This window comes from Streptomyces yangpuensis (assembly GCF_024666385.1).
GTDB lineage: Bacteria > Actinomycetota > Actinomycetes > Streptomycetales > Streptomycetaceae > Streptomyces > Streptomyces yangpuensis.
In genome coordinates this window covers 2,724,181-2,833,919 of record NZ_CP102514.1, presented here as the reverse complement: position 1 = coordinate 2,833,919, position 109,739 = coordinate 2,724,181, and the positions used below count along the sequence as shown (strand labels likewise).

The 109,739-nt window shown below is 71.6% G+C and carries 109 protein-coding genes, 5 tRNA genes, 2 pseudogenes and 1 riboswitch (2 of these 117 only partly in view); of the genes and pseudogenes, 67 read left to right on the top strand and 49 right to left on the bottom strand.

Annotation, left to right across the window (positions count from 1 at the left end; genetic code table 11):
- Positions 1-213, top strand: the final stretch of a protein-coding gene (locus tag NRK68_RS12945) for an FAD-binding oxidoreductase (RefSeq protein ID WP_257855826.1). It extends 1,179 nt beyond the left edge of the window; the window shows 213 of its 1,392 coding nt (coding positions 1,180-1,392); its start codon lies off the left edge, out of view; it ends in the stop codon at positions 211-213.
- A gap of 272 nt (positions 214-485) precedes the next feature.
- Here NRK68_RS12945 and NRK68_RS12940 read toward each other — a convergent pair whose 3' ends face one another.
- Complete coding sequence (locus NRK68_RS12940) at positions 486-965, bottom strand: SsgA family sporulation/cell division regulator (RefSeq protein ID WP_183065643.1); 480 nt, start codon at positions 963-965, stop codon at positions 486-488.
- 257 nt (positions 966-1,222) lie between these two features.
- Here NRK68_RS12940 and NRK68_RS12935 point away from each other — a divergent pair, with 257 nt between their 5' ends.
- Together NRK68_RS12935 and NRK68_RS12930 are read left to right on the top strand one after the other, a co-directional pair.
- A complete protein-coding gene (locus tag NRK68_RS12935) occupies positions 1,223-2,725 on the top strand; it encodes an RDD family protein (RefSeq protein ID WP_257855825.1) in 1,503 nt (500 codons plus the stop codon).
- A 67-nt stretch (positions 2,726-2,792) separates the two neighbouring features.
- Positions 2,793-3,533 (top strand): RDD family protein, encoded by a 741-nt coding sequence (locus NRK68_RS12930; RefSeq protein ID WP_183065559.1) that lies wholly within the window; start codon positions 2,793-2,795, stop codon positions 3,531-3,533.
- Positions 3,534-3,631: 98 nt separating this feature from the next.
- Here NRK68_RS12930 and NRK68_RS12925 read toward each other — a convergent pair whose 3' ends face one another.
- A complete protein-coding gene (locus NRK68_RS12925; RefSeq protein ID WP_183065558.1) occupies positions 3,632-3,928 on the bottom strand; it encodes a hypothetical protein in 297 nt (98 codons plus the stop codon).
- Between the two features lie 474 nt (positions 3,929-4,402).
- Between NRK68_RS12925 and NRK68_RS12920 the strand changes: the two genes are divergently transcribed.
- On the top strand, positions 4,403-6,754 hold the full coding sequence (locus NRK68_RS12920; protein ID WP_257857834.1) for an immune inhibitor A domain-containing protein: 2,352 nt from the start codon (positions 4,403-4,405) through the stop codon (positions 6,752-6,754).
- Between the two features lie 116 nt (positions 6,755-6,870).
- Complete coding sequence (locus NRK68_RS12915) at positions 6,871-7,173, top strand: hypothetical protein (RefSeq protein ID WP_030825287.1); 303 nt, start codon at positions 6,871-6,873, stop codon at positions 7,171-7,173.
- A gap of 50 nt (positions 7,174-7,223) precedes the next feature.
- Here NRK68_RS12915 and NRK68_RS12910 read toward each other — a convergent pair whose 3' ends face one another.
- Together NRK68_RS12910 and NRK68_RS12905 are read right to left on the bottom strand one after the other, a co-directional pair.
- Entirely contained in the window at positions 7,224-7,823 is a 600-nt protein-coding gene (locus NRK68_RS12910; RefSeq protein ID WP_183065557.1) for a nicotinamidase, read from the bottom strand.
- 316 nt (positions 7,824-8,139) lie between these two features.
- Positions 8,140-9,468: a nicotinate phosphoribosyltransferase gene (locus NRK68_RS12905; protein WP_183065556.1), complete on the bottom strand. Its 1,329-nt coding sequence runs from the start codon at positions 9,466-9,468 to the stop codon at positions 8,140-8,142.
- Positions 9,469-9,548: 80 nt separating this feature from the next.
- On the opposite strand from NRK68_RS12905, the gene clpS reads away from it, so the two are divergent.
- The 7 genes from clpS (at position 9,549) to NRK68_RS12875 (ending at position 14,284) form a co-directional block, all read left to right on the top strand.
- The gene (gene clpS / locus NRK68_RS12900) at positions 9,549-9,863 is read left to right on the top strand and encodes an ATP-dependent Clp protease adapter ClpS (RefSeq protein ID WP_030852121.1); all 315 of its coding nucleotides are present in this window, start codon (positions 9,549-9,551) and stop codon (positions 9,861-9,863) included.
- The gene (locus tag NRK68_RS12895) at positions 9,863-10,471 is read left to right on the top strand and encodes a DUF2017 domain-containing protein (protein ID WP_183065555.1); all 609 of its coding nucleotides are present in this window, start codon (positions 9,863-9,865) and stop codon (positions 10,469-10,471) included. The genes clpS and NRK68_RS12895 overlap by 1 nt, the downstream gene beginning before the upstream one ends.
- A gap of 318 nt (positions 10,472-10,789) precedes the next feature.
- Positions 10,790-12,229, top strand: a complete 1,440-nt coding sequence (locus NRK68_RS12890) for an amino acid permease (protein WP_183065554.1) — start codon at positions 10,790-10,792, stop codon at positions 12,227-12,229.
- 122 nt (positions 12,230-12,351) lie between these two features.
- Positions 12,352-12,774 carry a M67 family metallopeptidase gene (locus NRK68_RS12885; protein ID WP_030962807.1) on the top strand — a complete coding sequence of 141 codons (423 nt, stop codon included), beginning with the start codon at positions 12,352-12,354 and terminating at the stop codon, positions 12,772-12,774.
- Between the two features lie 77 nt (positions 12,775-12,851).
- Entirely contained in the window at positions 12,852-12,959 is a 108-nt protein-coding gene (locus NRK68_RS36925; RefSeq protein WP_310941867.1) for a putative leader peptide, read from the top strand.
- A 96-nt stretch (positions 12,960-13,055) separates the two neighbouring features.
- Positions 13,056-13,334: a MoaD/ThiS family protein gene (locus tag NRK68_RS12880; protein WP_030662661.1), complete on the top strand. Its 279-nt coding sequence runs from the start codon at positions 13,056-13,058 to the stop codon at positions 13,332-13,334.
- A complete protein-coding gene (locus NRK68_RS12875; RefSeq protein ID WP_183065553.1) occupies positions 13,334-14,284 on the top strand; it encodes a PLP-dependent cysteine synthase family protein in 951 nt (316 codons plus the stop codon). Before NRK68_RS12880 ends, NRK68_RS12875 begins: the two co-directional genes overlap by 1 nt.
- A 300-nt stretch (positions 14,285-14,584) precedes the next feature.
- Here NRK68_RS12875 and NRK68_RS12870 read toward each other — a convergent pair whose 3' ends face one another.
- Positions 14,585-15,004 carry a hypothetical protein gene (locus NRK68_RS12870; protein ID WP_183065552.1) on the bottom strand — a complete coding sequence of 140 codons (420 nt, stop codon included), beginning with the start codon at positions 15,002-15,004 and terminating at the stop codon, positions 14,585-14,587.
- A 195-nt stretch (positions 15,005-15,199) separates the two neighbouring features.
- On the opposite strand from NRK68_RS12870, the gene NRK68_RS12865 reads away from it, so the two are divergent.
- A complete protein-coding gene (locus tag NRK68_RS12865; protein ID WP_183065551.1) occupies positions 15,200-15,952 on the top strand; it encodes an MBL fold metallo-hydrolase in 753 nt (250 codons plus the stop codon).
- An 83-nt stretch (positions 15,953-16,035) separates the two neighbouring features.
- Here the strand turns inward: NRK68_RS12865 and NRK68_RS12860 are convergent, their stop codons facing one another.
- Positions 16,036-17,262, bottom strand: coding sequence for a PTS transporter subunit EIIC (locus tag NRK68_RS12860; protein WP_257857833.1), 1,227 nt, complete (start codon positions 17,260-17,262; stop codon positions 16,036-16,038).
- A 352-nt stretch (positions 17,263-17,614) separates the two neighbouring features.
- A complete protein-coding gene (locus tag NRK68_RS12855; protein WP_257855824.1) occupies positions 17,615-18,910 on the bottom strand; it encodes a PTS transporter subunit EIIC in 1,296 nt (431 codons plus the stop codon).
- A gap of 229 nt (positions 18,911-19,139) precedes the next feature.
- Here NRK68_RS12855 and NRK68_RS12850 point away from each other — a divergent pair, with 229 nt between their 5' ends.
- From NRK68_RS12850 to rdgB, 4 genes are all read left to right on the top strand, one after another.
- The gene (locus NRK68_RS12850) at positions 19,140-19,373 is read left to right on the top strand and encodes a PTS sugar transporter subunit IIB (protein ID WP_030662640.1); all 234 of its coding nucleotides are present in this window, start codon (positions 19,140-19,142) and stop codon (positions 19,371-19,373) included.
- Positions 19,374-19,575: 202 nt separating this feature from the next.
- Positions 19,576-20,301, top strand: coding sequence for a ribonuclease PH (gene rph, locus NRK68_RS12845; RefSeq protein ID WP_030962816.1), 726 nt, complete (start codon positions 19,576-19,578; stop codon positions 20,299-20,301).
- A 176-nt stretch (positions 20,302-20,477) separates the two neighbouring features.
- Entirely contained in the window at positions 20,478-20,858 is a 381-nt protein-coding gene (locus NRK68_RS12840; protein WP_030962817.1) for a hypothetical protein, read from the top strand.
- Between the two features lie 7 nt (positions 20,859-20,865).
- Positions 20,866-21,480, top strand: a complete 615-nt coding sequence (gene rdgB, locus NRK68_RS12835) for an RdgB/HAM1 family non-canonical purine NTP pyrophosphatase (protein ID WP_183065549.1) — start codon at positions 20,866-20,868, stop codon at positions 21,478-21,480.
- Positions 21,481-21,543: 63 nt separating this feature from the next.
- Here the strand turns inward: rdgB and NRK68_RS12830 are convergent.
- From NRK68_RS12830 to bcp, 4 genes are all read right to left on the bottom strand, one after another.
- Positions 21,544-21,627, bottom strand: a tRNA-Leu gene (locus tag NRK68_RS12830).
- A gap of 49 nt (positions 21,628-21,676) precedes the next feature.
- A complete protein-coding gene (locus NRK68_RS12825) occupies positions 21,677-22,210 on the bottom strand; it encodes an HNH endonuclease (protein ID WP_183065548.1) in 534 nt (177 codons plus the stop codon).
- A complete protein-coding gene (locus NRK68_RS12820; RefSeq protein ID WP_257855823.1) occupies positions 22,207-22,857 on the bottom strand; it encodes an HNH endonuclease in 651 nt (216 codons plus the stop codon). The genes NRK68_RS12825 and NRK68_RS12820 overlap by 4 nt, the downstream gene beginning before the upstream one ends.
- A 155-nt stretch (positions 22,858-23,012) precedes the next feature.
- Complete coding sequence (gene bcp, locus NRK68_RS12815) at positions 23,013-23,480, bottom strand: thioredoxin-dependent thiol peroxidase (protein WP_046774756.1); 468 nt, start codon at positions 23,478-23,480, stop codon at positions 23,013-23,015.
- A 124-nt stretch (positions 23,481-23,604) separates the two neighbouring features.
- Between bcp and NRK68_RS12810 the strand changes: the two genes are divergently transcribed.
- The 3 genes from NRK68_RS12810 (at position 23,605) to NRK68_RS12800 (ending at position 24,836) form a co-directional block, all read left to right on the top strand.
- A complete protein-coding gene (locus tag NRK68_RS12810) occupies positions 23,605-23,925 on the top strand; it encodes a DUF3618 domain-containing protein (RefSeq protein WP_183065546.1) in 321 nt (106 codons plus the stop codon).
- A gap of 43 nt (positions 23,926-23,968) precedes the next feature.
- A complete protein-coding gene (locus NRK68_RS12805; protein ID WP_030852162.1) occupies positions 23,969-24,310 on the top strand; it encodes a GroES family chaperonin in 342 nt (113 codons plus the stop codon).
- A 110-nt stretch (positions 24,311-24,420) separates the two neighbouring features.
- A riboswitch (guanidine-III (ykkC-III) riboswitch) is annotated at positions 24,421-24,485 on the top strand.
- 30 nt (positions 24,486-24,515) lie between these two features.
- The gene (locus tag NRK68_RS12800) at positions 24,516-24,836 is read left to right on the top strand and encodes a DMT family transporter (RefSeq protein WP_257855822.1); all 321 of its coding nucleotides are present in this window, start codon (positions 24,516-24,518) and stop codon (positions 24,834-24,836) included.
- Between the two features lie 23 nt (positions 24,837-24,859).
- On the opposite strand, the gene NRK68_RS12795 is transcribed toward NRK68_RS12800, so the two are convergent.
- Positions 24,860-27,313, bottom strand: coding sequence for a transglycosylase domain-containing protein (locus NRK68_RS12795; RefSeq protein ID WP_257855821.1), 2,454 nt, complete (start codon positions 27,311-27,313; stop codon positions 24,860-24,862).
- Between the two features lie 188 nt (positions 27,314-27,501).
- Here NRK68_RS12795 and NRK68_RS12790 point away from each other — a divergent pair, with 188 nt between their 5' ends.
- The 5 genes from NRK68_RS12790 to NRK68_RS12770 all read left to right on the top strand — a co-directional run bounded on the left by NRK68_RS12790 (position 27,502) and on the right by NRK68_RS12770 (position 33,061).
- Positions 27,502-28,305 carry an ABC transporter permease gene (locus NRK68_RS12790; RefSeq protein WP_046774759.1) on the top strand — a complete coding sequence of 268 codons (804 nt, stop codon included), beginning with the start codon at positions 27,502-27,504 and terminating at the stop codon, positions 28,303-28,305.
- Positions 28,298-29,227, top strand: coding sequence for an ABC transporter permease (locus NRK68_RS12785; protein WP_373023519.1), 930 nt, complete (start codon positions 28,298-28,300; stop codon positions 29,225-29,227). The genes NRK68_RS12790 and NRK68_RS12785 overlap by 8 nt, the downstream gene beginning before the upstream one ends.
- Before the next feature lie 6 nt (positions 29,228-29,233).
- The gene (locus tag NRK68_RS12780; RefSeq protein ID WP_183065640.1) at positions 29,234-30,205 is read left to right on the top strand and encodes an ABC transporter ATP-binding protein; all 972 of its coding nucleotides are present in this window, start codon (positions 29,234-29,236) and stop codon (positions 30,203-30,205) included.
- Positions 30,206-30,378: 173 nt separating this feature from the next.
- Positions 30,379-31,035 carry a DUF1707 SHOCT-like domain-containing protein gene (locus tag NRK68_RS12775; protein ID WP_183065544.1) on the top strand — a complete coding sequence of 219 codons (657 nt, stop codon included), beginning with the start codon at positions 30,379-30,381 and terminating at the stop codon, positions 31,033-31,035.
- 766 nt (positions 31,036-31,801) lie between these two features.
- A complete protein-coding gene (locus tag NRK68_RS12770) occupies positions 31,802-33,061 on the top strand; it encodes a DUF445 domain-containing protein (protein ID WP_183065543.1) in 1,260 nt (419 codons plus the stop codon).
- Here NRK68_RS12770 and NRK68_RS12765 read toward each other — a convergent pair.
- Both NRK68_RS12765 and NRK68_RS12760 read right to left on the bottom strand, forming a co-directional pair.
- Positions 33,031-34,047 carry a hypothetical protein gene (locus tag NRK68_RS12765; RefSeq protein WP_257855820.1) on the bottom strand — a complete coding sequence of 339 codons (1,017 nt, stop codon included), beginning with the start codon at positions 34,045-34,047 and terminating at the stop codon, positions 33,031-33,033. The genes NRK68_RS12770 and NRK68_RS12765 overlap by 31 nt on opposite strands.
- A gap of 34 nt (positions 34,048-34,081) precedes the next feature.
- On the bottom strand, positions 34,082-34,618 hold the full coding sequence (locus NRK68_RS12760; RefSeq protein ID WP_257855819.1) for a GNAT family N-acetyltransferase: 537 nt from the start codon (positions 34,616-34,618) through the stop codon (positions 34,082-34,084).
- A gap of 186 nt (positions 34,619-34,804) precedes the next feature.
- Between NRK68_RS12760 and NRK68_RS12755 the strand changes: the two genes are divergently transcribed.
- Positions 34,805-34,996, top strand: a complete 192-nt coding sequence (locus tag NRK68_RS12755) for a hypothetical protein (protein WP_257855818.1) — start codon at positions 34,805-34,807, stop codon at positions 34,994-34,996.
- 39 nt (positions 34,997-35,035) lie between these two features.
- On the top strand, positions 35,036-35,332 hold the full coding sequence (locus NRK68_RS12750) for a hypothetical protein (RefSeq protein WP_257855817.1): 297 nt from the start codon (positions 35,036-35,038) through the stop codon (positions 35,330-35,332).
- Between the two features lie 128 nt (positions 35,333-35,460).
- On the opposite strand, the gene NRK68_RS12745 is transcribed toward NRK68_RS12750, so the two are convergent.
- Positions 35,461-36,210 carry an HNH endonuclease gene (locus NRK68_RS12745; protein ID WP_257855816.1) on the bottom strand — a complete coding sequence of 250 codons (750 nt, stop codon included), beginning with the start codon at positions 36,208-36,210 and terminating at the stop codon, positions 35,461-35,463.
- A gap of 160 nt (positions 36,211-36,370) precedes the next feature.
- Here NRK68_RS12745 and NRK68_RS12740 point away from each other — a divergent pair, with 160 nt between their 5' ends.
- On the top strand, positions 36,371-37,441 hold the full coding sequence (locus NRK68_RS12740; protein WP_257855815.1) for a DNA cytosine methyltransferase: 1,071 nt from the start codon (positions 36,371-36,373) through the stop codon (positions 37,439-37,441).
- A 14-nt stretch (positions 37,442-37,455) separates the two neighbouring features.
- On the opposite strand, the gene NRK68_RS12735 is transcribed toward NRK68_RS12740, so the two are convergent.
- From NRK68_RS12735 to NRK68_RS12710, 6 genes are all read right to left on the bottom strand, one after another.
- Positions 37,456-37,896 carry a very short patch repair endonuclease gene (locus tag NRK68_RS12735; RefSeq protein ID WP_257855814.1) on the bottom strand — a complete coding sequence of 147 codons (441 nt, stop codon included), beginning with the start codon at positions 37,894-37,896 and terminating at the stop codon, positions 37,456-37,458.
- Positions 37,889-38,722 (bottom strand): HNH endonuclease, encoded by an 834-nt coding sequence (locus tag NRK68_RS12730; RefSeq protein ID WP_257855813.1) that lies wholly within the window; start codon positions 38,720-38,722, stop codon positions 37,889-37,891. Before NRK68_RS12730 ends, NRK68_RS12735 begins: the two co-directional genes overlap by 8 nt.
- 2 nt (positions 38,723-38,724) lie before the next feature.
- Positions 38,725-39,702, bottom strand: coding sequence for a NaeI family type II restriction endonuclease (locus NRK68_RS12725; protein ID WP_257855812.1), 978 nt, complete (start codon positions 39,700-39,702; stop codon positions 38,725-38,727).
- A 95-nt stretch (positions 39,703-39,797) separates the two neighbouring features.
- A complete protein-coding gene (locus NRK68_RS12720; protein ID WP_257855811.1) occupies positions 39,798-42,737 on the bottom strand; it encodes a Z1 domain-containing protein in 2,940 nt (979 codons plus the stop codon).
- Positions 42,738-42,753: 16 nt separating this feature from the next.
- Positions 42,754-44,280, bottom strand: coding sequence for an ATP-binding protein (locus tag NRK68_RS12715; RefSeq protein ID WP_257855810.1), 1,527 nt, complete (start codon positions 44,278-44,280; stop codon positions 42,754-42,756).
- A gap of 161 nt (positions 44,281-44,441) precedes the next feature.
- Complete coding sequence (locus tag NRK68_RS12710) at positions 44,442-45,446, bottom strand: DUF8829 domain-containing protein (protein WP_257855809.1); 1,005 nt, start codon at positions 45,444-45,446, stop codon at positions 44,442-44,444.
- A gap of 47 nt (positions 45,447-45,493) precedes the next feature.
- Here NRK68_RS12710 and NRK68_RS12705 point away from each other — a divergent pair, with 47 nt between their 5' ends.
- From NRK68_RS12705 to NRK68_RS12690, 4 genes are all read left to right on the top strand, one after another.
- Positions 45,494-46,312 carry a class E sortase gene (locus NRK68_RS12705; RefSeq protein WP_308296147.1) on the top strand — a complete coding sequence of 273 codons (819 nt, stop codon included), beginning with the start codon at positions 45,494-45,496 and terminating at the stop codon, positions 46,310-46,312.
- Between the two features lie 80 nt (positions 46,313-46,392).
- Positions 46,393-46,785: a DUF6412 domain-containing protein gene (locus NRK68_RS12700; RefSeq protein ID WP_257855808.1), complete on the top strand. Its 393-nt coding sequence runs from the start codon at positions 46,393-46,395 to the stop codon at positions 46,783-46,785.
- Between the two features lie 115 nt (positions 46,786-46,900).
- Complete coding sequence (locus NRK68_RS12695; RefSeq protein ID WP_257855807.1) at positions 46,901-47,833, top strand: YidC/Oxa1 family membrane protein insertase; 933 nt, start codon at positions 46,901-46,903, stop codon at positions 47,831-47,833.
- A gap of 122 nt (positions 47,834-47,955) precedes the next feature.
- Positions 47,956-48,813, top strand: coding sequence for a fumarylacetoacetate hydrolase family protein (locus NRK68_RS12690; RefSeq protein ID WP_183065532.1), 858 nt, complete (start codon positions 47,956-47,958; stop codon positions 48,811-48,813).
- Here NRK68_RS12690 and NRK68_RS12685 read toward each other — a convergent pair.
- On the bottom strand, positions 48,786-49,052 hold the full coding sequence (locus NRK68_RS12685) for a hypothetical protein (RefSeq protein WP_257855806.1): 267 nt from the start codon (positions 49,050-49,052) through the stop codon (positions 48,786-48,788). The genes NRK68_RS12690 and NRK68_RS12685 overlap by 28 nt on opposite strands.
- A gap of 47 nt (positions 49,053-49,099) precedes the next feature.
- Complete coding sequence (locus NRK68_RS12680) at positions 49,100-50,206, bottom strand: Gfo/Idh/MocA family protein (protein ID WP_257855805.1); 1,107 nt, start codon at positions 50,204-50,206, stop codon at positions 49,100-49,102.
- A gap of 56 nt (positions 50,207-50,262) precedes the next feature.
- Between NRK68_RS12680 and NRK68_RS12675 the strand changes: the two genes are divergently transcribed.
- The 7 genes and pseudogenes from NRK68_RS12675 (at position 50,263) to NRK68_RS12645 (ending at position 57,773) form a co-directional block, all read left to right on the top strand.
- Positions 50,263-51,519 carry an ROK family transcriptional regulator gene (locus NRK68_RS12675; protein ID WP_257855804.1) on the top strand — a complete coding sequence of 419 codons (1,257 nt, stop codon included), beginning with the start codon at positions 50,263-50,265 and terminating at the stop codon, positions 51,517-51,519.
- A gap of 801 nt (positions 51,520-52,320) precedes the next feature.
- Complete coding sequence (locus NRK68_RS12670; RefSeq protein ID WP_183065528.1) at positions 52,321-53,085, top strand: hypothetical protein; 765 nt, start codon at positions 52,321-52,323, stop codon at positions 53,083-53,085.
- Positions 53,086-53,328: 243 nt separating this feature from the next.
- Positions 53,329-53,646 (top strand): annotated as a pseudogene (locus NRK68_RS12665) (2-aminoethylphosphonate ABC transporter substrate-binding protein); the annotation flags it as partial.
- A 182-nt stretch (positions 53,647-53,828) separates the two neighbouring features.
- Positions 53,829-55,349, top strand: a complete 1,521-nt coding sequence (locus NRK68_RS12660) for an alkaline phosphatase family protein (RefSeq protein WP_257855803.1) — start codon at positions 53,829-53,831, stop codon at positions 55,347-55,349.
- A gap of 166 nt (positions 55,350-55,515) precedes the next feature.
- Positions 55,516-56,295, top strand: coding sequence for an HAD-IIA family hydrolase (locus tag NRK68_RS12655; protein WP_183065527.1), 780 nt, complete (start codon positions 55,516-55,518; stop codon positions 56,293-56,295).
- Positions 56,296-56,465: 170 nt separating this feature from the next.
- A complete protein-coding gene (locus NRK68_RS12650) occupies positions 56,466-57,083 on the top strand; it encodes a hypothetical protein (RefSeq protein ID WP_220818606.1) in 618 nt (205 codons plus the stop codon).
- 15 nt (positions 57,084-57,098) lie between these two features.
- Positions 57,099-57,773 (top strand): class F sortase, encoded by a 675-nt coding sequence (locus NRK68_RS12645; protein ID WP_183065526.1) that lies wholly within the window; start codon positions 57,099-57,101, stop codon positions 57,771-57,773.
- 117 nt (positions 57,774-57,890) lie between these two features.
- On the opposite strand, the gene NRK68_RS12640 is transcribed toward NRK68_RS12645, so the two are convergent.
- Positions 57,891-57,964, bottom strand: a tRNA-Lys gene (locus NRK68_RS12640).
- Positions 57,965-58,179: 215 nt separating this feature from the next.
- Between NRK68_RS12640 and NRK68_RS12635 the strand changes: the two genes are divergently transcribed.
- The 5 genes from NRK68_RS12635 to NRK68_RS12615 all read left to right on the top strand — a co-directional run bounded on the left by NRK68_RS12635 (position 58,180) and on the right by NRK68_RS12615 (position 64,866).
- Positions 58,180-59,535, top strand: coding sequence for a peptidoglycan-binding protein (locus NRK68_RS12635; RefSeq protein WP_257857830.1), 1,356 nt, complete (start codon positions 58,180-58,182; stop codon positions 59,533-59,535).
- A 1,079-nt stretch (positions 59,536-60,614) separates the two neighbouring features.
- Positions 60,615-62,204 carry an SPFH domain-containing protein gene (locus tag NRK68_RS12630; protein ID WP_257855802.1) on the top strand — a complete coding sequence of 530 codons (1,590 nt, stop codon included), beginning with the start codon at positions 60,615-60,617 and terminating at the stop codon, positions 62,202-62,204.
- A 180-nt stretch (positions 62,205-62,384) separates the two neighbouring features.
- Complete coding sequence (locus NRK68_RS12625) at positions 62,385-62,978, top strand: lytic polysaccharide monooxygenase auxiliary activity family 9 protein (protein WP_183065631.1); 594 nt, start codon at positions 62,385-62,387, stop codon at positions 62,976-62,978.
- A 26-nt stretch (positions 62,979-63,004) separates the two neighbouring features.
- Positions 63,005-64,690 (top strand): AMP-binding protein, encoded by a 1,686-nt coding sequence (locus NRK68_RS12620; RefSeq protein WP_183065525.1) that lies wholly within the window; start codon positions 63,005-63,007, stop codon positions 64,688-64,690.
- A 102-nt stretch (positions 64,691-64,792) separates the two neighbouring features.
- Positions 64,793-64,866: transfer RNA gene (locus tag NRK68_RS12615), tRNA-Lys, on the top strand.
- A gap of 101 nt (positions 64,867-64,967) precedes the next feature.
- Here the strand turns inward: NRK68_RS12615 and NRK68_RS12610 are convergent.
- Positions 64,968-65,726: an IclR family transcriptional regulator gene (locus tag NRK68_RS12610; protein ID WP_046774782.1), complete on the bottom strand. Its 759-nt coding sequence runs from the start codon at positions 65,724-65,726 to the stop codon at positions 64,968-64,970.
- Between the two features lie 250 nt (positions 65,727-65,976).
- Here NRK68_RS12610 and NRK68_RS12605 point away from each other — a divergent pair, with 250 nt between their 5' ends.
- The 4 genes from NRK68_RS12605 (at position 65,977) to NRK68_RS12590 (ending at position 70,373) form a co-directional block, all read left to right on the top strand.
- On the top strand, positions 65,977-67,200 hold the full coding sequence (locus NRK68_RS12605; RefSeq protein WP_183065523.1) for an LLM class flavin-dependent oxidoreductase: 1,224 nt from the start codon (positions 65,977-65,979) through the stop codon (positions 67,198-67,200).
- Between the two features lie 255 nt (positions 67,201-67,455).
- Positions 67,456-69,147: a glycosyl hydrolase family 18 protein gene (locus NRK68_RS12600; protein ID WP_183065522.1), complete on the top strand. Its 1,692-nt coding sequence runs from the start codon at positions 67,456-67,458 to the stop codon at positions 69,145-69,147.
- Positions 69,148-69,304: 157 nt separating this feature from the next.
- The gene (locus tag NRK68_RS12595) at positions 69,305-70,153 is read left to right on the top strand and encodes a helix-turn-helix domain-containing protein (RefSeq protein ID WP_257855801.1); all 849 of its coding nucleotides are present in this window, start codon (positions 69,305-69,307) and stop codon (positions 70,151-70,153) included.
- Positions 70,140-70,373 (top strand): DUF397 domain-containing protein, encoded by a 234-nt coding sequence (locus NRK68_RS12590; RefSeq protein ID WP_310941861.1) that lies wholly within the window; start codon positions 70,140-70,142, stop codon positions 70,371-70,373. Before NRK68_RS12595 ends, NRK68_RS12590 begins: the two co-directional genes overlap by 14 nt.
- A 1-nt stretch (position 70,374) precedes the next feature.
- Here the strand turns inward: NRK68_RS12590 and NRK68_RS12585 are convergent, their stop codons facing one another.
- Positions 70,375-71,361, bottom strand: coding sequence for a LuxR C-terminal-related transcriptional regulator (locus NRK68_RS12585; RefSeq protein ID WP_257855799.1), 987 nt, complete (start codon positions 71,359-71,361; stop codon positions 70,375-70,377).
- Between the two features lie 277 nt (positions 71,362-71,638).
- On the opposite strand from NRK68_RS12585, the gene NRK68_RS12580 reads away from it, so the two are divergent.
- From NRK68_RS12580 to NRK68_RS12565, 4 genes are all read left to right on the top strand, one after another.
- On the top strand, positions 71,639-71,812 hold the full coding sequence (locus tag NRK68_RS12580) for a hypothetical protein (RefSeq protein WP_183065518.1): 174 nt from the start codon (positions 71,639-71,641) through the stop codon (positions 71,810-71,812).
- Between the two features lie 8 nt (positions 71,813-71,820).
- Entirely contained in the window at positions 71,821-72,096 is a 276-nt protein-coding gene (locus tag NRK68_RS12575; RefSeq protein ID WP_257855798.1) for a hypothetical protein, read from the top strand.
- A gap of 21 nt (positions 72,097-72,117) precedes the next feature.
- A complete protein-coding gene (locus tag NRK68_RS12570; RefSeq protein WP_257855797.1) occupies positions 72,118-73,323 on the top strand; it encodes an aggregation-promoting factor C-terminal-like domain-containing protein in 1,206 nt (401 codons plus the stop codon).
- An 86-nt stretch (positions 73,324-73,409) separates the two neighbouring features.
- Entirely contained in the window at positions 73,410-74,720 is a 1,311-nt protein-coding gene (locus tag NRK68_RS12565; RefSeq protein WP_183065516.1) for an NlpC/P60 family protein, read from the top strand.
- 64 nt (positions 74,721-74,784) lie between these two features.
- Here the strand turns inward: NRK68_RS12565 and NRK68_RS12560 are convergent, their stop codons facing one another.
- Positions 74,785-75,345, bottom strand: a complete 561-nt coding sequence (locus NRK68_RS12560) for an ALF repeat-containing protein (protein ID WP_257855796.1) — start codon at positions 75,343-75,345, stop codon at positions 74,785-74,787.
- A 130-nt stretch (positions 75,346-75,475) separates the two neighbouring features.
- On the bottom strand, positions 75,476-77,362 hold the full coding sequence (locus tag NRK68_RS12555; protein WP_373023518.1) for a putative bifunctional diguanylate cyclase/phosphodiesterase: 1,887 nt from the start codon (positions 77,360-77,362) through the stop codon (positions 75,476-75,478).
- A gap of 345 nt (positions 77,363-77,707) precedes the next feature.
- Between NRK68_RS12555 and NRK68_RS12550 the strand changes: the two genes are divergently transcribed.
- On the top strand, positions 77,708-78,943 hold the full coding sequence (locus NRK68_RS12550; RefSeq protein ID WP_183065513.1) for a M6 family metalloprotease domain-containing protein: 1,236 nt from the start codon (positions 77,708-77,710) through the stop codon (positions 78,941-78,943).
- A 58-nt stretch (positions 78,944-79,001) separates the two neighbouring features.
- On the opposite strand, the gene NRK68_RS12545 is transcribed toward NRK68_RS12550, so the two are convergent.
- From NRK68_RS12545 to NRK68_RS12530, 4 genes and pseudogenes are all read right to left on the bottom strand, one after another.
- Positions 79,002-79,075: transfer RNA gene (locus NRK68_RS12545), tRNA-Lys, on the bottom strand.
- Positions 79,066-79,690 (bottom strand): annotated as a pseudogene (locus NRK68_RS12540) (bifunctional DNA primase/polymerase). The gene NRK68_RS12545 and the pseudogene NRK68_RS12540 overlap by 10 nt, the downstream one beginning before the upstream one ends.
- A gap of 120 nt (positions 79,691-79,810) precedes the next feature.
- Positions 79,811-80,155, bottom strand: coding sequence for a DUF8844 domain-containing protein (locus NRK68_RS12535; protein WP_030964132.1), 345 nt, complete (start codon positions 80,153-80,155; stop codon positions 79,811-79,813).
- A 203-nt stretch (positions 80,156-80,358) separates the two neighbouring features.
- The gene (locus NRK68_RS12530; RefSeq protein WP_183065512.1) at positions 80,359-80,946 is read right to left on the bottom strand and encodes an NADPH-dependent FMN reductase; all 588 of its coding nucleotides are present in this window, start codon (positions 80,944-80,946) and stop codon (positions 80,359-80,361) included.
- Between the two features lie 114 nt (positions 80,947-81,060).
- On the opposite strand from NRK68_RS12530, the gene NRK68_RS12525 reads away from it, so the two are divergent.
- Positions 81,061-81,543, top strand: coding sequence for a MarR family winged helix-turn-helix transcriptional regulator (locus tag NRK68_RS12525; RefSeq protein WP_183065511.1), 483 nt, complete (start codon positions 81,061-81,063; stop codon positions 81,541-81,543).
- Between the two features lie 31 nt (positions 81,544-81,574).
- Here NRK68_RS12525 and NRK68_RS12520 read toward each other — a convergent pair whose 3' ends face one another.
- The 3 genes from NRK68_RS12520 to NRK68_RS12510 are packed head-to-tail and all read right to left on the bottom strand — an operon-like array spanning position 81,575 to position 85,661.
- Positions 81,575-82,915 carry an AAA domain-containing protein gene (locus tag NRK68_RS12520; protein ID WP_183065510.1) on the bottom strand — a complete coding sequence of 447 codons (1,341 nt, stop codon included), beginning with the start codon at positions 82,913-82,915 and terminating at the stop codon, positions 81,575-81,577.
- Between the two features lie 5 nt (positions 82,916-82,920).
- Entirely contained in the window at positions 82,921-84,504 is a 1,584-nt protein-coding gene (locus NRK68_RS12515) for a hypothetical protein (RefSeq protein ID WP_257855794.1), read from the bottom strand.
- A complete protein-coding gene (locus NRK68_RS12510; protein WP_257855793.1) occupies positions 84,492-85,661 on the bottom strand; it encodes a hypothetical protein in 1,170 nt (389 codons plus the stop codon). The genes NRK68_RS12515 and NRK68_RS12510 overlap by 13 nt, the downstream gene beginning before the upstream one ends.
- A 126-nt stretch (positions 85,662-85,787) precedes the next feature.
- Between NRK68_RS12510 and NRK68_RS12505 the strand changes: the two genes are divergently transcribed.
- A complete protein-coding gene (locus NRK68_RS12505; protein ID WP_046774795.1) occupies positions 85,788-86,378 on the top strand; it encodes a histidine phosphatase family protein in 591 nt (196 codons plus the stop codon).
- Positions 86,379-87,117: 739 nt separating this feature from the next.
- Here NRK68_RS12505 and NRK68_RS12500 read toward each other — a convergent pair.
- Positions 87,118-88,437, bottom strand: a complete 1,320-nt coding sequence (locus NRK68_RS12500) for an NsdA family TPR-like regulatory protein (protein WP_183065629.1) — start codon at positions 88,435-88,437, stop codon at positions 87,118-87,120.
- Positions 88,438-88,687: 250 nt separating this feature from the next.
- On the opposite strand from NRK68_RS12500, the gene NRK68_RS12495 reads away from it, so the two are divergent.
- Positions 88,688-89,092, top strand: coding sequence for a hypothetical protein (locus NRK68_RS12495; protein WP_257855792.1), 405 nt, complete (start codon positions 88,688-88,690; stop codon positions 89,090-89,092).
- 35 nt (positions 89,093-89,127) lie between these two features.
- The gene (locus NRK68_RS12490) at positions 89,128-90,006 is read left to right on the top strand and encodes a spermidine synthase (protein WP_183065506.1); all 879 of its coding nucleotides are present in this window, start codon (positions 89,128-89,130) and stop codon (positions 90,004-90,006) included.
- A gap of 13 nt (positions 90,007-90,019) precedes the next feature.
- Here the strand turns inward: NRK68_RS12490 and NRK68_RS12485 are convergent, their stop codons facing one another.
- Entirely contained in the window at positions 90,020-90,538 is a 519-nt protein-coding gene (locus NRK68_RS12485; RefSeq protein WP_235438638.1) for a hypothetical protein, read from the bottom strand.
- A 103-nt stretch (positions 90,539-90,641) separates the two neighbouring features.
- On the opposite strand from NRK68_RS12485, the gene NRK68_RS12480 reads away from it, so the two are divergent.
- From NRK68_RS12480 to NRK68_RS12460, 5 genes are all read left to right on the top strand, one after another.
- A complete protein-coding gene (locus NRK68_RS12480) occupies positions 90,642-91,331 on the top strand; it encodes a response regulator transcription factor (RefSeq protein WP_030655573.1) in 690 nt (229 codons plus the stop codon).
- Positions 91,332-91,338: 7 nt separating this feature from the next.
- A complete protein-coding gene (locus NRK68_RS12475) occupies positions 91,339-92,745 on the top strand; it encodes a sensor histidine kinase (protein ID WP_183065504.1) in 1,407 nt (468 codons plus the stop codon).
- 52 nt (positions 92,746-92,797) lie between these two features.
- The gene (locus NRK68_RS12470) at positions 92,798-92,962 is read left to right on the top strand and encodes a DUF5993 family protein (protein ID WP_167350552.1); all 165 of its coding nucleotides are present in this window, start codon (positions 92,798-92,800) and stop codon (positions 92,960-92,962) included.
- A gap of 2 nt (positions 92,963-92,964) precedes the next feature.
- The gene (locus NRK68_RS12465) at positions 92,965-93,615 is read left to right on the top strand and encodes a disulfide bond formation protein B (RefSeq protein ID WP_183065628.1); all 651 of its coding nucleotides are present in this window, start codon (positions 92,965-92,967) and stop codon (positions 93,613-93,615) included.
- Positions 93,616-93,684: 69 nt separating this feature from the next.
- Complete coding sequence (locus NRK68_RS12460; protein WP_183065503.1) at positions 93,685-94,347, top strand: NADPH-dependent F420 reductase; 663 nt, start codon at positions 93,685-93,687, stop codon at positions 94,345-94,347.
- Positions 94,348-94,553: 206 nt separating this feature from the next.
- Here the strand turns inward: NRK68_RS12460 and NRK68_RS12455 are convergent, their stop codons facing one another.
- Positions 94,554-95,054: a MarR family winged helix-turn-helix transcriptional regulator gene (locus NRK68_RS12455; protein ID WP_046774800.1), complete on the bottom strand. Its 501-nt coding sequence runs from the start codon at positions 95,052-95,054 to the stop codon at positions 94,554-94,556.
- A gap of 114 nt (positions 95,055-95,168) precedes the next feature.
- Between NRK68_RS12455 and NRK68_RS12450 the strand changes: the two genes are divergently transcribed.
- The gene (locus NRK68_RS12450) at positions 95,169-95,987 is read left to right on the top strand and encodes an NAD(P)H-binding protein (protein ID WP_257855791.1); all 819 of its coding nucleotides are present in this window, start codon (positions 95,169-95,171) and stop codon (positions 95,985-95,987) included.
- A 30-nt stretch (positions 95,988-96,017) separates the two neighbouring features.
- Here the strand turns inward: NRK68_RS12450 and NRK68_RS12445 are convergent, their stop codons facing one another.
- From NRK68_RS12445 to NRK68_RS12430, 4 genes are read right to left on the bottom strand one after another with little or no spacing between them, the layout of a single operon-like run.
- On the bottom strand, positions 96,018-97,415 hold the full coding sequence (locus tag NRK68_RS12445; protein WP_257855790.1) for a GH1 family beta-glucosidase: 1,398 nt from the start codon (positions 97,413-97,415) through the stop codon (positions 96,018-96,020).
- The gene (locus tag NRK68_RS12440; protein ID WP_078906345.1) at positions 97,412-98,236 is read right to left on the bottom strand and encodes a carbohydrate ABC transporter permease; all 825 of its coding nucleotides are present in this window, start codon (positions 98,234-98,236) and stop codon (positions 97,412-97,414) included. Before NRK68_RS12440 ends, NRK68_RS12445 begins: the two co-directional genes overlap by 4 nt.
- The gene (locus NRK68_RS12435; protein WP_183065498.1) at positions 98,233-99,228 is read right to left on the bottom strand and encodes a carbohydrate ABC transporter permease; all 996 of its coding nucleotides are present in this window, start codon (positions 99,226-99,228) and stop codon (positions 98,233-98,235) included. The genes NRK68_RS12440 and NRK68_RS12435 overlap by 4 nt, the downstream gene beginning before the upstream one ends.
- A 7-nt stretch (positions 99,229-99,235) precedes the next feature.
- Complete coding sequence (locus tag NRK68_RS12430) at positions 99,236-100,588, bottom strand: ABC transporter substrate-binding protein (protein WP_183065497.1); 1,353 nt, start codon at positions 100,586-100,588, stop codon at positions 99,236-99,238.
- A gap of 107 nt (positions 100,589-100,695) precedes the next feature.
- On the opposite strand from NRK68_RS12430, the gene NRK68_RS12425 reads away from it, so the two are divergent.
- The gene (locus tag NRK68_RS12425; RefSeq protein WP_257855789.1) at positions 100,696-101,739 is read left to right on the top strand and encodes a LacI family DNA-binding transcriptional regulator; all 1,044 of its coding nucleotides are present in this window, start codon (positions 100,696-100,698) and stop codon (positions 101,737-101,739) included.
- 114 nt (positions 101,740-101,853) lie between these two features.
- Here the strand turns inward: NRK68_RS12425 and NRK68_RS12420 are convergent.
- From NRK68_RS12420 to NRK68_RS12405, 4 genes are all read right to left on the bottom strand, one after another.
- A tRNA-His gene (locus NRK68_RS12420) sits at positions 101,854-101,926 on the bottom strand.
- A 107-nt stretch (positions 101,927-102,033) separates the two neighbouring features.
- Positions 102,034-102,636 carry an oligoribonuclease gene (gene orn, locus NRK68_RS12415; protein WP_046774806.1) on the bottom strand — a complete coding sequence of 201 codons (603 nt, stop codon included), beginning with the start codon at positions 102,634-102,636 and terminating at the stop codon, positions 102,034-102,036.
- 105 nt (positions 102,637-102,741) lie between these two features.
- Positions 102,742-103,914 carry a helix-turn-helix domain-containing protein gene (locus NRK68_RS12410; protein WP_031145357.1) on the bottom strand — a complete coding sequence of 391 codons (1,173 nt, stop codon included), beginning with the start codon at positions 103,912-103,914 and terminating at the stop codon, positions 102,742-102,744.
- A 376-nt stretch (positions 103,915-104,290) separates the two neighbouring features.
- Positions 104,291-104,716 carry a hypothetical protein gene (locus tag NRK68_RS12405; RefSeq protein WP_373023517.1) on the bottom strand — a complete coding sequence of 142 codons (426 nt, stop codon included), beginning with the start codon at positions 104,714-104,716 and terminating at the stop codon, positions 104,291-104,293.
- A gap of 321 nt (positions 104,717-105,037) precedes the next feature.
- On the opposite strand from NRK68_RS12405, the gene NRK68_RS12400 reads away from it, so the two are divergent.
- On the top strand, positions 105,038-105,571 hold the full coding sequence (locus NRK68_RS12400) for a universal stress protein (protein WP_046774807.1): 534 nt from the start codon (positions 105,038-105,040) through the stop codon (positions 105,569-105,571).
- Between the two features lie 98 nt (positions 105,572-105,669).
- Complete coding sequence (locus NRK68_RS12395; RefSeq protein ID WP_257855788.1) at positions 105,670-106,239, top strand: GPR1/FUN34/YaaH family transporter; 570 nt, start codon at positions 105,670-105,672, stop codon at positions 106,237-106,239.
- Between the two features lie 101 nt (positions 106,240-106,340).
- On the opposite strand, the gene glmS is transcribed toward NRK68_RS12395, so the two are convergent.
- From glmS to NRK68_RS12380, 3 genes are all read right to left on the bottom strand, one after another.
- Positions 106,341-108,158 (bottom strand): glutamine--fructose-6-phosphate transaminase (isomerizing), encoded by a 1,818-nt coding sequence (gene glmS / locus NRK68_RS12390; RefSeq protein ID WP_046774809.1) that lies wholly within the window; start codon positions 108,156-108,158, stop codon positions 106,341-106,343.
- Between the two features lie 71 nt (positions 108,159-108,229).
- Complete coding sequence (locus NRK68_RS12385) at positions 108,230-108,505, bottom strand: hypothetical protein (RefSeq protein WP_183065494.1); 276 nt, start codon at positions 108,503-108,505, stop codon at positions 108,230-108,232.
- A gap of 97 nt (positions 108,506-108,602) precedes the next feature.
- Positions 108,603-109,490 carry a DUF4429 domain-containing protein gene (locus NRK68_RS12380; protein WP_183065493.1) on the bottom strand — a complete coding sequence of 296 codons (888 nt, stop codon included), beginning with the start codon at positions 109,488-109,490 and terminating at the stop codon, positions 108,603-108,605.
- 51 nt (positions 109,491-109,541) lie between these two features.
- On the opposite strand from NRK68_RS12380, the gene NRK68_RS12375 reads away from it, so the two are divergent.
- A protein-coding gene (locus tag NRK68_RS12375; protein ID WP_183065492.1) for a beta-N-acetylhexosaminidase crosses the window boundary here: on the top strand, positions 109,542-109,739 show its 5' portion. The gene runs 1,383 nt beyond the window's last position; only the first 198 of its 1,581 coding nucleotides appear in the window; its start codon is at positions 109,542-109,544; its stop codon lies beyond the right edge, outside the window.

Here is a 109,739-nt window from a genome sequence, read left to right as displayed (position 1 = left end):
GAGGACGAGACGCGGCGGGCCCGCGAGTCCTTCGGCGAGATCATGGCGCTCGGGCTCTCCCTCGGCGGGACCATCACCGGCGAACACGGCGTGGGCGTCCTGAAGAAGGAGTGGCTCGCGCGTGAACTCGGGCCGGTCGGAATGGAGATGCAGCGCGCCGTCAAGCAGGCTTTCGATCCACTGGGCATCCTCAACCCGGGCAAGCTCTTCTGAGACCCGGGCGAGTTCCTCCGCGACGCGGGCCAGTACCTCGGGGGTCAGAGTGAGTTCCTCCGAGCCGCGGGCGAACTCCTCCGGTGTCGGGGTGAGTTCCTCCGGTGTCCAGATGAGCCCGTCCGGGACCTGTGCGGGCTCCTGCGGGACCCGTGCGGGCTCTTCGGGGACGAGGGCCGGCTCTTCCGGCCGTATGAGGCGGAGGTGCCCGCCGGGCCGGCGGCGGCCGCCCGGTCTGCGGCGCCCGCCCGGGGTCCGGGGACCGTGCGTCATCACAGGTCCCCGTCCGCCGAGTCGTCCGACGGCCACGGGTCGCGCAGCCAGAGGTCGTCGGCCGGGGTCGGCGTGAGCAGCTCGGCCAGCGCCGCCTCCAGGCCGAGCCGCTCGGACTCGCTGCCGGGCGGCACGACGCGCAGGGTCCGCTCCAGCCAGGCCGACACGGCGAGGGAGGGCGCCTCCAGGAGGGCGTCCCCGTCGGGGGAGCTGAGCGCCATGCAGAGCACCGCCTCGTTGTCCACCTTCGTGGGCCAGATCCGGACGTCGCCGTGACCGCACGGACGGAACACCCCCTCGACGAGCAGCTCGCGCGCGAAGGTCCAGTGGACCGGGGTGTTCGAGCCGGTGTGGAAGGTGATGTGGACGGCGTACGGGTCTTCCGTGAGGTAGAGCAGGCGCGCCGGGACGGGGATGCTGCGCTCTGGGGAAAGGACCAGCTTCAGTTCCAGCTCGCGCTCGATGACGGGGTGGTGCATGACGGCCTCACTTCGGTCGGTGCGTGGGGCCTGATGGCACCCCACACCCGCGGAGAGCTCCGGTACGCCCGGGTATGACGCCACTTTCGACGACGAGAGCAGGATTGGCCGAATCCTGTCGACTGACCGAAAACCGTCCTGGGATGGGACGTTCGCTCAATGGCTTGGATTCTCCCGTTACCGGACCTCTCGGGCCACGGTTCTTGGCTATGGTCCTCCCCTTGCACAAGCCTCAAGCCACGATCGGAGTTGGGGACATGACGGCCTCCCCTGGTGACGGCGAGCACGCGGCCCGCGAGGGCTACTACCCGGATCCGTCCATCCCGGGGTACATCAGGTACTGGAACGGCGCGGCCTGGGTCCCCGGCACGAGCCGCCCTGCCCCGGCGGCGCCCGCGCCCGTCCCCACGCCCGTCCCCACGCCCGTGCCCGTCGCCGCTCCGGCCCGCCCGCTCCCCGCCCCGGCTCCCGTCGCCGCGCCCGCCGTCCCGCGCGCCGAGGAGACGGGACCGGTGTTCCTGGACGAGACCTCCATGACCGAGGCGCTGCGGGAACCGCGCCCCGGCCCCGGCCCCGGGACGGAGCCCGCGGCCGGGCAGGCGCCGGCCCCCGTCTGGCAGGCCGATCCCGTGCACCAGGCCGGCTTCGGCGGGCCGCGCGACCACCGGGTGTCGTGGGGCAGCCCGAAGGAAGCGGAGGCGGAACCGGAGCCCGCGCCCCGCGCCGTGGCCGCTCCCGCCCCGGCAGCCGCCCCGGCTCCCGACCCGGAGCCGACCCAGGACCCCGGGCAGCCCCCGGCCCGGCCCGCGGGGATCTCCCTGGCCCGTACGCCGTCCGACGCGGCCGCGCCCGCGCGGCTCCCCGCGCAGGCCTCCCCGGGCATCCTGTCGGCGCGCTCTCCGGCCGCGCAGGCCCCTGCGGCCCCCGCCGCCCCGGCATGGCCCGCCGCCCCCGGAGCGGGCGGCACCGGCCCCACCGGGGTCACCTCCTCCTGGCCCGAGGCGACCCCCGCCCCCGCACCCGCCCCGGCACCCACACCCACACCCGCACCTACCCCCGCACCCGGCCCCGGGCGGGCGGCCGCTCCCGCCGCCGCCCGCCGCGAGGTGTGGGAGCCCCGGCCCGCCGGGGTCCGCCCGAAGGTTCCGCCGCCCGCCGCGGACAGCGCCCGGGCCGAGCCGGCTCCGGCGCCCGGGGGACGGGAGCCGCGCGTCCCGGAGGAAGCCCGTACGGGTGCCCGTACCGACCGCGCCGCCACCTCCAGAGCCGTGTTCGAGCGGATGGCCGAACGGGCCGTGCGCCCGGCCGGGCTGATGCGCCGGCTCCTCGCCCGGACCCTGGACTCCCTCGTGTTCGGCGCCGTCGCCGCCGCGGTCGCCCTGCCCCTCCTGCCCGCGGCCGAGGCCCATGTCCGGGCCAAGGTGGACGCCGCCCGGGCGAGCGGCCGCACCACCACCGTCTGGCTGCTCGATTCGACCATCGCCGGCAGCCTCGGCGTGGTCCTCGGGGCCGTCCTCCTCTTCGGCGTCCTCTACGAGGTGCTGCCCACCGCCCGCTGGGGGCGCACCCCGGGCAAGAAGCTGCTGGGCGTCCGGGTGCTGGCCACCGCGACCCTGCGCCCGCCGTCCTTCGGCGCGGCCCTGCGCCGCTGGCTCGTGTACGCCTTCCTGGGCCTGCCCGGCAGCCTGTGGTGCCTCGTGAACCGCCCCCGCCGGCAGGCCTGGCACGACAAGGCCGCCGGTACGTACGTGGCTCGCTAGGGGGTGTTCCGCCCCGAACGGACGCGGTCCCGTTGCGGGGGAGCCGGACCCGGGTTCGACTCGGGCCATGAGTACCGACCAGCCGCCGCCGGGCCAGCCGCCCGACGAGGACCCGTTCCTCAAGAAGCCCCAGGAGCCGACGCCCCCGTCGGGCGGTTCGCCGTACGGACCGCCGCCCCCCGGAAGCGGCGGCCCGCCCCCTCCGCCCCCGGGAGGCCCGGGCTCCGGCGGCGGTGGGGGATACCCGCCCCCTCCGCCCCCCTACGGCGGCGGAGGCGACCCGTACGGCGGCAGCGGCGGCTACGGCATGCCCGACCCGCTCGCCGGCATGCCCCCGCTCGCCGACTTCGGCAAGCGGCTCGCCGCGCGCGTCATCGACGTGGTGATCGTCGCCGTCCCGCTGTTCCTCATCCAGCTGGCCTTCGGCACGAACCGCTACATGGTCGAGACCGACCGGGGCGAGGACGTCAGCGAGGTCTTCACCAAGTCGTACAGCGGCAGCGGGCTGGTGATGACCCTGATCTCGATCGTCGCGTACCTCGGCTACGACTGGTGGTTCACCAAGAAGGACGGCCGCACGGTCGGCAAGAAGGCGATGGGCCTGCGCGTCGCCATGCTCAACGACGGCACCGTGCCGGAGTCCGGCGCGGCCCTGACCCGGGCCGCCGTGCTCTGGCTGCCGACGCTGATCTGCTGCTTCTGCCTGTGGCCCATCGCGCTGATCATCTCGATCCTGGTCGACAAGCCCTACAAGCAGGGCCTGCACGACAAGGCCGCCAAGACCGTCGTGGTCCAGGCGACCCCCTAGCCGCACGCAGGCGAGCGACGCGGGCGGCCTCCCCCCGAGGGAGGCCGCCCGCGTCGCGTCGTGCCCGCGTCGCGTCGTGCCCGCGCCGGGGCGAAGGGTCAGTGGTGGACGGGGTGTTCGGCCGAGGCCGTCCGCGGTCCGGGCGCCCGCGCGCCCGGCGCCGCCTCCGCGGCGGACGCACCCGGCGCGGAGGCACCCGTACGCGCCGCGTGGCGGCCGCGGCGCTTCGGGACGGGCACGGTGAGGGCGACGAGCAGGCCCAGGGCGAGCGCGGCGGCGGAGATGACCGCGACGCCGAGCCCGGTGCTCGTCTGCGAGAGCAGCAGCATGGCGATCGTCGACACGATGACCGTGGCGGACCCGTACGCGAGCTGTGCGGCAGTCGGACGCGGCATGGCGATATCCGTCCTCGGTGAGGGGAGGGGGAGTCGGCTCAACCAACTTCGCGCGTCAAGTGACTCCATGACGGGATGCCCGGGGCGAGCCGCCGGTAAGCGTGACCTAACACACGGTGCCGGAGCACAGGGGGCGCACGGGATCACATTTCACGCCCCGCGGAGGGGAGAAAGGGGACGGTACGGACCCGTTCCGGGGTCGGGAAGGCCCCTTCGCCCCGTATGGCAGCGGAACGTCCGGATAGCGGAACTCCCTGCCCGCATAGTGCAGTTGTAAGGTTCAAGTCAAGGTCTGTCTTTTCTTGCGTCTCTCCGGTCAAATGTCGTCACTTGAGACGCGCGCCGCGCGGAACCCCCCGCTCCTATGGAGAAGTTCCGAACTCAGACGCTGCGGCCGCGGGAGGGGAACGACATCAAGTGACCAGCAATTCCGCCCGACGGCGTGCGATCCGCGCTGCCGCCGTCACCGTGACCATGGCCGCCTACGCGACCAGTGCGACCTTCTTCACCGTCACCGCGGCCCAGGCCGAGGGCAAGGCCGTGGCCGCCCCGGTGGCCGACCGGCAGGACCCGACCACTCCTGCCAAGGTCGTCGAGCACGACCTCAAGGGCCCGTTCAGCGAGCAGCAGGCCCAGCAGCGCAAGGCCGCTCTGGACCAGGTGCTCCAGGGCAAGAAGGACGTCGAGCAGCGCGGCGCCTCCAAGGTCGTCAAGCTGGACGACAAGAAGTACGTCGAGCTCGGCCGCGAGAAGACCGACAAGATCTTCACGATCCTCGTCGAGTTCGGTGACCAGGTCGACAGCACGACCATGCACGACCCGGACGGCCCCGGCCCGAAGCCGGCCGTTCCGAAGTACGGTGGCACCCCCGGTCCGCTGCACAACACGATCGCCGAGCCCGACCGTGCCAAGGACAACAGCACGGCCTGGCGCAAGGACTTCAGCCGTCAGTACTTCCAGGACCTGTACTTCGCCACCGGCGAGGGCAAGCACAGCCTGAAGACGTACTACGAGAAGACCTCCTCGGGCCGCTACTCGGTCGAGGGCGAGGTCGCCGACTGGGTCAAGGTTCCGTACAACGAGGCCCGTTACGGCTCGAACTTCTGCGGCCAGAGCAACTGCTCCAACGTCTGGGACACCGTCAAGGACGGCGTCGCGGCGTGGGTCGAGGCCCAGAAGAAGGCCGGGAAGACCGACGCCGAGATCAAGGCGAAGCTGGCCCAGTACGACCTCTGGGACCGCTACGACTTCGACGGCGACGGCAACTTCAACGAGCCCGACGGCTACATCGACCACTTCCAGATCGTCCACGCGGGCGAGGACGAGTCGGCCGGCGGCGGCGTGCAGGGCCCCGACGCCCTGTGGGCGCACCGCTGGTACGCCTACGGCACCTCCGCGGGCAAGACCGGCCCGGCCAACAACAAGGCCGGCGGCACCCAGATCGGCGACTCCGGCATCTGGGTCGGCGACTACACGATGCAGCCCGAGAACGGCGGCCTCGGCGTCTTCGCCCACGAGTACGGCCACGACCTGGGCCTCCCCGACCTCTACGACACCTCCGGTGGCGGCGAGAACGGCGTCGGCTTCTGGTCCCTGATGTCGGCCGGCTCCTGGCTCGGCACCGGCAAGGACTCCATAGGCGACATGCCGGGCGACATGACCGCCTGGGACAAGCTCCAGCTGGGCTGGCTGAACTACGACACGGCCAAGGCCGCGACGAAGTCCACCCACAAGCTCGGTGTGGCGGAGTTCAACACCAAGGACAAGCAGGCCCTGGTCGTCGAGCTGCCGAAGAAGAAGGTCCAGACGGACGTCGTCGCGCCCGCCGAGGGCTCCACCCAGTGGTGGAGCGGCATGGGTGACGACCTCAAGAACACCCTCACCCGCTCCGTCGACCTGACGGGCAAGTCCTCCGCCGCCCTGTCCCTCAAGGGCTGGTGGGACATCGAGGCCGACTACGACTACCTCTACACCGAGGTGTCCACGGACGGCGGCGCCAACTGGACCGCCCTCGCCGGCACCGCCGACGGCACGGCCATCCCGGTCGACGCCGCCGGCAGCCCGTCGCTCACCGGCGTCTCGGGTGCCTGGAAGAACCTGAACTTCTCGCTCGACGCCTACGCGGGCAAGAAGGTCGACCTCCGCTTCCGCTACCAGACGGACGGCGGCGCGGGCGGCAAGGGCTTCACGGGTGACGCCCTCACCATCACCGCGGACGGCTCCGCGCTGTTCACCGACGGCGCCGAGAACGGCGACAACGGCTGGACCGGCAAGGGCTTCTCGCGCATCGGCGCCGGCTTCACCAAGGAGTACGCGCAGTACTACCTGGCCGAGAACCGCCGCTACGTCAGTTACGACTCCACCCTCAAGGTGGGCCCGTACAACTTCGGCTTCGGCAACACCCGTCCGGACTGGGTCGAGCACTACCCGTACCAGGACGGTCTGCTGATCTGGCAGTGGGACACCAGCCAGAAGGACAACAACACCAGCCAGCACCCGGGCCAGGGTCTGATCCTCCCGATCGACGCCAACGCCAAGCCCATGAAGTGGGCCGACGGCACCCTGCTGCGCAACAAGATCCAGCCGTACGACGCCACCTTCAGCGCGTACTCGACGGATGCCTTCACGCTGCACAAGAACGGCGAGTCGCTGTTCCTGAAGCCGAAGCCCGCGAACCTCGTCTTCGACGACCGCAAGGGCAAGTACTACTACGACGAGAACCCGACCGGATCGGTGAAGGTCACTGACACCAACACCAAGATCAAGATCCTGAAGGAGACCTACGACGGTGAGGTCATGACCGTCGAGGTCGGCCCCTCGAAGTAGCACTTCGGTAAAACCGCAGGTCAAATCATGATCGGCCGTCGCCCTCTAGCGGGCGGCGGCCGATCGCGTTTAGATGCCCCGGTACGAGGTTCTTATTGACGGGGGAGATGACCGACATGCCCGGTGGAGGTTTCGTCAGATTGCCAGGCGGCAGCGTGGTCGTTGCGCTCACGCTGCCGAGGCCGTCCGGTGAGGGCGGAAATGTCCGCGTGCTGGTGCACGCCGCGAACCGGGCCCGCGCCCTGACCAGGCTGCGGAACCTCGGGATGCGGGCGGTGTACCTGCGGGGCAACGCACAGCCGCCCACACCCGACGAGGTGACGGCCGTCCTGCATCATCCGGACGGCCTGCTGTGGCGCGGCGCGCCCGACCGGGCCCAGGAGCTCTGGCACCCGATCCGGGCCCTGCTGGGCACGTAGCGCCCGGGGCGGGCGCGCGGGACGCCGCGGCGCGGCCGTGCCCCGGCGTTCTAGGACCGGGGCCCGGTCGTGCCCACGAGGGTCACACCGGCCGCGCGGAGCTCCTCCAGGGCCCGCTCGGTGGTGTGCGGGGCCACGGCCGCCGTCAGGTCCAGCAGGACGCGCGTGGTGAAGCCCGCGCGGGCGGCGTCGAGGGCGGTGGCACGCACGCAGTGGTCGGTGGCGATGCCGACCACGTCGACCTCGCCGACGTGCCGCTCCCGCAGCCAGGCGGCAAGGGTCTCGCCGTTCTCGTCGGCGCCCTCGAAGCCGCTGTAGGCGGCCTCGTACGCGCCCTTGTCGAAGACGGCGGCGACCGCCCCCGAGGCCACGGCGGGCGCGAAGTTCGGGTGGAACCCGACGCCCTCGGTGCCGGCCACGCAGTGCACCGGCCAGGAGGTCTCGTAGTCCGGCTCGGCCGGCGGGTGCGCGAAGTGCGTCCCCGGGTCGATGTGGTGGTCGCGGGTGGCGACGACGTGCCGGTACCCGGCGGTGGCCTGCCCGATCAGCTCGGTGATGGCGGCGGCGACATCGGCTCCGCCGGTGACCGCGAGGCTGCCGCCCTCGCAGAAGTCGTTCTGTACGTCGACGACGATCAGTGCGCGGTGCATTTCGCGTGCCCTTCGGCTTGATGGTGTGCTGCGGCGGGCCCTGCGGGAGGCTCTTCCCCCACCCCGCCCCTTCCCACTGTGCTGCATGGCGGCTGCGCCGCGTGGGGGCTCTGCCCCCGGACCCCCGCGCCTCAAACTCCCCCAGCTACCGCCGGGAGGCGCCCGACCCAGCCCCGCCGGCGATCGAGGCGCGGGGCTCGGGGGCGGAGCCCCCGCAACGGCGCCGCACCGCTCACGGCCGAGTGCACCCGCTCACGGCCGAGCGCACCCGCTCACCTTCGATCGCACCCGCTCACGGTCGAGCGTGCCCGCAGGGCTAGACGTACTCGGTGGGGAGCACGGCCTCGCCGCGGGAGAGCTGGGTCGCGCTCAGCGGGAGGGAGGCGCGCGCCGCCCGGTGACGGTCGCGGGCCGCCTCCAGCGGCTCGCGGGCGACCACCTCGCCGGCCTTGACCAGGTGCGTCAGCAGCTGCCGGTCGGCCAGGGCCGACGGAACCGGGCCCACGCCGATCACCTCCGCCTCCGCCACCCCGTCGGCGTCCCGCCGCCGCGCCGCCCACTTGCGGCCGCCGATGGAGGTCTTCCCCCCGGTGGACTTCTTGGCCACCGGGACCAGTGCCGCCTTCGGGTCCGCCGAGGTGGCCCGCGCCACCAGCTTGTAGACCATCGAGCACGTCGGGTGCCCACTGCCGGTGACCAGCTGCGTGCCCACCCCGTACGCGTCCACCGGAGCCGCCGCCAGCGAGGCGATGGCGTACTCGTCCAGGTCCGAGGTGACGACGATCTTCGTCGAGGTCGCCCCCAGCTCGTCCAGCTGCTGGCGCACCCGGTGGGCCACCAGCAGCAGGTCCCCGGAGTCGATCCGCACGGCGCCCAGGTCCGTGCCCGCCACCTCGACGGCGGTGCGCACGGCCTCGGCCACGTCGTAGGTGTCCACCAGGAGCGTGGTGCCGCGGCCCAGCGAGGCCACCTGCGCCGTGAAGGCGTCCCGCTCGCTGTCGTGGACGAGGGTGAAGGCGTGCGCGCTGGTGCCGACGGTGGGGATGCCGTACCGGAAGCCGGCCGCCAGGTCCGAGGTGGAGGTGAAGCCGCCCACGTACGCGGCCCGCGACGCGGCCACGGCCGCCAGCTCGTGCGTGCGGCGGGCGCCCATCTCGATCAGCGGCCGGTCCCCGGCCGCCGAGGACATCCGGGAGGCGGCCGCGGCGATCGCCGAGTCGTGGTTCAGGATCGACAGGATCACCGTCTCCAGCAGCACGCACTCGGCGAAGCTGCCCTCCACGCGCAGGACCGGGGAGCCGGGGAAGTAGACCTCGCCCTCCGGGTAGCCCCAGATGTCGCCGGAGAAGCGGTACGAGGCCAGCCAGTCCAGCGTCCGCATGTCGACGACGGCCCGCTCGCGCAGGAACTCCAGCACCGCGCTGTCGAAGCGGAAGTTCTCCACCGCGTCCAGCACCCGGCCGGTCCCCGCGACCACCCCGTAGCGGCGCCCCTCGGGAAGCCGCCGGGTGAACACCTCGAAGACCGAGCGGCGGTCGGCGGTGCCGTTGGCCAGGGCGGCCTGCAACATCGTGAGCTCGTAATGGTCCGTGAAGAGCGCTGTCGACGGTACGTCCACCGGCAGGCCCAGGTCCGCAGGGTTCATGGCGGCGATGCTAGCGCACATTTCGTCAAAGTGACGAGATGTGGGTCCCGTTTGTGCAACGGGCCCGTCACGGTGGCAGCATGGGACGAGTGAGTGTTGCTCCCATTGAGATCGAACGCACTGAGTCGGCCGAAGAGACCTTCGCGGTCCCGGAACCTGACGTTCCCTGGGTGACCCTGGTGCACAACGACCCGGTCAACCTCATGAGCTACGTGGCGTACGTGTTCCAGGCGTACTTCGGATACTCGAAGGACGTCGCGCACAAGCTGATGCTCGACGTCCATCACAAGGGGCGGGCGGTCGTGTCGAGCGGCACCCGCGAGGAAATGGAGCGCGACGTGCAGGCCATGCACGGCTACGGCCTGTGGGCGACCCTCTCCCAGGACCGCACCTGATGGGCCGGACCGGGATGTTCGAGTCCCTGCAGGGCGGCGGAGCCGCCATCGCGCTGGACGAGATCGAAATCTCCATCCTGCGTTCCCTGGCCGTCCAGATGCTGGAGCTGATCGGTCCCGGCGAGCCCGAGCCCGCCGAGGATGCCGATCCCCTCGCCGCACTGTTCGCCGAGGGCCCCACCGAACCCCCGTCCGACCCGGCGCTGGCCCGGCTCTTCCCCGACGCCTACGGCTCCCCGGACGGCGCGGGCGACGAGGGTGTGGACCCGGCCGAGACCAAGGCCCGCTCGGCGGAGTTCCGCCGCTACACCGAGAACGACCTGCGCGCCCGCAAGCGTGACGACGCCCTCGCCCTCGTGCGCAGCCTCGACGCGCTCACCCCGGCCGGCGACGGGGCCGCCGTGCTGGAGCTGACCGGCGAGCTGCCGCTGCGCTGGCTGGGCGGCCTCAACGACCTGCGCCTGACCCTCGCCGCCCGGCTCGACATCACCGAGGACGACGAGAGTGCGGCCCTCTTCCGGCTGCCGGACGACGACCCGCGCAAGCCCATGGTGATGGCGTACCTGTGGCTCGGCGGGCTCCAGGAGTCCTTGATCGAAACCCTCTGAGGAACCTCAAGAGGGAGCGCTGTTCGCTCAGCGGATGCTCAAATCCGGATAACGATCAGATCACCGCCATGCGGTGATCTGTCATGATCACAGAAGTTTGTCCGGAAAATTTGATGCCGTGCACCACATTTCTCCCCCTCGGGCCGTCGTAAGCACGTGATAAATCTTCACGACCGCCGACGGGACGCCACCCATGTCTCCCGGCCCGCTTGAACCGGCAGACCGCCGGCGTGCAACTCCATCCGTATCCGGGGGGATCGAGGACCCGATCCGCAGCCAGTGAAGGCGCGGGTCGGCGTGGAGAAAGGCGCACCAGACATGACCTCAGTGCAGGTCGAGCAGCACGGCAACACGCCCGGCGAGGGCACTCAGGGCGACGGCGGCGAGGGGTACCACCGCACGCTCGGCGCCCGCCAGATCCAGATGATCGCGATCGGCGGAGCCATCGGCACCGGCCTCTTCCTGGGCGCCGGCAAGGCGATCTCCAAGGCGGGCCCCAGCCTGATCCTGGCGTACGCGATCGCGGGCCTGGTCATCTTCTTCATCATGCGGGCCCTGGGCGAGCTGCTCATGTACCGGCCCGTCTCCGGCTCCTTCTCGGACTACGCCCGCGAGTTCCTGGGCCCGTTCTGGGGCTACGTCACCGGCTGGACGTACTGGCTGTTCTGGGTCGTCACCGGCATCACCGAGGTCACCGCCGCCGCGCAGTACATGTCGTACTGGACCCACGACAGCTTCCCGCAGTGGGCCTACGCGCTGATCTTCACGGTCATCCTCTACGGCGCCAACCTGATCTCCGTGAAGCTCTTCGGTGAGCTGGAGTTCTGGTTCTCCATGGTCAAGGTCACCGCCATCGTCGGCATGATCCTGATCTGCGCCGGCATCCTCACCATCGGCTTCTCCGACGCCGCCGAGACCGCCAGCGTCGCCAACCTCTGGAACGACGGCGGCTTCTTCCCCAAGGGCATCGGCGGCACGCTGATGACCCTGCAGATCGTGATGTTCGCCTTCCTCGCGGTCGAGCTGGTCGGCGTCACCGCCGGCGAGTCCAAGGACCCCGAGAAGACCCTGCCCAAGGCCATCAACACCGTGCCGTGGCGCATCGCCGTCTTCTACGTCGGCGCGCTCATCATGATCCTCTCGGTCGTCCCGTGGACGCACTTCCAGCCGGGCGTCTCGCCCTTCGTCGCCGCCTTCGAGCGCATGGGCCTGGGCATCGGCGCCGCCATCGTCAACTTCGTCGTCCTGACCGCCGCCCTGTCCTCCTGCAACTCCGGCATGTACTCCACCGGCCGCATGCTGCGCGACCTCGCGCTCAACGGCCAGGGCCCGAAGGTCTTCACCAGGCTCACCAAGAGCGGCACCCCGCTCATCGGCACCACCTTCAGCGCCTCGCTGATGCTCGTGGGCGTCTGGATCAACTACGTCGCCCCCGGCAAGGCCTTCGACTACGTCGTCTCCTTCGCCACCATCTCCGGCATGTGGGCCTGGATCATGATCCTGGTCTGCCAGATCCGCTACCGGGCCAAGGCCGACCGCGGCGAGCTGCCCGGCTCGAAGTTCAAGGCGCCCGGCGCCCCGTACACGAGCTGGTTCGCCCTGGCCTTCATCGGCATGGTCATCGTGATGATGGGCGCCGACAAGGACGCCCGCGTCTCGCTGTACTGCGCCCCGCTGTGGGGCGTCATCCTCGGCGTCGCCTACCTGGTCATGAAGAACCGCGACCCGCGCGGCGCGGCCTTCACCAAGGCCTCGTAGCAGCGGTTCCCGGCCGCCTGCCGCGGCCGGGAACCCTGCTCCCGTGGACACCCTGTCCACCATGCGGGCCCTTCCGTACCACTCCTCGGTACGGAAGGGCCCGTCTGCTTATCCTGTCGCTCATGCTGACCCTCACGCAGGCCCTGTACGACCGGATCGTCGAGCACGCCCGCCAGGACCACCCCGACGAGGCGTGCGGTGTCGTGGCCGGCCCGGCGGGCACCGGCCGCCCCGAGCGGTTCATCCCCATGCTCAACGCGGCCCGCTCGCCCACGTTCTACGAGTTCGACTCGAAGGACCTCCTGAAGCTCTACCGCGAGATGGACGACCGCGACGAGGAGCCGGTGATCGTCTACCACTCGCACACCGCGACCGAGGCCTACCCCTCGCGCACCGACGTCACCTACGCGAACGAGCCCGGAGCCCACTACGTCCTGGTCTCCACGGCTGACAAGGACGGGCTCGGAGACTTCCAGTTCCGGTCGTACCGGATCGTCGACGGCGTGATCACCGAGGAAGAAGTGCAGGTCGTAGCAGCCTACTGACCACCATGCGAGCAGATGGCGTCCACGATGCGGGATCACACTCCAAACCGGGGACCGGGAATCGTTAACATGACCGCATGGTTCCCCACGACGTGAGCATCGAGACGCCCGGCAGGCTGCTGCTCGTGGCCCGGCTGCACGTCGACCTGTGCCGCCTCGCCAGCGCCATCTGTCCTGCCGCCTGAGCACCAGAGCCCCCACGCGCGGGGGGCCGACGAACCGCGCGCCCGTTTCCCCCGCACACGCACACCTGCCTACGTCCTGACGACTGGAGCCCAGCCATGGCCATCGAGGTCCGCATCCCCACCATCCTCCGCACCTACACCGACGGCGAGAAGGCCGTGAACGGTGAGGGCGCCACGCTCGCCGACCTCTTCGCGGACCTGGAGACCCGGCACAAGGGCATCGAGGAGCGCATTGTCGACGGCGGGCAGCTGCGCCGCTTCGTGAACGTCTACCTCAACGACGAGGACGTCCGCTTCCTCGACGGCATCTCCACCGCCCTCAAGGACGGCGACAACGTCACCATCCTCCCGGCCGTGGCCGGCGGATCGAAGTAATGCGCTACGACTCCCCGCTGGCCGCGGTCGGCAACACGCCGCTCGTCCGGCTGCCCCGGCTCTCGCCCTCGGAAGACGTCCGGATCTGGGCCAAGCTGGAGGACCGCAACCCGACCGGCTCCATCAAGGACCGCCCCGCGCTCCACATGGTCGAGCAGGCGGAGAAGGACGGCCGGCTGTACCCCGGCTGCACCATCCTGGAGCCGACCTCCGGCAACACCGGCATCTCGCTGGCGATGGCGGCCAAGCTCAAGGGCTACCGCATCGTGTGCGTGATGCCGGAGAACACCAGCCAGGAGCGGCGCGACCTGCTGGCCATGTGGGGAGCCGAGATCATCTCGTCGCCGGCCGCCGGCGGCTCCAACACCGCCGTCCGGGTGGCCAAGGAACTGGCCGCGGAGCACCCGGACTGGGTGATGCTCTACCAGTACGGCAACCCCGACAACGCGGGCGCGCACTACGCCACCACCGGCCCGGAGATCCTCACCGACCTCCCGTCGATCACCCACTTCGTTGCCGGCCTGGGCACCACCGGCACGCTGATGGGCGTCGGCCGCTACCTGCGCGAGCACGTCCCCGGCGTGAAGATCGTCGCGGCCGAGCCGCGCTACGACGACCTCGTGTACGGGCTGCGCAACCTGGACGAGGGCTTCGTCCCCGAGCTGTACGACGCCTCCGTGCTCACCACCCGCTACTCGGTGGGCTCCTCCGACGCGGTCACCCGCACGCGGGAGCTGCTCCAGCAGGAGGGCATCTTCGCGGGCGTCTCCACCGGCGCCGCCCTGCACGCGGCGATCGGCGTCGGCCGCAAGGCGGTGGCCGCGGGCGAGAGCGCCGACATCGTCTTCGTCGTGGCCGACGGCGGCTGGAAGTACCTCTCGACCGGCGTCTACACCGCGGCGACGACGGAAGAAGCCATCGAAGTCCTCCAGGGCCAGCTCTGGGCCTAGGGGGTGTCCCCCTGGCGGCACCCTGCTGGGCGGCACGGCTACCCGGGGGCTCCGCCCCCGGACCCCTGGACCCCTGGACCCCCGGACCTCCGGACCCCCGGACCCCCGCGCCTCAATCGCCGGCGGGGCCTGACATTGAGCCCGTCCGGCGTTAGAGGCGCGGGTCCGGGCGCCGCAGCCCGGGAAACGGAGAGAGGACCCGCAGCCCGTCCGCCTCCGGCCCGGGCGGGTCGTACACCCGCCACCACCCGCCGCAAGCGGATCTCCGGCTTTCTCAGGCCGCTCCGGCCGTTTCCGGCATCACCGACCGCCTCCCAGCCCCTTGATCTCGTCCCAGATCGCCGGGTCCAGCATCCCCAGCCGCGCCCGGAAGTCCCACAGCGACACCTCGTCCGGCCGGTCCGCCTCCAGGAAGGCCGCCCGCCCCTGCGCCCCCACCGTCCCCGGGGGCAGCGGGATCACCCCGGCCCGCCGGTCGTGGTACTTCGCGGTGATCCACGCGACCCGCGCCCGGTGCTCCCGTACCGGGCCCACGCCCAGCACCAGGCAGGTCCGGCCGTCCGCCAGGGTCCACAGCTCACCGGGCTGCGGGTGCGGGGGCCGGCCGGTGCCGTGCGCGGGCGGGGGGCGGCGGGGGACACCCAGCCGTCCCCCGGCGATCAGCATCACCAATGCCAGAGCCACGACCGCGGCCACCGCGGGCCACCAGGACGTGTCCATGTTTCGACCGTAGCCGCGCGGGAAGGCCCCGGCACGGCAACGTCCGTGCCCACCGTCGCTCCCCCGGGTGACAGCGCAGGTGATTCCCCCCACAACGGCCTGCCGCGGAGGAGCGACCGGACGTTTCGCGCCTTACGCTCGACCCACGCACGGCCCGCATTCCGTCCACGGACCGTCCACGGAGGTTCACGCTCCATGAAGCTCACCGTCGTCGGCTGTTCGGGGTCGTTCCCGTCCGCGGAATCGGCCTGTTCGAGCTACCTCGTCGAGGCCGACGGCTTCCGGCTGCTGCTCGACATGGGCAACGGCGCCCTCGGCGATCTCCAGCGCCACTGCGGTCTCTACGACCTCGACGCGATCTTCCTGAGCCATCTGCATGCCGATCACTGCATCGACATGTGCGCGTACTTCGTCGCCCGCTTCTACCGCCACGAGGGCGGCCGCTGCGGCACCATCCCCGTCTTCGGTCCCGAGGGCACCGAGAAGCGCCTGACCACGGCCTACGACGACGTCCCGGACGAGCGGTCGATGAGCGAGGTCTTCGACTTCCGCACCCTGAAGCCGGGGAGCTTCGAGATCGGCCCCTTCCAGGTCCGCACCGAGCGGGTCGCGCACCCCGTCGAGTCGTACGCCATCCGCGTCGAGCACGGCGGCCGCTCGCTCACGTACTCCGGGGACACCGGCATCTGCCCCGAGCTGGGCCGGCTCGCCGAGGGCGCCGACCTCTTCCTGTGCGAGGCGTCCTTCACGCACGGCAAGGAGGACATCCCGGACCTCCACCTCAACGGCCGCGAGGCGGGCGAGTACGCGCACGCCGGCGGTGTCGGGCGGCTCGTCCTCACCCACATCCCGCCGTGGACCGACCCCGCGCAGAACCTCGCCGACGCCCGCGCGGTCTACGACGGCCCGGTCGACCTGGCGTACGCGGGCGCGGTCTACGAGGTCTGAGCACCCGCCCGGCCGCCCGTACACACGCGGAAGCCCCCGCCCTCCCTTCCGGGAGAGCGGGGGCTCTTCGCTCGCGGGGCTGCCTACTTGGCCTCGGCCTTCTGCAGCTCGGCGAGCTCCTCGTCGGACTCGCGGCCCGGCGTGGGCAGGTTCCACTTGATGATCGCGAAGCGGAAGATCACGTAGTAGACCGCCGCGAAGCACAGGCCCACGAGGGCGAGCATCCACGGCTTCTCCGCGATGCCCAGGTTGAGCAGGAAGTCGACGAGGCCGGCCGAGAAGCCGAAGCCGTCGCGCATGCCCAGGGCCCAGGTGAGGGCCATGGAGATACCGGTCAGCACCGCGTGGATCGCGTACAGCACCGGGGCGATGAACATGAAGGTGAACTCGATCGGCTCGGTCACACCGGTGACGAAGGAGGTGAGCGCGAGGGAGAACATCATGCCGCCGACGACCTTGCGGCGCTCGGGGCGGGCGCAGTGGACGATCGCGAGGCAGGCCGCCGGGAGGGCGAACATCATGATCGGGAAGAAGCCGGTCATGAACTGTCCGGCCGTCGGGTCACCGGCGAGGAAGCGGGCGATGTCACCGTGGACGGCACCGTTGGCGGTGTCGAACGAACCGGCCTGGAACCACGGGAAGGAGTTCAGGAGGTGGTGCATGCCGATCGGGATGAGCGCACGGTTGGCGACACCGAAGATGCCCGCGCCCACGGCGCCCGAGCCGGTCAGCCACTCACCGAAGTTGTGCAGACCCGTACCGAGGACCGGCCAGATGAGACCGAAGACGATGCCCGTGACCAGACCCGCCAGGGCGGAGAGGATCGGGACGAGGCGGCGGCCGCCGAAGAAGCCCGCCCAGTCCGGCAGCTTGGTCCGGTAGAACTTCTGGTAGAGCAGTGCGGTGATGATGCCCATCACGACACCGCCGAGCACACCGGCGTTGACCGGCGCGTCGACCATGACGATCTTGCCGCCGACCACCTTGGCGACCTGGGGCAGGTTGCTGTCGGTGAAGGTGGCGAGGACCTTCTGGAAGACCAGGTACCCGGTGACGGCGGCCAGGGCGGTGGAGCCGTCCGACTTCTTGGCGAAGCCGATGGCGATGCCGACGGCGAACAGCAGCGCCATGTTGTCGAGGATCGCGCCGCCGCCGGCGGCCATGTATCCGGCGATCTTGAGGACGAACGTCGGGAAGACGTCCTTGTCGCCGAGCATGTCGTCCGCGCCCAGGCGGAGCAGGAGCGCGCCGGCGGGCAGCACGGCAACGGGGAGCATGAGGCTCCGGCCGATGCGCTGCATGACGGCCATCACGCCAGCGCCCTTCTTCTTCTCCGCCGCGGGGGCGGTAGCCGTGGACACAACTTCCTCCAGTGGGCAAGGCGACGCCGACAGGGAAAGAACGGGGGGCGGCGACGTCTCAGAAATGGGGGTACGAGGGCTCAGATAGGCCCGCGTGGTCTACACCAATCGTGGTGTAGACCAGTTGTAGCACGGTGAGGGTTAGATAAGGAACCTTCGTTTTCCTGTGGCCTACGCCACACGGAGCGGGGGTCCTCGCGGCCGCCCCCGCACCCGGACCTCCGGACAGGCCGAAGGCCCCCGGATCCGGGATCCGAGGGCCTTCGGCGACCGGGTCGAACGGCCCTGCGGGCCAAGCCGGTTACGCCTTGGTGTTCTCCGCCTGCATCGCCTCGATCTCCTCGTCCGACTCCCGGCCCGGCGTGGGGATGTCGAACTTCGTGATCGCGAAGCGGAAGACGACGTAATAGACGACGGCGAAGCCCAGCCCGATCGGAATGATCAGCCACGGCTTGGTGGCCAGCCCCCAGTTGATGACGTAGTCGATCAGACCCGCCGAGAAGCTGAAGCCGTCGTGGACGCCGAACGCCCACGTCACCGCCATCGACACGCCCGTCAGCACCGCGTGCACCGCGTACAGCGCCGGCGCGACGAAGAGGAAGGAGTACTCCAGCGGTTCGGTGATCCCGGTGACGAACGAGGTCAGCGCCACCGACAGCATCAGCCCGCCGACCTCCTTGCGCCGCTGCGGCTTCGCACAGTGCGTGATCGCCAGGGCCGCCGCCGGCAGGGCGAACATCATGATCGGGAAGAAGCCGGTCAGGAACAGGCCCGCATCCGGGTCACCGCTGAGGAACATGTTGATGTCGCCGTGCACCACCTCGCCGTCCGGCTTGGTGTAACTGCCGAACTGGAACCACACCGGCACGTTCAGGAACTGGTGCAGGCCGATCACCAGCAGCGCGCGGTTCGCGACACCGAAGATCCCCGCACCCCAGTAGTCCAGGCCCACCAGCCAGTCGGAGAAGCTCTCCAGCGCGGCACCGATCGGCGGCCAGACCCACAGGCACAGCGCGGCGAACGCGATCGCCACGAAGGCCATGATGATCGGGACGAGCCGGCGGCCATTGAAGAAGCCGAGCCAGTCCACCAGCTTCACCCGGTGATAGCGCTGCCAGAACCAGGCGGTCAGCAACCCCATGACGATGCCGCCGAACACCCCCGGATTCTGGAAGGTGTACTGGGCGAAGGTCTCGTCCGCCCCCAGGCAGCCGCCCCCCACGTCCTTCGTGCCGTCCGGGCAGGGCACGGGAAACGCCCGCAGCACGCTGCGGTAGACGAGGAAGCCGGCCACCGCCGCCAGCGCCGTCGAGCCGTCCGCCTTCTTCGCCATCCCGATCGCGACGCCGACACAGAAGAGGAGCGGCAGACCGAGGTCCGCGTTGAGCAGGGCGCCGCCCGCGGCGGCCATCACCTTGGCGATCTGGGGCCACACACCGGTGCCCTCGGCGTCGATCAGCCCCAGCCGGTTCAGGATGCCGGCCGCCGGCAGGACCGCGATCGGCAGTTGCAGGCTCCGCCCCATCTTCTGCAGCCCCTGGTAAAGGGTGTTGCGCCGCGACGGTCGCGGTACTGCGGCGGCGCTGCTCGCACTCATCGGCGTCTCCCTGACCGGCCCGGATTTTTTGGATGCGGCAGCAGTTGCGTGCACACTGGTGTAGACCAGTTGTGGGCAGGTTGCTGCTGATCGTCATCATTCGGCAGGGACCGGACACGCGCTCGCGTAGATGGGCCAACCGTGCGTTACCGTGACAACGCGGGCCGTGCGGAGGGCTCCATGTTCCGGCCGCTGAGACTCGTTCTTCGCATCACTCAGGGAGAAACACATGGCCACCAAGGCTGAGAAGATCGTCGCCGGGCTCGGCGGCATCGAGAACATCGAAGAGGTCGAGGGCTGCATCACCCGCCTGCGCACCGAGGTCATCAACCCCGACCTCGTCGACGAAGCGGCCCTCAAGGCCGCCGGCGCCCACGGCGTCGTCCGGATGGGCACCGCGGTCCAGGTCGTCATCGGCACCGACGCCGACCCGATCGCCGCCGACATCGAAGACATGATGTGATCCGGTGATCCGGTGATCCGGTGATCCCAGTGATCCCAGTGATCCCAGTGATCCCAGTGATCCCGGTGACCCCGGTGACCCGGACTCCCTGAGTCCCGGCCGCTCGGCCCGAACACCACCGAGCACCCGCAGCACCCGCAGACCCCGTCCCGCAACCCGGACGGGGTCTTCGCGCTGCCGGGCACCCACTAGGCTCGGACACATGTCTCGCATCGACGGCCGTACGCCCGAACAGCTCCGCCCGGTCACCATCGAACGCGGATGGAGCAAGCACGCAGAGGGCTCCGTCCTCATCTCCTTCGGAGACACCAAGGTCTTCTGCACCGCCTCCTTCACCGAAGGCGTCCCGCGCTGGCGCAAGGGCAGCGGCGAGGGCTGGGTCACCTCCGAATACTCGATGCTGCCGCGCTCCACCAACACCCGCGGCGACCGCGAATCCGTCCGCGGCAAGATCGGCGGCCGCACCCACGAGATCTCCCGCCTCATCGGCCGCTCACTGCGCGCCGTCATCGACTACAAGGCCCTCGGCGAGAACACCATCGTCCTGGACTGCGACGTCCTCCAGGCCGACGGCGGCACCCGCACCGCCGCCATCACCGGCGCCTACGTCGCCCTCGCCGACGCCGTCGCCTGGGGCCAGCAGAAGAAGCTCATCAAGGCCGGCCGCAAGCCCCTCACCGGAACCGTCGCCGCCGTCAGCGTCGGCATCGTCGACGGCGTCCCGCTCCTCGACCTCTGCTACGAGGAGGACGTGCGCGCCGAGACCGACATGAACGTGGTCTGCACCGGCGACGGCCGCTTCGTCGAGGTCCAGGGCACCGCCGAGGGCGAGCCCTTCGACCGCAAGGAACTGAACGCCCTCCTCGACCTCGCCGCCGGCGGCTGCGCGGACCTCGAGGCCATCCAGCGGGGCGCGCTCGGCCTGTAGCCGACCACCGTCGGCATGCGTCGGCAACCGCCGGACACCGTTCGGCGTCCCTACGGACAACGGGCGCGGGCGCACGGTCTCACCACCGTGCGCCCGCGCACTCGTCCTCGTGTCCGCATCCGCATCCGTACTCGTACTCGCACTCGTACTCGCACAAGTCCACTCGGGAGAATTGCATGAAGCTCCGCATAGCGGCAGTAGCCGTGGCAGCCGTCCTGACCGTCCCGGCCCTCACCGCCTGCGACGCCATCTCCACGGCGATGGACTGCGCGAACACGGCGGTCGCCATCACGGACGGCGCGAACGACCTCCAGCAGGCCGTCTCCCAGGCGGGCAACAGCCCCCAGGACGCCAAGAACGCACTCGACCAGATCGAGACCAACCTCAAGAAGATCGGCGACCAGACGGACAACGCCGACCTCGGCAAGGCCATCGACTCGATGAACACGGCGGTCAAGAACGTCCGTACCGCCATCGACAGCGGCAACACCGTCCCGGACATCCAGCCGGTCGCGGACGCGGCGAGCGAGATCTCCAAGGTCTGCACCCCGGGATAATGGGGGCATGACCTCGACGCCCAGCCGCCTGATCCTCGCGACCCGCAACGCGGGCAAAGTCTCCGAACTGCGCGCCATCCTCTCCGACGCCGGCCTGCCCCACGGGCTGGTCGGCGCGGACGCGTACCCGGAGATCCCCGACGTCAAGGAGACCGGCGTCACCTTCGCGGAGAATGCCCTCCTCAAGGCCCACGCCCTGGCCAAGGCCACCGGCCTGCCGGCGGTCGCCGACGACTCCGGCCTGTGCGTGGACGTCCTGAACGGCGCCCCCGGCATCTTCTCCGCGCGCTGGGCCGGCCGCCACGGCGACGACAAGGCCAACCTGGACCTGCTCCTGGCCCAGCTCGGCGACATCGCCGACGAGAACCGCAGCGCCCACTTCTTCTGCGCGGCGGCCCTGGCCCTGCCGGACGGCACCGAACGCGTCGTGGAGGGCCGCCTCCTGGGCACCCTGCGTCACGCCCCCTCGGGCACGGGCGGCTTCGGCTACGACCCGATCCTCCAGCCCCTGGGCGAGGCCCGCACCTGCGCGGAACTCACCGCGGCCGAGAAGAACGCCATCTCCCACCGCGGCCAGGCCTTCCGAGCCCTGGTCCCCTTCATCCGAGCCCTCCTGCCCTGACGGCCGGACACGCCGAAGGGCCTGCGAATCGAAAACAAGCTTCGATTCGCAGGCCCTTGAAAATGCGGCGGAAGGGATTCGAACCCTCAAGCCGTTTCACGGGCCACAGATCCTAAGTCTGCTGCGTCGCCGTTGCGCCACCGCCGCTAGCCGCCTGCCATGATAGCGGTCGCTGGACTGCCCAGGCCCAGCAAGATCAGGCGGCCTTGCGTCGACGTCCTCCTCGACACCATGTGCCGGTGATCGAATGGCAGTTGGGGCACAGCAGCCGGAGGTTCTCGCGTCGGTCGTCACTCCAGTCGCCGTTGATGTGGTCGACCTCCAGCGTCATCGGCCGACCTCGCCAAACGGGAGGCGTTCCGCACATCTCGCAGCATTCGGGTACGCCGACTTCGCGCAACGCGCGCAGGAGCAGATACGTTCGCGTGCGGCGCCGACCGTCCTGCTTGACGAGTATGTCCTCGGCCCGGCGCTCGGGAGTGGTGCCGGGCTTGCCCCGGTTGTGGGCCTGGCCCAGGAAGTGTTCGGTCGACAAGCCGTCCTCGTGGATCCACGTTTTGAGCGCTCTGTTCATGCCTCCCGACGGCACCTTGCCCAGGCGCCGCAGGGTTTCGGCGAGTGAGCCGGATGCAGCCACGGCCTCACGCAGCAGGGTGGCTTCGGGTTTCGCACGCCGCGCGTACGTCCGGCGCCGAGGTGTCGGACCGGTGGTGTCCGCGGCATCCGTCATCGCCGTCGGCCCTTCGCCCGGCCGCGGTACGTGTCCGTGCTGGAGTGGCAATTGGGGCACAACAGCCTCAAGTTCTCCGGGCGGTTGTCGCGCCAGTCCCCGTTGATGTGGTCGACCTCCAGGGGGAGGGGTGCGCCCATCCATACAGGGGCGACGCCGCAGTCGGCGCAGGAGTCCTCGGTTCCGAGTTCCAGCAGCGCGCGTCGGAGTGTCGAGCTCGGCGTGCGTCGAGGGTGGGGCGAGTGATCCACGCAGAGGATCTCGGCGGGCGTACGCCTCCGGTGGTTGTCTCGCATCCGATCCGTCCGGGGCTGTCCGGTGAAGTGCGAGGTGTCGATGCCGAGCGCGCGGACCCGGCGCGTGATGTGGGTGTGGTTTCCGCCCACCGCGTCGAGGCCCAGGCGCCGCAGGACCTCGTACATGTTGCTGGAGGCGCTCACCGCCTCCTCCAGGATCCTTCGCGTCCAGCGATTCCCCTCACGTTCGAAGTGCGAGGTGTCCACTTCGAGCTGGGCCATGCGCCTGCGCATGTACTCACGGGACCCGCTCTTCGGGTCCAGCCCGAGGTACTCCAACGCCTCCGTCATCGTGCGTGACGCGCGCGCCGCTTCCGACAGGCGTTCCTTCGTGTACGGGCTGATCGGCATGCCCGCCCCCCCCTCCGTGTATCCGGCCGCGTGTGCGGCTCTCGTACGGAGCAACGAGGCGATAGTCGGACGGTCACGGGTGGGGTCGTCCGATAAGCGGAGCGGGCCGGCCCTGTTCAGGGGCGGCCCGCTCCAAGAGGACGGGGGCAGGGGAGTCAGATGCCCAGGTCCTTGATGATCTTGGCTACGTGGCCCGTGGCCTTCACGTTGTAGAAGGCGTGCTCGACCTTGCCCTCCTCGTCCACGACCACCGTCGAGCGGATGACGCCCGTGACCGTCTTGCCGTACAGCTTCTTCTCGCCGAACGCCCCGTACGCCGCCAAGGTCTCCTTCTCCGGGTCGCCGACCAGGGTGACCTTCAGGTTTTCCTTCTCGCGGAACTTCGCGAGCTTCTCCGGCTTGTCGGGGGAGACGCCGATGACGTCGTAGCCGGCCGTGGCCAGGGCGTCCAGGTTGTCCGTGAAGTCGCACGCCTGCTTCGTGCAGCCCGGCGTCAGCGCGGCGGGGTAGAAGTAGACGATGACCTTGCGGCCCTTGTGGTCGGCGAGCGAGACCTCGTTGCCGTCCGCGTCGGGCAGGGTGAAGGCGGGGGCGGTGTCGCCCGGCTGCAGTCGCTCGCTCATCTGACAGTCTCCTCGGGAGGGGATCGGTACGTCACGAGACTAAGCTGACAGACTGTTCACGGCGGACTACGCCCCACACGATCACCACCACCACGACCACGACCACGACGACGGAGGCAGCGCGGTGTCGGAAGCCAGGACCCCCGCACAGATCGAGGCGGACATCGTCCGCCGCCGCGAGCAGCTCGCCGAGACGCTCGACGAGATCGGCGTGCGCATGCACCCGCAGACGATCATCGGGGACGCGCGGGCCCGGGTCGCCTCGACCGTCGACCAGACCGCGGGGCGGGCCTTCGCCACGGTGAACCGTGTCGTGACGGACGTGCGGGACGGTCTGCGCCACCCGGACGGCAGCCCGCGCCTGGAGCGCATCGTGCCCGTGGCGCTGGTCGCGGCCGGTCTGGTCGGACTGCTGGTCGTCTCGGCGCGCCACAAGCGCGGATGACCCTGCGCGGTACGGGACGGGCGCGGGCAGGTAGGTTCGTGGCGTGAGCGAGAACACCACCCACGACAAGCTGCCCATCCGCATGCTGCACGACCGCGTGCTCGTGAAGTCCGATCTGCCCGAGGGTGAGCGGCGTTCCGGCGGCGGCATCCTGATCCCGGCGACGGCCGCCGTGGGCAAGCGGCTGGCCTGGGCCGAGGTCGTCGCGGTCGGGCAGAACGTCCGGACCGTCGAGCCCGGGGACCGGGTGCTGTACGACCCCGAGGACCGTGCCGAGGTCGAGGTGCGCGGTGCGACGTACGTGCTGATGCGTGAGCGGGACCTGCACGCCGTGGCCGCGGAGCGGCTGGAGGGGTCGGACGACTCCACCGGGCTGTACCTCTGACCTTTGACGGGCTGTACCTCTGATCTCTGACCTCCGACCTCTGGACCTCTGATCGGACCGGTGGTCGCGCGCAAGGGCTGGTGGCCCGGGTCACCGGCCCTTTCCGCTGTCCTTTGCTACGGTGGGTGAGAACCCGACGAGACGCGCCGTACCGGGTACGCAAAGACGACGCACCCCGTATCGCTCGATTCTCGGAGGTGCCGTCATGGCCTGGGTTCTTCTTCTCCTCGCCGGTCTGCTCGAAGTCGGCTGGTCGATCGGCATGAAGTTCACCGAGGGCTTCACCCGGCTGTGGCCCAGTGTGTTCACAGCTGCCGGGATCGTGGCCAGCATGGTGCTGCTGTCCTACGCCGCGAAGACCCTGCCCATCGGCACGGCGTACGGGGTGTGGGTGGGCATCGGTGCCGCCGGTGCGGCCGTGCTCGGTATGGCGGTGCTGGGTGAGCCGGTCACCGCCGCCCGGATCTTCTTCATCTGTCTGCTGCTGGTGGCCGTGGTGGGGCTGAAGGCGACCTCCGGTCACTGAGCCTGCGGGTACGGCAGGAACGGCTACTCCAGGAACGCGGACGGCGGGCGCGGGCCCCCGATGACCCCGCCGCCGTCCCAGCCGCCCGAGCCGGCCCCGCCCTGGGTGCCCGCGGTGGTGCCGCCCTCGTCGCCCTGGCTGGTGCCGCCGTCGTCCTGGCCGCCCTGGGTCCGGCCTCCGGTGTCCTGGCCGCCCTGAGTCCGGCCGCCGCTGTCGCCGCCCCCGCCGTCCTGGCCCCCGTTGTCTTGGCCGCCCTGCGTCCGGCCGCCGGAGTTCTGCCCGCCGTCGTCCTGTCCGCCGCCGTCCTGGCCGCCGGACGGCGGGGTCGGCCGCCGGTCGGGGGGCGGGGTGCCGTCGCCCGGTGTCTCCTGCGGCGGGTCCGACTGCGTGGAGGGCGGCGGCTGGGGCTGCGCGGCGCCCGGCTGGAGGTCGAGTTGGAAGTCCACGGGGTCGGTGCCCTCCAGCGCGGTCTTCGTGTACGCGGCCCAGATCCGGGCCGGGTAGCCGCCACCGCCGATGCGGGACTCGCCGAGCGCCCCGTACAGCGACTCCAGGGTGCCGGTGTCCGGGTCCTGGCCCATCATGGCGACCACCGTGACGAGGTTGGGGGTGTAGGCCGCGAACCACGCCGAGCGGTCCAGTTCACCGGTGCCGGTCTTGCCCGCGGCCGGGTGGCCGGCGGCGAGGGCCGCCGTGCCGGTGCCGTTGTCCACGACGCTGACCAGCATGGACGTGGTGGTGTCGGCGGCCTCGCGGCTGATGGCCTGGACGGAGGGGCGCTCGGGCAGGGTGATCTTGTCGCCGCCCTTCGCAATCTCCTCCAGGAAGGTGTAGGGGGTGCGGCGGCCGTGGTCGGCGAGGGTCGCGTACGCCTGGGTCATGTCGAGGACGCTGGCCTGAAGGGTGCCGAGTGCCATGGCCGGGCCGGCCACGAAGTTCGGGGTGTCCTCGGGGATGCCGAGGTCGATGGCGGTCTTCTTGACCCTGGCGGTGCCGACGTCGACGGCCATCTGCGCGTAGACGGCGTTCACGGAGAGGTCGGTGGCGGTGTTGACGGTGATGTTCCCGTAGGAGACCTGGCCCTCGTTCTCCGGGGCGAAGCGGATCCGGCCGCCGACGACGGGTCGTTTGTTGTCGCCGTTGTAGACGGTGTGGGGGGTGATCCGGCGGCCGTCCTGGGTGCGGGAGTCGTTCTCGACGGCGGCCGCGAAGACGAACGGCTTGAAGGTGGAGGCGACCTGGTAGTCGTGCCGGGTCGCGTTGTTCACGTACTGCCTGGTGTAGTCGACGCCGCCGTACATGGCGACGACCTTGCCGGTGGCCGGGTCGATGGAGACGCCGCCGGCCCGGACCACCCGGTCCGCCTTGCGGGCGTCGGGGTCGAGTTTGCCGAGCATCCGGTCGTCGACGGCCGCGACGAAGACGGCCTGGTGGCGGCGGTCGATGGTGGTCGTGATCCGGTAGCCGCCCTCGGCCAGCGTCTTGTCGTCGAGGATCTTGCGGTCGAGGATGAACTCCTTGATCGCTTCGACGAGGTAGCCGCGCTGGCCGGACAGGCCGGCGGCGGCGCGCACCTTGCCGGGCTCGGGGAAGCCGGTGGCCGCGCGTTCGGCGGCGGGCAGCCAGCCCTTCTTGACCATGCCGTCGAGGACGTAGTTCCAGCGGGCGAGGGCGCGGGTGCGGCTCTGCGGGTGGGAGACGACGTCGAAGGCGCTGGGGGAGTTGAGCAGGGTGGCGAGGTAGGCGCCCTCGGCGGTGGTGAGGCTGCCGGCGTCCTTGCCGTAGTACGCCTGGGACGCGGCCTGGATGCCGTAGGCGTTGCGCCCGAAGTAGCTGGTGTTCAGGTAGCCCTCGAGGATGTACGCCTTGGACTTCTCGCGGCCGAGTTTGACCGCGATGAAGAACTCCTTGGCCTTGCGTTTGATCGTCTGTTCCTGGCCCAAGTAGTAGTTCTTGACGTACTGCTGGGTGATCGTCGAGCCGGACTGGGTGCCCTTGCCGGTCGCCGTGTTCCAGGCGGCGCGGACCATCGCCTTGGGGTCCACCGCCCGTTCGGAGTAGAAGTCCCGGTCCTCTGCGGCCAGTACGGCCTCCTGGACGGTCAGCGGGATCTGCGAGAGGGGCACGTTGACGCGGTTCACCTCGCCGTCGCGGGCGATCTGGGAGCCGTCGGAGTAGAGGTAGACGTTGGACTGCGCGGTCGCGGCGGCGTTGGCCGGCGGGATGTCGACCAGCAGGTAGCCGGCCACGAGGCCGCCGCCGATCAGGAGGGCGAGGAGCAGTACGGTGCCGAGGACCATGCGCCAGGTGGGGAGGAGGCGCCGCAGGCCGGTCCGCCGGCGACGGGCCTTCCCGCCGGGTCCTTCTGGCCCGGGAGGTCCTCCCGGTGCGCCGGGTCCCGCGGGTCCCGCGTGACCGCCGGGCGGGGTGTCCGGGTCGCGAGGGGTCCAGCCCGCGGGTGGTGACTGGTCGCTCATCTCCAGGACTCCTCGACGCTGTTCGAAATATCCACTTCTGTACCTCATGGTGTCTACCCGATGGCCGGTGACCACCGTCCCGGACGGGGGTAAATCGGTCGCGTGGCTCGCCCCTCCGCACTAAGCTCGCGCGCTTTGGCCGACGTAGGAACGACGTGGAAAACGGAGGGGATACGGTGCGCCAGAGAGTGCGCCTCTACGCGGCGGTCGCGGCCGGCGGGTTCCGGCGATACGCCACCTACGGCACGGCGACCGCGGCGGGCGTCTTCACCAATACCGTGTTCGGGTTCATCGTCGCGTTCACGTACGCCGCCCTGTGGGACCAGCGTCCGGGGCTCGGCGGCTACGACCGGGCCCAGGCCCTGACCTTCGTCTGGGTGAGCCAGTCGCTGCTGGCGGCCGGGGCGTTCATCGGCGGCGGGTTCCAGGAGGAGATCCAGGAGCGGGTCCGCACCGGCGACATCGCCGTCGACCTGTACCGGCCCGCGGACCTGCAGATGTGGTGGCTCGCGGCCGACCTGGGCAGGTCCGCCTTCCAACTGCTGGGGCGCGGGCTGGTCCCGCTCGTGGCGGGGGCGCTGGCCTTCCAGCTGGCACTGCCTTCGGACCCGTGGCGGTGGCTGCTGTTCCTGGTCTCCGTCGTGCTCGGGCTGGTGGTGAGCTTCGCCGTGCGCTACATGCTGGGGCTGCTGGCCTTCTGGCTGATGGACGGGTCGGGGATCAACCTGATGGCGACCGTCGTCTCGATCTTCTTCTCGGGGATGCTGCTGCCGCTGACCGTTTTCCCCGGTGCCTTCGGGGAGTTCGTGCGCGTACTGCCCTGGGCGGCCATGCTCCAGGTCCCGATGGACGTGCTGCTGGGCGTGCACTCGGGGGCCGGGGACGCGGTCGGCGCGCTGGGCTTCCAGGCCGGCTGGGTCCTCGTACTGCTGGGCGCCGGGCGGCTGTTGCAGTCGGCGGCGACGCGGAAGGTGGTGGTCCAGGGTGGCTGAGGCGACCGGTACGGCGGGTACGGCAAGTACGGCAGGTACGGCGGGTACGGCCGCGACACGGCCGGCGCAGAAGCGGCGGAAGTTCACGGATCCGGAGGTGCCTCGGGCGCGCGGCCGGGTCCTGGAGGGGCTGCGCGGCTACGGCCTGATCGTGGCCATGTGGATCCGGTCGACGATGACGTACCGGACGTCCTTCGTCCTGTCGACGGTGGGGAACGCGGCGATCACACTGCTGGACTTCGTCGCGATCTCCATCATGTTCTCGCACGTGGACGTCCTCGGCGGCTTCACGCTGCCCGAGGTCGCCCTGCTGTACGGGTCCTGCTCGGCGTCCCTGGGACTGGCGGACCTGCTGCTGGGCAACACCGACCGGATCGGCGCCCGGATCCGCGACGGCTCGCTCGACACCATGCTGGTACGGCCGGTCCCGCTGCTCGCGCAGGTCGCGGCCGACCGCTTCGCGCTGCGCCGGCTGGGCCGGGTCGTGCAGGGGCTCGGGGTGCTGGGCTGGGCGCTCTGGTCGCTGGAGGTCGACTGGACAGGCGGGAAGGTGCTGCTGGTGCCCGTGATGGTGCTGTCCGGTGCGGCGATCTTCGCGGCGGTGATGGTGGCCGGGGCCGCCTTCCAGTTCGTCGCCGGGGACGCGGCGGAGGTGCAGAACTCCTTCACCTACGGCGGCTGCACGATGCTGCAGTACCCGCCGACGGTCTTCGCGACGGAGCTGCTGCGCGGGGTGACCTTCATCGTCCCGCTGGCCTTCGTCAACTGGCTGCCCGCGCTGTATGTGCTGGGGCGGCCCGATCCGCTGGGACTGCCGGGGTGGGCCGCGTTCCTGAGCCCGCTGGTGGCCTTCGTGGTGTTCGTGCCCGCGTCGCTGGCCTGGCGCGCGGGAGTCCGTTCGTACCGGAGTACGGGGAGCTGAGCCGTGGTGGACGATGATGTGCTGATCTCGCTGGACGGGGTCGAGAAGGTCTTTGACGTACGGCGCCGGGTGAGCCTGATGCGCCGGGAGAAACGCCAGGTCAGGGCGGTGGACGGGATCAGCTTCGCGGTCGCGCGGGGCGAGATGGTCGGCTACATCGGGCCCAACGGGGCCGGCAAGTCGACCACGATCAAGATGCTGACCGGCATCCTGAACCCGAGCGGCGGCCGGCTGCGGGTCGCGGGCATCGACCCGGCGCGGGAGCGGGTGCGGCTCGCGCACCGGATCGGGGTGGTCTTCGGGCAGCGCACCACGCTGTGGTGGGACCTGCCGCTGAAGGACTCGTACGGGCTGATGCGGCGGATGTACCGGGTGCCGAGGGCGCGGTTCGAGGAGAACCTGGAGCGGTGCGTGGACCGCCTGGACCTGGCCGAACTGCTCGACGTGCCGGTGCGTCAGCTGTCGCTCGGGCAGCGGATGCGCGGGGACATCGCGGCGGCGCTGCTGCACGATCCCGACGTGCTGTACCTGGACGAGCCGACGATCGGGCTCGACGTGGTGAGCAAGGCGAAGGTACGGGGCTTCCTGCGGCAGTTGAACGAGGAGCGCGGCACGACGGTGCTGCTGACCACGCACGACCTCCAGGACATCGAGCAGCTCTGCGAGCGGGTGATGGTCATCGACCACGGGCGGCTGATGTACGACGGGGTACTGGGCGGGCTGCACGCGGCGGGGCCGGCGGGGGAGAGCGAGCGGACGCTGGTGGTGGACCTGGAGCGGGAGCTGGCGCCGATCAGCGTGCCGGGGGCGCGGGTGGTGAAGGTGGAGGGGCCCCGGCAGTGGCTGGCCTTCCCGGCGGGGCAGTCGGCCGCGCCGCTGGTGTCGGCGGTGGCGGCGGAGTACCCGCTGGTGGACCTGTCGGTGCGGGAGCCGGACATCGAGGACGTGATCGCGCGGATGTACGCGGGGCGGGACTGAGCGGGGCGCTGCGCGGCGCGGCTGCGCGGGGCGCGGGGCGCGGGGCTCGGGCGGGGCTGTGGGGCGCGGGCGCCGCGCGGGCGCGGCTCGGGGGTGGTCTCAGGGTCCGGTCGGGGGTGGTCTCAGGGGCCGGACCATACAACTCCCGCGTGTGCGTGCATAGTCTGGTGCGTATGAGTGACGAGCGGCCGGAGAAGCCGTTGCCGGAGTTGAGGGCGTCGGATGCCGACCGGGACCGGGTGGTGGAGCGTCTGCGTGACGCCGTCGCCGAGGGCCGGCTCGACATGGAGGAGTTCGAGGAGCGGCTGGATGCGGCGTACAAGTCCCGTACGTACGCGCAGCTGGAACCGCTGACGGCGGACCTGCCGGCGGCCACCGCCCCGGCCGCGGCGCCGCCCGTGGCGGCGGCAGCCGGGGCTGCCGCCTGGCCGGGCCGGATCGGCGGGACGGGCTCGTCGTCGCTGGCCGTCGCGGTGATGTCGGGTTTCCAGCGCAAGGGCCGCTGGACGGTCCCGGCCCGCTTCGACGCGGTGGCGTTCTGGGGCGGCGGCGAGCTGGACCTGCGCGAGGCGGACTTCGCGCAGCGCGAGGTGGTGATCAACTGCGTCGCGATCATGGGCGGCATCGAGATCACGGTGCCGCCGGGGGTGGACGTGGACGTGCGGGGCTTCGGCTTCATGGGCGCCTTCGACCAGCGCGACAGCCCGGGCCCCACGGAGCCGGGCGCTCCGCGGGTGGTGGTGACGGGCTTCGCCTTCTGGGGCGGCGTAGAAGTCAAGATCAAGCACCCGAAGCCGCCACGGGGCGGCATGTCCCTCCACAAGCGGTAACGCGGCGCGGCTCCCGCCGGGGCTGCCGTGGTTCCTGCTGGGCGGTGGCGCAAGGGTGCGGGGCGGTGCGCTTCGGCTCCCGCCGGGGCTGCCGGGGCTCCGCCCCGGACCCCGCGCCTCAATCGCCGGCGGGGCTGGATTTCGCCGGCCAGGAGTGCACCCTTCGGCTCCCGCCGGGGTGGCCAGTGTTCCGGCTGGGCGGTGGCGCAAGGGTGTGGGGCGGTGCCCCGCCGGAGTGTCTCCTCGGCTCGGCGCGTGCGGCCTTGTCGTGCCGAGTCGGCCCTGGTTGCGCGCTCGTCCTGCGGGGACACTCCGCCGTGTCCCCGCCCCACCGGCCCGTACTGCTGGAGGGGGGACGGGGAGGGGTGTCCCCGCAGGACGAGGCGCGACCAGAGCCGCCTGGCCGGGCCAGGGCCGCACGCGCCGAGCCGAGGAGATACCCCTGCCCGGCCCCCCGACCCACCCGCACCGCGCCCGTACCCCGCCCGACAGCACGATCAGACCCCCGCCGAGCAACCCCGCAGGGGCCCCGCACCGCACCGCAGCCCGGCAGCACGATCAGGCCCCGGCCGAGCAACCCCGCAAGGGACCCGCGGGAGCGGAAGGGCGTGGCGGGAACTCCGCCGCCCTCCCAGGAGTCGGATGCTATGCAGACAAAACCGGCGCCCGGCGCCCCGGGGGAAGGCAGGACCACGTGGACGACCGCACCAGAGCCGTCGGCAGAGCCGACGGCACAGCCGCCCCGCCCCATCCCCGCGGAGCGTTCGTGTTCAACGCCGCCGACGAGGAGCGCCGCCGAGGTGTCCGCAGGATGAAGGCCACCGCGACCGGCCTCCTGCTGCTGGTCGCGCTGGTCTACGTACTGGCCAAGTACGCCCAGCACGCCTGGGGTGCCGGCGGCTGGGCCGGCTACGTCGCCGCCGCCGCGGAGGCCGGCATGGTCGGCGCGCTCGCGGACTGGTTCGCCGTCACCGCCCTCTTCAAGCGCCCCCTCGGCCTGCCCATCCCGCACACCGCGATCATCCCGACCAAGAAGGACCAGCTCGGCGTCACGCTCGGCGAGTTCGTCGGCGAGAACTTCCTCTCCTCCGACGTGGTCCGGGCCCGCCTCCACGCCCTCGGCATCGGCGGCCGCCTGGGCGCCTGGCTGGCCGAGCCCGCGCACGCCGACCGCGTCACGGCCGAGCTGGCCACGGCCCTGCGCGGGGCGCTGACCGTTCTGCGCGACTCCGACGTCCAGGCCGTCGTCGGCGAGGCCATCACGCGGCGCGCCGAGACCGCCGAGATCGCGCCGGGCATCGGCAAGACGCTGCAGAAGGTCGTGGCCGACGGCGGCCACCGCCGTGCCGTCGACCTCGTCTGTGCCAAGGCGCACGACTGGCTGATCACCCACGGGGACTCGATCACGGACGCGGTCCAGGGCGGTGCCCCCGGCTGGACCCCGCGGTTCGTGGACCGCAAGGTGGGCGAGCGCGTCTACAAGGAGCTGCTCCGCTTCGTCACGGAGATGCGGGACATGCCTGAGCATCCGGCGCGCGCCGCGGTGGACCGTTTCCTGCGGGACTTCGCCGCCGACCTGCAGTCGGACACGGAGACGCGCGCGAAGGTGGAACGCCTCAAGTCCGAGATCCTGGCCCGTGACGAGGTCCAGGACGTCATCGCCTCGGCGTGGTCCGCGATCCGTTCGATGATCATCTCGGCGGCGGAGGACGAGCAGAGCGAGCTGCGCCTGCGGGTCCGTGCCTCGCTGATGTCCCTGGGCGCGCGCCTGGCCACCGACGGCCGTCTCCAGGCGAAGGTGGAGGGCTGGATCGAAGGTGCCGTCGTCTATGTGGTGACCACCTACCGGAAGGAGATCACCTCGCTGATCACGGACACGGTGGCGGCCTGGGACGCCGAGCACACCTCCCGCAAGATCGAGGCCCACATCGGCCGCGACCTGCAGTTCATCCGTATCAACGGCACGGTGGTCGGCGCCCTGGCGGGCCTGCTGATCTACACGGTCTCCCGCGCCTTCGGCGCGTAGCCGGGTCGGGGGAGCGGCAGCTCCAGTTGGGCGTGTCCGCGGGCCGTGACCTGCGGCGGGGTGGGGCGGGCGGTGCCCAGGGCGAGGAGTGCGCGCAGGGCGGCGATCAGGTCCGCGGGCCGCTCGCGCAGGATCCCGGGCGTCGTGCTGACCACCAGGACGCCCCGGGCTTCCATGCGCAGTCTGCGGCGCAGCGTGGCCTGCCAGGAGTCGCGCGTGTAGTGGTACTCCGCGGAGTCGATCTCCAGTGCCACGCCCTCCTCGGGCCAGTACGCGTCGGGGCTGGCGAGGAAGGTTCCGTCGGGTTCGTGGAGCCGGGCGTTCCAGAGCGGGGCGGGCAGGTCGGTGGCGGACAGGGTGTCGCGGGCGCGGCCCTCGGCGATCGACCGTACGCCGGCGACGAGTTCCGCGGCGGCCGCCCGGACGGCGGGGCGGTGGCGTACCCGGGCGGCGCGCAGTTCGGCGTGCAGGTCGTGGGGGTGGCACCAGCCGCCCTGGACGACGTTGGCGAGGACGGAGCGTACGAGGTCCGGGTCGTCCGTGCGGGCCGCGAAGTCGGTGGCGGCCCGGACCGGGCGGGTGCTGGGGACCCCGGCGATGGTGATGGTGGTGGGCCAGCGGGTCGTCGAGGCGGGCCGGACGCGTCCGGTTGCGGCCACCGACCGGGGGGCGCGGACGAGGACGTCCAGGGGTTCGGGTGGTGCGTCGCGGATGCCGAGGAGGGCGAGGGCCGCGCCGCCGGTGAGGGCGGCGGTGGTCCCGGCGAGCGGGTCCGCGGTGGGCGGGGCGGCGTACAGGACGGCGGACAGGGCCTGCTGCCGGGTGTCGGGTGGGCCGGTCTGCAGGAGGTAGACCCTCGGGAGGAGCCGCTGCCAGGGTCCTCCGCGGCGGCTGCGGCCGCTGATGGTGGCGGCCGGGATGCCGGCCTGCCGGAGCTGGTGGTGGGTGGCCATGTTCTGCTGGCGCTGGGCGGTACGAGTGATCATGCCCCCGGTATGCCCGGTGGCGGGCGGTCGACGCTCAGGCCGAGGGGTGGTTCGGGGCGAGGAAGACGACGACTGCGTTCTCGGTTCCGGGCAGGGGCTTCACCTCGTGCCAGCCGAGCCGGTGGTAGGTGGCCACGGTGTCGGTGGCGGCGCGGGCGGTCAGCAGCCAGGCCCGGTCGTCGGGGGCGTCGGCGGTGATCTCCGCCAGCAGGGCGCGGCCGGTGCCGTGTCCGCGCGCGTGCGGCCGTACGGCGAGTTCGTCGATCTCCAGGGCTCCGACGAGGAGCTCCCGTACGCGCTGCCGGCCGAGTTGGGCGGCGACCCGTCCGTAGGACCGGTCCGTGGGGAAGGCGCGGGGCGTCAGCCAGGCGGTGGCGAATCCGTCGACGCCGAGGGGCGACTGCGCGAAGGCGGTACGGAAGCCGGGGCGCCGGCTGTCCGTCTGCAGCCGCACGGCGAACTGGCGAATGGTTTCTTCGTCCTCGTTCCACGGCGGGGCCGAGAAGACCTCGCCGTAGGTGTCGGCCAGTTCGTCGGTGAGGTCGAGGACAGCCGGTCCGTAACAGATCACGTTTGCAGCTCCTTGGGCCGGCTTGGGTGGCTTGGGTCGTATCGCCCCTATCGAAGACTGAATCTACGCCTGCGCGGTGCCGGGGCGGGCAGGTCCACAGATCCGGAGGGTGTGCGACAAATCCGACTTCCGTACGGTGTTGCGGACCACCCGTATCGGCCCGCCCGGGCCGGCGTTGAGCCCGGCGTGCACAACAATCTCCTCGGCAGGGTCCTGATGGGTCTCGCCGCCTGCGCGGTGGCGTTCTTCGTGATCCTGGGGGTCGTGGCCGTGCTCCCGCGGGCACTGCAGGACGCGCTCCCCGACAACGTCCTGGGCGGCGCCGCGGTCGTGCTGGCGGTGGCGGCCGCGCGCAGGTTCGCGCGGCGGGCGCGTTAGCCTCGTGCGGAGACGTTCGAACGGCTGGAGGCCCCCACGATGGCGCAGTTCCCCACCTCGCTCGTAGCCGCAGGCGGCCTGGTCGGCGGCTACGCCGCCGCCCGCTGGACCGGCAAGCGTCCGCTCGGCGGCGTGGTCCTCGCGGCGGCCGGCACCCTCGCGGCCCGCGAGTGGCACCGCCGCACGACGCCGACCACGACGGCCCTGCTGGGCGCGGCCTACGTCGCCGCCTTCGCGGGCTCGCACCCCCTGGCGAAGAAGATCGGCGCCTGGCCCGCGGTCTTCACGGCAGCCGCCGCCATGGCCGCCACCACCTACGCCACGGCCGACCGCTGAGGGCTGCCCGTCCGGGCAGGAGACTCCGCGCGTGCCGCAGGACCGCACAGCCGCACGGTTCGGGGTGGGTCATCAGCAGCCCTGCCATGTCAGCTTCAGCCGGCCGCTCGTGGCGCCGTTCCTCTGTCTCACCCCCTGCTTCGTGACCGCTCCATTTCGGTCCTCAACTCGCCGGGGGTGCGCCAGGACGCCCCATGGTGGCTGCGATGGCACATGCGGTGGCAGTTGGCGCATAGCAGAGCGAGATCGTTCAGTTTGGTCTCGCGGGGGCCGGAAATGTGGAGTGGCAGCAGGTGGTGCACTTCGATGTATCCGTCACCGAGTGTTCCGTAAGCGGAACGGAAATCGAAGGCGCATACCGCGCAGCGCAGGGGCAATCCCAGCTTGCGGACCTGGGCGATCTTGCCCTTGCGCAGTGCTGGGTTCCGTTCCCGGGAGATGGCCCACCGGGCAAGCAGACGGCCTTCCGCCGCGGTTGTTCCGTCCTCGTCTGCTTCGTCCGGCTGCTCGGGGATCAGGGCAAGCTGACCTGAGCTGATTCCGGTCTCGATGGCATCTGCGGCCTGCAGCATTGCGGCCTCGCGGGCCAGGAACTCCTTGATGATCAGCTTGTCCAGCTTCCCGCCCTTTGTGGGCCTGCCCGGGTAGCCAGGGTGGTTGGAGGCGAGGTCCGTGGTCTTGCGGGAAACGCTCCCGGCAGACCTGTACTCGGGCAGGCTGTCTGCCAGGCCCGTGCGGTCGGGCAGGGGCAGGGCCCGGAGCAGGTCGGAGAGCTCGGTCACAGAGGGGTCGCCGACCCTCAGCTCGCGCCAGCCGTTCCTGACGACGAGCGCGCAGGCCAGCAGCAATTCGTCCCAAGTCCACGAAGGGCTACGCATGGCGAATATCGTATAAGCGTTCGTTGCAGCCTGCGGGGAGTACAGGGCAAGCCGAATCGTGTCGCACACTGGTGGGGGTCGCGTTGTCAGTGGGGTCTGTCACCCTCTGTGAGGGCGGATTGCAAGGTGTGTCCGTCGCGCAAGTCTGGAAGGAGGGTGCATGACCAGCACTGAGTCGGGGTTCACGTCGGTGGAGATCTGCGCCGGGGCAGGGGGCCAGGCCCTGGGACTGCACCGTGCCGGGTTCAAGCATCATGCGTTGATCGAGATTGACGAAAACGCGGTCACGACCCTCAAGGCGAATACCGCCGACTGGGAGGGCTGCCGTGTTCTGCAGCGGGACCTCACCGAGTTCGATGTGGCCGAGCTGGGCCTGGCGTACGGGGAGCTTTCGCTCCTCGCCGGTGGAGTGCCCTGCCCCCCGTTCTCCACGGCAGGCAAGCAGCTGGGGCAGGACGATGAGCGTGACCTCTTCCCGACCATGCTCAAGATGGTTGAGGACCTGCACCCCAAGGCCGTCATGATCGAGAACGTGCGCGGTCTGCTCGAACCCCCGGAGAAGTTCCGGGAGTACCGGGAGAACACGATCCAGCGGCGCCTGAAGGACGCCGGGTACGAGGTGTGCATGTGGGAGGTGCTGGAAGCGTGGCACTTCGGAGTTCCGCAGCTCCGGCCGAGAGCCATCCTGGTGGCACTGCTGCCGGAGTACGCCCCGTTCTTCGTCCCGTTCAAGCCGGCGAGCGAGGTAGCCGAGGACGAAATCAGCAAGGTCACGGTGGGGCAGGCGCTGGAGGAGACGATGCGCCACCGATTTGAGCAGTCCTCGGCCCCAGGTGCGGAGGAGGCGTTCAAGAAGTGGTTCGCCGCAGCGGCCACAGACATCGCTCCGACCCTTGTCGGCGGTTCCAAGAAGCACGGTGGAGCCGACCTCGGCCCGACCCGCGCCAAGAAGGCGTGGGGGAAGCTCGGCGTCTGCGGCATGGGGGTGGCCAATGACTGGGACAAGATCGCAGACGAGGACAGAGATCTTTTTGCCGCGGCTGGTCCCAAGCTGACCGTCGAGCAGGCGGCGATCATTCAGGGTTTCCCTCCGAGCTGGCAGTTCCGGGGAAGGAAGACCGCTGCATACCGGCAGGTGGGGAACGCATTCCCGCCACCCGTAGCTGAGGCAGTTGGTCTGCGGATCAGGGCGGCCCTGGAGCAGAAGAAGATTGCCGGGGAGACGGCCTGACGGCTGGGATTCCGTCAGCGGCGAAGGCGACTGACCGTAGCAGCGATGGTCAGTGCGCAGTCTTCCGGAGGCTCATGCTCCCAGAAGCGGAGTACGGTCCACCCGGCAGCTCTGAGGTGCTCGTCCGTGTCCCTGTCGCGGGCCACGTTTCCGAGCACCTTCTTCGACCAGTAGCCACTGTTCGTCTTGGGCGGGACGTAATGCTCCGGGCAGCCGTGCCAGTAGCATCCGTCGATAAAGACGGCCAGCTTCGCCGGACGGAAGACCATGTCGGCCGTCCGGCGAAGGTCAGGCAAAGGCCTCGCCGCGACCCGGTAGCGCAGCCCTTGGGCGTGTACTAGGCGGCGCACCAGCTGTTCAGGCTTGGTGTCCCTGCTGCGGATCGCCTGCATGTTCCGGCGCCGTGCTGCTGAGGAAGCCCAGGAGCCGGTCGGCGGAATCCAGTCCTCAGTCATCCTCTCTGGCCCGCTTCCTGCTTTTTCCCTCTTCGATAGCGGAACGGATTGACCCTTCGGGCCATGGTGTCCATTTTACGAGGCGGTACTCGGAGAGTGCCCGCCTGCTGCCTGCTGGCCAGGTGACACGGTTATGGTATACCCAGCCAAGATCTTTGAGTTCGCGTAGCCGTCGCTGCCAGTCATCCTGATACTGCCTCATTGAGGCGACAATGCTGATGAGATCAGACGGTACCCATTCGCCTTCCAGGGCCTTGAGCAGCTCGCCGATCCTGCCGTGTGGTTCATCCTGTCTCGTGGCATTTCTGATTGCAGCGGAGTGTGAATCGTAAGTTGCGTAGAAGTCCCGCTTGCCCAGATTGCATTCCTCGCACAGGGGCTGAAGGTTGTCGTCATCATCTTCTCCGCCCCACGAGATGGGAATCTTGTGGTCGATGTGAAGCTTGACCTCATCGCCGAGGGGTGTCCGACCGCACTGAGCGCAGCGCTGGGGAGCAAGGATGCGCGCCCGTGTTGCCCGGCTAAGGGTCCCGCGCATTGCATCAGGGGCGTCGGCTTTCCAGCCGAGCAGCCGGTACCGGTGAATTCTCCCTGTCTGGGTGCGCTGAACCACGAAGCAGTCCCGGATGGACCTCAGCCTGCGGATGGCCTCCGACTGTGGTCCGAAGAGGTCGGCAACGAATGCGTGAATCTCCTCTGTAGTAGGCGGCGAGTCGCGCCGCTCGTACAGGAATCCATACAGCTGGCGCACGCTCTCTAGCGGGAAGAGCTGGCGTATCTCAGGGGAGTCGGGTTCGGGAAGGCGGCGGTCCTGGACCTTGGGCATGATCAGGTTCTGTCGTTCTCTGTGTGTTTGGGAAGAAACGGCGCGGTCTCTACGGGGTCGTCATCATCAGCGAGTACCCAAGTCCGGCCATCAAGATCGATACGAGGCCGGTCCCCGTGGTATGGCCTGGCCTGCGCGACACGGAAACTGACGAGCTCTCCAGGGCGGGGGACTTGCGCACCGAGAGCCCGGGCGACGTGCTGGTGGCTGCTGTAGTGACCGGGGATGAGTACACCTTCTTCGCGGAGCACGGTGCGTGCGCGTCCCTGGGCCTCTCGAACGCGAGCCATGTAGTCACTCTGCTGGGCGACAGTGCGCACCACTCCGCGGCCGATCCTCCGGTTCTGAACCTGCCGGAAGAGCTCGTTGACACGCTTCTGCCCTGAGGAGGACGACAGGATGGCATCCCGCGTGGCTGCAGGGAGGTGCAGGAGTACGTTCTCTGGGAGGGCTTCCTGATGTGACAGCCAGAGGATCTTGTTGCGGTGCTCGGCCTTCACGGTCAGCTTCATATCCCGGTTGGTTCCCCGGTTCAGCCACTGCTCCTCTATGCGCAGCAGTCCTGCACTCCAGCGGCTCGTATAGTCATCTGCCCAGACCAGCAGGCACAGGTGCCCTACAGCCTCTGGTGGAATCATCCAGGAACCGAACTGCTGGGAGTATTTGCAGTCAACGTCGATGCCCGCAATCCTGTAATCCATATCGATACCGTCGTCGAACCTGAACTCGCGCTGCAGGTTGATTTCGACGAGCGTCCCGGCGTGGGTCTTCTCGGTTTTGAAGAGCGTCTTCCAGTCATACCGGCCAGTTACTTCACCGTTGAGCAGCTGATCGATCGTGTCGCGCAGAACCGTGGAGAATCGCTGCCCAGCTGGGTCGAGACGGGTTAGGTAATTGTGCACCGCTTGCAGCTCCTGGTCACTCTCAAGGAGAGCCTGGGAGTGAATGTTGGCCGCAGCCGAAATATCGAGAGGCAGCAAGTACTGCTCCTTGTCGGGTGGGTGTACGTTGCCGGCATTGCGTGAACGGGCACGGGCAGCCCCGATGCTATTCAGGGCTGCCCGTTTCGGCTGCGTTAGATCCCTGAACGCTTTGCCTGATAGCGGAGCAGGCGACGCGTGGAATCATTGGCAGTGGTGGGTGGGACCACGGTGAACGCCATGATGACGCGCTTAGGGTCAGCCGTGCCGTCTGTGACAGCAGCCAGGAGCGCAGCGTCCTTTGACGCTTCCACCACGGGATAGACCAGAACGATGCCTGTGCGAGAGCTCACGCCCAGCGCGCGGGCCCGCACGCTTTCATTGCCCGAGCCCGCTTCCTCGATGAGCGACTCGGCCCACCTTCGGTGCTCCATACCGGAGATGCGGCCGAACGCGGCCTTGTCGAGCTGGCGTGAACGCCTGACCAGCGAAGTCGGCGCCGAGCCCAGCACACTCGCTTCGATCCGCCGGTTCGGTGTTGTCTGCGGTGCGACAAGAAGCCAGTCGTCTACCTTGGCGAGTTCGCCGTTGAGCTTGGAGAGGTAGTTGAGGTGGGGCTCGAAGTGGTTATCGCCTTCCCACTCCAGTTGCCGCAGGACGCTGACCAGGCTGTCGTGCGGGACGGCAGCGAGCGCCGCCTCGAACGTCCGGGTGAGGGGGCTTGTCTCGTCCGGGGGCAGGTCCAGTGTCTGCCGGGCTGCGCCGAAAACATGGAGGAGGGGCTTCCAGCGCTTTGCGTTGGCCTGGATCTTTGCGGGTTCCCTGGGGTAGGCGGCAGGCTCGATGGGCCGCCCCGGTGAGCGGATCTCTGTGAGCTCGGCATTGAACATCTTGTTGCGTGCCGTCGGCTTGACGAGCCCGAGGTGCTGGGAGACCAGAGGAAGCACTCTGCGAGGTGTCAGCTGCGGCTCACCGTCGATCATCTGGGCGTACTGGGTGAGTTCGGAGCGGAATGCTTCCTCGTCCTGGCAGATCGCCTCGAACGCCTCGTACAGGTCCAGAGACTTGTCCTTGCCGTATGGTTCTTCCCGGCCTATGTAGAGGCGAACGAGGTCCCGGTAGCCTGGGCGGAAGCCGAACCAGCGGCCCATCTGCATCAGCGTGTCGGCTTGCTGTGTTTTCCTCCGGTAGTACGTGACGCTTAGACCCTCTACGGTGAAGCCGCGGGACAGTTTGGTGCCGCCGACCAGGATCTTCCAGACGTTTGGTGTGCGGTCGAAGTCGAGACCAGGCTGCGCGTAGTCCTTCTCATTTGCCCCATTGACGATGATGACGGGATTTCCGCCGGACCCAATGAGCTGCCGGGCACGGCTGACGTGGCTGCGCAGCTCCTCGTACGAGCCAGGGACGGGCAGCCCGTCACTCCGGGCGCTGCACACCGGCATGTAGTCCGATTCGAAGAGCGCAGCCAGGCGGAAGTGGGACTCGCTGCTCATGTAGGACGAATCCCACAAGCCCTTGATGCGGGCGGCGAGTGCCGCATGGTCCGCCACACGCACTGATTCGTGAACCAGCATGGTGTGGTGCCGGAACGGTCCGTCGGGGACTCCCTTTGCCGAGCGGTAGAGCTTCATGGCGCCGGCGAGAACGAAGGCGTCTATGGCTTCGAGGAGACGGTCACCCGTGCTGGTGTCGATGCCGCGTACGTGTGCGGCTTCCCGGGAGTTGGCAACCGTTCGCTCGCTGGCGGGCAGGTCAGAGTCAAGGTCGTGGAAGTCCTCCACGCCCATGTACCCGACGGGGCGGGGAAGTGATACCAGGAAGTCACGCGGGAACAGATCCGCGGAGTCGTCAGGGTCGACGAACACGTTCGCGAAAGGAGTTGCGGTGTAGCCGATGTACTGGGCGCGGGGCATAAGGCCCAGAAGCTGGCACACCAGCGTGTTGATGGCAGACCGGGTTTCTTTGCCCTCTTCCCACTTGCTCGGATCCGTTGTGTTGACCGAAGCCTGATCGGACTCGTCATCGATGATGAGCGCCGGGATCTCGCCGAGGATCGGGCCGATCTTCTTGAGGTCGTTCACAAGTTTGGTCAGGACAGCCTTGTTCTTCTTGACGACCATGATGCGGGCTGCCGCAGGGTGCAGGTTTGCCGGATGGTAGAGAGGGAGGGACTTCTCCACCTTCTCGATGTCCAGGGCGCGGATGCCCCGTTCCAGCGACTGGTAGTCCTTGTCCTTCGTCGTCAGACGCTCCAGGTCGAATGCGCCCAGATGCGAAGGCCTGCTGCCGTGTGAAACGAACTTCCCGGGCCAGTCCTCGTCGTCCTGGTAGTCAACGCCGACCAGCGCGTCGAGATCAGTGGGGTCGGCCCCGCCGAGGATGTTCTCCTGGCCGATCAGCTCCATGTCGAGGCGCCGCTGAGTCTGGCCACGCAGCAGGTTAAGCGTGCCGCCGAGCACGATGACGAGGCGGTAACCGGCGTCCACTGCCTTGGCGATGACGCCTGTGAAGTTGGCGGTCTTGCCGGACTGGACGTATCCAACGACCAGGCCGCGGGCACCGTAGGCTTCGACACGGGCCGGATCAGACAGGCGTTCCACGACGTTGTGGGCAGCCTCTCCAAGGCTGGTGATCGCCGGCTCGCTCCATCCCTTGGTGCGGAGAAGGTTCTCGTACGCCGGCCAGTAGAAGGCGCGGGACACGGCTTTGTCCCGGGTGTACCAGGCCTGGTTGCTCTCACTGATCACGACGGGCTGGGGGCCTTTGTCGACGGGGGCAGCAGCGTCCAGGGACTTGGCAAGGTCGGCACCGAAGCCCAGACGTGCGTACGCGTCAGCGCGCCGTTCATCCGAGCAGGGCGGCGCGCTGGACCAGTCAGCCGTGAGCGCGGCGTCCCATTGGCAAAGGGCACGACTCCAGAGGGTCGTCAGTCCGGCGTCGCCCTCTAGAATGCGGGCCTGAAAAACCCCGAGGTCCGTCTCGTGTCCGTCATCGGTCTCGGACAGCCCAGCCGCGAGGCGGCTGAAACCCTTGGGCCCGCGTCGCATGGCGCCGAGTGCGTCAGTGTGGAGATTAAGCAGGTGGTCGGTCACAGGGGCACAGCTCCAGTCAGCGGGACAGTTCACAACGAGCAGCGGACAGGAGCACGCTGTTCCACAAGGCCATCTCATCGTTCCGCTGGGCGCTTGAACGTCCCAGCCGGAAGTTCTTTTCGAGCATGAGGTAGAGGAGCCCCTTCAGTACCGGAGCATCGTTGGCACCCGCGCGTCGGCCACTGTTGAAGGCCGACCGGTACTCCTTGTTGAGCCGGACGACATGGTCTTCACGGTCGATGCTGAAAAAGAGTTCCGGCGGAAGTGTTTCCCAGCGGAAGGTGATCGGGTCCGCGCCCTCGATCTGTGGCAGCTCGTCACGGAGCGCACGCTTGAGTTTGGGGTCGACTCCCTTGCCGGGCGGAACGGCACTGGTGCGCTGTACCTCCACCGACCGTTTGGCGGCTTCACGGTAGACGTTCTCTGCTTCCGCGAGATAGGCGGTGAAGGAGTGCCCGCTGGCGTCGACTGCTTTCTCAATGCCACGGGCGAAGGCTGGTGTGACGCTCACTCCGTCCTTCTTCACGGTCAGGCTGAACACACTGTTCGCCGACGCGGGGAGATCGAGCGAGACGCGTGCCAGGTTGTGGTGCGTCTCGGCACCGCGAATGCCGTTCCACCCCCCCGCCTGGACCAGACGGTCGTTGCGGTAGATGTAGAAGCCCTGCCGATCCGCCAGCGCGCCGATGCCGCGGTAGGAAACCAGTTGAGAGCGGGGCGGCCAGACATGGGCCTTGAGCGGGACCGGGCCTACACCCTCGATGGGAGCCGTGTACGTCCGCGGAAAACCTGCCCGCCCCGGGACTCGGTAGCCGAAGGGGTCGATCGGCTCCACCCCCCGGTGATCGAGTTCCTCCTTCGTGCGGACGTCTTCGACGACGAGGTCGATGTGAAAGTCGTCCCGGGCGAGGAACCTGTGAAGGTACAGGCCTAGATGGGTCTCCAGCTTTTCGATCTGCTCGTTGAGGAAGCGGTCTGACTGGCCGGAGAGGACGGTGTCAAAGGCGCGGACGCTGTCCCACCGCACGATGGTGCCGTGCCACCCGATGATCCCGTCGTAGCGGTCGACCAGGTCCTGGCAGTACCGCGGGTCCACGATGTCGCAGCTGAAGTCCTGCTGCGCTTGGGCGGTCAGCCAGCGTCGTCCGGTGGCTGGACTCCTCTTGGTGCGGCTGATGACCGTCAGGGACCCGGAGTGTGAGAGCGAGGCCGCTTTCAGGCCGGCGCCGAAGTGCCCCAGCGCCCCGTCGGCGTAGCCCTCACGGCCTCCAACGATCATCGCGACATCGAGGGCGGCGTCGTCCATTCCGCGGCCATCGTCGATGACCAGCAGGCTGACGAGCCGGTCACCGTCCCGAAGGAAACTGACGACGACGTTACGGGCACCTGCGTCGATCGAGTTGTCGACCAGGTCGGCAATGGCTGCCTCGAAGCCGTATCCCTGGTGTGCCAGCGATTCGACGTAGCGGGCAGCCGGCGGAAGTTGCTTGCTGCCCAGTGTGGGTATGTCGAACTGCCAGTCGCCGGATGGTGAGTAGGGCATATGAACGGCAACCTCTATAGCGCAGGGGCGGATGAATCCGGCAGGGGAGGATCTTCCACTCCATATCTGCGGATGTCCGAAGACGCTAACGCACAGGGGGACCTTAAGTCAGCCTTATGACGCCACTGTCCGGGATGCAGTACGGGTGGTGTTGAGCGGAGTCACCTGCTCGGGATGCCGTGGCACTCCGCGTAGGGCTTGCCCGAGGTGCACCAGCAGGGGGAGGTGGGGGTGGGGGGCCAGGGGGTGGCTTTGCCGCGGGCTGCCAGGGTCGTGGCGTATTCCGCCAGGAGGGACGGGGAAGCCGGGGAGGTCTTCTCGGAGGCGGCGAAGGCCTCGTACGAGGGGACGCTCGCCGTCACGATCCCGAGGTTGGTGGTGCCCGAGGCAGCCAGGGCGCGCAGGGCGGTCTCGATGTCGCGGAGGTGGGCCTCGTGCGAGGCGTACTCCGAGGCGAGCGTCGGGTAGCTGGTCAGCAGCTCGGACAGTTCGCGCTGCGGCCAGTGGAGGATCGCCACCGGGAACGGGCGGGACAGGGCCGCGCGGCGGTCGCCCAGTTCGGCGCGCAGGCGGGCGATCTCGGCGCGCAGCTCGGCCGGGTCGTCGGAGCCCAGGGCCCAGATGCGCTTCGGGTCGTGGAGCTCGTCGAGGGGGATCGGGCCGATGTGGCGGGTGTCGGCCACCATGTCCCAGTCGTCGTGAGGGCGCCCGAGGAGGCGGCGCACCCGGTGGCGGCCCGTCAGGAGGGCGGTCGTGGCCGGGGTGAGCGGGGTCGAGTCGGCGATCAGGAGCGTCGCGGCCTGCGTGAAGCAGTTCTCGGACGCCTCCAACTCGTCGTGGGCCTCCAGGGCTTCCGCGATGACCTCCCACGGCGCCGGGTCCTTGGGGGAGGCGGCGCGGATACCCGCGATGAGGGCGCGGGCCTCGGCCTCGTGGCCGTACTCCCAGAGGTTCGCCGCCTGGAGGGCCTTGATCAGGTGGGGGTCGGAGGGTGAGGAGGAGAGGAGTTGGTCGTACAGGGCGCTCGCCCGGTCCCGTTCGTCGGCCAGCTCGAGGTGGGCCGCGGCCTGGAGGAGCAAGGGCTCCTGGTCCTCGGGGTAGCGGGTCGCCGTGCGGATGAGGCGCTCGGCTTCGGCGATGTGCTCGGCAGGCGTGTCGGGGCGCATGGTTCACACCGTACTGCCGCTGGTCAGTTGACGGGGGAGGTCTTAGGGTGCCGCCCGTGCGGGATCACATACCTGTGGTGGTTCAGGGGCGGGGCCGGCGGGCGCGCCGGGCCGGTGTCGTGGGGGTCCTGTGGGCTACCGCCGAGCTGACCGTCACCGTGGGCGTGGTGGTGTTGTTGCTGGTGGTGCACCAGGTGTGGTGGACCAACCGGCAGGCCGCCGCCGCGGCGCAGGCGCAGGTCCGGGCCCTGGAGCGGGCCTGGGGGGATGACCCTTCCCTTCCGCCCTCCCCTTCTTCCGACTCGCCTTCCGTCGCGCCTTCCGTGTCGTCGTCCGTGGCGCCCTCCGTGCCGCCTTCCGGGGGGCCTGCTGTTGTTTCCTCTTCCCCGCCGCCTCCGCCTGCCGGGCCGGCGGGGGCGCGGGAGCGGGAGGGGGCGTATGCCGTGCTGCGCATCCCGCGGCTCGGCCTCGTCGTCCCCGTCGCGCAGGGCATCGACAAGCGGGCCGTCCTCGACAAGGGGTACGCGGGGCAGTACCCCGGGACCGCCGGGCCCGGTGAGCGGGGGAACTTCGCGCTGGCCGGTCACCGCAACACCCACGGCGAGCCCTTCCGGTACGTCAACCGGCTGCGGGCGGGCGACGAGCTGATCGTGGACATGCGGGGGCGCAGGTACACGTACGTGGTGGGGAAGGTCCTGAGCGAGACGACCGAGCGGGACACCGGGGTGATCGCCCCGGTGCCGCGGAGCGTGGTGAAGCCGGAGTACGGGTACAGCGAGCCCGGCGCGTACATCACGCTGACCACGTGCACACCCGAGTACAGCTCGAAGTACCGGCTGGTGGTCTGGGGGACCCTCCGCCGCTGACCTCATCTCCCGTTGTCGGTGGGCCCGGTTACCATCGATCGAGAACAGTTCGAACAGCGTTGGGAGAGGGGGAGGTTCGCATGGGCATGGGCATCGGCATCGGGATGGGCAGGGGCCGGTCACGACGCCACGACGTGCCGCTCCTCCCGCTCGTCCCGCTCGACCGGATCGCCCGGGTGCTCTTCGTGCTGGTCCCGCTCGTGCTGCTCGGGGGAGCCCTCGGCCTGTTCGCCGGGGAGAGCGGGCTGGGCGCTGTGGTGGTCGCCCTCGCGGCGACCGTCGTCGCCGTCTCCGTGGGTGCCGAGGCCCTGGCCGCCGCCGCGCGGCTCGTACGGCCGGTGCCGCCGCACCGAATACGCACCGCGATCCGTGATCGCGAGCAGCGCACGGCGTTCCTGCCGCAGCGTGATCCCGACGCCTCGGGCCGGTCGCGGCCCAGGGCGCCCGGCCGTCTCGTTCCGACGGCCGCGTAGGGGCGCGCAGTTCTCCTCGCCTTCTGCTGACTGATCACTGTTGTCGCCCCTCGTGGGTCGTCACGCCGAAATGCACCTCTTTTCGACGTTCGACGAGACCCTTCGGAGGGCCCGCGTGTCCGTTTTCACCCACCTTGTTGTCGAGTTGGGCCGGCTTCTCGAGCCGGTGCTGGCCGAGTCCGCGACCGCTGCCGCGATCGTGCTGTTCACCGTGCTCGTACGGCTCGCCCTGCACCCGCTGAGCAGGGCCGCCTTCCGCGGTGCGACCCCGCTGGCCGGCTGCCTGCCCCTGCTGCTGCAGCTGCCGGTGTTCTTCCTCATGTACCAGGCGTTCTCCTCGGGGGGTGAGCTGCTGAGCCACCGGCTGTTCGCCGCGCCGCTGGGGTCCCGGTGGGCCGATGCGCTCGGGGAGGGCGGGCTGTTCGGGGCGCAGGGGCTGGTGTTCCTGGCACTGTTCGGGGTGATCGCGGTGGTGGCCGCCTGGAGTGCTGTGCGGGGGCGCCGGGCGGCGGCCGCGGCTGCCGCTGCCGCTGCCGACGCCGCTGAGAAGCCCGTCGCCGCGCAGAAGTCCGCCGCCGCGCGGAGGCCTGCCGTCGGCTCCGGCAGGGCGAAGCCGGGGGGCAAGGCCGGGACCGGCGCGCGTGCCCGTGCCGCGGGTGGGGCCGGCGCGCGTGCCCGGGCTGCCGCCGGTGCCGGTGCCGGTGCCGGTGCCGGTGCCGGTGTCGCCGCTGTCGCCGGCGCCCGTGCACGGGCCGAGGGCGGTCACCGCGCCGGGGTCGGGGCCGGGGCCGCTGCGGTGCCCGAGCTGAGTGCCGAGCAGCAGGAGGTCATGCGCAAGCTGGGCGGCGTACTGCCCCTGCTCTCGTTCGGGACGCTGATCACCGCGGCCGTGGTGCCGCTGGCCGCCGGGCTCTACCTGCTCACCACCACCGCCTGGGCGGTCGCGGAGCGGGCCTGGCTCGAACGCCGCAAGGCCCGGGCCGCGGCCCGTACCGAGACGCCCGGCACCGAGCGGGCGGTCGACGGAGCGGCGCGTTCCAGTCTGTGAACAGGGTCTTGCAGATTGGGTGGACTTCTTGGAGGATCAGCCAATCCTCCGATGGCCGCAACCCATCGTCCGGCCCGGGGCATGCCCATGGGCCGACCACCCACGACCACGGGAGAATGCCCATGAAGCTGCTGCGTGTCGGACCGGTCGGGTCGGAGCGCCCCGCGCTGCTCGACCAGGACGGGACCCTGCGGGACCTGTCCGGCCTGGTCACGGATGTGGACGGCGCCCTGCTCGCCGACGACTCCGGGCTGTCCCGGGTACGGGAAGCGGCGGAGTCGGGCGAGCTTCCGGTCCTGGACGCCGAAGGGCTGCGGATCGGCGCGCCCGTCGGCCGCATCGGCAAGATCGTGGGCATCGGCCTGAACTACTTCGGGCATGCGGCGGAGATCGGCGCGGAGCCGCCGGCCGAGCCGATCCTCTTCCTGAAGGCGGCGGACACGGTGGCCGGCCCCGACGACACGGTCCTGATCCCGCGGGGCAGCGTGAAGACCGACTGGGAGGCCGAGCTCGGCGTCGTCATCGGCAGCACCGCCCGCTACCTGGACTCCGCGGAGCAGGGCCTGGCGCACGTCGGCGGCTACGTGCTGGTCAACGACGTCTCGGAACGCGAGTTCCAGATCGAGCGCGGCGGCACCTGGGACAAGGGCAAGAACTGCGAGACCTTCACCCCGCTCGGCCCGTGGCTGGTGACCGCCGACGAGATCCCGGACCCGCAGGTCCTGGACGTGAAACTGTGGGTCAACGGCGAGCTCAAGCAGGACGGCAACACCTCGGACCAGATCTTCCCGGTCGGTGAGGTCGTCCGGTACCTGAGCCGGTTCATGACCCTGTACCCGGGCGACGTCATCGTCACCGGTACGCCGGCCGGCGTGGCGATGGGCCAGCCGGAGCCGAAGCCGTACCTGCGGGCGGGTGACGTCGTGGAGCTGGAGATCGAGGGCCTGGGCCGTCAGCGCCAGGAGTTCAAGGGCGCGTAGCCGCGCCGCCGGGAGCGGATGGGTGGGAAGGGCGGGGCTGCCGTTGCGGCGGTCCCGCCCTTCCCGCGGTCGTGGCCGCGTCCGTTTCCGTGCCCGCCTCCGTTCGTGGCCGTGGCCGTGGCCGTGGCCGTGGCCGTGGCCGGGTCCGGGTCCGCGTCCGTGGCCGCCTCCGGGTCCGCGTCCGGGGCCGCCTCCGCGTCCGCGGCCGAGTGCGGATGGGCGTTCGCGGGTGCGTTCACGTGTGTGTCCGCGTCCGCCCGCTCGGGTGCCTGCGGACGCCGGAACGTCACGCGGTTCCGTGCTCCGCGGTGAGGGGGAGTTCCACGGCCACGCCCTCCTGGGACGACATGCGGGCCGCCTCCAGTACGTCGAGGCAGCGCGCGGCCTCCAGCGCTGTGACCGGGGCCGGCCCGCCCGTGCGCAGGGCGGCCTCCACCGCCGAGTAGTACGCCGGGTAGTCGCCCTGCTCGGTCGGCACCGGGGCCCCGCCACCGGTCAGCGGGGACTCGCCCGACCCCACCCGCCCCCACAGGTGCGGGGGCTCCTCGCCCCAGGGCAGCCGCCCGTCCGGCCGCAGCCCCTCCCGCAGGGCCCCCTCCTGCGGGTCCAGGCCGTACTTCACATAGCCGGCCCGGGAGCCGAGCACGCGGAACCGCGGCCCGAGCTGGGCGGTGGTCGCGCTGACGTAGAGGTGGGAGCGGACCCCGCTCGCGTGCGTGAGGGCGATGAAGGTGTCGTCGTCCGTCTCGGCGCCCGGTCGGCGCGCGTCGGTCTCCGCGTAGACCCGTACGGCAGGCCCGAACAGCACGAGGGCCTGGTCGACGACGTGGCTGCCCAGGTCGTAGAGCAGGCCGCCGATCTCCTCCGGGGCGCCCGACTCGCGCCAGCCGCCCTTCAGATGCGGGCGCCACCGCTCGAAACGGGACTCGAAGCGCTGGACCTCGCCGAGTTCGTCGTCGGCGAGGAGGCGGCGCAGGGTGAGGAAGTCGTTGTCCCAGCGGCGGTTCTGGAAGACGGAGAGGAAGGTCCCGCGCCGGTCGGCCAGGGCGCCGAGCGCCCGGGCCTCGGCGGCGGTGGCGGCGAGCGGCTTGTCCACGACCACCGGGATGCCGGCTTCGAGGGCGGTGGTGGCGAGCGGGACGTGCGTCTTGTTGGGTGAGGCGATCACGACGAGGTCGAGGTCGCGCTCCCACAGCTCGTCGGCGGTGGGCGCCGTGTGGACGTCGGGGAACTCCGCGCGGGCCTGGGCCTGCCGGTCCGGGTCGGAGGTGACGACCGTGTCGAGGACGAGTCCGTCCGTGGCGGCCACGAGGGGGGCGTGGAAGACGGAACCGGCGAGTCCGTAGCCGATGACGCCGACGCGGAGTGGTGCGGTGGGGGCGGGGGTGCTCATGGGGACCACTTTCGCAACAGTGTTGTCGAAGTGCAAGGAGGGTGGACAATGGGCTCGTGAACAGGGGTAGCAGGAACAGCGGCCACAGCGATGCGCACGGTCGGCGTGGCGGGGTGAACCTGCCCGCGCTGCGCGGCCACAACGAGGCACTGGTGCTGGACCTGCTGCGCGGCGCCGGCCCGGCGGGCCTGGGCCGCACGGAACTCGCCGCCCGTACGGGGCTCACTCCGCAGGCCGTCAGCAAGATCACGGCACGGCTCGGCGCGGACGGCCTGGTCGCGGAGGCGGGGCGCGCGGCGTCCACCGGCGGCAAGCCGCGCACCCTGCTCCGGCTGGTGCCGGACGCGCGGCACGCGGTCGGAGTGCACCTGGACCGCGATGTGCTCAGGGCGGTACGGGTGGACCTGGCGGGCCGCGTCGTCGCCGACAGCGGCGGCCCGCTGGACTTCGGGGCCGGACCGGAGGCGGCGGTGGAGGCGGTCGTACGGGCGGTCGCGCGGCTCGGTGATCCGTACGGGCCGCCGCTCCTGGGTGTCGGCGTGGCCGCGCCGGGGCCGCTCGACCACCGGGCCGGGGTGATGGGACGGGTGACCGGGTTCCCGAGCTGGAAGGGATTCCCGCTGCGGGGGGTGCTGGAGGGGCGGCTGGGCCTTCCGGTACTGCTGGACAAGGACACGAACGCCGGTGCGGCCGCGGCCGCCGGGGCGTGGCTGCGGGCCACGTGGCCGGAGGCGGGCTCCGATGCGGATGTGGCGGGTGCCGGGGCGGGTGTCGGTGCGGGTGCGGTTGCCGGTGCGGTTGCCGGTGGGCTTACCGGTGCGGTTGTCGGGGAGGGCCCTGCCGGGGACGGCCTTGCCGGTGGCGGGCCCCACACCTGCGTGTACCTGCACGTCGGGACGGGGCTCGGGGCCGGGCTGTGGCTGGGCGGCGGGGTCTACCGGGGTGCGCGTTCGGCGGCGGGGGAGTTCGGCCACCAGGTGCTCCTGCTGGACGGCCCGCCGTGCCGGTGCGGGGCGCGCGGCTGCGTGGAGGTGCTGTGCCTGGAGGCGGTGGCCCGGGGTGATCTTCCCGGGGCGGCGCGGATCGTGGGTGAGGCCGCGGCCAACCTGGTCGCGCTGCTGGACGTGGACCGGGTGCTGCTCGGTGGGCGAGTGGTGGCGTCGGCGCCGGACGTCTTCGTTGCCGGCGTGGGGGCCGTGCTTGCGGCCCGTGCGTTGGATCCGGCCCGGCCGGTGGTCGCCCTGGCGGGCGCGGGTGTGGCGGAGGGGGCGGCGGAGATGGCGCTGACGTCGTTGTTCGGGCGGGCGGGGTGAGGGTTTGGGGGGTGCGGGTGGCGTTGCCGGGTGCGGGTGCGGGTGGCGTTGCGGGGTGCGGGGCGCGGGTGCGTTGCCGGGTGCGGCGCCGTTGCGGGGGCGCTGCCCCCGGGCCCCCGCGCCTCAAACGCCGGCGGGGCTGGAATGAGCGGGGCTCCGCCCCGGGCCCCGCGCCTCAATCGCCGGCGGGGCTGGACAGTGCGGCGGGGCGAGCGTGCGGCTGGGCTGGGATGCGGGGGCAGGTGGCGTTCCGGGTGCGGCGCCGTTGCGGGGGCGCTGCCCCCGGGCCCCCGCGCCTCAAACGCCGGCGGGGCTGAATAGAGCGGGGGCTCCGCCCCGGGCCCCGCGCCTCAATCGCCGGCGGGGCTGGATAGTGCGGCGGGGCGAGCGTGCGGCTGGGGTGGGCTGGGATGCGGGGGCAGGTGGCGTTCCGGGTGCGGCGCCGTTGCGGGGGCGCTGCCCCCGAGCCCCCGCGCCTCAAACGCCGGCGGGGCTGGATAGTGCGGCGGGGCTGGAATGAGCGGGGCGCCGCCCCGAGCCCCCGCGCCTCAATCGCCGGCGGGGCTGGATAGGGCGGCGGGGCTGGGTAGGGCGGCGGGGCTGGGTAGGGCGGCGGGGCTGGGTGGGGCGGCGGGGGCGAGGTGAACGGGGTTGACCTGTGGGGCAATCGGGCGTAAACCAGAACGACTCGGGCGTGGTGCGCGGAGAGGGAACGCGCCGGCGTGGCAAGGTGCGGGCAGGCCGGAGTGATGATCATTTCGTCCGACCATCGTCCTGTCCGGCGAGCAGCGAAGGTCTTCCATGCGACTGCGCCAAGCCCAAGCACTTGCCCTCACGGCCTTCCTCTCCGCCGCCCTGGCCGCCCTCACCGCGTCCACCGCCGGCGCGGACATCGGCACCGGTGGCGGCGCCCGCCCCGCGCCCGCGATGCCGTCCCGCGTCCAGGCCACCTGTGGCGACGGCAAAAGTTCCGCCTTTCCCATCGGGGCGCGCATCCGCGGCGGCCCGGCCGTGTACCGCACCGGCGGCGAGCCGCAGACCTGGTACCTGGACCTGACCAACACCACGGACTCCGAGTGCAAGGCCATCCACCCCGTCGTGGTCCTCACCGACAAGGCCCGCACCCTGCGCCCCGCCCACCTGCGGATGGAGTTCGAAACCCCGGGCGGAGTCCTGCCCGCCGGCCTCGAACGCAGCGACCGCGACGAGATCATCGCCGTCTTCGACGGCGGCGACGCCTTCCCCGGCTTCACCGTGGCCCCCGGCGGTACCCGAACCGTCAAGGTCGGCCTCGCCTTCACCCCCGACGCCCCCACCGGTGAGGTCGTCGCCGACGCCGCCCTCGTACAGCGCAAGGGCGACGACGGGGACTGGGTCGGTGAGGCGGGCGGCTACCGGTTCTCCGTCCAGGAGTCCGACGACTCCGTCGAGGGCGGCTCCCTCGCCCACACCGGTCCCCGCGAGTGGGTGTACGGCGCAGGGTCCGTGGCTGCCCTCGCCGTGGGCGGCGGCCTCCTGCTGGGGGCCCGCCGGCTCCGCACCCGTACCCGCAACCGGGCGTACTGACCTCCGCCGCACCCGGGCCCATACGCGCGGCGCCGTACTGACCTCCGCCGCACCCGGGCCCGTATCTGCGGCGCCGTACTGCCCACCGCCGCACCCGCCGGCCTCCCCCGCCTCCGCCCGCAGCCGCAGGTCGCCCGCACGTCCGTCCCCGCCTCCGCCCGCAGCCGCCGGTCGCCCGCACGTTCGCCCCCGCCTCCGGCCCCACACCCCGGCGGAGGCCCGTACGGGCGGTGCGGCCGCCCCATCTGGTTCCCCGCGAAGGACGGCGGCAGGCCCACCACCTTCGCCCTGCCCTACGCGGCGGGCCTGGTCGCCAAGGCCCCGCACACCGAGAACGGCAAGAAGCTCCTCGACCACCTGCTCGGCGAGGAGGCGCAGAAGCTGGTCAGCGAGGTGGGCGGAGGCTTCCCGGCCCGCGGTGACGTCAAGCCGACCGACGCCAACGCCGTCGAACTCACCCGGCTCATGAACGGTGTCGAGATCTTCGAGCCGGACTGGGCGGACATCGACAAGAACCTCACCGCCTACGTCGACGCGTGGAAGTCGGCAACCGGAAGCTGACTGGTTGCTTCCTCGTCATCCACGCCCGCCACAGTGACGCTTGCATAACGGGTCTGGACCGAAGACCGCACCTTCGGTCCGGACCCGGAGCACGTCCCCCGTGCACGTCCCCGGTGCACGCGCGTACCCGGTGCACGCACGTCCCCAGCGCTTTCCTTCCACGATCACTCCTGGAGGAGTTCGTGTCCCCTGCCGTCCCCGCCGGACGCACCCTCGCCGTGGCCGTCACCGCCACCGCCCTGCTCGCCGCCGCCCTCGGCGCCCACACCGCCACCGCCGCCCCGGCCGTCGTCACCGACAAGGTCCTCGTCATCGGTGTCGACGGCGCGGTCCTGGACCGCGTCAAGGCCGCCGACGCCCCCCACCTCAACGGGCTGATGGCCCAGGGGCTGACCGCCCGCAGCACCCTCTACGCCGGCCCCATGGCCGCCACCTCCTCGGGCCCCGGCTGGTCCACCGTCGCCACCGGGGTCTGGCCCGACAAGCACGGCGTGAGGGACAACTCCTTCATCGGCAAGAACTACACCGCTCACCCCGACTTCCTCACCCGAATCGAGAACGCCAAGCCGGCGCTCAACACGTACGCGGCCGCCGACTGGGAGCCCATCACCTCCACCGACCAGAACGGCCCGATCTTCTCCGCCAAGGTCGACAAGCGGCTCTCCCTCAAGGGCGACCGCGACGGCTACCGCAACGAGGACCCGAAGGTGGCCGCCGCGGCCGCCACCGAACTGCGCACCCAGAACCCGGACGCCGCCTTCGTCTACCTCGGCGAGATCGACGCCGCCGGGCACTCCTACGGCGCCGCCAGTCAGCAGTACCTCGACGCCGTCGCCCGCGTCGACGCCCTGGTCGGCCAGCTCCTCACCGCCGTCCAGAACCGGCCGACGTACGGCCAGGAGAACTGGAAGATCCTGGTCACCACCGACCATGGCCACACCTCCACCGGCGGCCACGGCGGCTCCAGCATCGCCGAGCGCGGCACCTTCGTCATCGCCAAGGGCGCCGGGATTCCCGCCGGTTCGGTCCGCGACGACGTCAAGCTCGCCGACGTGGCCGCGACCGCCCTCGCCCAGGTCGGCGTCGCCGCGCCCGGCCTCGACGGTGTCGCGCTGGGCGCCCCGGACGCGGACCCCTTCGACACCGTACGCCCGAACCTGCAGGCCCGGGTGGACGAGACGGGCATCCCCGCCGGGGTGAAGGGCTTCACGCGCACCCCGCCCGCCGGCTGGTCCGTCGACAACTCCAGGATGGGCACGGGCGGTGTCACCGAATGGGCCGGCTGGTCCTTCGCGACCGACGAGTTCTGGACGCAGGCGCAGCGCGACCAGTGGCGCGAGCTGAATGTCCGCTCCCGTGACGTCTTCGCCGTCGCCGACTCCGACGAGTGGGACGACAAGACCCACACCGGCACCTTCGACTCCACCCTCGTCACGCCCAAGTGGCCGGTCGCGGGCGGCAGTACGCGCACCCTCGCCTTCCAGTCGCACTACCGCCACGAGGCCGGTCAGACCGCCCAGGTCCTGGTCTCCTACAACGGCGGCACCCCGACGGTGGTGAAGACCTGCACCGCCGACGCCGTCGCCAGGGCCGAGTCCATCGCCCTCCAGGTCCCGGCAGGCGCCACCGACGTCCAGGTCCGCTTCCGCTACAGCGGCGACAACAACTGGTTCTGGGCCGTCGACAACGTGCGCCTGAACTGACCGGCTGACCGGCTGGTCGGCTGGTCGGCTTACCGGCTGACCGGCCGCCCCCGGAGTCCGGGCTGTGGACGGCAGGGACGTCCGCCGCCCGGCCCGGATAGGGTGGACACAGGTGGTACAGACCAGAAGTCGAGGTCGCAGGTCAGCGAGAGCGGAGAGCAGTCCAGTGGCAGAGCGCAAGCCGATCGAATCGTGGCTCACCGACATGGACGGGGTCCTCATCCACGAGGGCACCCCGATCCCCGGCGCCGATGCCTTCATCAAGCGGCTGCGCGAGTCAGGCAAGCCCTTCCTGGTGCTGACCAACAACTCCATCTACACCCCGCGCGATCTCCAGGCCCGCCTGGCCCGCATGGGTCTGGACGTCCCCGTCGAGAACATCTGGACCTCCGCCCTGGCCACCGCGAAGTTCCTCGACGACCAGCGCCCGGGCGGCACCGCCTACGTCATCGGCGAGGCCGGTCTGACGACCGCTCTGCACGACATCGGCTACGTCCTCACCGACCACGAGCCGGACTACGTGGTGCTGGGCGAGACACGGACGTACAGCTTCGAGGCCATGACCAAGGCGGTCCGCCTGATCAACGCCGGGGCGCGTTTCATCTGCACCAACCCCGACGAGACCGGCCCGTCGACCGAGGGCCCGCTGCCGGCCACCGGTGCCGTCGCCGCGCTGATCACGAAGGCGACCGGGAAGCAGCCGTACTTCGCCGGCAAGCCGAACCCGCTGATGATGCGTACCGGGCTCAACGCCATCGGCGCGCATTCGGAGACCAGCGCGATGATCGGCGACCGGATGGACACGGACGTGCTGGCCGGTCTGGAGGCGGGCATGCAGACCTTCCTCGTACTGACCGGTCTGACCACCGAGCGGGACACCGAGAAGTTCCCGTACCGTCCGACCAAGACGGTCCCCTCGATCGCCGACCTGGTCGACCTGGTCTGACGGCCGAGTGGCCGAGCGGCCGGACGACGTGCGGCCGGACGGACGTGCGGCTGCGGGGCGCAGGGCCGTCCGGGCGTACCGCGTTTGGGGCGTACGGCTGACACGTACGGCGCCGCTCCGGATGCGGAGCGGCGTACCGCGCGTGAATCTCCTTGTCGAGGAGGTTCACCATGCGCAGTGTTCCGATCGCTGTCCGCACCGCCGCCGTGGCCGCCGCCCTGGCGGCCTTCACCGCGGTGACCGCGCCGACCGCCCTCGCGGGCGAGGAGGAGCGCGGCCGCGGCAGCATCGCCGTCGACCCGAGCCCGGCCCACCCCGGAGCGCAGGTCAAGCTGCGCGTCCAGGGGTGTGACGGCAACCGGGGAGTGGCCAAGTCCTCCGTCTTCGTGGCGGACGCCGACCTGTACGGGCGCGACGGCGGTCGCCGCAGCCCGCTCTACGGCGACGCGATGATCAGCTCGCACGCCTCACCCGGCTGGCACGCCGTCCGGGTGTACTGCGACGGCGACGAGAAGTTCACCGGCTCCGTCCAGATCTCCGCGCACCGTCACCCGTCGCACCACGCCTCGCCGGTCTGGCCGGTCCACGCGGGCGGCGGCGGCATGGCGGACCGCCCTGCGGACCGCCCGGCGCAGGCTCCCGGCCTGGTCACGGCGGCGAAGAAGGAGGACGGGTCCGACGGCCCGGGGATGCCGCACACGGTGATCGGCGCGGTGCTCGCCGCGGTGGCGACGCTGGCCGTGGCGGGCCGGGCGCTGAGCCTGCGCCGCCGCCGAAGCGGTGAGTGAGGGGACGGGCGACGCGTGAGCGAGTGGCGGACGGACGAGGCCAAGGCCTCCGCCGGGGGCCGGCTGCTGACCTTCGCCGCCTGGTCCGTCCTGGTACTGGGCCTGTGGCTGTGGGGCCGTGAGCTGACCGTGGCGCCCGCCCCGCTCTCCGGGCAGGCCGGCGGGGCGCTGAGCGCGGGGCTGCCTGCCGCGCACGCCCCCGTCGCCGGCTCCCTGCCGCAGCGCGTCGACGTGCCGTCCATAGGCATCCAGGCCCCGGTGGTGTCCCGGGGCCTGGACAAGGACGGTGCGATCGATCCGCCGCCGTACGACAGCCCGGGCACGGTGGGCTGGTGGGGGAAGGGCGTCCAGCCGGGGGCGGCGGGGACGGCGCTGATGGTGGGGCACGTGGACACGCGGTCCAAGCCGGCGGTCTTCTACGGCCTGAGTTCGGCGCAGCCGGGTGACAAGGTGCGTGTGGTGCGGGCGGACGGTTCCGTCGCCGAGTTCACGATCGAGGACGTACGGGTCTACGAGCGCGCGGCCTTCGACGCGCACAAGGCGTACGGCCCGCGGGTCCGGGGCCGGGCCGAGCTGCGGCTGGTGACCTGCGGGGGCACCTACGACAAGGCGGCCAAGGAGTACTCGGCGAACGTGGTGGTCTCCGCCTACCTGACGGGTGTGGGCGTCCGCCCCGGTACATCGGTCTAGCCGCCGTCCGCCGTCCGCCGTCCGCCGTCCGCCGTCCCCCCTTGTTCTCGCCCTCCACCGATCCGGGAAACGAAGAAGCCCCTCACAGCTTTCGCTGTGAGGGGCTTCCTCCGTCTGTGCGCCGCCAGGGACTCGAACCCCGGACCCGCTGATTAAGAGTCAGCTGCTCTAACCAACTGAGCTAGCGGCGCTTGCTGACAGAGAAAACTCTACCCCACCTGTGTGGGTGCTCGTGACCAGCCACGCCCGCCTTGTCCGATTAACCCATGTTTGAGGGGTTTATCGTGCACGATATGTCTGCGCCGACCGCATCTGATGCTTTATCAGGTGCGGCCCCGGTCGACCACCGGAACAGCAGGGGAGTGGACGGAACCGCATGACGATGCAGCCCCCGACGCGTGTGCAGATGCCGATGCCCGCTTTCGAGGAGTACGAGCCCGCGGGCGACTGCGTGTGCCGGGGATGCGCCGAGCGTCGCCGCGCCCTCGCCCGGGCCAGGGCCATACCGCTCCGGGACGGCGGCCACCCCGCCGCGCGCGGCGCGCGCCGGGCCCTGGTCCTGGCCACCACCGCCGGAGTGGTCCTCGGCGGTGGCGGCGGGACCGCGGTGGCCCTGAGCACACCGGCCGCGGGACCGGTGGCCCTCGACGACCCCGGCAGCCCGCAGGGCGGCCGCACCCCCCTGCACGGCCCGAAGGGCAGCCCCGGCAGCCCAGGAGCCCCGGGCAAGCCGGGCGCCGTCAAGCGGATCGACCGCACGACGATCATCACCAGGGCGAAGCTGTGGCTGGACGCACAGGTCCCCTACAGCATGTCGGCGTACTGGACGGACGGCTACCGGCAGGACTGCTCGGGCTACGTCTCCATGGCCTGGAACCTCGGCTCGAACGAGTGGACCGGCAGCCTCGACAAGTTCGCCACCAGGATCACGAAGGATGAGCTGCTGCCGGGGGACATGCTGCTCTTCCACAACCCGGCCGACCCCAACAACGGCTCGCACGTGGTCCTCTTCGGCGGCTGGGTCGACGCGACGCGCACGCACTACGTGGCCTACGAGCAGACGCGCCCCACGACGCGGAAGCTGGCCACGCCCTACGGGTACTGGGCCAACGCGGCGAAGTACGTCCCGTACCGGTTCAACGGGGTGACGGGCGGCATCGTCCCGGAGGCCCCGGGCGCCGTCCCCGCCCCCGAACCGCCGGCGGCGGGCCCCACTCCGGGCGACGCCGCCAAGGCCTTCCCCGGCGCGGACAAGTTCGCCCCGGGCGCCACCAACGACCACGTGGCCCAGCTGGGCCGGATGCTGATCGAGCGCGGCGCGTACCGCTTCTACCCCAAGGGGGTGGCCGACCGGACGTGGAGCGACCACGACAAGCTCGCCACCCAGGCCTTCCAGCGCGCGCAGGGCTGGACGGGCGCCGACGCCGACGGCGTCCCCGGCGCGCACACCTGGCGCCTGCTCGTCGACAAGCAGGGCAGGAACATCCCGCCGACGGTGGGCGCGGCGCCCGGCCCGGGCGGTGTACGGGCCTACCCGGGGCCCGCGGTGTTCCGCCCGGGCCAGTCCCACCCGGCCGTCGAGGCCCTCGGCCGGCAGCTGGTGAAGAAGGGCTTCGGCAAGTACTACACGTCCGGTCCGGGCCCCCGCTGGGATGAGGCCGACCGCCGCAACGTCGAGGCCTTCCAGCGTGCGCAGGGCTGGCGCGGGGCCGCGGCCAACGGCTACCCGGGCCCGGAAACCTGGCGCCGGCTGTTCGCATGACGGAGGTAACGATGTTTCCCACGCGCACCACCTGGACGACGGGCACCCTCCGCGTACCGGCCGCCGCCACCGCTGCCGCCGCGACCTCCTTCGGCTGGGCCACCACGACCCCGACCCTGTCCCTACGGGTCCCCACCCCGCAGTCGGCCCCCGCCGTGCCCGCCCCCGCGGGTCAGCCTTCGCCCACTCCCGCCACCGCCCCCCGAGGCCCGGCGCCCACGGCCGAGCCCGCCCCCCGAGGCCCGGTGCCCACGGCCGAGCCCGCCCCCCGAGGCCCGGTGCCCACGGCCGAGCCCGCCCCCCGAGGCCCGGCGCCCACGGCCGAGCCCGAGCCCCGAGGCCCGGCGCCCACGGCCGAGCCCGAGCCCCGGGCACCGCTGCCCGCCGCGCACCTTGCGCCCCCGGCGGCGGTCCAGGAGGCCGTGCCCGCCTCCGTCCCGCCGCACTCCGTGCGGGAGCAGGGGCCCGGGACGGTGTCCCCCTCGGCCCCGCTGGGCACGTACCCCCCACCCCGGGCGGCGGCGGGGGAGCCCGCACCGCAGTCCGCGCCCGGGGGCCGGGCGGCCGGGAGCGTGGCCGCGCCGGCGGCCGTGCCGGCCGGTCAGGCTTCGCCCCAGGCAGGGGGCGGGGACGGCCCCGTATCGCTTGCGCCCCGCGCGGCGGCGGAGGACGTTTCCGTGCCTGTGCGCCGACGGGCGGCGGAGCACGTTCCCGCCCCCGGTCCGGCAGCGGTGTCCGCACCGGACGCCGCACCGGACGCCGTGCCGGCTTCGCCTCCGGCGGTGGATGTCCATGCCTCCGGCCCGGGGGCGGTGTTCGCACCGCAGTCCGCGCCCGTGGGCCGGGCCGCCGGGACCGTGACCGCTCCGGCGGCGGGTGCGGGACCCGCACCGCATGCGTGGTGTGCGGCGGGGGATGTCCCCGCCTCCGACGTACCGCAGTCCGCGCCGGTGGGGCGGGGGGCCGTGGCCGCCCCGGCGGCCGTGCCCGCACCAGACACCGTGCCCGTCCCTGCCGGGCAGGCCTCGCGTCCCGAGGCCGGATCCGCGCCGCAGTCCGCTACGGCGGAGCGGGCGGCCGTGCCCGCACCGGACGCCGTACCTGCTTCGTTCCGCGCGACCGCGGCGCCCGAGGGCGTGCCCGTGGGGCGGGGCTCACGTCCCGAGGACGGGAGCGCGGCCGGGCCCGCGGCGCAGCCCTCGCCGGTGGAGCGGGACGCCGGGGCCCTGCCCGCACCGGATGCCGTACCTGCGTCCGCCGGGCAGGCCTTCGTGCACGCAACCGCGGCGGCGGAGGACGTGCCCGCAGGGCCGGGTGTGCGTCCCGAGGGCGGATCCGCGCCGCAGTCCGCGACGGCGGCGCGGCGGGCCGGGGCCGAGGCGGTGGTGCCCGCCGCGCGGGAGGCGGCCGAGTCCGAGGCCCAGCCCGCGGTCGGGGCCGGCGCGGCGAACTCCGGCGTGCCCGGGCCCGGGGCGGCCGAGGTCGAGCAGGGTGGCGTGGAGCCGCCGTGCGACGGGCCCGGCGCGGCGAACTCCGGCGTGCCGGGGCCCGGGGTGGCCGAGATCGTCGCCCGGGCGGTGGCGCGCGCCATGGACGAGGACGACACGCAGGACCTCCCGAACGTCGCCGCCCCCCGCCGCGGGGCCGCCGTCACCGAGGTTCCGCTGCACCTTCCGTTCCGTGCCGCGTCGACGGTCCCCCTGCCGGCGCGCGCGCCCGCGCCCGCCGCCGCGCCCCGCCCCGCGCGGCCCGCTCCCGGCCGCCGGGTCCCCCGCGGGGACGACCGGCTCCGGGAGCACCGCGGCCCGGTGCTGCCCGGCTGGGTCGGCGTGGCCGTCGGCGGCCTCGCCCTGGCCGGCTGCACGGCGGTGCTCTGGCGGGCCGGGATCCTCCCCGCCCCGCTCCTCTCGGCCTTCGGCGCGGCCCCCCGCGCCTACCAGGGCCTGCGCGCCGTCCACTGGCCGCCGCTCGCCTTCCTCGGCATCGTCGCCCTCGTCGCGCTCGGCGGCCTCGGCCGGGCCCGTACCGGCCACGCCTGGGTGCTCACCCTCTTCGGCCGCTACCGCGGCACGGTCCGCCGTACCGGCCTGACCTGGGTCAGCCCCCTGCTGCTGCGCCGCCGGGTCGACGTACGGCTGCGCCACTGGCGCAGCGACCCGATGCCCGCCGTCGACTCCGGCGGGCTCGCCCTCCAGGTCGTCGTCCAGGTCGTCTGGCAGGTCAAGGACACCGCCCGGGCCACGCTCGCCGTCGCGGACCACACCCAGTACCTCGCCGAACAGGTCGAGTCGGCCATGGCCCGCGTGCTCTCCCAGCTCCCGGCGGACGCCTTCCACGAGGACGCCCCGACCCTGCGCGACGCCGAGGCCGTCGGCGACGCGCTGACCCGGATGCTGGCGGCGGAGACGGAGGCGGTCGGGATCGAGGTGTTCTCGGCCCAGCCGATCCGGATCGAGTACGCGGCCGAGGTCGCCGAGGCCATGCGCCGCCGCCGGGTCGCGGCGATCGACGCCAAACACCGGGACGCCGTGCTGACCTCGGTGGTGGACGCAGTGGACGACACCGTTCACCGGCTGACCTCGCGCGGACTCGTCGAGCTCGACGACTACGAGCGCAAGGCCCTGGTGAAGGACCTCACGGTCGCCTTCTACACGGGGCGCACCGACTAGCGGGACGCACATCACGAGGGGAACGGGTGGCCGGAAGGGACCGGACCACCCGTTTTCCCGTTGGTATGGACATGGCCAACTCTCGTCAATAATCTGGGACTTGGTCTAGACCTGAATCCCCACACGCGCGCGCTCGCCGAACTCCCCCCACGTTCAAGGAGCATCATGCGTAACGTCCGCATGCCCGGACGGGCCGGCGTCGCCGCGCTCGGCCTCGGCCTCGTCGCCGGAATCACCCTCATCGGCGCCCCCAGCGCCAGCAGCCACGGCTACACCGACACCCCCATCAGCCGCCAGAAGCTCTGCGCCAACAAGACCGTGTCCGACTGTGGCGCGATCCAGTGGGAGCCGCAGAGCGTCGAGGGCTTCAAGGGATTCCCGGCCGCCGGCCCCGCCGACGGCAGGATATGTTCCGGCGGCCTCCCGCAGTTCGCCGAACTCGACAACCCGCGCGGCGGCGCCTGGCCCACCACCAAGGTGACCGGCGGCCAGAGCTACGGCTTCCGGTGGCAGTTCACCGCCAACCACTCCACCACCGACTTCAAGTACTACGTCACCAAGAACGGCTGGACCGGCACCAAGGCCCTCACCCGCGCCGACCTCGAACCCCAGCCCTTCCTCACCGTCGCCTACAACGGTGCCCGCCCCGCCATGACCACCGTCCACCAGGGCGCCATGCCCAGCGGCAAGACCGGCCGGCACCTGATCCTGGCGGTCTGGACCGTCAACGACACCCCGATGGCCTTCTACGCCTGCTCGGACGTTCAGTTCTGACGATAGGTCAGCTACCCTCCGGCGGCATGCGGACGACGACAGCACCCGGAACCGTCGCGGAGCTCATGGCGTGCCAATGGGGCGACCACCGGCCCGGGCTGATGTACGAGGACGGCGAACGGCACGTCCTCACCCGCCACCGGACCGCCCAGGAGACCGCCGCACGCGCCGCGCTCCTCGTCGACCTCATGCCCGCGGAGGCCGAGCCGCACCTCGGGGTCCTGCTCGACAACACCCCCGAGTTCCCGTTCTGGCTCGGCGCGGCGGCCCTCACCGGGGCCGCCGTCGCCGGGATCAACCCCACCCGGCGCGGCCCCGAGCTGGCCCGCGACATCCTGCACACCGACTGCCGGCTCCTGATCACCGAGGCCGCCCACCTGCCGCTGCTGCGCGGCCTCGACCTGCCCGGCGTACGCGTCCTGGTCACCGGCACCGAGGAGTACGAGGCCCTCCTCGCGCCCTACGCCGCCGCCGAGCCGGGCGAAGCCACCCTGCGCGCCGCCGGGCCCGGCCGCGACTCCCGCCTCCTCCTCTACTTCACCTCCGGCTCCACCGGCGCCCCCAAGGCCGCCATCTGCAGCCAGGGCCGCCTCGCGGCCGCCGGAGCCTCGCTGGCCCGCCGGTTTTCCGTCGGCCCGGACGACGTCCACTACGTCTGCATGCCGCTCTTCCACGGCAACGCCGTCATCGCCGACTGGCTCCCGGCGCTCGCCGGCGGAGCCGCGGTGGCGCTGCGCCGCCGCTTCTCCGCCTCGGCGTTCCTGGACGACGTACAGGCGTACGGGGCCACGTACTTCACCTACGTCGGCCGGGCCGTCCAGTACCTCCTCGCCACCGAGCCCCGCCCCGACGACCGCGACCACCGCCTGCGGCTCGGCTTCGGCACCGAGGCCGGAGCGGTGGACGCGGCACGCTTCGCGACACGTTTCGGCGTCCGCCTGATAGAGGGCTACGGCGCCACCGAGGGCGGCGCCTCCGTCCAGCGCACCCCGGACACCCCGCCGGGCGCCCTGGGCCGGGCGGACGCGGGCGACGACCTGGCGGTGATCGACCCGGAGACGGGCGAGGAATGCCCGCCGGCCGTCCTGGACGGAGCCGGCCGCCTCGTCAACGGCTCGGCCGCCATCGGCGAACTCGTCAACCGGGGCCGCAGCCTGTTCGAAGGCTACTGGCGCAACCCGGACGCCGAGGCCGAACGCACCCGGGACGGCTGGTACTGGACCGGAGACCTCTTCTTCCGGGACGCGGCCGGCTTCCTCTACTTCGCGGGCCGCACCGACGACCGGCTCCGCGTCGACAGCGAGAACCTCGCCGCGGCGGTGATCGAGAACATCCTGGCCCGCTGGCCCGACGCGACGGCGGTCGCCGTCTACGGCGTCCCGGACGAGGTCTCGGGCGACCAGGTGATGGCGGCCTTCTCCCTCCGGGACGGCGCGGTGTTCTCCCCGGAGGCGTTCGAGGACTTCCTCTCCCGCCAGCCGGACCTGGGCACGAAGATGGCCCCGCGCTACGTCCGCGTCGTGGCGCGGATGCCGGTCACCGCGACGAACAAGGTCCACCGGGTGGCGCTGCGCCGGGCCGGCTTCCGGTGCGAGGACCCGGTCTGGCACCGGTCCCCGGCCGGGGGCTACGCCGTCCTGACCCCCTCGGCCCTGGCCGCCCTCCTCGCCACCTACGAGGCCCACGGCCGCCTCGACCTCCTGCACCGCTGACGACAGCACCGCCGCTGGGGCCGGGGGCACTGCCCCCGGCCCCGCCGTGGGTACTGGTTTGGAGCACCCCCGAGGACCAGGTAGTATTTTCTCTGTCAGCAGGCGCCGCTAGCTCAGTTGGTTAGAGCAGCTGACTCTTAATCAGCGGGTCCGGGGTTCGAGTCCCTGGCGGCGCACCTGTCCTTCGGGCGGTTTCCGGTTCACCGGGAACCGCCCGAAGTGTTTTCCGGCCTTGCGCGCACTCGTCGGCGCTGCCGCTTTCCGGAGGCCGAGACCCTCAGAGCGTGAGCGACAGCAGCAGCGGTGCGGCCTTCCGGTTCAGGGTGTCGGCCGCGGCCCGCAGCCGGTGCGCGTGCTCGACCGGCATCGACAGCGCCAGGCAGCCGACCGAGGCGCCCGCCGTGATCGGGACCGCCGCGCAGACCGTGCCCACGGCGTACTCCTGCAGGTCCAGCATGGGGACGGTGGCGGGCTGCGCGTCCAGCTTCGAGAAGAGGATCCGCTCGTTCACGATGGTCTTCGACGTGAGCCGGGCGATCTTGTGCCGGGACAGGTGGTCACGCCGCCCGTTCAGGTCGAGCTGCGTCAGCAGGCACTTGCCGACCGCGCTGGCGTGCGCGGCGGACCGGAAGTCGACCCACTCGTGGACCTTCGGGGTGCGGGGACTGTCCGCGAACTGCGTGATCCTGACCTCGCCGTCCACGTACCGGCTGATGTAGACGGCCGCGCCGACCGAGTCGCGCAGCCGGTCGAGGGTCTCCTGGAGCTTGTCGGTCAGGGCCTGCTGGCGGTCGGTGCCGGACCCGAGCAGGACCAGGGAATCCCCTATGGCATACGCGCCGTCCGCCACCTGCAGGACGTATCCCTCCCGGCGCAGCATGAGCAGCATCGGGGCGAGATGGACTGCGGGCAGGCCGGTCTCACGCGCGATCTGCACCTCGGTCACACCACCGGTGTGCCGTGCGATCGTTTCGAGTACGCGCAGTGCGTACTGCACCGAGTGGAACGGCGCGGTCGGCTCGGGCTTCAGCGCCACGGTTTCCCCCTAGCAGGTTGTTACCGCTTGCCTTACCACGATAGCCATCAAGAGGCCCATGTGGAGCGCCTGTTGGGGAGATTGATGGCTCGATCACATCCGTCTGCCTGTATCTACGCCATTGGCATATGCCACAGGCATGGGCACAGCCGTCCGCACGGGGAATGCCCGGCGCCCCTCCACGGTTCGAGTTCTTCGTACGGTGTCGCACGGGCGTCGTGCGGACGTGGACAACGGGACGGGAGCGACGATGAGTGACACCGGGGACGCGCACGGCGAGGTAAACGGCGCGGCGGACGGACTGCCCGACGGCGGCGCCGGCGACCGGGCCGGTGACCGGGCGGGTGAGCGGGCGGGTGAGCGGGCGGGTGACCGGGCGGGCGGCGCGCCCGGGGACCGCAACGGCATACGGGGCACCGCCCTCGGCCGGGCGCCCGTACCGCTCTCCGTCCTGGACCTCGTCACCGTCGGCGCCGGCAGCACCGCGCACGACTCCCTGCGCACCAGTGTGGCCATCGCCCGCCTGGCCGAATCCCGCGGCTACCACCGCCACTGGGTCGCCGAGCACCACTCCATGCCCGGCGTCGCCAGCTCCTCCCCGGCCGTGATCCTGGCCCACCTCGCCGCGCACACCTCCCGCATCCGGCTCGGATCCGGCGGCGTGATGCTGCCCAACCACGCCCCGCTCGCCGTCGCCGAGCAGTTCGGCACCCTGGAGGCGCTCGCCCCGGGCCGGATCGACCTCGGTCTCGGCCGGGCGCCCGGCACCGACGGCCGCACCGCCGCCGCACTGCGCGGGCCCGGCCGCCTCGAAGAGGGCGCGGACGACTTCCCGCGCCGGCTCACGGAGCTCACCCGCTTCCTCGACGACGACTTCCCCGAAGGGCACCCCTACGCCCGTGTGCACGCCGTACCGGGTCCGGTGCAGGGCCCGGCCGGGCGGCCGCCGCTGTGGCTGCTCGGCTCCTCCGGCTTCAGCGCGCGGCTCGCCGGCGAGCTCGGCCTGCCCTTCGCCTACGCCCACCACTTCTCCGCGGCCGGCACCCTGCCCGCGCTCGACCTCTACCGCAGCAGCTTCCGGCCCTCGGCCGTCCTGGACGCCCCCTACGCCGTCATCGGGGTCTCGGCGCTCGCCGCCGACACCGACGCCGAGGCCCGCGCCCAGGTGGCCACGGGCGCACTGTCGATGCTGCGGCTGCGCACCGGACGCCCGGGGCTGGTGCCCACGCCCGAGGAGGCGGCGGCGTACCCCTACACCGCGCTGGAGCGGGAGTTCGTCGACGGCTGGCTCGCCAACATCGTCCACGGCACCCCCGACGCGGTCGCCGACGGGCTCGACGCCCTTGCCAAGCGCACCGGCGCGGACGAGCTGATGCTGACCGCCAACGCCCACAGCGGTGCCGCCCGGCTGCGTTCGTACGGACTGATCGCAGATGCGTACGGCATGCCGGCGGAGGCGCCCGCGGCCAACTGAACGCGCGATATCGGGGTTTGGCTGGTTCATTGCCAAAACCTTGCGGGAGCGTGTCTCAAGGGAACCTTAAACCGCTCGTCACCCGGGGTGGCGAGCGGTTTCTGATGTGCGCTCAGGTCTCTGACTTGGGGAAATGGCGCGGGAGTGGTCTAGTCCTTCTTTGGTCCGAACCATTGACGCGGGGCTTGCGTGATCGCTATCACTTCTCTCACCCGAACCTCCCGCTCTCTCCTCCCAGCCCCCCGGAGGCAGTTCATGCACATCCGTAAACCCCTCGTCGCGGCCGCCGCCACGGCCGCGCTGGCAGCCGGAGCGCTTGCCTCCTTCGCAGGCCTCGGCACGGCCCAGGCCGCCGACGCCGCGACCGGAGCGGCGGCGGGCGGCGTCCGTATCGCCTACTACGACCAGTGGAGCGTGTACGGGAACGCCTTCTACCCCAAGCACCTCGACACGCGGGGCATAGCGGGCAAGCTCGACGTGCTGAACTACTCGTTCGGCAACATCCACCCCACCGAGCTCACCTGTTTCGAGGCCAACAAGGCGGCGGGCGACGACAACAACCCCAACGCCGGTGACGGCGCGGGCGACAGCTACGCCGACTATCAGAAGTCCTTCAGCGCGGCCGACAGCGTGGACGGCGTCGCAGACACCTGGAACCAGCCGATCGTGGGCGTCTTCAACCAGTTCAAGGAACTGAAGGCCAAGTACCCCCACCTGAAGATCAACATCTCGCTGGGCGGCTGGACGTACTCCAAGTACTTCCACGACGCGGCCAAGACCGACGCCTCCCGCAAGAAGTTCGTCGCCTCCTGCATCAAGCAGTACATCAAGGGCGACCTCCCGGTGGAGGGCGGCTTCGGCGGCGCCGGCACCGCGGCCGGCATCTTCGACGGCATCGACATCGACTGGGAGTACCCGGGCTCCTCCGGCGGCCACCTGGGCAACCACTACGGCCCCGAGGACAAGCAGAACTTCACGCTGCTGCTCCAGGAGTTCCGTAAGCAGCTCGACGCCGAGGGCGCGGCCAACGGCGGCAAGAAGTACCTGCTGACCGCGGCCCTCCCGGCCGGCCAGGACAAGATCAAGTACATCGAGACCGACAAGATCGGCCAGTACTTGGACTACGCCAACATCATGACGTACGACATGCACGGCGCCTGGGACGGCGACGGGCCGACGTACCACCAGTCCCCGCTGTACCCGTCCGCGGCCGACCCGACCGACCCGATCGCGCCGGGCACCGAGAAGTACAGCATCGACAACGCCATCGACTCCTGGATCGACGGCAACCCGGCCTACGGCATCGCCGGCGGCTTCCCCGCCAACAAGCTGACCCTGGGCTACGAGTTCTACTACCGCGGCTGGAAGGGCGTCCCGGCCGGCACCACCAACGGCCTCGCCCAGACCGCGACCGGCGGCTCCGCCGCGCGTCCGCTCAGCCAGCAGGCGGGCATCGCGCACTACAAGGAGCTCGGCGGCATCGTCGACAACGCGGCGACCACCTTCTGGGACGACCAGTCGAAGTCCTCGTACTTCTACAAGGACGGCGAGTTCTTCACCGGCCTGAACCAGAAGTCCATCCAGGCCCGGGTCGACTACGGCAAGCAGCGCGGCCTGGCGGGCGCGATGATGTACTCCCTGCTCGGCCTGGACAACAACGCCACCCTGCTGGGCCAGATCTCCGACGCCCTGGGCGGCACCACGGTCCCGCCGACCACGCCTCCCACGACGCCGCCGACCACCACCCCGCCCACCACGCCGCCGACGACGACCCCGCCGACCACGGGCTGCGGCTCGACCCCGGCCTACGTCGCGGGCACCATCTACACCGCCGGCAACGAGGTCTCCCACAACGGCCGCAAGTACAAGGCCCAGTGGTGGACGCAGAACGAGACGCCGGGCACCACCGGTGAATGGGGTGTCTGGAAGGACCTCGGCGCCTGCTGATCGCCCCCCACCCCGCGCCGAGCGACGCCCCCGCCCCGCCCCCTCTCCCGGGGTGGGGCGGAGGTGTGTCACATGGTTGCCGGATTCCGGACACCGGCCCGTAGCGGGATCGCTACGCTCGGCCACAAGCCCGTTTCCCGCTTGGGGGTGCCGTCTCATGGTCCTGGCCCGCGACATCGATCCCAGCGCCTCGCCGCTGGACTACTACAGCTACGAGCTGCGCCGGCTGAGAGAGGAAGCGGGCCTGAAGCAGTCGCAGCTCGGCGCGATCATCTTCTGCACGGGCTCCCTGATCGGCATGATCGAGAACGGGCGTCGTGTCCCGACGAGGGATTTCTCGGAACGGGTGGACGCGGCCCTGGGTACGGGTGGCCACTTCTCCCGCCTGGTGGGCCTGGTCCTGCGCAGCGTGCTGCCGACGTGGTTCCAGGCGTACGCCGAGATGGAGGCGCGGGCCACGTTCATCTCCACGTTCCAGGCACAGGTGGTCTACGGACTGCTCCAGACGGAGGCCTACGCGAAGGCCCTGCTGAGCGTGGAGTACACGGGGCGGGTCGACGAGGTCGTGGCGGCACGCATCGATCGGCAGCGCATTCTGGCGCGCGAAGTGCCACCTGTTCTGCTGGTGGTCCTGGACGAGGCGCTGCTGCACCGCAATGTCGGTGGTCGCGAGGTGATGCGGGAGCAACTGGCGCACCTGCTGACGTTCACCGACCGGTCCTGGATCCAGCTGCAGGTGCTGCCCTTCACGGCCGGTGAACACGCCGCCATGACCGGTTCGTTCAACCTGCTGCGTTTCGACGGCGACCCCGACCTCTTCTACACGGAGAGCTACGACTCGGGTCGGATGACGGCCAATCCGCAAGTGATCAGGGAACGTTCCTTCGGATACGCTCGATTGCAAGCCGCAGCTCTCTCACGTGAGGAGTCGGCCCTTCTGATCGCACGCGTAATGGAGGAACGCTATGGGGACAAGTGTGAACGCGCTAAGCGTGCAGTGGCGTAAGTCGTCCTACAGCAGCACCAACGGCGGCGACTGCGTCGAGTGCGCACCCCTCGACGGAGCCGCCTGGCGCAAGGCTTCGTACAGCAGCACCAACGGCGGCGAGTGCGTCGAGGTGGCCGCGCAGCCCTGCCGGGTCGCCGTCCGGGACTCCAAGAAGCCCGGCGGGCCCACCTTCACCGTCGGGGCGGCGGCCTTCGCCGCCTTCGTCCGCAGCCTGTGACCTAGAGCCAGCCCTGCTGGGCCGCCTTGAGGCCCGCCTCGAAGCGGCTCGTGGCGTGGAGGCGTTCCATCAGCGCGGACATCTGCCGCCTGACGGTACGCAGCGACACCCCGAGCCGCTTGCCGGCGGCCTCGTCGGTCATGCCGGAGGCGAGCAGTTTCAGCAGTTCCAGTTCGGCCGCGCTGGGCCGGGAGTCGTCCGTACGGCAGCGGTCCGCGCCCAGCGGCACGGCCGCCTGCCAGGTCTGCTCGAACAGGGTCACCAGGGATGCCACGATCCCCGGCGCGCTCGTGCACAGCGCACCCAGACGGGAATGGGCCGGGTCGATGGGGACGACCGCCACCGTGCGGTCGAAGACCAGCAGGCGCGGCGGGAGCAGCGGGCTCGTCCGGACCTGGCCGCCCTGCTCCGTGAGCCAGCGCGCATAGGCCAGGGTCGCCGGGTCGTTGCGGGCGCTGTCCTGGTAGACCGAGCGCATCTCGATGCCGCGGGCCAGCGCCCGCTCGTCGAGCGGCCGGGAGGACTCCAGACTGGCCTCGGACAGGGCGCCGCCCGGCAGGATCGCCAGGCACTCGCGCTCCAGCCCGTGGGCGAGCTGTTCGAGGCGGCTCTGGATGGCGTCCATCCCGACGAGCCGTTCCGCGCCGTCGACCTCGGTGTTCGGGCGCAGCTCGGCGAACTCGGAGACGACCTGCGCGGCCGCGGCCTTGCTGCGGGCCAGTTCCTCCTGCTGCCGGGCCAGTTCCTCCTCCTGGCGGCGCAGCAACAGCTCCAGGCCCAGCTCCGGGCGGACCGCCCGCAGGGCGCCCGGGCAGTCCCGGGACGGTCTGAGCAGGTCCAGATCGACCAGCCGGTCCAGGCCCTCGCGGACCTGTACCTCGGTGAGACCGAGGCGGGCGGTCAGCTCGGCGACCCCTCCGGACGGGTCGGCCAGCATCCCCCGGTACACGGCTTCCACATCGGCCCCGAGCCCCAGTGCCTGCAGCAAGTCCCCGCCCCCCAGCGCAACTTCGGCCGCCCCGCCGGGCCGCCGCCTCCGCGATCGTAGGCGAAGTCTGGCACCAAAGTGCCAGGCCTTTTGGTGCCAGGCGGAAACCCTTCTGCGCCGCTCGCCGGGACAGCAACATGGTGATCACCGGAACGGCGGGGACGACAGTCCCCGGCTCGGGCCAGAGCCTCAAGGACGATCCGGGACAGCGCGCAGCAGCACACCGCACACCGCACCGTACGGACCGCCACCCAGCACTCGACCTCGGGGGAAAGCCATGTCCCGCACCGCCCGCCTCGCCGCTGTCGCCGCCGCCTTCGCCGCCCTCTGCGCCGCGGCCATGACCGTCACGCCTGGTCCCGAAGGCCACCACATCAGCGCCGCGACCGCCGCCAGCATCAACTGGGACACACCCCCGGTGGACGCCGACGGCAGCATCAACTGGGACTAGCCGGCGGCGTGCGCATCGTCCGGGCCGCTCTCTCCGGCCCGCGCCAGGACCCCGACCGCCCCGGCGGGCTCGCGCTCCTCTCCGACCTGATCTGGGCCCACGCCCAGGCCGCGCACGGCCTCGAACACGTACGGGCCAGGCCCGCTGGCCAAGGCGTCGACCTCTACCTCTTCCTGCGTGCCGTCTCCGAGGCCGCCGCCGTCGACCAGGCCCGCGCGCTCCTCGACGGAGCCCGCGCCCCCTTGCGCGCCCACGGCTACCGCACCGCCGAACCACGCCGCTGACGCCCTCACGAAGGAACACCCGTGACCACCACCCTCCGCCGGGCCGCCCGCACGACCGCGGTCGCCGCCCTGTCCGGCGCCCTCGGAGCCGGCCTGCTCACCGCCGCTGCCGTCGCCGCCGCACCGGCGGCAACCGCCGCGACCACCTGCAGCGGGACCGCCTCCCTCTACGGCGTCCTCCCCGACGGCCGCCTCACCTTCAGCACCATCTCACCGGCCACCGGTGAGCTGAAGAAGGTGCTGGTCGGGGCCGACCTGGGCTTCGAGCCCAGGGCGATGGCCACCCTGAACTTCAACACGATCCTCGTCACGTCGACGACCGGTGCCCTCTACCGCCTCGACGTGCTCACCAACAACACCTCCCTCGTCCTGGAACGCCCGCCCGTCAAGCTCTTCGACAGCGGCTGGACCCACGACAAGCTCACCTACGACGGGCACGGCCACCTCTACGGGACGGCCGGGGGACTGCTGATCCAGTACCTGGTCTCGCAGCCCAAGCCGACCGGCTCGGCCCACATCGGCCAGCGCAGGGAGATCGGCAGCGGCTTCGTCCTGAAGACCCTCACCGCCGCCGGGGACGACCGGCTGCTCGCCACCACCGCGGCCGGCGCCCTCTACTCGTACACGATCGGCAGTGACGGCAGCTGGGACCGCGACGACCTCAAGACCTCGGGCTGGTCGGCCTTCGACCAGGTCGTCTCGCCCGGCGGCGGCCTCTACTACGGCCGGATCGCCACCACCGGCGCCATGTACTGGTACAAGGACGCCGACCCGGCCGACGGCTCCGGCGCCGACATCGCCTACCACAACGACGATCCCGTCAACACCGGCGGCTGGACGCAGCAGTTGCTCTCCGCGCAGCCGGCCACCTTCAGCTGCACCACCACCACGGATCCGCTCGACGGCCGGGACATCCCCGCGGTGAAGGCGGCCGGGCGCGACCTGATGAATCAGCACGACGGCGGCGTCTGGAACAACTCCACCCAGTGGAACTGCCTGGAACAGCTGTGGGACAGGGAGAGCGGCTGGCGCTACTGGGCCGACAACCCCGGCTCCACGGCCTACGGCATCCCCCAGGCCCTGCCCGGCTCCAAGATGGACGCCTTCGGCGACGACTGGCGCACCAACCCCGTCACGCAGATCAAGTGGGGCCTGTCCTACATCGACGGCCGGTACGGCACGCCCTGCGCGGCCTGGAACCACTTCCTGAACAACAACTGGTACTGAGCCGCAGCCTCTCGCCCGCCGCTCCGCCTCCCCCCTCACCCGGCCCGACGCGCGTACGTCCGGGCTGCCCGAAACCGGAGACACCCATGCTCTCGTCGTCCCTCAAGCGCCGCCTCGCCGCCACCCTCGCCGTCGGCGCCACGACCCTCGGCCTGGTCACCGTCACCTCGGCACCCGCCCAGGCCGCCGCCATCTGCGGCGGCAACGTATCCGTCTACGGCACGCTCCCCGACGGCCGCCTCACCTACACGGCGATAGCCCCCAACACCGGAGACCGCGTCAAGACGCTGATCGGCGCGAACCTCGGCTTCACGCCCAAGGCGATGGCCACCCTCAACTTCAACACCGTCCTCGTGACGTCCACGGCCGGTGAGCTGTACCGCGTCGACATCCAGACCAACGACAACGCCCTGGTCCTGGCCGGCGTCACGAAGATCTGGGACGGCGGCTGGACCTTCGACAAGATGACCTACGACGGCGCCGGGCACCTCTACGGCACCGTCGCCGGCCAGCTGCACCGGTACAACGTCTCCCAGGCCAAGCCCAGCGGGCCCGCCCACATCGCCAAGCACGTCGTGATCGACGAGGGTTTCGTCCTGAAGACCCTCGCCGCGGCGGGCGACGACGTCCTCGTCGCCAGCACGGCCGACGGCAGGCTGCTCTCCTACCAGATCAACGGCGTCGGGGACTGGGAGAGCTCCCAGCTCAAGGGCAGCGGCTGGTCTGCGGTCGACAGCCTGGTCTCGCCCGGCGGCGGCCTCTACTACGGCCGGACGAACGGCGGTATGTACTGGTACCACGACGCCGACCCCACCGACGGCAAGGGCGACGACATCGCCTACCACCCCGGTGACCCGGTCGACGCGAGCGGCTGGACCCAGAGCCTGCTCTCCGCCTTCGCGAGCGACTGCACCTACCAGCCGCCGGCCCCGCCCACCCCCACCCCCTCCACCAAGGGCGGCCAGATCGCGCGCAGCGAGATCATGAGCCGCGCCGTGAACTGGCTGAACCGCGACATCCCCTACAGCCAGAGCGCGTACGCCTCCGACCCGGACGGCGACCACACCTACCGCACCGACTGCTCGGGCTTCGTCTCCATGGCGTGGCACGCCTCCACCAGCTACACCACCGCCAGCCTGCCGAGCGTCAGCACCACCATCTCCAAGTCCGACCTGCAGCCCGGTGACGCGCTGAACACCTCGGACGGGCACGTGGTGCTCTTCGAGAAGTGGATCGACAAGGGCGCGGGGAAGTTCTCGTACATCCACGAGTCCAACCCGAACGACGACATGATGCGCGGCCAGGACTACCTGAACGGCGGCAGCGACGGACGCATCGCCGGCCACGCCGCCTCCGGCTACGTCGCCCTGCGCTACGACAAGACCGTCAACGGCTGACCCGCATGTCGGAAGGCCGGACCGTCCCTGGGACGGTCCGGCCTTCCGGCGCGGTCGGGGCCGGTCAGACCTGGTACTGGCCGACCGTGACGAAGTACCGCAGCTCCTCCGGGGTGCCGTCGATCGCCTTCTCGGCCGCCGCCCGCAGCGCGTCGCTGATGCCGGGGCGGGCCAGGATCCGGGCGACGGTGACGCGGTCGTCCTCGGCCCGGGCCAGACGCAGGCCGGTCTTCAGGAACGCGGCCCGGTCGGCGGCGGTGCCGCTCAGGGCCTTGTTGGCCTCGCGGATCACGGCGCGACCGCTGGCCGGGTCGGCCAGAAGCCTGGCGATCGCGAAGGTGTTGTCCTCGTCCTGGGCCGTGGCGTAGCCGGTGGCCAGGAACGCGACGCGGTCCTCCGGGGTCCCGTCGAGGGCCTTGTTGGCCTCGCGGATCACGGCCTTGCCGCTGGCCGGGTCGGCGAGGATCCTGGCGATGGCGAAAGCGTTGTCCGTGTCGGAGTCCACCGTGCTCGCCGCCGTCGGCGCCGTGACCGGCGCGGCGGAGGCGAGGGACGGGGTGGCGAGCAGCAGGGCCGGCGCGAGCGCGACGGCGGTCAGGGCGAGCGCGGCTCGGTTCGTCTTCATGGTTCCCCCTCGGTCGAAAAGCTGTCCGTTTCCCGACAGCCAGGCGATCTTCACAAGAGGGTCGAGGGTGGGGCAACTGCCCACGGGGACAGGCCGTTCGGTTCCACCCCCGGGCCAATCTCACACTCGGTCAGACCAGCGGGTGCTGGGCCGGTTCGTCGGGTAGAGGGGCGGCCGCCGGCTCCACGCGGCGCCCGATCATGCGGGCGATCACGTCCGGGCCCACGGCGCGGGAGTACAGCCAGCCCTGGCCCGTGTCGCAGCCGACGCGCCGCAGCCGGGCCGCCTGCCCGGCCGTCTCCACGCATTCCGCGGTCACGGTGAGGCCGAGCCGGTGTGCGAGCTGCACCAGGGCCTCCACGATGGTCTCGTCGGCCGGGTTCGGGTGCGCGCCCTCGTCGTAGCGGAAGCCCCGGACGAACGAGCCGTCCAGCTTCAGCACCGAGACCGGCAGCCGGCTGAGGTAGGCCAGGTTCGAATAGCCGGTGCCGAAGTCGTCGATGGCGATCCGGACGCCCATGTCGCTCAGCGCCTGCAGAGCCTGCAGCGGTCTGCCGGCCGAGCCCATCACCGCCGACTCGGTCAGCTCCAGCTGCAGCAGCTGCGGCGCCAGGCCCGTCTCGGCGAGGATCTCCGCGACATCGCCCACCAGGTCGGAGTCCCACACCTGCCGGACGGCGACGTTGACGGACACGAAGACCGGGGTGTCGCTGGGCTGTTCGATCTGCCAGCGCCGCGCCTGCCGGCACGCCGTCCGCAGCACCCACTGCCCCAGCTGGACGATGGAGCCGTCCTCCTCGGCGATGCCGATGAACCGATTCGGCGTGAGCGTGCCGAACTGCGGGTGGTTCCAGCGCACCAGCGCCTCGACCCCGCGCAGCGCGCCGCTCTCCAGGTCCACCAGTGGCTGGTACTCCAGCGCGAACTCGCCCCGCTCCACGGCCGGCCGCAGCGTCGAGGACAGCGCCTGCCGGGTCATGCGGTGCGCGTTGCGTTCCGGGTCGAAGAGGGTCCAGCGGGCCTTGCCGTCCGCCTTGGCCCAGTACAGGGTGGTGTCGGCGGCCTGCATCAGCCCGGTCGCCGAGGTCCCGTCCGTGGCCCGCTCCACCACGCCGATGGACGCGGAGACCGACAGCCGCTGCCCGGCCAGGTCGAACGGCTCCTGCACGGCGGCCAGGACGCTGCGGGCCAGGTCCGCGAGCTGTTCGGTACCGGTGGAGTCCTCCACGAGCAGGGCGAACTCGTCGCCGCCGAGCCGTGCGACCAGGTGCCCACCCCGGCGCCCGTACCCGGACTGGTCGGCGCACTGCGTCAGCCGGGAGGCGACGGCCGTCAGCAGCCGGTCGCCGACGCGGTGTCCGAGGGTGTCGTTGACGGCCTTGAAGCCGTCGAGGTCCAGGTAGCACAGGCCGATCCGGCCGGTGCCGCCGCCGTGGTCGTACGAGGACGCCTCCAGGGCGGCGGAGAGCCGCTCGAAGAACAGCGCCCGGTTGGGCAGCCGCGTGACCGGGTCGTGCATCTGGAGGTGCCGCAGCCGGGCCTGGAGGTCGCGCCGGTCGCTGATGTCGGAGACGGACAGCAGGACGTTCCCGGTGCCCGGCACCGGCCCCAGGGTGACCTCGGTCCACAGCGAGTGCCCGTCGGGGTGCTTGAGGCGGCGGGTGCAACGCAGCCGGGCCTGCCGTCCGCGCAGGACCTCCTGGTACGCGGCCCAGGTGCGGGCCTCCGCCGCCAGGTCCACCAGGTCGGCGGCGCAGCGGTGGACGAGGGCGTGCGGTTCGCTGCCCAGCAGGCCGGCGAATGCCTGATTGGCCGTGACGACGTAGCCTTCGCGGTCCACGACCGCCATGGCGAGGTGTGCCGCGTTGAAGGCGGCCCGGTAGTCGCGCAGCTCGGACTCGGCGCGATGGGACACCGGCGGCACCGACGGCACCGACGGCACTGTCCGGTGACGCTCCGTAATGGCCGATCGGATGCTGTCGGCCGCCGAACCGGTTCCTTCTGAGGTTCCGCTCACCGTTGGCCCCGCAGTGTTCGTGAGTGTCCGTGCAGGAAAGTGTGCCGATCATAGAGGCTGTCGGGAGGCCCTATCCAGCGGCGTCACCGGTTGAGACGCGGAGGTTCGGCGTGATGACGGATCGTCGGACCAAGATCGCGTGATCGTTTCTGCGCGGCTCTGAACGGGACGCGGCCCCCGCTGATCCCGGGTGATCGGTCGTGACGTTCTGTAGGCAACCGCGTGAACCTCGGGGGTCACCGGCTTGCCGCACCCCTCACTCGTGTGGGGCAGCGGAACAGGGCGTTAGTAAGACAATCGCCTCAAGGTGGCTAAACAGGAACGAATCCACCACCGGAGGTCGATGTGACGCGACAGCAGACACCCGGGGGAGTGGACCGCTCTCGCGTCCGAAGTACCGCCGCGGCACTCACCTCCCTGACGGCGCTCGCCGCCATGTCGCTCGTCGCGGGTCCCGCGGTGGCCGACTCCGGCGCCGGGCCCTGCGCCCTGACCCGTACGGCGGCGCACCACTCGCTCGGGCTGGACACCTGGAACGGCGCCTACCCCAAGCCGGAGCGCACACTCGACGCGGTCATGGTCTTCCTCTCCTTCCCCGACCACACCGGCACCCTGACCCCCGAACTCCTCACCCGCGACTACTTCCCCGCCACCAGCGACTTCTTCGAGCAGGCCTCCTACGGGCGGTTCCGCCTGGTCCCGCACCCGCAGAAGCAGTGGATCCGGATGCCCAAGCCGTCCACCGCGTACGGGATAAAGCGCGACTGGGCCCCCGGCGACCGGGCCGCCTACCTGCGGGACGCGGTCGCCGCGGCCGACGCCCGGGTGGACTTCGGCAAGTACGACGTCGTCTACTTCGTCGCCGACCCGGACGCGCCCGGGGTCGACTCCGACGCCACGAAGGTCGTGAACTTCGACCGCCCGATCATCGCCGACGGCGCGGAACTGCGGCGGATCGTCACCGTCTTCGAGCGCCACCCGCCGGACCGCAACGTGCTGGCCCACGAAACCGGGCACGTCTTCGACCTGCCCGACCTCTACCACCGGCCCACGGACGGCAAGGGCGACTGGGACACCTACGTCGGGGACTGGGACGTCATGGGCAGCCAGTTCGGGATGTCCCCGGACCTCTTCGCCTGGCACAAGTGGAAGCTGGGCTGGCTGGACGCCTCCCAGGTGGACTGCGTGCAGTCGGGCTCGTCGCTGCACACCCTGCAGCCGCTGGGACAGGCCCCGCCGAGCGGCGGCACGGGCGGCACCCGGCTCGCGGTCGTCCGTACGGGCCCCGGCAGCGCGATCGCCGTCGAGGCGCGGGGCTCGTCCGGCAACGACGGCGACACCTGCACCGAAGGCGTACTCGTCTACCGGGTGCGCAACGAGGCGGCCTCGGGCGGCGGCCCCATCGAGGTGCTCGACGCCCACCCGGAAACGGAGGCGTGCTGGGACCGCTCGGTGTACCCGCCGCTGGCGGACGCACCGCTGGAGGTGGGTGAGACGTACACGGTGCCGGGGGAGCGGATCACCATCGAGGTGGCCGACCGCACCCGGTCCGGTGCGTACACGGTGAAGATCACGACGTGACGGTGTGACGGCACACGAAGAAGGCCCCCCACTCGCGTGGGGGGCCTTCTCCCGTCTGTGCGCCGCCAGGGACTCGAACCCCGGACCCGCTGATTAAGAGTCAGCTGCTCTAACCAACTGAGCTAGCGGCGCTTGCTGACGAGGAAGACACTAGCAGGAGGATCGGCGGAACGAAAAATCGATATCCCCAGGTCCCGTCGGTGCGGCGGTACGGGCCGCCCGTACGAAGGCCCAGAGCAGCGCCTCCGGCCCGGGAAGCCAGGGCTCCCGGGCGTCGGGGGCCACGACCCACCGCGACGGGCCGGGGCCGGCGGCGAGCGGCGGCACGGTGACGGCGTCGCCCCGGCCGTGGCACAGGGGCGCCGGGGCGGTGCGCGAGGCCCCCCACTCCTCCCACGCCAGCAGGGCGGGCAGCCGGTGCGCGGTGCCGGGGGCGGCGAAGAGCAGCATCCGGCCGCGGTGCACGGCCACCGGGCCGGAGCCGGGACCCTCGGCCCAGAGCAGGTCCAGGACGCGCCGCCCGAGGACCAGCGGGACGTTGACGACGTCGAACACCTCCCCGCAGGGCAGCGTGGCCGAGAGGCCGGACCGGGCCTCCCACAGCGCGAGCGTGCGCCGGGGGTGCGCGGAGGCCGAGGTCAGCCAGGCGGCTCCCTGCGGGGTGACGTGCGTGGCGGGCGCGGTGCGCGTGTGCTCGCCGCGCGCGTGGAGGGCGGTGCGTCCGTGGGCCGTCGTCAGCGTCGTCATATGCCAAGGTCTACCCGCCGTAGCGATCCGAACCCTCGGAGTTACCGAAAGTCGGGACAGGGTGAGTAGGTCTGGAGTACATTGCCCCCGCATATGCCGGGCTGCCGCTCCGCGCGGCGATCACGCCAGGTCGGCGCGGCCGTGCTGGAGGGTCTCGCCGAATTCGATCATCTTGCGGGCGTAGTCCTCGGTCCACTCGGCCCGTTCGGCGATGGCCGCGGCGGTGAGCCGGTCGAAGCGCCGCGGATCCGCCAGCTGCGCCGCCGCCAGGGCCTGGAACTCCACCGCCCGCTCCTGCGCCGCCCGGAAGGCGAGGGTCAGCTCGGTCGCGCGGGCCAGCAGCTCGCGCGGGTCCTCGATCGATTCCAGGTCGAAGAAGTGCTCCGGATCCGCCACGGCCTCCGAGGGCTCGAAGAGCAGAGGCGCCGGCCGCAGCCGCCGCTCCGTCCGCTCGGGCTCTGCCATCCCTGTCCTCCTGGTGCGCGTGCGAAATCCTTCCGGGCCACCGTCCATTGTCCAATGCCCCGCAAGGGCGCGCCCCGACGGGTGGGAACACCTGTACGGAGAATGGGGCGCGGGAGCGGAGGGGTGGAGCCGGTGGCGGGGGAGTCGCTCTGGTGATCGGCCGTCAGCCCCGTACGGAGTACGACCACCGGCCGGGAGGCCGCTCAGGCGGTGACCGCGACCGCCTGCGCCGCCGGCTCCGCCTCGCGCTGCGCCGCCAGCTCGGCCACGTCGGCCAGTACGGCGGCCAGCTCGGCGGCGAGGGTCTCGGGGGCCTCGAAGCCCTCGGCGCCGATCAGCTTCGGGATGCCCGGGATGGCGACGGAGTGCTCGGCGGGCAGCATGCCGAGGCGGGTCAGGACGGGAAGCAGCATCTCGGCGGCCGGGGCGCCGCCGGTGGGGCCGGCGCTGTAGCTGACGATGCCGACCGGCTTGCCCTTCCACTCGTTGTAGAGGAAGTCGATGGCGTTCTTGAAGGGCGCCGTGAAGCCGCCGTTGTACATCGGCAGCACGAAGAGGAAGGCGTCCGCGGAGTCGACCAGGGCGCTCCAGTCGCGGGTGTGCTGATGGGCGTAGTTCCCGGTGGAGGCGTATTCGGGCTCGTCCAGGAAGGGCAGCGCGATCTCGGCGAGGTCGACGGGGGTGACCTCGAAGCCGCCGTGCTCGCGGGCCCGGCCGGTGACCCACCGGGCGAGCGGGCGGCCGGAGGAGGTGGGGCGGGTGGCGGCGGAGATGACGTGCAGGCGGGTCATGGGGCGGGCTCTCCCGTGGGTGCGGTTGTTGATGTGTCACCTAATGAAAGCGTTATGGGGGTGACGTGTCAACCAGGTAGATGATGTGTCACCGACCTGGTTACAGTGGAAGGCATGACCCCCGCATCCGAACCCCGCTGGCTCACCGAGGCCGAGCAGGACGCCTGGTACGCGTGGCGGCGGATGTTCCCGCTGGTCAATGCGGAGATCGCCCGCGACCTGGGGCAGGACAGCGGGCTCTCCGAAGCCGACTACGACGTCCTGTCCGTGCTCGGCTCCACCGACGGGCACCGCATGCGGATCAGTGCCCTGGCCGAACTGATGCAGTGGTCGCGCAGCAGGCTGTCCCACCAGCTCACGCGCATGGAACAGCGCGGCGTCGTCCGCCGCGAGGACGTCGCGACCGACGGCCGGGGCGCCGAGGTGGTCCTCACCGTGGCCGGGGTGGCCGCGATCACCGACGCCGCCCCGCTCCACGTGGAATCGGTGCGCCGCCACCTCATCGACATCCTGACCCCGCAGCAGCTCCAGGCCCTGGCCGAGGTCGGCGAGGTGCTCCGCCACCACCTGGGGACCCCCCGCAAGGGCCGCCACTGAGCGGAGCCCGGCCCGGCCGCCGAGACACGCCCTACGGCCGCCACGAGACCCGGTGGTTGGACCAGAAATCCCACGTGGACATCATCGCCTCCCAGCCGTCCGGGAACTTCACCGTCACACCCAGCTGCACCGGCTCCGTCGACGGATGGTCGTCCAGCAGCTCCGCTATGCCCGCCCGGGCCACCACCACACAGGCGTGCCGGTGCCGCGAAGCCAGCACGCACAGCCGGCCCGTCTCCAGATGGAAGGCCGTCGCGTCCGGGCGCCCCGACAGCGGATGCAGGACCACCGTCAGGTCGTACTCGCGGCCCTGCAGCCGGTTCGCCGTGTCCACCGTGACCCCCGAGACCCCCAGCGAGGCCAGCGCCGCGCGGACCGCCGCCGCCTGGTCGCGGTGCGCCGTGCCCACCGCGATCCGGTCGGCCGTCAGCGCCACCGGCCCCGAGGACTGCTCGTCGGACGTCACAGCTCCCCGGTCCAGGGCCCGGCGCACCACCAGGGCCACCGCGCCCACCGCCTCCGGATCCGTCCGCGGGGTGTGCCGCGCCGGCAGCTCCAGCAGCCCCCAGCCCGCCTCCGCGGCCTCGTCCAGCACCCGGTCCGGGCCCGACCCGTCCGAGGCCACCCCGTACGAGAGCCTCCGGTCCCCAGGACCCGTACCGCTGCGGAACTGCGTGTACGGGTAGAACGCGCGGGACACCAGCGGCGCCGCCGTCGCCGGCAGCCGCCAGGACACCGGCAGCCGGTGCTGCGGCAGCTGCGGGTTGTGCGCCAGCAGCGTGCTCACCGCCGACGCCGACGGGTCGTACGACAGACCCGCCCACTGCTCCGCGCCGACCACGCTGAACGGGTCCAGCTGCCCCGGGTCGCCCACGAACAGCGCCCGCTCGAACAGCCCCGCCACCGCCAGCAGCGCGTCGGAACGCATCTGGTACGCCTCGTCGACGATCGCGTGGCTCCAGGGCTCGACGTCCTTCACGAACGCCCACTTCGCCGCCGTCGAGATGGTGATCGGCAGCTCCGCGAGATCCCCCGGCTTCGCCGACAGGGTCACCGACGGCAGCTCCCGCAGCGCCGGATCGTAGGAATCCCCCTCGCTGCTGTGCAGCCGGCCGACCCTCAGCTCCGGATCCTTCTCGGCCAGCCGCAGCACCAGGTCGTCGACCTGCGCGTTCGTCTGCGCCACCACCATCAGCCGGCGCCCCGCGGCGGCCAGCTCCCGGGATGCCCGGACCACCAGCGTGGACTTGCCGGCCCCCGGCGGGGAGTCGACGACCACGCCCCGCTCGGTTCCGTACAGGGTGTCGTGCAGGATCGCGGCGGTCGCCCGGGCGGCCGCCGCACCCGGGTCGAAGGCGGCGGGTGCGGACACAGGAGTCAAAGGATGTCCTCATCGGTGACGGCGTCGGGAAGGTGAACGGCGGACCCCGACCCAGGCGGGCCGCCATGGGTCCACGGCGTCCGCTCCGGGTCCGGGAGCTTCGGGCCACCGCGCGCGTCGTGCTCGAACAGCGTCCAGCACACGCGGTCGCCCTTCTCGGGCACGGAACCCGGCTCCGGGTCCCGGCCGCGGCCCATCTTGTCGAGGAGCCGCAGCACCACCTGCCCGTCCTCCTCGACACGGACGAACTGCGCGCTCTGCGGCCGCCCGTCCAGGGAGCGGTACACCTTCACCGCGCCCCCGTCCGCCAGCTGCGGCCGGTCCTCCGTGGACACCGTCACCAGCGGACGCGGACTCGGCCGCTTCGACTCCGTCCACTCCATCACCACCTCGGTGACCTCGCCCGCGAAGGCCTCGCCCGCCAGCCGCCGGCCCGCCATCACGAGCGGGTCGTCCAGCGACTCCTGCGCGTCCAGCCGCACCTGCTCGGTCTCCCGCGTGGCCAGCTTCTGGGCCGCCGTCACCGCGTCGTCACGGCGCGGCTGCGGCGGCTCGCCCGCCCGTACCCGGTCCCGGTGACCCGTGTACGACCAGCGGTCGCGGGTCCAGCGCTCCTGCACCCGCTCGCCCGGCGGCAGCCCGCGGACCAGGTCGATCGCCTCCCACGTCGCCCACCAGGTGCTCGACATCTGGTCCACGACCAGCCGGCGCACGGCCCGTTCCGCCGTCCGCACCTCACGGTCGTCGTCCCCCGGCCCGGCCGCCAGGGCCGCGCGCGCCGCGTCGTAGCGGGCGATGGCCGGCGCCAGCAGCTTGTTGTCGAAGGCCGGATCGGTGGCCGGACCGGCCGGCGGGCACAGCAACTGGCCGTGCACGTCCCGGCCCAGCTCCGCACGCAGAGCCGCCTCCGCCCCCGACCCGCCCCCCGGCGGGGCGATCCAGGCCAGGAGCGCGCCCAGGTGCTGGTCCTCCAGATTGCTCTGGCCCGTCGCCCAGTGCCGCGACAGCAGATCCGTCGCCGACAGCAGCATCGAGGACCCGGGCACCCGCGCGCGCTCACCGAGATGCGTGAACCAGCGGCCCAGCAGCGGCACCCGCGACGGCGCCGGGAAGGGATTGTCCGGATCCTCCTCCGCGGTGCGCCGGAACCTCATCGACCGCCCCAGCAGCCGCACGTACTCGATGCCCGCCCGGCTCGGCACGATCAGCTGCGGGGCGTCCACGCACAGCTCCGTCTCGACCTTGACCCGCTTGCCCGTCTCCGGATCGGTCTCGCTGCGCTCGGCCGGCTCCACCTCGTCGGCGTACGCCTCGATGTGCGCCAGCACGTGCACCGCGAGGTCGGCGAGGAACGCCCAGCGCAGGTCCCGGTCACGGGGCTGGGGTATCACGAAGACGCGCGGATCGTGCCGGTCGGTGCCGACCAGCGCGCCGAGCGGGGCACCGGCCTCACCGGCCGTCGTCAGCGGCACGAGGACCAGCGGCTTCTCGCTCAGATGACGGTGGCGCACCGTCGCGAGCGGCTGGGCGCGGCCCGCGCGGACGGCCTCCAGCCGGGCCAGGGTGCTCAGCAGGGGCATTCGGGGATCTCCGGAACGTGCGGACGGGGACGGGCGGCGGCGGTCTCCAGCGCCTCGGCGCGCAGCCGGGCCGCCCGGTGCAGGGCGGCGGCGGTGGGATCCTCGGCGCATCCGCCGCCGGCGGCCGCCGCGAGGGCCGCCTCGACGGTGGTCAGCGCGCCCAGCTCACCCCGTACGGAACGGCCCAGCGTGGTCACCTCGTCGGCGGCACGGGCCCGCTCCCGGCAGTGGAAGGCCAGCTCGCAGGCGGCCAGGCACTCGGGGGCGTAGGCGGCGTCCACCGCGGAGACCGCCTCGGCCAGCTCCTCGGCGGTCCGCTCCGGGTCAAAGCTGAGCCCCTCGGGCAGCGCGGCGGCCAGCTCCTCCACCCGGGTCAGCTGGTCCAGCTGGCGGCGGGTCACCGAGCGCTCGCGGCGGATGTCGACGGGGGCGGCCGTGGGCAGGTTGGAGAAGTCCTTCGGGCAGACCAGCAGCACGGTGTGCCCGACCTCGGCGCCGGGCAGCTTCCCGGCGGTTCCCTCCAGGGCCAGCACGTAGACGGCGGCCTGCCGGGCCGCCGCGCCGACCTTCGCGGCGTCCGCGGCCGCGTCGATCATGGGGAACGATTTGATCTCCACCACGGTCCAGCGGCCGTCGGGGTGCACGACGACCGCGTCCGGCTCCAGATAGGCCGGGGAACCGGCCACCTCCAGGGCCAGCATCGGGTGGTCCAGCAGCGTCCACTCCTGCGCCGCGGTGGCCTCGCGCAGGGCCAGGGCGGTCCGGGCGGCGCGGCCCTCCGGCCCGGCGGCCGTCAGGTCGGGGACGCGGGCGCCGGCCCCGGGCGGCTCGGCGGCCGGATCCAGATGCCGGTGGACCAGCCGCAGCAGCTCGGCGCCGCCGTCACCCTTCACCTTCGCCTCGAAGGAGTTCCCGCGGACGATGGCGAACTGCGACTGCCCGAAGGCGGCGGGCGAACCGAGGGCCGTTGCCAGGGCGTTCTTGTCCACCCCGGCGCCGTCGAGCAGGGCGCGTCTGCCGCAGCCGGGGTTGGCGGCGAGGGCCGCCAGCGCCCGGGCGTCGAGCGGGCGGGGCTGTACGTCAGGACCTCGCAGGCCGGCGAGCCGCTGCCGCAGCGTGGTCGGCTGCGCGGGGCTGCGGGGCGGGTAAGAGCTCACCCGCGGAAGTGTCCCATCCGCCACTGACAATCGTGTGCGGAGCGCGGAAAAGGGCCGGTGGGAGAGGCGGCCCGGAGCGTGATGGATGATGGGCGGACGACGAAACGCACCGATCGGGAGATTCGCATGGCCCCCCGCATCCTGCTGGCCCGTCACGGCCAGACGGCGTGGTCCCAGCTCGGCAAGCACACCGGACGCACGGACGTGCCGCTGCTGGAGGAGGGCAAACAGGGCGCGAAGCTGCTCGGCGAACGCCTGGCCCGCGACCCGTGGAAGGGCCTGCCCGGCCTGGAGGTGCGCACCAGCCCGCTGGTCCGCGCGAGCGAGAGCTGCGACCTGGCGGGCTTCGGCGCCCGGGCCGAACCGTGGGACGCGCTGCTGGAGTGGGACTACGGCGAGTACGAGGGCATGACCCCGGCCGAGATCCAGGCGGTCCGGCCGGGCTGGCTGATCTGGCGCGACGGCGTCCCGGGCGGCGAGTCGGTGGCCGACGTCTCGGCGCGTGCCGACGAGGTGGTGGCGTGGGCGCGCTCGGCGGAGCGGGACGTCCTGGTCTTCGCCCACGGACACATCCTGCGCACGCTGGCCGCGCGCTGGCTGGGCTTCGACGCGTCCTTCGGCGCCCGCATCCGGCTGGACCCGACGTCCCTCTCGGTCCTGGGCTGGGCCTACGGCGCCCCGGCCCTGGAACGCTGGAACGACACGGGCCACCTCTGAGCCTTACGGGTCCCCCGCAGGGTTTTGCTCGGCCGATCGTGCCGCTTGGCGTGGTGTGGGTTGGTCGGGGTGCCGGGCATGGGTATCTCCTCGGCTCGGCGCGTGCGGCTCGGCGGTACGGGCCGGTTCCGGGAACTGTGGTGTGGTCCGGGCGGAGCCGTGCCGCGGGGCGGGACACGGGCACGGTGCGGGTGGGTCGGGGTGCCGGGCAGGGGTGTCTCCTCGGCTCGGCGCGTGCTGCTTTGGCCCGGCCAGGCGGCTTTGGTCGCGCCTCGTCCTGCGGGGACACCCCTCCCCGTCCCCCCTCCAGCAGCGCGGGCCGGTTCCGGGAACTGTGGTGTTGTCCGGGCGGAGCCGTGCCGCGGGGCGGGGTACGGGTGTGGTGCGGGTGGGTCGGGGTGCCGGGCAGGGGTGTCTCCTCGGCTCGGCGCGTGCTGCTTTGGCCCGGCCAGGCGGCTTTGGTCGCGCCTCGTCCTGCGGGGACACCCCTCCCCGTCCCCCCTCCGGCGGTACGGGCCGGTGGGGCGGGGACACGGCGGAGTGTCCCCGCAGGACGAGGCGGGACCTGGGCCGACTCGGCACGACGAGGCCGCACGCGCCGAGCCGAGGAGACATTCCGGCGGGGCACCGCCCCACCCTGTGCACTCCTGGCCGGCACATCCAGCCCCGCCGGCGATTGAGGCGCGGGGTCTGGGGCGGAGCCCCAGCACCACCGGCGGAGCCGAGCCCCGGCACACCCCTACGTGGCGGCGTGGCGGGTCAGGAACGTGCTCACCCGGGGCGACCGCTGGTGGGGGACAAGGGTCGCGGCCGTCTCCGCGAGCATCGACCGGACCCGCGTCGACTGGACCTCGGCCAGCAGGTCCAGCACCCGCCCACCCGCCCACGCCGCCTCGTCGGGCGCATCGGCCCGCGCCAGGTCACCGGCCAGCTCGGCGGTGTAGAGCGCCACGTTCCGCGCGAAGTGCGGATCCTGGAGGTCGGCCGCCCGCCGCGCGTGCCGCGCGGCCCGGGCGTGCTCGCCGAGCGCCGACCAGCACCGCGCCTCCAGCGACTCCAGCTCGGCCTCGCCGAAGAAGGACATCCACTCCGGGTCGGCCTCCGCGGGCCCCCGCGAGAACTCCCGGTGGGCCCGCGCCAGCGATTCCTCGCAGGTCTTGCGGTCGTCGAGCCCCGCCCACCCGCCGGCCTCCCGCAGCGCGAGCAGCGACAGCAGCCGGGGCGAGCCGAGGGAGGCGGCGGCGCGCCGGCCCGCCTGGGCCGCCCGTACGGCCTCGCGCGCGCGGCCGGTGTCCCGGGCCAGGAAGGACAAGTTGCTGAAGGCGTGGGCCTCCAGGCCTGCGTCCCGTGCCACCCGGGCCGTGGCCAACGCCTCCGCGTAGTGCGAGCGGGCGTCGTCGAAACGGCCGGAGTCGTGGGCCAGCCAGCCGACGGAGACGGCCAGTTCGCCGGCGCCCGAGTGCAGCCTGTCCTCGGTGGACTGCCGCGTCGCCCCGGCGTCGAGCAGGGCGTAGGCGGTGCGCAGGGGTTCGGAGGCCCTGCGGTAGAGGGCGTCCGCCCCGTGCCGGTCGTCGAGCAGCCGGATCCGGCGTACGGCGTCCTCGACGGCGGCGGCCTCGGACTCGCCGGCGCGGGCGGGCAGCCGGCGGGTGTCGCCGAGCAGGGTGAGGCTGAGCGTCGCGGCCGCCACGGTCGCGGAGCCGCCCGCCATGAACGCGCGACGCAGCACGTCGCTCTCCTTGGCACTGGAAGGGGAACAGGGGACGGGGACCGGGTGCGGGCCGCGCTGCGCCGAGCGGCCGCGGACGGCCTCGCGGGGGGAGAAGCCCAGGTCGGCCAGGGTGCGGCCGGGGAACATGTGGAGGAAGACCCGCTCGTAGGCGTAGTTGGGGCAGCGGATCTCGCCGGACTCGACCCGGCCGATGTAGCGCGCGTCGCAGGAAACCGTTTCTCCGATTTCCTTCGCCGACCTGCGTACCAGGGCCGCGAATTCGGCGGGGGAGAGCTGCCCGCGCAGCCGCCTGAACGTGGAGTTGGGTGAGTGGGGGAACGCCGCCATGGACGTGACCTCTCTGGCGAGGAGCGCAGCGCCGGTGCGGGGGATGGTGCGGTGGGGCCCGGCGCGCATGAACGTACCCCCAGCGACGGGGTGTTCACGCGATGTTTAGCTACAAAACGGATATCTCACCCGCGATCCGCCATGAACTGCCATCCTTTGCGGCGTCTTGGTGCCGCACCCGTTGACGTTCCCGTGCGTTGAACCCATGCGGAGACGGATCGAGGAGGGGTTCCCTGTGGTGGAGGCCGGCATGGAGAGCACTGGAACGAGCACCGCGCCCGAGGCCGGTGTCGCGGCCCCGGATCTGGACCTGGTGACCGTGCCCGCGCGGCAGGGGCTGGAGGCGGTGGACATCATCCGCCGGTCCGCCGACCGGTCCGGCCCGGTGGGGCCCGTCCTGCACGACGGATCGGGTGGCACCCTCGGCTTCCTCGTACCGCCCGGCACCGCCGACGCCTGGGACCTCCCGGGCAGTGCGTGTACGCAGACCAACGGGCGGGGGATGCGCTTCGGCGACGCCGTCTCGCCGACCGCGGGCGCCACGGGCTGGCTGCTCCCGCCGGAGGCCGTCGGGCCGGTCACCGATCCCGAGGTGCTGCGCGCGGCGCTGGGCGAGGCGGCCCGGCTGATCGAGGCCGCGGACAACTGCCGCTGACCGATCCCCGGCCGGCCGCCCCGCACAATGGGGTGGTGGCGGGCAAGGACAGGAACAAGGGCAGGCAGCGCGGCCGGGGCGGCGCGGAGGCGGTCGTCGGGCAGGTGGACGGCGGCCTGGCGGAGCTGGAGCCGGACCGGGAGCGGCCGGGCGCCTGGACCCTGCTGATCGACGGTGCCCCGCAGTCGCATGTGGATCTGGGCGATCCCGCGTACCTGGACTTCGCGTACCAGCGGCGGATCGGTCACCTCATCGATCTCGCCGCGCCGGCCCGCCGGCCGCTGAACGTGGTGCACCTGGGCGGTGGCGCCTTCACCCTCGCCCGCTACACCGCGGCGTCCCGTCCCCGTTCCGCCCAGCAGGTCGTGGAGATCGACGCCGCCCTGGTGGCCTTCGTACGGGAGCACCTGCCGCTGGATCCGCAGGCGCGGGTCCGGGTGCGGGCGGTCGACGCGCGGGCCGGTCTGGCGAAGGTGCCGGACGGCTGGGCGGACCTGGTGATCGCGGACGTGTTCAGCGGGGCGCGCACTCCGGCGCACCTGACGAGCACGGAGTTCCTGGACGACGTACGCCGGGCCCTGGCGCCCACCGGGTGGTACGTGGCGAACCTCGCGGACGGGCCGCCGCTGACCCATCTGCGCGGCCAGATCGCGACGGCGGCGTCCCGGTTCACGGAGCTGGCGCTGGCCGCGGACCCGGTGGTGTGGCGAGGGAAACGTTTCGGCAATGCGGTACTGGTGGCCGCCGACCACGAGCTGCCCGTCGCGGAGTTCACCCGCCGGGTCGCGAGCGACCCGCATCCGGGCCGCGTCGAGCACGGCCGGGCACTGGCCGACTTCGCGGGCGGGGCGACCCCGGTCGCCGACGCCTCCGCGGTGGCCTCGCCCCAGCCGCCGCCGTCCGTGTTCCGGTAACCGGCGGGTCGCCTCAGGGGTCGACGATCTCCACCATCGGCGGGTGGTCGTGCCAGGTGCAGAACACCGACACCTCGCGGCCGTCCCGGGTGAAGGTGACCCGGATCCAGAAATCCTGCTTCCACACCTGCATCCGCCAGCCCGCCGCCGGTGTCGCCGTGACCAGCTCGGCCGAGGAGGCACCGAGGGAGAAGACGACCCGGCCGCCGGAGACCGGATAGGCCTGCACCTTCCCCGAGTCCTGGCCGTCCGGCTGCTGCGGCCCGCGCGGGGAGGCCGCAGGAGTCTGCGACGGCTTGCCGGCGGAGGCGTCCGGGGCCGGCGACGTGGTCGGGCCGGGCGACGGGGAGGCCGAGGCGGACGGGGACTGCGACGGCGAGCCCGAGGGCTGCGCGCTCCGGGTCGAGGAGGAGAGCGGCTGGCCGGCCAGGGGCACCGCGAGCGGCCGGTCGTAGGCCGTGCCCGACATGACGGTGTGGACGCCCCACCAGCACAGCGTCACCGCCGCCCCGGTCGCGAGCATCCACGCCATGGCATGAACAAGTCCTCTTTGCATCAAGGCACATACTGCACCACGCGCCACTGGAGTGGCCCGACACCCCGCTCGGTCGCCCGGATGGACTACGGTGCCGCCCATGGCAAGTGTGCTCGTGGTCGAGGACGACCAGTTCGTACGTTCCGCCCTCATCCGGCACCTGACGGAGGCCTCGCACACCGTGCGGAGCGTCGGAACGGCCCTGGAGGCACTGCGCGAGGTCGCGCACCACCGCTTCGACGTGGTGATCCTCGACCTCGGGCTGCCCGACCTGGACGGGTCGGAGGCGCTCAAGATGCTGCGCGGCATCACCGACGTGCCCGTGATCATCGCCACCGCGCGCGACGACGAGGCCGAGATCGTCCGGCTGCTCAACGACGGCGCCGACGACTACCTGACCAAACCTTTCTCCGTCGAACACCTCTCCGCCCGGATGGCCGCCGTCCTGCGCCGCGCCCGGGCCGCCGCCGGAGCCGAACCGCCCTCGCGCGTCCTGCGCGTCGGGGGCCTCGCCATCGATCCGCTGCGCCGCCAGGCCGAACTCGACGGGGCGGTACTGGACCTCACCCGCCGGGAGTTCGACCTGCTGGCCTTCCTCGCCGGGCGCCCCGGAGTCGTCGTGGCCCGGCGCGAACTGCTCGCCGAGGTCTGGCAGCAGTCGTACGGCGACGACCAGACCATCGACGTCCACCTGTCCTGGCTGCGCCGCAAACTCGGCGAGACCGCCGCCAGGCCCCGGTATCTGCACACCCTGCGCGGGGTCGGCGTGAAGCTGGAGCCGCCGCAGTGATGCAGCGATGAGATGGGCCCTGGTCAAGGTGTGCCTCGCGGTCACGGCCATGGTGGTCGTGGCCTTCGCCGTACCCCTCGGGCTCGTCGTCCAGGAGATGGCCAGCGACCGGGCCTTCTCCAACGCCGAACGGCAGGCCGCCACCATCGGGCCGACGCTGTCGATCACCACCGACCCGGGGCAGCTGAGCAAGGCCGTGGAGTCCACGCAGATGGGCGCCGCGCAGCGGATGGCCGTCCACGTGCCCGCGGTCGACGGCGGCGCGCCGGTGAGCATCGGCGAGGGCCGGGCCGGGGAACGCGCCGTCGCGGAGACCCGCCGGATGGGGCGCGCCACCACGGCCTCGCTGACGGGCGGCGGCTCGGCGCTGCTCCAGCCGATCGCGCTGGGATCCGGCGACATCGCCGTGGTGGAGATCTTCGTACCGGAGAGCGAGGTCAGCAACGGCGTCGCGACCGCCTGGCTGGTGCTCGCGGGCGTCGGACTGGCCCTGATCGTCGGCTCGGTCGCGGTCGCCGACCGGCTCGGTGCCCGGCTGGTCCGGCCGGCCGAACGGCTCGCGGACGCCGCGCACCAGCTGGGCGAGGGGCGGCTCGGGGCCCGCGTACCGGAGGCCGGGCCCAAGGAACTGCGCTCGGCGGCCGTCGCGTTCAACTCCATGGCCGACCAGGTGGTCGAGCTCCTCGCCAACGAGCGGGAACTGGCCGCAGACCTCTCGCACCGGCTGCGCACCCCGCTGACCGTGCTCCGGCTCAACACCGCCTCCCTCGGCGACGGCCCCGCCGCCGAGCAGACCCGGGCGGCGGTGGAGCAGCTGGAACGCGAGGTCGACACCATCATCCGCACGGCCCGGGAACAGCGCCCTGCCGCAGGCATGGCCGGGGCGGGAGCGGGGGCGGGCTGCGACGCCTCCGAGGTGATCCGCGACCGGATGGACTTCTGGTCGGCGCTCGCGGAGGACGAAGGCCGCGAGGTACGGCTCGCGGGTGTGGACCGCACCGTACGGATCCCCGTGGCGCGGCCCGAACTCGCCGCGGCCCTCGACGCCATGCTCGGCAACGTCTTCCGGCACACCCCCGAGGGCACCCCCTTCGCGGTGGACGTCCACGACGCGGGCGACGCGGTGATCGTGCTCGTCTCGGACGCCGGCCCCGGCATCTCCGACCCGGACGCCGCCCTGCGCCGCGGCAACGACGGCGGCCGGGACGGGTCCACGGGGCTCGGCCTGGACATCGTGCGCCGGGTCGCGGAGTCGACGGGCGGCGACGTCCGGCTGGGGCGTTCGGTGCTCGGCGGCACCGAGGTCCGCGTGTGGATCTGCCTGGACGGGCGGAGCGCGGGCGGCCCGGGCGCGGGGCGGCCGGGCCGCGGCCGACGCGGCAACCGACGTAACCGGGGGCGCGCCACGCCGTGAGCGGGGGCGCGCCTAGCAGGCGGGATGTCCTCGTCTCGGTACGGTCCGCGGCATGGACACCCTCATCTTCGGCGGGCTCCTCGCCACGCTGATCGCCATGTACCGGGAGACGTCCCGGATGGTCGTGCTCGGGGCGTGGTGGGTCATGCTCATCGCCGTCACCCTGCTGATGGCACACCACATCACCGGCGGCCTGGCCCTGACGCTGAGCTGGTGACCATGGCCACGATCGAGAGCCTCCTGCCGGAGAGCACGCCCGAGGCCGCGCAGCCGGGCAAGGTCCAGTACTGGTTCGCGTGCCTCTTCACCGTCGGCTGGGCGGGCGTGGCGTCCGGCGGCCTCCTCCAGCAGTACGCGCGAGGGGAGCACCCGTGCCCGCTGTGCGTCGTGCAGCGGATGTTCATGCTGCTGGCGGCGCTGGGCGCGGCGTACATCATCCGTACGGCGCTGCTGCGCGGCTCCGTGACGGGCCGCCACTACATGACGGGCTGGGGCCTGGCGCTGGTCGCGGCGACCGGGGGCTCCTTCGCGGCCTGGCGGCAGACGACGCTGCACATCCTGCCGGGTGCCAAGGGGTACGGGGGTGAGGTGTTCGGCCTGCACCTGTACGTGTGGGCGCTGATCCTCTTCCAGGTCTCGGTGGTCGCCGTCGGGGTCCTCCTGGCCTGCTCGCACACGACGGCGGACCGCGGCGTACCGGCGACCGGGCCGGGGCCGCTGCGGGCGGCGGGGCTGTTCGCGCTGTGGTTCCTGGGCCTGGTCATCGCCGTGAGCATGGTGGCGGTCTTCCTGGACGAGGGCTTCCACTGGTTCCTGCCGGACGCACCGAAGAGGTATCGCTTCTTCCACGACGCCGGGATCCTGGACTGAGGCACGACGAGGAGGGCCGGCCGACCTGCCCGGCCCGCGGCCCTTCGCACCGACCGTGAGGAAGCACCGATGCGCTACGCAGTCCTCGGCACCGGGATCGTCGGCCGTACGGTGGCCGCCCGGCTCGAATCCCTGGGCCACCGGGTCGTCATCGGGACCCGGGACCCCGGCGCCACCCTGGGCCGGCCCGAGTACGCGGACTGGCAGGAGGTCCACCCGGGTGTGTCCCTGGCGGGTTTCGCCGAGGCCGCGCGGGACGGCGAGGTCCTGGTCAACGCCACCGGCGGGCAGTTCAGCATCGCCGCGCTGACGGAGGCGGACGCCGCACACCTGGACGGCAAGGTCCTGATCGACATCGCGAACCCGCTGGACTTCTCGGCCGGCTTCCCGCCGGGCCTGGACCCGGTGGACGACGACAGCCTGGGCGAGCTGATCCAGCGGACGTTCCCGGGGCTGCGCGTGGTGAAGACGCTGAACACGATGAACTGCCAGATCATGGTCGACCCGGCGCGCGTCGCCGGCGAGCACCACGTGTTCGTCTCGGGCGAGGACGCGGAAGCGAAGAAGCTGGTGCGCGAGCTGCTGCACTCCTTCGGATGGCCGCAGGAGAGCGTCCTCGACCTCGGCGGCATCGAGACGGCCCGGGGCACGGAGATGCTGCTCCCGCTCTGGCTCCGGCTGATGAGCGCCCTCGGGCACACGGACTTCAACGTCCACATCCAGGGCGCCTGACACCCCGACCCGGACGGGCTTCGGGCTTCGGGCTTCGGCGAAGTGGATTCCGGCGGCCGGGTCCTCGCCGCGGACGGGGGCGTGGGCTGGGAGACGGACAGCCTCCGACCGCACGCCGACCCTCCCGTTTCTCCGGCGCGTGCCGTTGCCCGTTGCCCGGGGCCGTGGTGCCGGAAGGGCCCTTCGGAAGCCCTCCCGCGGTGGGTTCAGCCGGGCTCGCCCGAGGTCAGCCGCTCGGCCTGGGCCCGCCCCACCTCGGCGGCGCGGTGCAGGTAGTCGGCGATGACGGCGAGTTCGGAGTCGGAGTAGCTCTCCAGTACCGCACCGAAGGCGCGGCCCGGGGTCTCCCATGCCGCACCGATGCGCTCGCGGGCCTCGGGGGAGAGGGAGACGAGGGAGCGGCGGCGGTCGTTCGGGTCGGTCTGCCGCGCGACGATGCCCGCTTTGACCAGCCGGTCGACGAGGCGGGTGGCCGAGCCGGAGGTCAGGCCGGTGAGGCGGGCGATGTCGCCTGTGCTGACGGGGCCGGACTCCATGTCGAGGAGCGCGACGCACTGCATGTCGGTGGGGTGCAGGCCGACCGAGTCGGCCATGGCCTGGTTGAAGAGCGAGTAGTCGGCGTAGTGCCGCTGGCTCTCGGTGACGATGCGCGCGAGAAGTTCGGCGCGGCTCCACTCATCACCCGTACGGGGGGAATCGGTTGACATCGGATTCTCCGTGCTCCAAATTTATCTGTGTGACGCAGAGTATGTGTAGTGCAGAATCTGTGTCGCGTAGTCATCCTAGCGTCAGTCCACACCACTCAAGAATGAGGACCAGTCATGTCCATTCTCGTGACCGGCGGCCGTGGCGCCGTCGCCCGCGGTCTCGCCGGCCTCCTCGCGGCCCGCGGCATCCCGTACCGCCTCGGCTCCCGGGAGCGGGGCACCCCCGATGCCGTCCACTGCGACCTCGGCGATCCCGCGACGCATCCCGACGCCCTCGCCGGTATCCGCTCCGTTTTCCTCTACGCGGAGGCGTCCGGCATCGAGGCCTTCGTGAAGGAGGCCGTGGCCGCCGGAGTGGAGCACGTCGTGCTCCTGTCCTCCTCCTCGGTGCTCGCCCCGGGCGCCGCCGGCAGCCCGCTGTCGGCCTCGCACCTCGTGGTCGAGCAGGCCCTCTCGGCCTCCCCGCTGCGCACCACCCTGCTGCGGCCGGGGTCCTTCGCGGGCAACGCCCGGAGCTGGGCCCGGCCGCTGAGGTCGGGCCGGCCGGTCCGCCTGCCCCACCCCGGCGCCTACGGCGACCCCGTGCACGAGACCGACCTCGCCGAGGCGGCCCTCGCCGTCCTCACCGATCCGGCCCTGGCCGGCCGCGCGTACACGCTGACCGGCCCGCAGGCGCTGACCTTCGCGGCCCAGCTCTCGATACTGGGCGATGTCCTCGGCCGGTCCATACCCTTCGAGGCCGTCTCGGCCGAGGAGTGGAAGGCCGAGGTCGACGGCCACGTCCCCGGCCCCTACGCCGACGCGCTCCTGGAGTACTGGGCGTCCACCGACGGTCTCCCGGTCGAGATCACCGGCGCCGTCGAGCAGCTCACCGGCCACCCGGCCCGCACCTTCCGGACCTGGGCCGAGGACCACGCCGACGTCTTCGCCTGACCTTGCCGGCAGGCCGGCTTCATGGCCCTTCTACAGGGCCCCCTCCAGGACCCCCTTCCGGGCCAGGCGGGCGTACCAGTGGGCGCTGGAACGCGGCGTGCGGACCTGGGTGTCGTAGTCGACGTGCACGATGCCGAAGCGCTTGCTGTACCCGTAGGACCACTCGAAGTTGTCCAGCAGCGACCAGAGGAAGTAGCCGCCCACCGGGGCGCCGTCCGCCAGCGCGCGGTGGATGGTGGCGAGGTGGGCCTGCAGGTAGCCGATCCGCTGCGGGTCGTGCAGGTCCGGGGCGTAGGCCGCGCCGTTCTCGGTGACCATCAGCGGCAGGCCGGGGGCCTCGCGGGTGAAGCGCATCAGCAGGTCGTACAGGCCGGTCGGGTCGATCGACCAGCCCATGTCCGTCTGTTCCCCGGGCGGCTGGTGGAAGGCCACCGTGTCCGCGGCGGGCCAGGGGGAGTGGGACGTGGCGCCGTGGCCGTCGGCGCGCGGGCCGTTCCCGTCCGGGGCCGCCGACACCACCGCCGGCGTGTAGTAGTTCACGCCGAGGAAGTCCAGCGGCTGGCGGATCAGCGCCTCGTCGCCGGTGCGGACGAACGACCAGTCCGTCAGGGACGCGGTGTCCGCGAGCAGGTCCTGCGGGTAGGCGCCGTTCAGCAGCGGCCCGGTGAAGATCCGGTTGGCCAGTGCGTCGATACGGCGAGCGGCGTCCAGGTCGGCTGCCGAACCGGTCAGCGGGCGTACCGCGCTGGGGTTGAGGGCGATGCCCACCCGGGTCCCGGCCGGGAGGGCCGCCGCGGCCAGGCCGTGGGCCAGGTTCAGGTGGTGGGCCGCGCGCAGCGAGTCGGCGGGGGAGGTACGGCCGGGGGCGTGCACGCCGGAGGCGTAGCCGAGGAAGGCGCTGCACCAGGGCTCGTTGAGGGTGGTCCAGAGCTCCACGCGGTCGGCGAGCACGTCCGCGACCTGCTGGGCGTACTGGGCGAAGGCGTAGGCCGTCTCCCGCTCGGGCCAGCCGCCGGCGTCCTCCAGCTCCTGCGGGAGGTCCCAGTGGTAGAGGGTTACGCAGGGCCGGATGCCTTGCGCGAGCAGTTCGTCGACGAGCTCGTCGTAGAAGCCGATCCCGCCGGCCAGGACGCGCGGCCAGGACACCGAGAACCGGTAGGCCCCGAGCCCCAGTTCGGACATGAGGCCGACGTCCTCGCGCCACAGCCGGTGGTGGTCGACCGCGACGTCGCCGGTGTGGCCGCCGTACACCTTGCCCGGGGTGCGGCAGAAGGTGTCCCAGATGGACGGCCCGCGCAGGGCGGCCGCGCCCTCGATCTGGAAGGCCGCCGTGGCCGTGCCCCACAGGAACCCGTCGGGGAAACGGAGTTCCCCGCCCGGATCCGTCACGTTCGACGCGTGAGTCGTGTGCGTCGGGGTGTCAGTCATCCCTTTACCGCTCCCTGCATGATGCCGCCGACGATCTGGCGGCCGAAGACGAGAAACACCAGCAGCAGCGGGAGCGTGCCCAGGAGCGCACCCGCCATGATCACCGACTGGTCGGGGATGTATCCCCGGCCCAGTCCGGTCAGGGCCACCTGGACCGTCGGGCTGCCGTTCTGGGTCAGCGCGACGATCGGCCAGAAGAAGTCGTTCCAGGACATGACGAAGGTCAGCATCCCCAGCACCGCCATCGCCGGCCGGGCCGCCGGGAAGACCACGTGCCACATGACCCGCAGGGAGCTCGCCCCGTCCGTGCGGGCGGCCTCCACCAGTTCCGTCGGCAGCGCGTGCACCAGGTACTGGCGCATGAAGAACACCCCGAAGGCGCACACCAGGGAGGGCAGGACCACCGACTGGAGCCGGTCGGTCCACGACAGCTTCGCGATCAGCATGTACAGCGGCACCACGCTCAGCTGCGGCGGGATCAGCATCGTCCCCACCACCAGCGCCATCAGCATCCGGCGCCCGCGGAACCGCAGTTTGGCGAAGGCGAAGCCCGCCAGGGTGGAGAAGAGGACCGTCCCGACGGTGACGGTGCCCGCCACGATCACCGTGTTCAGCAGGGCCGTGCCCATGTTGGCGTCGGTCCAGGCGATCTGCAGGTTGCGTCCCAGGTTCCCGCCGAACCAGAACGGCGGCGGGGTCTGGGCCAGGCGCGTATTGGTGCGGGACGCCGCGATCGCCGTCCACACCAGCGGAAAGAGCGACCCGGCGGTGAAGAGGCCGAGCGCCAGATAGGTGAGCCGGCCCGCGCGCAGTGATCTCATCGCGCATCCCCCCGTCCGCGCAGCAGCCGCGCCGCCCCGGCGATCAGCAGCAGGATCAGGAACATCGCCCAGGCGATCGCCGAGGCCCGCCCCAGGTGCAGGTTCACCCAGCCCTGCTCGTACAGGTACAGCCCGAGCGTCTGGAACTGGTGGTCCGAGCCGCCCGTGGCGCCCGCCCCGCCGTTGAACAGCAGCGGTTCACCGAACAGCTGGGTCGCCCCGATCGTCGACACCACGCACGTGAAGAGGATCGTCGGCCGCAGCGAGGGCACCGTGACGTGGAGGAACTGCTGCCAGCGCGAGGCCCCGTCCAGCGCGGCCGACTCGTACAGTTCGCCCGGTACGGCCTGCATGGCCGCCAGGTAGATCAGCGCGTTGTAGCCGGTCCACCGCCAGATCACGATGGTGGAGACCGCCAACTGGGAGGCGAAGGTGCCGTTCTGCCAGTCCACCGCCCCCAGGCCGACCGCCGAGAGCAGCCAGTTGATCATCCCGTAGTCCCGGCCGAAGAGCAGCACGAAGACGAGCGTGGCCGCCGCCACCGAAGTGGCGTACGGGGTGAGCACGGCGACCCGGAAGAACGCCGAACCCCGCAGCCGGTAGTTGAGCAGATGGGCCACGCCCAGCGCGATCGCCAGCTGCGGGACCGTCGAGAGCAGCCCGATGGTGACGGTGTTGCGCAGCGCGTTCCAGAAGAACTCGTCGTCCCACAGCCGGGTGAAGTTCCGCAGGCCCACCCACGTCATGCTGTCCGGATCGGTCAGCTCCACCTGATGCAGCGCCGCCCAGCCCGTGTAGAGCAGCGGGAACAGCCCGAAGGCGGCGAAGAACAGGAAGAAGGGCGCCACGAAGGCGTACGGGCTCCAGCGCAGGTCCCAGCGGTAGCGGCGCGAGCGCCACACCTGGCCCCGCCGGCCGCGGCCGCCCCCCTCCGCCGCCGGCCGCTCGGGGGCGGCGGCGGAGGGGGACAGGAGAGCCGTCTCGTCCGTCACCGGCGCCTCACTGGTCCAGGGCGTTGTCGATGGCCTTCACCGCGGCCTCCCAGCCCTCCTGCGGGCTCCGGCCCTTCTGGTCGACCTGGAGCATCCCGATGTCCGACAGGTTCTGGGAGATCACCAGGTCCTTCGGGCCGACCGCGGCCACCGGCACGCCCTGGGCCGCCTTGGAGAAGATCTCACCGATCGGCGCCCCGCCGAAGTACGCGTGCTTCGCCCCCGACACCGTCGGCAGCTTGTAGGCGGCGCTCGCGCTCGGGAAGCTGCCCCGCTTCTCGAAGAGTTTCGCCTGCTGCTCCGGAGCCGTCAGCCAGGCCGCCAGCTTCGCCGCCTCCTCGGCGCGCTTGCCCGCCTTCGGGACCACCAGGAAGGAGCCGCCCCAGTTGCTGGGCTTCGGCGCCTGGGCCACGTCCCACTTGTCCTTGCCCGACGGACCCGCCTTGTCCTGGATGTAGCCGAGCATCCAGGCCGGGCAGGAGACCGTCGCGAAGGCGCCGTTGGCGAAGCCCTGGTCCCAGCCCGGGGTGAACTGCTGCAGCTTGGCGCTGAGCCCCTCGGTGGCGAAGGACGCGGCCAGGTCGAAGGCCCCGCGCACCGCCGGATTGGTCTTGTAGACGACCTTGCCCTGCTCGTCGTAGAACCGCTGCGCGCTGCTGCCCGTGACCGCTGCCATGACACCGGACGCCGAGTCGACGAAGGCCTTGCCGTCGCCGGCCTTCGCCTTGTACGCCTTGCCCGTCTCCAGGTACTTGTTCCAGTCGCCCGCCCACAGCGCGCCGACGGCCTCCCGGTCGGTCGGCAGCCCGGCCGCCTCGAACAGGTCCTTGCGGTAGCAGATGCCCTGCGGGCCGATGTCGGTGCCGAGGCCGACCGTGGCCCCGCCCTTCGCGGCGGGGGCCGTGCCCTGGGCCCACTTCCACGGCAGGTACGCGGCCTTGTCCACGCCCGGCGCCTTGCCCAGGTCCACCAGCTTGTCGGCCTGGGTCGCGGTGATCTCGGCGATGTTGTTGACCTCGACGGCCTGGATGTCGGCGAGCCCGCTGCCCGTCCCCAGGTGCGTCAGGAGCTGGGGGTAGTAGTTCTCGTTCCGCTCGATGGAGGTCTGCTCGATGCGGATCGAGGGGTTCTTCGCCATGTACTCGTCGTAGAGCCCGGCCTCCTGGAGGCCGAAGGCTCCGAAGACGCCCACGGTCAGGGTGGTCCGGCCCTTTCCGTCGGCCGAGGAGGAACCCGGCTCCGGGGCGGCGTCGGGGTCCTGCGCGCACCCTCCGAGCAGCAGCGCGGCGGCGCCCATCGTGGCGACCGCCGTGGCGAGGGTTCTTCGGGCTCGTGCTCGGGCCGGGGACTGGGCTCGCATGGGTTCCTCCCTGAAGGGGTGGGGCGACAACGTGGGGGTGTCGTGTGACACAGTGTGGGAGCGCTCCCACAGTAGTCAAGGGGTAGATTCACAACCGGGAGGAAGCCATGAACGGGCACGGGCGCAGTGGGGGACGGCCGACGCTGGAAGAGGTGGCGGCGCGCGCCGGAGTCGGGCGCGGCACGGTGTCCCGGGTGATCAACGGGTCCTCCAAGGTCAGCGAGCAGACGAAGGCCGCGGTCGAGGCGGCCGTGACCGAGCTGGGGTACGTACCGAACCGCGCGGCGCGCGCCCTCGCGGCCAACCGCAACGACGCCATCGCGCTGGTGATCCCGGAGCCCGAGGCCCGGTTCTTCGCCGAGCCGTACTTCTCCGAAGTGGTCCGCGGGGTCGGGGCCGCCCTCGCGGAGACCGACATCCAGCTCGTCCTCACCCTGGCCGGCAGCGACCGCGAGCGCCGCCGCCTCGCGCAGTACCTGTCCGGGCACCGGGTCGACGGTGTGCTGCTGGTCTCCGTCCACGCCGGCGACCCGCTCCCGGAGCTGCTGGTCGAGCTCGGCATCCCGACCGTGATCAGCGGCCGCCGGTCCGCCGCCGAGACGCTGCCCTGTGTGGACTCCGACAACCTGGAGGGCGCCGCCGAGGCTGTGCGCCACCTGCTCGGCCGGGGCCGCCGGACGATCGCCACGATCACCGGCCCGCTGGACGTGTACGGAGCCAGCTGCCGGCTCGACGGCTACCGGCAGGCCCTGGCCGCCGCGGGCCGCCCCGTGGACGAGCGGCTCGTCGCGGTCGCCGACTTCACCGAGGAGGGCGGCCGCCGGGCCATGCGCGAGCTGCTGGAGCGCAGCCCCGCGCTCGACGCGGTCTTCGCCTCCTCGGACGTCATGGCGGCGGGCGCCCGGCTGGAGCTGCGCGCGGCCGGCCGCCGGATCCCGCACGACGTGGCGCTGGTCGGCTTCGACGACTCGGTGGTGGCCCGGCACATGGACCCGCCGCTGACCAGCGTCCGCCAGCCCATCGAGGAGATGGGCCGGACCATGGCGAGGATGCTGCTGGAGCGCGTCTCGGGAGGGCGGGGGAGCGCCACCGGCGCGGGAGGGCCCTCGGTGGTCCTGCAGAACAGACTGGTGGTCCGGGAGTCGTCCTGACCGCCCCGGAGCTCGTCCTGACCGCCCCGCCCCCCCCCGAAAGCGCGGGGACACCTCGTGCGGGGACACGCAGAAGGCCCCGGTCCGCTTCCGCGTACCGGGGCCTTCCCGCAGGGTGAGTGACGGGACTTGAACCCGCGGCCACCTGGACCACAACCAGGTGCTCTACCAACTGAGCTACACCCACCATGTCCGGTCGGAGAACCGACCGGCCGAAGAAAAGGGTACAGGGTTCAGGAGGGTGCTCGCTCCACCCTTTTCCCGCACCCCCTCCGGAGGGGTCGGGCAGGACGCCTACGCGCCCGGCGCCGTGTGCTTGGCGGCGATGCTGCGGGCCGTGTCCGAGTCGGGTCCGGGCTGCGGCACGAAGACGGCCTCCCGGTAGTAGCGCAGCTCGGTGATGGAGTCCTTGATGTCGGCCAGCGCCCGGTGGTTGCCGTTCTTGGGGGGGCTGTTGAAGTACGCCCGCGGATACCAGCGGCGCGCCAGCTCCTTGACCGAGGACACGTCCACGATCCGGTAGTGCAGGTAGCTCTCCAGCGCGGCCATGTCGCGCAGCAGGAAGCCGCGGTCGGTGCCGACCGAGTTCCCGCAGAGCGGTGCCTTGCGCGGTTCCTTCACGTGCTCCCGTACGTACGCCAGGACCTGCGCCTCGGCGTCCGCGAGGGTGGTTCCGCCGGCCAGCTCGTCCAGCAGGCCGGAGGCGGTGTGCATCTCGCGGACCACGTCGGGCATGGTCTCCAGGGCACGGTCCGGCGGGCGGATCACGATGTCCACGCCCTCGCCGAGCACGTTGAGTTCCGAGTCGGTGACCAGCGCGGCCACCTCGATAAGTGCGTCGTCCGTCAACGAGAGCCCGGTCATCTCGCAGTCGATCCACACCATGCGATCGTTCATGTGTCCCACCTTATGCGGTCCCCTGCGGAGCCGACCGCATATGCGGAAGGTCCCCCATCGGCGGTGACCGATGGAGGACCTTCGCTGTCGTACCCGTTGTGGGGGTTACGCGTGTTCCCGCAGGACCCGGTTCGGGGCGTACAGCTCCGTCACCGTGGGGCCCGCCGCGGCCAGGGCCGCCGCCGCCCGGTGGGGCTGCGGAGTGCGCTGGTGCGGCACCGGTCCCGTGGAGATCTCGGCCACCTGTGCCACGTCGGCCTGCGGCCGGCGTGCCCGGTAGGCCGAGCGGTAGGCGGCCGGGGAGGACCCCAGCTGCCGCCGGAAGTGACCGCGCAGGGCGACCGGCGAGCGGAACCCGCAGCGTCCGGCGACCTCGTCGACCGAGTAGTCGGAGGTCTCCAGCAGCCGCTGGGCCTGGAGCACCCGCTGCGTGATCAGCCACTGGAGCGGCGCGCTGCCGGTGAGCGAGCGGAACCGCCGGTCGAAGGTACGCCGGCTCATGTAGGCGCGGGCGGCCAGCGTCTCCACGTCGAACTGCTCGTGGAGGTGTTCCAGTGCCCAGGCGACGACCTCGGCCAGCGGGTCGGCGCCGATCTCCTCCGGCAGCGACCGGTCGAGGTAGCGCTCCTGGCCGCCCGTGCGGCGCGGCGGCACGACGAGCCTGCGGGCCAGGGCCCCGGCCGCCTCGCTGCCGTGGTCGGTGCGCACGATGTGCAGGCAGAGGTCGATTCCGGCCGCCGTGCCCGCGGACGTGAGCACGTCGCCGTCGTCGACGAACAGTTCGCGCGGATCGACGTGGACGGACGGGTAGCGCTTGGCCAGCGTCGGCGCGTACATCCAGTGCGTCGTCGCGGGCCGGCCGTCCAGCAGACCGGCGGCCGCGAGCACGAACGCCCCGGTGCACAGTCCGACGATCCGGGCCCCCTCCTCGTGCGCCAGACGCAGTGCGTCGAGCGCCTCCGGAGGCGGCGGTGAAGTGATGGAACGCCAGGCGGGCACGACGACCGTGCCTGCCCGGGCGATCGCCTCCAACCCGTACGGCGCGGTCAGTTCGAGTCCGCCGGTGGTCCTGAGCGGACCGTCCTCACCGGCGCACACGAGCAGTCGGTAGCGTGGAACTCCCGCGTCCTGCCGGTCAATGCCGAACACGGATAGTGGAATGGAGCTCTCGAAGATCGGTCCGCCGCTGAAGAGCAGCACCGCGACGATCTCCCTGCGGCGACGCCCCGCGAGCTTCCGGCCGGCGTCTGCGACGACGGCGGTGGAATCCTGGCTCATGGCGCTAAGCCCCCCTTGGGTGTCGCGACTCCTTGGTCTGGTCGCACCTGCACGTTTCCCCTCGGCCTTGCACGTGGATCCCCCGCCGTAAATACATGATCGAATCTACTGCGTCCCGTGGTGTCGGCGTGACAAGTTCAGCACGCAGCGCTATGTCGACTTCTCAACTTGGCGAAAAGCATTCGATCAGGAAGGGTTCCACTCCGCTACCCGGGTGGGAAGCGCCCAACGCGGCTGTGGCCAGTACGCATAGGGCCAAAACGCCCCCCGGCGAGTGTCGTCGCTGGTGGTGAGGGGGTCGGGGGGACATTCCGGCAAAGGGGGAGCCCTGCCGGGAAGTTGGCTGAAAATATGCGGGTGTGGGTGTGCGAATGAGTCAGTCGTGCGGGGACGCGGAGTCGGAGGTGCGGCAGCCCCGGCGGCCCGCCGGGCCGCCGCGCGAGCGCCGGCGGTGGTGCGCCGAGGCGAGCCGCTCCTGCGCCGGGACCCGGGCCGCGACCCGCTCCGAATGCCGCAGCAGGACCAGGCAGGCGGCCGTCACGACGAACAGGCCGAGGGTGGCGACCGCCGCCCCGCCGAAGGACGTTCCGTAGACGACGAGGACCACCGGGACGAGCAGGCAGCTGAAGGCCGCCCAGCGCACGACGTCACCGGCGGGGTCGTCGTGCGCGCGTCCGGAGGACTGCACGGACGGGTGAAGCGGCTGCCGCGGCGAGGCGGTGAAGTGCGGGCTCGGGTCGGGGAAGTGGGCGGACCGGGCCGGCTGGGCCGGCTGGTCGGGGTGAACCGGATGGCCGGGCACGGCGTACTCCCTGCGGGCTCTTCCTGAACGGTCGGACGCATGTCCAACGCCGCCCGGCGGGCTCGGTCACTGCGCGCACGGGTGGCAACTCCCCGTCTCGTCACTGGCTGTAGGGGGCAGCGGACATTGCCAAGGCGCCCGCGCTCCGGCATGCTCCCTGGGACGCTCTCCAAGTGCGGCAAGCCCTGGGCAGGACAGGAGTGTCGCCGTACCCTGGTGGGTATGGGCTTGGGAAGATGCTTCCCGGACAGAGCTCCGTCACACTGCGTCGCCGATTTCGCCCCTGTTGCTTCCTCCAAGAACCTCTTCGCCGAGACACCCATGGCCGGTCACGAATTCCCCGAACCCGCGGACCGCAAGCGCAAACGGCTCGCCGACCCCGCGTCGGCCGCCGAGCTGCGCGCGGTGGAACAGACGCACTCCCCCTGCGACCCGGCCTTCCGGCACGGCGTCGTGGTGGGATTCGACGGATCGACGTCCAGTGAGCGCGCGCTCGCGTACGCGATCGGTATGGCCCGCCGCTCCGGATCGGGTCTGATCATCGTCCATGTCGCCAACCGGCTTCCCACCACCGTGTGGGCCGGCTGCGAGCCGCCCGTCTTCGTGGACGTGCCGGACCATCGCACCGAGGTGCTCGGACTGGAGCTGGCCTGCGCCGACTACTTGGCCGAAGTGCCATGGATCCTGGTCGAGCGCGGCGGTGACATCTGCCATGAGCTGGAGGAGGTCGGCCGGGAGTATTCGGCCGACGCCATCGTGGTGGGCTCCACCCACGGGATCGTCGGCCGGATCTTCGGCTCGGTCGCCGGGCGGCTCGCCAAGCGCGCACAGCGACCGGTTGTTGTCATTCCGTGACCGGGTGTTAAGCCGATTGTGCGGTTGTGCCCTCGTGTAAAGGGTAGATAAATGCTGCTGGGACGCAGCAAACAACTGCAGATCGAAGGGAGCCCGCCGTGGACAATGGTGTCTCTGCGGGAAGCACGGCCTCGACTTCGACCCTCGGGAACATCGCCCTGGGTCTCACCCTTCTCGCATTCGGTATCGGCCACACCGGTGTCATCGACGGTGTGTCCGCTGCCGGCTCCGTGTCGCTCGCGATGTACGTCGGCGGCGCCGCCCTCTTCCTCCTGGGTCTCCTGGAGTACCGCGGCGGCGACGGGTTCAACGGCACCGCGTTCGCGGGCCTCGGCGTCTTCTGGTTCACGTGGGCCAAGGGCGCGGGCGGCTCTGCCTCGGACGAGGCCGCCGGAACGTTTCTTGTCCTCTTCGCGATGCTCGCGCTGACCCTCACGGTCGCCGCCGCGAGCGGTCTGTTCGGTCAGGGCGTCTACGCCCTCCTGACCCTCTCCCTCCTCCTGCTGGCCATCGCCTCCTTCGTGGACAACGGCGCACTGGCCAAGGCGGGCGGCTGGGTCGCCGCCGTCTCCGGACTGCTGGCCTGGTACGGGGCCACCGCGGCCCTGGCGGACTGGCCGATGGCCTTCGGCAGGGCAGGGCGCAGCGGCGCGGTCGCCGCGGGCTGATCACGGCACGCAGGAGCCCCCGTGCGCGCGGTGCGCACGGGGGCTCCCGTGTGTCCGGTGACAGCTGTCCGGTGACGGCTGTCCGCTGACGGCCGGGGCTGCTACTCGACGGTGACCGACTTGGCCAGGTTGCGCGGCTTGTCGATGTCCCGGCCCATGGCCAGGGCGGTGTGGTAGGCCAGCAGCTGGAGCGGGATGCCCATGAGGATCGGGTCCAGCTCGTCCTCGTTCTTCGGGACCACGATGGTGTGGTCCGCCTTCTCCTGCTCGCGGTGGGCGACGGCGAGGATCCGGCCGCTGCGCGCCTTGATCTCCTCCAGCGCCGCGCGGTTCTTCTCCAGCAGGTCGTCGTCGGGGACGATGGCGACGGTCGGCAGCGAGGGCTCGATCAGGGCCAGCGGGCCGTGCTTGAGCTCGGAGGCGGGGTAGGCCTCGGCGTGGATGTAGGAGATCTCCTTCAGCTTGAGGGAGGCCTCCAGCGCCACCGGGTAGCCGCGCACCCGGCCGATGAACATCATCGACTTGGCCTCGGCGAACTCGGCCGCGAGCTTCTTGATGTCCTCTTCACCGTCGAGGATCTCCTGGATCTGCGCGGGCAGCTTGCGCAGGCCGTCGATGATCCGCTTGCCGTCGGTGACCGAGAGGTCCCGGATGCGGCCCAGGTGCACGGCGAGCAGCGCGAAGGCCACGACCGTGTTGGTGAAGCACTTGGTGGAGACGACGCAGACCTCGGGGCCGGCGTGGACGTACACGCCGCCGTCGGCCTCGCGGGCGATGGCGGAGCCGACCACGTTGACCACGCCGAGGACGCGGGCGCCCTTGCGCTTGAGCTCCTGCACGGCCGCGAGCACGTCGTAGGTCTCACCGGACTGGGAGACCGCGATGTAGAGGGTGTCGGGGTCCACGACCGGGTTGCGGTAGCGGAACTCCGAGGCCGGCTCGGCGTCGGCGGGGATGCGGGCCATGCCCTCGATGAGGCCGGCGCCGATCAGGCCCGCGTGGTACGAGGTGCCGCAGCCCAGGATCTTGACCCGGCGGATGCCGCGCGCCTCGCGCGGGTCCAGGTTCAGGCCGCCCAGGTGGACCGTGTTGAAGCGGTCGTCGATCCGGCCGCGCAGCACGCGGTCGACCGCGTCGGGCTGCTCGGAGATCTCCTTGTGCATGTAGGTGTCGTGGCCGCCCATGTCGTAGGAGGCGGCCTCCCACTCCACGGTCTCCGGAGTGGAGTTCGTCGTCGTGCCGCTCGTGGTGTACGTGCGGAAGTCGTCGGCCTTCAGGGTGGCCATCTCGCCGTCGTTCAGGGTGACGACCTGGCGGGTGTGGGCGATCAGCGCGGCGACGTCGGAGGCGACCAGCATCTCCTTCTCGCCGATGCCGAGGATGACCGGCGAGCCGTTGCGGGCGACGACGATGCGGTCGGTGAAGTCGGCGTGCATCACGGCGATGCCGTAGGTGCCGTCGATCGCCTTGACGGCCTCGCGGACCTTCTCCTCCAGGGTGTCGGCCTGGGAGCGGGCGATCAGGTGGGTGATGACCTCGGTGTCGGTCTCGGAGGCGAAGACGACGCCCTCGGCCTCCAGCTTGGCGCGGAGCTCGGCGGCGTTGTCGACGATGCCGTTGTGGACGACGGCGACCTTGTTCTCCGGGTCCAGGTGCGGGTGCGAGTTGACGTCGCTCGGGGCGCCGTGCGTGGCCCAGCGGGTGTGCGCGATGCCGGTGGTGCCGGCGAAGCGCTTGGGGACGCGGGCCTCGAGGTCGCGGACGCGGCCCTTGGCCTTGACCATCTTGAGCGCGCCGGCCTTCGGGCTGTTCACGACGATGCCCGCGGAGTCGTAGCCGCGGTATTCCAGCCGCGCCAGGCCCTCCAGCAGCAGCGGTGCGACATCACGCTTTCCGATGTAACCGACGATTCCGCACATACGGTCCTGCCCCTCCTGAAGTTCGGTTCGTGTACCCGTCACCCGCCCGCGGCCGCTCCGGCGGCGGCCGGTCAGCCGTAGACGATGCGGCGCAGCTGCCGGAGCGAGAGCTCCGGAGGCGCCACGGCGCGGTGCGGCAGTTCGGCCGCGATCCGCTCGAAGATCTCCGCGTTCACGGCTCCGCCGGCCTGCAGTTCGCGGTGGCGGCGGCGGACGAAGTCCTCCGTCGTCTCGTCGAAGTAGGCGAGCACGTCGAGGATCACCCGGGCCGCTTCGCCCCGCTGCAGCGAGGTGCTGCGCACCAGGTGTTCGACGAGATCGTCATAGGACGGGCGGCGGTCGAGCACCCGTAGATACTGACGGTTCCGGCCCTCCAACGCAAAGATCCTGCCCGATTTCGGGCAGGATCTCTCTGGTCTGGACCAGCGGAATGGATGCATCCGGTCAGAATCTACGCAAAACGGCCTGCTTGGCCGCGGTGAACTCGTCGGCAGTGAGCACTCCCGTCTGGTGCAGCTCCCCCAGCTCCCGCAGCCGGCGCAGCAGTGCGTCGTGGTCCTCCGCGACCGTGGCGGCCGGCGCGGCGAGCTCCTTCGCCGGGACGTCCTCGGCGGCCCGGTCCTGCGCGGGCCCGGCCGGGTGCGGCAGCCGCAGCGCCACCGCCGCGGCGACCAGCGCCATCAGCGGGTCCTTCTTGAAGCCGAACAGCTCCACCGTGTACGGGTCGTACTTGGGCGCGGCGGGCTGGGACGCGCCGGCCAGGCCGAAGCGGAGCCAGCCGTTCTCCAGCCCCTTCGCCGGCGCCCACTCCACCGTCCGCAGGTCCGTGACCCGGAACTCGCGCGGCCCGCCGGAGCGCTTGGCCTCCTCGGTCGTCCAGTTCCACTCCAGGGCGACGCGGTCGCCGTCGAAGGTGACGGTCCCGTCGCCCGCGCCCACCGCTATCGGCACGGTCGGGCCGGGCAGCAGGTAGCTCTCCGAGGGACCCGGATCCACCTGCTCCAGCAGCAGGGCGTTGCGCACCGCGTCCACGAAGTACTCCGCGACCCCCGTCCGGTCCGGCTCCACGCTCAGCCGGTACGGGTCGGAGGCCTCCGGCAGCCGCCCGCCCGTCACGTGGGTCAGCGCGTCGGCCCCCTCGCGCAGCCGCAGCCGCAGCCGCCCGGCCTTGCGGCCGGGCTCGTAGGAGATCCCCGCGAGCGCGCGCAACGGCACGACCACCTCACCCAGGGTCTGCCGCAGCAACCCCACCCCCTTGTCGCGACCGGGCACGATGCGCACCGCGTCGCCGTCGAACGTCCAGGTTCCGTCCTTCTGGATGATTTCCGCCATTCGGCGATTCTCCCACCGCGCACGGCGGGCCAGTTGGCCTATACCTGGCACATGAGAGTCCTGCGACGCGCGCTCGGCACCCTCCTCGTCCTCGGTGCCGTCTCCTGCACCGCCGCCCACGGCGACGACGCGAGCGCCGGTGACGACCCGCCCGCGGCCCTCAGCCCCTTCGAACAGCTCCTGCCGGCGCCGGTCTCCGCGCGCGCCGCCGGGCCCGGCTACTCCTTCGGGCCGGGCACGGTCATCCGT

What these genes read in the sequence shown, in the direction of transcription:
- NRK68_RS12480 (WP_030655573.1), top strand. Translation starts at nt 90,642, where the DNA reads ATGGCAAGTGTGCTCGTGGTCGAGGACGACCAGTTCGTACGTTCCGCC.
- NRK68_RS12715 (WP_257855810.1), bottom strand. Translation starts at nt 44,280, where the DNA reads ATGCCCTACTCACCATCCGGCGACTGGCAGTTCGACATACCCACACTG.
- NRK68_RS12465 (WP_183065628.1), top strand. Translation starts at nt 92,965, where the DNA reads ATGGCCACGATCGAGAGCCTCCTGCCGGAGAGCACGCCCGAGGCCGCG.
- NRK68_RS12895 (WP_183065555.1), top strand. Translation starts at nt 9,863, where the DNA reads ATGGGCCGGACCGGGATGTTCGAGTCCCTGCAGGGCGGCGGAGCCGCC.
- NRK68_RS12505 (WP_046774795.1), top strand. Translation starts at nt 85,788, where the DNA reads ATGGCCCCCCGCATCCTGCTGGCCCGTCACGGCCAGACGGCGTGGTCC.
- NRK68_RS12625 (WP_183065631.1), top strand. Translation starts at nt 62,385, where the DNA reads ATGCCCGGACGGGCCGGCGTCGCCGCGCTCGGCCTCGGCCTCGTCGCC.
- NRK68_RS12410 (WP_031145357.1), bottom strand. Translation starts at nt 103,914, where the DNA reads ATGAGCCAGGATTCCACCGCCGTCGTCGCAGACGCCGGCCGGAAGCTC.
- NRK68_RS12800 (WP_257855822.1), top strand. Translation starts at nt 24,516, where the DNA reads ATGGCCTGGGTTCTTCTTCTCCTCGCCGGTCTGCTCGAAGTCGGCTGG.
- NRK68_RS12605 (WP_183065523.1), top strand. Translation starts at nt 65,977, where the DNA reads ATGAGTGACACCGGGGACGCGCACGGCGAGGTAAACGGCGCGGCGGAC.
- NRK68_RS12940 (WP_183065643.1), bottom strand. Translation starts at nt 965, where the DNA reads ATGCACCACCCCGTCATCGAGCGCGAGCTGGAACTGAAGCTGGTCCTT.
- NRK68_RS12680 (WP_257855805.1), bottom strand. Translation starts at nt 50,206, where the DNA reads ATGAGCACCCCCGCCCCCACCGCACCACTCCGCGTCGGCGTCATCGGC.
- NRK68_RS12485 (WP_235438638.1), bottom strand. Translation starts at nt 90,538, where the DNA reads ATGGCGTGGATGCTCGCGACCGGGGCGGCGGTGACGCTGTGCTGGTGG.
- rdgB (WP_183065549.1), top strand. Translation starts at nt 20,866, where the DNA reads ATGACCTCGACGCCCAGCCGCCTGATCCTCGCGACCCGCAACGCGGGC.
- NRK68_RS12430 (WP_183065497.1), bottom strand. Translation starts at nt 100,588, where the DNA reads ATGCGAGCCCAGTCCCCGGCCCGAGCACGAGCCCGAAGAACCCTCGCC.
- NRK68_RS12475 (WP_183065504.1), top strand. Translation starts at nt 91,339, where the DNA reads ATGAGATGGGCCCTGGTCAAGGTGTGCCTCGCGGTCACGGCCATGGTG.
- NRK68_RS12560 (WP_257855796.1), bottom strand. Translation starts at nt 75,345, where the DNA reads ATGAAGACGAACCGAGCCGCGCTCGCCCTGACCGCCGTCGCGCTCGCG.
- glmS (WP_046774809.1), bottom strand. Translation starts at nt 108,158, where the DNA reads ATGTGCGGAATCGTCGGTTACATCGGAAAGCGTGATGTCGCACCGCTG.
- NRK68_RS12400 (WP_046774807.1), top strand. Translation starts at nt 105,038, where the DNA reads ATGGCCGGTCACGAATTCCCCGAACCCGCGGACCGCAAGCGCAAACGG.
- NRK68_RS12650 (WP_220818606.1), top strand. Translation starts at nt 56,466, where the DNA reads ATGCGCAGTGTTCCGATCGCTGTCCGCACCGCCGCCGTGGCCGCCGCC.
- NRK68_RS12880 (WP_030662661.1), top strand. Translation starts at nt 13,056, where the DNA reads ATGGCCATCGAGGTCCGCATCCCCACCATCCTCCGCACCTACACCGAC.
- NRK68_RS12740 (WP_257855815.1), top strand. Translation starts at nt 36,371, where the DNA reads ATGACCAGCACTGAGTCGGGGTTCACGTCGGTGGAGATCTGCGCCGGG.
- NRK68_RS12515 (WP_257855794.1), bottom strand. Translation starts at nt 84,504, where the DNA reads ATGCCCCTGCTGAGCACCCTGGCCCGGCTGGAGGCCGTCCGCGCGGGC.
- NRK68_RS12730 (WP_257855813.1), bottom strand. Translation starts at nt 38,722, where the DNA reads ATGCCCAAGGTCCAGGACCGCCGCCTTCCCGAACCCGACTCCCCTGAG.
- NRK68_RS12905 (WP_183065556.1), bottom strand. Translation starts at nt 9,468, where the DNA reads ATGAACCCTGCGGACCTGGGCCTGCCGGTGGACGTACCGTCGACAGCG.
- NRK68_RS12915 (WP_030825287.1), top strand. Translation starts at nt 6,871, where the DNA reads ATGCCCGGTGGAGGTTTCGTCAGATTGCCAGGCGGCAGCGTGGTCGTT.
- NRK68_RS12620 (WP_183065525.1), top strand. Translation starts at nt 63,005, where the DNA reads ATGCGGACGACGACAGCACCCGGAACCGTCGCGGAGCTCATGGCGTGC.
- rph (WP_030962816.1), top strand. Translation starts at nt 19,576, where the DNA reads ATGTCTCGCATCGACGGCCGTACGCCCGAACAGCTCCGCCCGGTCACC.
- NRK68_RS12735 (WP_257855814.1), bottom strand. Translation starts at nt 37,896, where the DNA reads ATGACTGAGGACTGGATTCCGCCGACCGGCTCCTGGGCTTCCTCAGCA.
- NRK68_RS12890 (WP_183065554.1), top strand. Translation starts at nt 10,790, where the DNA reads ATGACCTCAGTGCAGGTCGAGCAGCACGGCAACACGCCCGGCGAGGGC.
- NRK68_RS12455 (WP_046774800.1), bottom strand. Translation starts at nt 95,054, where the DNA reads ATGTCAACCGATTCCCCCCGTACGGGTGATGAGTGGAGCCGCGCCGAA.
- NRK68_RS12460 (WP_183065503.1), top strand. Translation starts at nt 93,685, where the DNA reads ATGCGCTACGCAGTCCTCGGCACCGGGATCGTCGGCCGTACGGTGGCC.
- NRK68_RS12870 (WP_183065552.1), bottom strand. Translation starts at nt 15,004, where the DNA reads ATGGACACGTCCTGGTGGCCCGCGGTGGCCGCGGTCGTGGCTCTGGCA.
- NRK68_RS12470 (WP_167350552.1), top strand. Translation starts at nt 92,798, where the DNA reads ATGGACACCCTCATCTTCGGCGGGCTCCTCGCCACGCTGATCGCCATG.
- NRK68_RS12425 (WP_257855789.1), top strand. Translation starts at nt 100,696, where the DNA reads ATGAACGGGCACGGGCGCAGTGGGGGACGGCCGACGCTGGAAGAGGTG.
- NRK68_RS12500 (WP_183065629.1), bottom strand. Translation starts at nt 88,437, where the DNA reads ATGGCGGCGTTCCCCCACTCACCCAACTCCACGTTCAGGCGGCTGCGC.
- NRK68_RS12775 (WP_183065544.1), top strand. Translation starts at nt 30,379, where the DNA reads ATGAGTGACGAGCGGCCGGAGAAGCCGTTGCCGGAGTTGAGGGCGTCG.
- NRK68_RS12440 (WP_078906345.1), bottom strand. Translation starts at nt 98,236, where the DNA reads ATGAGATCACTGCGCGCGGGCCGGCTCACCTATCTGGCGCTCGGCCTC.
- NRK68_RS12750 (WP_257855817.1), top strand. Translation starts at nt 35,036, where the DNA reads ATGGCGCAGTTCCCCACCTCGCTCGTAGCCGCAGGCGGCCTGGTCGGC.
- NRK68_RS12925 (WP_183065558.1), bottom strand. Translation starts at nt 3,928, where the DNA reads ATGCCGCGTCCGACTGCCGCACAGCTCGCGTACGGGTCCGCCACGGTC.
- NRK68_RS12855 (WP_257855824.1), bottom strand. Translation starts at nt 18,910, where the DNA reads ATGAGTGCGAGCAGCGCCGCCGCAGTACCGCGACCGTCGCGGCGCAAC.
- NRK68_RS12920 (WP_257857834.1), top strand. Translation starts at nt 4,403, where the DNA reads ATGGCCGCCTACGCGACCAGTGCGACCTTCTTCACCGTCACCGCGGCC.
- NRK68_RS12635 (WP_257857830.1), top strand. Translation starts at nt 58,180, where the DNA reads ATGCCGATGCCCGCTTTCGAGGAGTACGAGCCCGCGGGCGACTGCGTG.
- NRK68_RS12565 (WP_183065516.1), top strand. Translation starts at nt 73,410, where the DNA reads ATGCTCTCGTCGTCCCTCAAGCGCCGCCTCGCCGCCACCCTCGCCGTC.
- NRK68_RS12910 (WP_183065557.1), bottom strand. Translation starts at nt 7,823, where the DNA reads ATGCACCGCGCACTGATCGTCGTCGACGTACAGAACGACTTCTGCGAG.
- NRK68_RS12850 (WP_030662640.1), top strand. Translation starts at nt 19,140, where the DNA reads ATGGCCACCAAGGCTGAGAAGATCGTCGCCGGGCTCGGCGGCATCGAG.
- NRK68_RS12700 (WP_257855808.1), top strand. Translation starts at nt 46,393, where the DNA reads ATGGGCATGGGCATCGGCATCGGGATGGGCAGGGGCCGGTCACGACGC.
- NRK68_RS12380 (WP_183065493.1), bottom strand. Translation starts at nt 109,490, where the DNA reads ATGGCGGAAATCATCCAGAAGGACGGAACCTGGACGTTCGACGGCGAC.
- NRK68_RS12710 (WP_257855809.1), bottom strand. Translation starts at nt 45,446, where the DNA reads ATGCGCCCCGACACGCCTGCCGAGCACATCGCCGAAGCCGAGCGCCTC.
- NRK68_RS12495 (WP_257855792.1), top strand. Translation starts at nt 88,688, where the DNA reads ATGGAGAGCACTGGAACGAGCACCGCGCCCGAGGCCGGTGTCGCGGCC.
- NRK68_RS12690 (WP_183065532.1), top strand. Translation starts at nt 47,956, where the DNA reads ATGAAGCTGCTGCGTGTCGGACCGGTCGGGTCGGAGCGCCCCGCGCTG.
- NRK68_RS12745 (WP_257855816.1), bottom strand. Translation starts at nt 36,210, where the DNA reads ATGCGTAGCCCTTCGTGGACTTGGGACGAATTGCTGCTGGCCTGCGCG.
- NRK68_RS12825 (WP_183065548.1), bottom strand. Translation starts at nt 22,210, where the DNA reads ATGACGGATGCCGCGGACACCACCGGTCCGACACCTCGGCGCCGGACG.
- orn (WP_046774806.1), bottom strand. Translation starts at nt 102,636, where the DNA reads ATGAACGATCGCATGGTGTGGATCGACTGCGAGATGACCGGGCTCTCG.
- NRK68_RS12530 (WP_183065512.1), bottom strand. Translation starts at nt 80,946, where the DNA reads ATGACCCGCCTGCACGTCATCTCCGCCGCCACCCGCCCCACCTCCTCC.
- NRK68_RS12450 (WP_257855791.1), top strand. Translation starts at nt 95,169, where the DNA reads ATGTCCATTCTCGTGACCGGCGGCCGTGGCGCCGTCGCCCGCGGTCTC.
- NRK68_RS12820 (WP_257855823.1), bottom strand. Translation starts at nt 22,857, where the DNA reads ATGCCGATCAGCCCGTACACGAAGGAACGCCTGTCGGAAGCGGCGCGC.
- NRK68_RS12930 (WP_183065559.1), top strand. Translation starts at nt 2,793, where the DNA reads ATGAGTACCGACCAGCCGCCGCCGGGCCAGCCGCCCGACGAGGACCCG.
- NRK68_RS12600 (WP_183065522.1), top strand. Translation starts at nt 67,456, where the DNA reads ATGCACATCCGTAAACCCCTCGTCGCGGCCGCCGCCACGGCCGCGCTG.
- NRK68_RS12670 (WP_183065528.1), top strand. Translation starts at nt 52,321, where the DNA reads ATGCGACTGCGCCAAGCCCAAGCACTTGCCCTCACGGCCTTCCTCTCC.
- NRK68_RS12765 (WP_257855820.1), bottom strand. Translation starts at nt 34,047, where the DNA reads ATGATCACTCGTACCGCCCAGCGCCAGCAGAACATGGCCACCCACCAC.
- NRK68_RS12445 (WP_257855790.1), bottom strand. Translation starts at nt 97,415, where the DNA reads ATGACTGACACCCCGACGCACACGACTCACGCGTCGAACGTGACGGAT.
- NRK68_RS12885 (WP_030962807.1), top strand. Translation starts at nt 12,352, where the DNA reads ATGCTGACCCTCACGCAGGCCCTGTACGACCGGATCGTCGAGCACGCC.
- NRK68_RS12525 (WP_183065511.1), top strand. Translation starts at nt 81,061, where the DNA reads ATGACCCCCGCATCCGAACCCCGCTGGCTCACCGAGGCCGAGCAGGAC.
- NRK68_RS36925 (WP_310941867.1), top strand. Translation starts at nt 12,852, where the DNA reads ATGGTTCCCCACGACGTGAGCATCGAGACGCCCGGCAGGCTGCTGCTC.
- NRK68_RS12580 (WP_183065518.1), top strand. Translation starts at nt 71,639, where the DNA reads ATGTCCCGCACCGCCCGCCTCGCCGCTGTCGCCGCCGCCTTCGCCGCC.
- NRK68_RS12595 (WP_257855801.1), top strand. Translation starts at nt 69,305, where the DNA reads ATGGTCCTGGCCCGCGACATCGATCCCAGCGCCTCGCCGCTGGACTAC.
- bcp (WP_046774756.1), bottom strand. Translation starts at nt 23,480, where the DNA reads ATGAGCGAGCGACTGCAGCCGGGCGACACCGCCCCCGCCTTCACCCTG.
- NRK68_RS12875 (WP_183065553.1), top strand. Translation starts at nt 13,334, where the DNA reads ATGCGCTACGACTCCCCGCTGGCCGCGGTCGGCAACACGCCGCTCGTC.
- clpS (WP_030852121.1), top strand. Translation starts at nt 9,549, where the DNA reads ATGGGACGAGTGAGTGTTGCTCCCATTGAGATCGAACGCACTGAGTCG.
- NRK68_RS12935 (WP_257855825.1), top strand. Translation starts at nt 1,223, where the DNA reads ATGACGGCCTCCCCTGGTGACGGCGAGCACGCGGCCCGCGAGGGCTAC.
- NRK68_RS12840 (WP_030962817.1), top strand. Translation starts at nt 20,478, where the DNA reads ATGAAGCTCCGCATAGCGGCAGTAGCCGTGGCAGCCGTCCTGACCGTC.
- NRK68_RS12865 (WP_183065551.1), top strand. Translation starts at nt 15,200, where the DNA reads ATGAAGCTCACCGTCGTCGGCTGTTCGGGGTCGTTCCCGTCCGCGGAA.
- NRK68_RS12860 (WP_257857833.1), bottom strand. Translation starts at nt 17,262, where the DNA reads ATGGCCGTCATGCAGCGCATCGGCCGGAGCCTCATGCTCCCCGTTGCC.
- NRK68_RS12535 (WP_030964132.1), bottom strand. Translation starts at nt 80,155, where the DNA reads ATGGCAGAGCCCGAGCGGACGGAGCGGCGGCTGCGGCCGGCGCCTCTG.
- NRK68_RS12795 (WP_257855821.1), bottom strand. Translation starts at nt 27,313, where the DNA reads ATGAGCGACCAGTCACCACCCGCGGGCTGGACCCCTCGCGACCCGGAC.